The organism is Pantoea sp. Tr-811 (genome assembly GCF_011752535.1).
GTDB lineage: Bacteria > Pseudomonadota > Gammaproteobacteria > Pseudomonadales > Pseudomonadaceae > Aquipseudomonas.
Window position 1 is genome coordinate 1 of sequence record NZ_VWXJ01000013.1, and the last position, 111,145, is coordinate 111,145.

Here is a 111,145-nt window from a genome sequence, read left to right on the forward strand (position 1 = left end):
TGTAGGTGCGGCGCTGAGGGTGCATGGAAAATCCGCTTGATGGGCCAGAAATGGTGTCCACTTAAATTAGGTGGACACCATGGCCTTCGGCGGTTGCGTCAGGAAGATGTGTTGGCCGGACGGATACTGATATCGGCATCGCTGCCGCCAGCCGAGCGCTGGCGGAATTGCTGTGAATGCATAATCGGTAGCATGGTGCCGGTTGTTCTCGTGCCAAAGCCTTTAATCAGCATTTTATTGCTGGTTTCCTCCCTGTGCACTACGATAATCAGCATTAAAGTACCGATTAATGGTGTGGCCATGCCGCTCAGACTCACGATCCAAGCTTTCTCCGATGGTGCATGGAGCGACGCAGCAACGCTCACGGTCGAGAACCCCGAGCGTGTTGATGATGGCGGATGCCTTGTCGCATACGACAACGACTACATCGTCGCGAACTTTCATCGCATGGAAGATCGTTGCGAACTGGCCCTAAGCGTCAACCTTCCGTTGAACTGGGACCACCATCACGTCAAAGGGTATCCAGCATTCCTCTACGACATCATTCCCTCCGGTGCCGCCAAGGACTCTCTTGAGTCCCGCTATGGGCGTCTTAAGCCCGAAGGCGTGGAAATGGGGCTGTACCTTCTGAATCGTTTCACGCCGGCCCCCATTGGGCATCTGCGCATCAAAGAGTCGGTGGAAGCCCTTGAGCCAGATCGGAACGAGGCTTTCGCCCGTGCTGAGGTCGTGGGCAGGACCAACGAGTTTCTTGAGTACGCCTACGAAACCGGCGCGGCCTTGGGCGGCGCTACCGGTGCCAACGGGCAAGCTCCCAAGCTGGTGATGACCGAAGCCCACGACGGTGCTTTGTACGCTGATGCGATGCTTCCCGATGACCAGGCGCGCCGTCACTGGCTGATCAAGTTCGCGCGTAATCGAGGCGGCGAGCGCGACCAAGACATCCTGCGAACAGAGTTTCGTTACTACAAGGCGGTTGCGGCCCTTGGCCTTGATACCGTTCCCACTGATGGGTTGGCGCTTGAAGAGGCAGTGAAGCCAAGCCTCTGGATGCCGCGATTTGATCGCCGAGTAGTGGGCGGCGTGGTGGAGCGGATACCGATGGAATCGGTGTACTCGATCTGCGGCGTTACCGGCTACGGGCATCCGATGGCGCACGCCGAAGTGGTTCACCGGCTGGTAGGTCTATGGGTGGATAACGGCCAGCAGGATGAGGTGGACGACTTGGTGTTCGAGTACGTGCGGCGCGATCTGCTGAATCGCATTCTAGGGAACACCGATAACCACGGGCGCAACACCTCCATCCTTCGTGTGGATGGGAAGTTTCGCTTGGCTCCAATCTACGACCTCGCGCCAATGATCCTGGATGAAGAGGGTGTCACTCGGATAACGAAGTGGGCAGCGGAGCGCAAGGGGTCTTCTAATTGGCGTGACAACTGCGCTGAGCTTGATGGTTACACTGATCCCGATGTTCTGCTGCAACGGTTGATGAATGCGGCTGAGGAATTCAGGGCGTTGCCCGATCTGCTGATCGATGCACCTGAATCGATGCGCAATGCAGCCTCTCTGCCCGTGAATAACCTGGACAAGCGACTCGTAGAGTGGGGACTGCGATGAAAAAACTACTCCCTGAAGAGCGCGCTCAGCTCGTAGAGGATATCGTCAATCGCAACGCGGCGGGGCTTGATCCAATTGGGACATCGATCCGCCGTCTGCGGCTCGAAGTCACCGGGCTTGACCAAGAGACTTTCGCGGCCATGTGCAAGATGTCCACGAAAAGCCTGTACGAGCTGGAGAGCGGGAAGTCGAATCCGAAGCTCAGCACTTTGGAGACCGTACTGCGTCTCTTTGGTGTGCGGATGGGTATGGTGATGGCTGCCAAACATAAGCCCACTGCAACGGTCGTCGGCAACAATGTCGGCCAGTTGAAGGCTGATGGGCCAATCGATGTGCCCGCGCGGCCGATGGCGAATCTTTTGCCGTTGGTCAGCTCTGGACCGAAACGAGGGAAAAGCCCTGCGGCAGCCAAAGCGAAGAAAGCAGTGTCGAGGCCCGCATCGCCCCGGGCGCGGAACAGCAGTCAGGAACAGTGAGATGGGTGTGAACTGAAGTTCGTTGGCAGCTTACATGCTTCCTCGTCATGGCGATGGTACGCGGGACACCTTCGGGTGTGCCGGGCTCCTTTCGTCCCGGTCGGCCAACCCGCATACAAGCGCTGGCGCAGCTACCCACGCCGCCCACCCCCAGGTATGAGATGATCCCCCCAGCGCTGCAGGAGGTGGGTAATGGCAGACCATGTCGAATACAAACGCAACAGCGAAATCCCAGGCCTGGTGCTAAGCGAGGCGCGGTTTTCGAGTTTCAGTTTCGGCCGTCACTACCACCTCGACTACCACGTGGGCCTCATTACCGACGGCGTACAGCGCCAGGCGCTCAATGGCGAAACGGTCTACCTCACACCGGGCACCATCCAGTTGATGCCACCAGGCGAAATCCATGATGGCAACAGCGCGGGCGACGACGCCTACACGCTCAAGACGTTTCGGGTTTCCGCGGAACTGTTGCGCGACGTGACGCAGGAGCTGACCGGGCGGGACCAGTTTTCTGCCCTGGGTGGCGCGGTGTTGCAGGATGTCAGCCTTTCCCTTCAGCTTGCCCGGCTGCACCAATCACTGCGCGATGGGCTCAATACCGACCCGCTTTTCGCAGAATCGCAATGGCTCATGCTACTCGGTCAGCTGTTCGCCCAAGCACGCATGGTGAAGCCAGACTTCGTAAAAGGCTCGCTCTCAGCCATTCAGTGGCAGCGCGTGCGGGATTACTGCAACGAACACCTCGCGGAGAAAATCTCGCTTGAGGAATTGGCCGCCCTCTGTGGCCTTGAGCGCTTTCACTTCCTGAAGCTGTTCAAGCACACCGTGGGCATGACGCCCCATGCGTGGCTGGTGCGTTTGCGCCTGGAGCGCGCCTGTGTGCTGCTGAGCCATACCCAGTGGGAACTGACGCAGATTGCGCAAGAGATGGGCTTCTACGACCAGAGCCACTTCAACCGTGCCTTCAAGCAAGCCTTTGGTGTCGCGCCGTCTCGTTACTGATCGCTATCAGCCCATCAATTTTTTACAAGTGCGCGAAGCCCTCGCCCTTTAGCCTTGAGTCTTGATCGGGCGTTGCCCTGGAAAGAACCAAGGATTTTGAGCGATGACGCAACGGGCGTACTACACCAGCGATGAGTTGACCTTGAGCACGCACGTGGTGCGTTGCACGCCGATGGAGGATGGGCGGTTCCGGGTCGAGCTGGCCGAGACCCTTTTTCATCCACAGGGTGGCGGGCAGCTGGCGGACCAGGGAACCATTGCGGGCATCCGGGTAGAGGACGTGCTGAATGTCGAGGGCGATGTGGCGCATGTCGTCGGGCAAGCCGTGCCTGTGGGCAGCGTCGAGATCGCCATCTCGGCCGAGGTGCGTGCGTTGCATGCTCGCCTTCACTCGGCCGGCCATCTGATTGCGAACGTCGGGCAGAACGTGGGCTGGCTCCCCACCAAAGGCCACCACTGGCCAGGGGAGTGCAGGGTGGTGTTCGAACGCCAGAACGGCAGCGAGCCGCTGACGGCCGAAGGCCTCGAGGCGGCGGTGAACGCGCTGATCGAGCGTGACATGCCACGTCAGCTGATCGACCAGCAGGGTGTCCGGTCCGTGTGTTTTGGCGACTTGCCGATGCACGGTTGCGGCGGCACGCATGTCGCTTCGACGGGCGTGGTCGGGCCGATCAAGGTGCTCAAGCTCAAAGAGAAGAAAGGCCAACTGTCGGTGCATTACGACGTAGCGCGATAAACAACGAAGTACCTGGAGATATCAAGTGGACTACCTTCCCCAACTGTTAACCATTGCCGCCGTCATGCTCCTGGCCTGCGTAAGCCCTGGCCCCGACTTCATCGCCGTCACTTCCAACGCCTTGGTGAGCCGCAAGCGGGGAATGGGTGTTGCATTGGGCACCAGCGCTGGTATCACCCTCTGGGCCGTGCTGGCCATCGTCGGCCTGGGTGTTCTGCTGAACACGGTGGCCTGGCTCTATGACGCGATTCGCGTCGTGGGTGCGGGGTATCTGATTTACATGGGCATCAAGATGCTGCTCGGGGCACGGCGTCCTTATGGCGACCTGGAAATCAGCAGGACGCAGAACACCAGCACGCCAGCCCCTCGTGTCGGGTTGCTGGTATCCGCAACAAATCCCAAGGCCGCGGCGTTTTTCGGCAGCTTCTTCATCACCGTGCTGCCGGCGCAGGCGCCATGGTGGGTGCTCGCTGCTGCGGTAGTCGTCGTCACGGTCGTCTCGTTCGCCTGGTTTTCAACGCTGGCATTGATGTTCTCCACGGATCGTGTGCGGGCGTATTACGCGAAGGTGCGCCGGCCGATCGATGCCTTGATGGGCGCGGCACTGGTGGGGCTTGGTTTGCGGCTGGCGCTGGTTCGATAACATCAGGCCGAGCTGCTAATGTCAGTTACCTCACCGATCTAGCTAGAGTGTTGCAGCAGGTAGGCGTAACCGGGAAATCGGTCGTCCAGCTGGTCGTCATCAACGTGGGTTTGCAGTTGCGTGCATTCACCGAGTACCCACATTCCAACCGGGAAGATCTCTACGACGTCTATGTGCAGGGCGTGGCACAAATACCCCTGTGCTACACCCTGGTCGCAGAAAAGCGCTGAGAGGCAGTGCCGGTTTACCCGGCTCAGCCCACATTAACCACCGCATTCACCATCAACACTACGATCAAGCCAACCACCGCCACGATGGACTGAACCACCGAGATGGTCTTGGTGGCTTCACCCATGGTCATGCCAAAGGACTCCTTCACCATCCAGAAGCCCGCATGGTTGGTGTAGTTGAAGAACAGCGAACCGCAGCCGATGGACAGGGCCAGCAGTGGCAGGTTCAGGCTCGGGTCGGCACCTGCCAGCGGCGCCAGCAGGCCGGCAGCGCCCACGATGCCGACCGTGGCGGAGCCGGTGGACACCGACAGCAGCATCGCGATCAGCCAGCCCAGGATCAACGGCGGGAAGGCCGATTGCTGGGTCAGGTGGACGATGGCGTCGCCGACCTTGGCGCTGGTCAGCATCTCCTGGAAGGCACCGCCCCCGGCGATGATCATGATGATCGAGGCAATCGGCTTGAGGCTCTTGCCCAGCGCATCGCGCAGCTGTTCGGCGTCGCCGCCGCGCGCCAGTACCAGGCTCGCGCCGGCGAACAGCACGCCCAGCAGCATGGCGATCAACGGGTTGCCCAGGAAGCTGGCCATTTCCAGCAGCGCATTGCCCTTGGGCAGCAGCATTTCGGCGACGGCATGCACCAGCATCAGGATCGCCGGCAGCAACGCGGCCAGCATGCCGACCGCGACGCTTGGGCGGCATTGATCGTCGGCTTTCTCGGCCAGCGTGAACTGGTCGAGCAAGGCCTGATCGGGCCGCGTGCTCATGCGCTGCGAAATGAACAGGCCATACAGCGGGCCGCCCAGGACCATCGCCGGGATAGCGGCAAGGAAGCCATACAGCATGGTCGGCCCGACCGAGGTCTTGAGCACGGCGATGGCGGTCAAGGGGCCTGGGTGCGGCGGTACCATGCCGTGCATGGCGGCCAGCGCGGCAATCACCGGTACACCCACATACACATAGGCCGAGCCCTTGAAGCGGGCCTTGCCTTCCAGCTTGCGCGCCACGCTGAAGATCAGCGGCAGCATGATCACCAAGCCGACTTCGAAGAACATCGGGATGCCGATGACGAAGGCAACCAGCATCATAGCCCAGGGGATCATGCGGTCTGACGTGCGCTTGAGGATGACATCCGCGACCTGTTCGGTAACCCCGGCGTCAGCCAGGATCTTGCCGAGCATCGCGCCCAGCGCGATCACCACCCCGACCGCGCCCAGTGTCTTGCCGGCGCCGGTGAGCAGGTGCGAGACGATGCTGCCTGGCTCCATGCGGGTAGCGAAGCCCACGCCGATGGACACCACCAGCAAGGCCAGTAGCGGGTGCATCTTGAGGCGGGACACGATCAGCGCTACCAGCACCAGGACACTGACCAGGGCGGTCAGCAACAGCTGTATATCTAAGGGAGTCATTCAGGGAATCTCGGTTGGCCTGGCGCACTAGCGGCGCTCAGGAATTGCGGGCATGACGGGCGGATCTGCGGGCAGTAGCGAGCCGCTATCTGGCGTGGGCAGATGGCCGACGGGGTGCGCAAACTTCGAATTTCGCGGGAGTGGGACTGGCGCACGGAGGTGTCGCGCCGGGCAAGTGCGTAGGGCGGGGCAGTGTGGTCATGTAACGATTCACCTTGTTATTTGGTCATCTATATGAATCTTTACAAAGTATTTCCGGGACGGTGGGAGGCTGTCACGGGCACGTGGTCGTGTCATGGGGGGCGCTGTGCCATGGTTCGATCACGGCACTGGCTCAATGGCACGGGCTTCGCCCGTGTTCGCGGGTGAAGTCGCTCCTACACTGTATAGGTGGGCTCGCCCCAGGTGGCGCGCGCCGCTGGGAGGTGTCAGGTGAACAAGTTATCCATCGTGGGTGCGGGAATCGTGGGCGAGGCGGCGGCCCAGGTCATTGCCCGGGAAGAATACTGCCGTGAACTGGTGCTGCTCGACGTGCAGGGTGAGCTGGCGCAGGGCAAGGCGCTGGATGTGTGGCAGGCGGCCGTGGAGTCGGGTTCCGATACCCGGGTTCATGGCGGGGCCAAGGCCGAGATGCTGCAAGACTCCGAGCTGGTGGTGATCACCGCGGGCGTGCCTCGCAAGCCCGGCCAGTCGCGCCAGGACGTACTGAGCATCAACCTGCCGATCATCGACGGCATCATGCACGACATCAATCGCTACGCGCCCGCCGCGACGGTGCTGGTAGTGTCGAACCCGGTCGACGTGCTCACCTACCGGGCCTGGTCGCTCAGCGGGCTGGGGCGGGGCCGGGTGTTTGGCCAGGCGGGGGTATTGGATACCGCGCGCATGAAGTGTTTCATCGCCGAGGCAACCGGGTTTTCTGCGCGGGATATCAACGCGCTGGTGCTCGGCGGGCATGGCGACAGCATGGTGCCGCTGATGCGCTACTGCCAGATCGGCTCGGTGCCGCTGTCGCATTTCTTGTCTACTGAGCAGGTCGAGGCCATCGTAGAGCGCACACGCAAAGGTGGCGGTGAGATCCTCGGCTTAAAAAAGGCCGGTAGTGCCTGCGATGCGCCGGGCGTGGCCATCGCGCAGATGGTGGACGCAATCGCCAATGGGCGTAACCGCATTCTGCCGACGGTGGCGATTCTGGAGGGAGAATACGGGCGCACCGATATCGCCATGGGCGTGCCCTGTGTGCTGGCAGGGGAGGGCATTGCCCGGGTGATCGAGTTACCGCTGGATGCACAGGAGCAGGCGATGTTCGATCACTCGGCGGATCAGGTGGCGCGGGACATTGCCGAGATGAAGGCGTTGTGAATATCTGGGAACACCTGTCTTGCTCGGTATCGTAGGAGCGAGCGTTGCTCGCGATTGGGCGCCAGCGGCCCCAGGTTCTCAGCTTCGCAGCCTGAATTGCCGGGGCTGCTTTGCAGCCCATCGCGAGCAATGCTCGCTTCTACAGGGGATCGCGCTCAGGCTTGGCGCGGGCGTATCAGCGTCGGCACTAGCCGGATGTAAACCAGTTCACAGACCAGCTCGACCAGCGTCTGGGTAATCACCGCAGCGGCCGCCAAGCCGCGCAGATCCTCCGGCAACGCCAGCGCCAACGGCAGCACCACCAGCGAGTTTCGCGTGGCGGCGCTGAAGGTTACCGAGCGGGCTTCGGTTGCGGGCAAACGAAGCAGGCGTGCCGAGATAAAGCCAAGCAGCGGTGCCAGCAGCATGAAGCCGAGGTACACCGGAAGCACTGGCAGCAAGCGGTCGAGATCGCGCAGCACCACGGCAATCTGCGAGGCGATCACCACGATCAGCACCAGGGCCATCGCCGGCACTGGCAGCCATGCCCAGGCATCGTTCCAGGTGGCGATTGCACGGGAGCGGCGGGCGCCGGCGCTGGTGAGCACGGCCAACAGCATGGGCAGCACGATCAGCAGCACGAAGGCTTCCACGAAGGGGGCGATGCGCAGGGTTACGCCGCTGCCATCGCCCAGCATCACCGCCAGGTACACCGGTAGCAGCAGCAGTTGCACCAGCAGCAGTACTGGGGTGGCGGCGAGGGTCAGGCGGGAGTCGCCTTTGCCGATGTGGGTGAACACCACCACGTAGTCGATGCAGGGCGTGAGCAGTACCAGCAGTGCGCCGATCAGGATCGCGGGGTGGGCGACCAGGCCGCGGGTGAGTGCCCACACCAGTAGCGGCACGAGGATGAAGTTGGCCAGCAGCAGGGCAGCCATGAAGCGGCGGTTGCCCAGGCCCTGGCGCAGGTCGAGGAAGGGGATCTGCAGGAACATGGCGTACATCAGCACGGCGATGGCGGGGGTGACCAGGGATTGCAGGTGGCGTGCGGTGTCGGTGGCCAGCAGGCCGAAGGCAATGGCTGCCAGTACCACGGCGAAGTAGATCGGGATTTGCCGGGTTTCGAGTTGTTCTCTGGTCAAGGTGGGGCCTGTGCTTGCTCGTCTGGAAGGGGCACAGGGTAATACGTGACGGTGGGTGGTTGCAGGATTTGTGCAGGCGGGCACCGAACCTGTAGGAGCGGGCTTGCCCCGCGAAGCAGGCGCCTCGGTGGATGGCACGGGCTTCGCCCGTGTTCGCGGGGCAAGCCCGCTCCTACAATTAGAATTGTGATACGAAAAAGCCCGGCACAAGGCCGGGCTTTTTCACATCAGGCGTTTGCCAATCAGTTGCCGTAAACCGGCAGTTTCTTGCAGATGGCCTTGACCTTCTCACGCACGGCGTCGATCACCGCTTCGTTGTTCAGGTCGGCCAGGATGTCGCAGATCCAGCCAGCCAGCTCGCGGCACTCGGTTTCCTTGAAGCCACGGGTGGTAACGGCTGGGGTGCCGAAACGCAGGCCCGAGGTCACGAACGGGGAACGTGGGTCGTTCGGTACCGAGTTCTTGTTGACGGTGATGAAGGCTTTGCCCAGGGCAGCGTCAGCATCTTTACCGGAGATTTCCTGCTTGATCAGCGACAGCAGGAACAGGTGGTTCTGAGTACCACCGGACACCACGTCGAAACCACGCTCGATGAACACTTCGGCCATGGCCTGGGCGTTCTTCACCACTTGCTGCTGGTAAGCCTTGAACTCAGGCTGCAGCGCTTCCTTGAAGCAGATGGCCTTGGCCGCGATCACGTGCTCCAGCGGGCCGCCCTGGGCGCCTGGGAACACGGCGGAGTTCAGCTTCTTCTCGATGTCGGCGTTGGCACGGGCCAGGATCAGGCCGCCACGTGGACCGCGCAGGGTCTTGTGGGTGGTGGTGGTCACCACGTCGGCGAATGGCACTGGGTTCGGGTACACGCCAGCGGCAACCAGGCCGGCAACGTGGGCCATGTCGACGAACAGGTAGGCACCGACCTTGTCGGCGATGGCGCGGAAGCGGGCGAAGTCCAGTACCTGCGAGTAGGCCGAGAAACCGGCGACGATCATCTTCGGCTTGTGCTCGTCAGCCAGGCGCTCGACTTCGTCGTAGTCGATCAGGCCGTTGCCGTCGATGCCGTACTGAACGGCGTTGTACAGCTTGCCCGAGGAGCTAACCGAAGCACCGTGGGTCAGGTGGCCACCGTGGGCCAGGCTCATGCCCAGGATGGTGTCACCGGCCGACAGCAGGGCCAGGTAGACAGCGGCGTTGGCTTGCGAGCCTGCGTGGGGCTGAACGTTGGCGTAGTCGGCGCCGAACAGTTCCTTGGCACGGTCGATGGCCAGCTGCTCAACCACGTCGACGTACTCGCAACCACCGTAGTAGCGCTTGCCTGGGTAGCCTTCGGCGTACTTGTTGGTCAGGACCGAGCCCTGAGCTTCCATGACTGCCGGGCTGGTGTAGTTTTCCGAAGCGATCAGCTCGATATGCTCTTCCTGGCGCAGGGCTTCTTGCTGCATGGCTTCGAAGAGCTCGGCGTCGTACTTGGCAATGGTCAAATCACGGCTGAACATGGCGGTCCTCAAGGATCGGGGTAATTTGGGGGGGCATTCTAACCGATTGATCCGCGCCTGGCATATGAAGTGGCATCAAGTCACGGACCAATGGGCCTCATGTTGCATCCCGCGCCGTATATGGGCTGGCTGGGGATTGGAGTTGACTCTGGGGTCCGCTTTTTCGGCACGATTTTCCGCCGTGACGCACCCCCTGTGGGAGCGGGCGAAGGCTTACTGGAACATGAACAGCGTTTCGTTGGCGAACTGCGCTTCGAACTGGTTGGCGGGCATTGGCCGGCCGAACAGGTAGCCCTGCACCTCGTCGCAGCCATGTTCGCGCAGGAACTCCAGCTGCTCGTGGGTTTCCACGCCCTCGGCGATCACCGCCAGGTTGAGGCTGTGGGCCATGGCGATGATCGCCCGGGCAATCTGCGCGTCCTGCTCGCCCTCGGGCAGGCCATCGACGAAGGTGCGGTCGATCTTCAGCACGTCGATGGGGAACTGCTTGAGGTAGTTCAGCGACGAGTAACCCGTGCCGAAGTCGTCGACCGCAATGCTCAGGCCCAGGTTCTTCAGGCTGGCGAGAATCTGCAGCGCCTCGTTCACCTCGCGCATCAGGATGCTTTCGGTCAGCTCCAGTTCCAGGCACGCCGGGGGTAGGCCGGTTTCTTCCAGGATGGTGGCGATGCGCGTGCCCAGCTGGCCGTCGGAGAACTGCCGGGCGGAAATGTTCACCGACACTTTCGGCACCCGCACCTTGGCCTTGTGCCAGGCCTTGAGCTGCAGGCTGGCCTCGCGCAGCACCCAGTCGCCAACGTCCACCACCAGGCCAAGTTCTTCGATCACCGGGATGAAGTCGCCCGGCGGCACCAGGCCACGGGTTGGGTGGCGCCAGCGCAGCAGCGCCTCGGCGCCGGTCAGGCGCTTGCCGTCGCCGCTGAACTGCGGCTGGTAGTAGAGGATGAACTCGTTCTGCTCCAGGGCGTGGCGCAGGTCGCTTTCCAGCTCCAGGCGTTCCAGGGCGCTGGCGTTCATTTCGGCCTGGTAGAACTGGAAGTTGTTCTTGCCGCGCTCCTTGGCGTGGTACATGGCGGTGTCGGCGTTCTTCATCAGCTGGCTCAGCTCGCCGCCGTCCTGCGGGCTGAGGGCGATGCCGATGCTGGCGGTGACGAAGAACTCACGGCCTTCGAGCACGAACGGCCGCACCAGGCTGGCGAGGATGCTTTCGGCCACGTGGATGGCGCGGTTCAGGGCCATCTCGCGGGTAGCGCGCGGTTGCAGCAGCAAGGTGAATTCGTCGCCGCCCATGCGCGCCACGGTGTCGTCATCGTCCACGCAGGCCAGCAGGCGCAGGGCCATGTCCTTGAGCATGCGGTCGCCGGCGGCATGGCCGAGGGAGTCGTTGATCGGCTTGAAGCGGTCCAGGTCGAGGAACATCAGCACCACCCAGGCCTTTTGCCGCTCGGCCTGTTGCAGCGCGGTGTGCAGGCGGTCCTGGAACAGCGTGCGGTTGGGCAGGTGGGTGAGGGCGTCGTAGTACGCCAGGCGGTGGATGCGCTGCTCGCTGGCCTTGCGCTCGCTGATGTCGGTGAAGAAGCACACGTAGCTGGCCAGGTCGCCTTCGTCGTCCAGCACCGCAGTAATGCCCACCCAGGCGGGGTAGCGTTCGCCGTCGCGGCGCTTGAGCCACACTTCGCCTTCCCAGCTGCCGCGCTGGTGCAGTTGCTTGAGCACGTAGCGCAGGTGGCTTTCCTGCTGCTCGTCGACCACCAGCATGGCGGGCAGCTGGTCGAGCACATCGCTCACCGCATGGCCGCTGACCCGGCTGAACGCCTCGTTGGCCTGCACGATGTAGCCGGCCGGGTCGGTGATGAGGATGGCCGAGGTGGAATGCTCGAATACCGTTGCCGCCATGCGCAGGTCTTTTTCCGCGCGGCGCTGCTGGCTGATGTCGCGGCCCACGCCCAGCACGCCTTCGAAACGCTCGAACTCGTCCCACACCAGCACCAGGCGCAGCTCGATGGGAATTTTGCGGCCATCGGCGCGCAGGCAGTCGAACAGGAACAGCTGGGTTGGCAGTTGCTCGCGCAATTGCGCCAGTTGCGCGCTGTCGCCCATGGCCTTGCTGACCCGCTCCATCAGGCTGTAGATGCCGGTGAGCTGGGCGGGGTTGGCGATGATCGACTGCCAGCCGTTGTCGAAGATCCAGTCGGCCTGGTAACCCAGCACGGCCTGCACCGAGGGGCTGACGTAGTTCAGCTGCAGGCGGCTGTCGGTGGAGAAGATCACGTCACTGATGCTTTCGGCGAGCATGCGGTAGCGCTGTTCGCTGTCACGCAGCGACTGGCTGGCCTCGATCTGCACCGTGACATCCTTGCCCACGCCGATGATGCGCGTCACCAGGCCGCTGGCGTCGCGGGTCAGCACCTGCTCGCGGATGTCGTAGCAGCGCCAGCTGCCGTCGCGGTGGCGAAAACGCAGCTGGGTGTGCAGCGCCTGGCTGTGGCCGGTGTCGCGCTGCCCCTGGCGCATCGCCTGGTACTGGGCGGCATCCTCGGGGTGCAGCAGCAGCTCCCAGAAACGGTCGCCCATCTGCGCAAGCTCGGTGCGGTCGTAGCCCAGGGTTTGCCCGAGGTGGCGGTTGCTGAAGATCATCCGCTGGCTGAGCACATCCTGCACGTACAGCTGGTCGGGCACGGTACGCACCACGTCCGACCAGAAGCTTTCGCGCTCCAGCAACGACAGCTCCACCTGCTTGCGGCTGGTGATGTCGCTGATGCTGAGAATCACCGCCTGGTAGTCACGGCGCTGTTGCGGCAGGCGCGCCATCAGCCACAGGTGCAGCTCGCCGCCCAACGGCGCCGGCAGGCGTACCTCCAGTTCCAGCGATGGGCGCTGTTCGATCAGCGCGTCGATCAGTTGCATGCCGATGCTGTCGCGGCCATCGCCGCTGCCTTCGATCAACCGCTGCCAGGCGCCTTCGTTGCAGTCGACGTTGAGCAACTGGCGCGCCACCTGGTTGATCTCGGTGATCTTCAACTCAAGCAGCAGGGTGCGGCGCAGGTTGGGGTCCAAGGCCAGGCTCTGCCTGAGCGCGGCAGGGTTGCGCAGGTGGTAGCGGTCGAGCTCGCCGGGCAGGCTCGACAGGTTGAGCACGCACAGGGCCACGCCTGTGCCCTCGAAAATTTCCTGGTAGCGTCGGCGGTCTTCCTGCAGGGCGCGCTGGCGCCGGCGCATGTTGATCAGCGCCAGTACCGGGAGCAGGGCGCAGAACAGCGCCAGCAGGCATTTGCCGAGCAACGCTGGCAGCAGCTTCTGCTGCGCCAGGCCCGCGTCGAACAGGCCGCGCAGTTGCCAGGTGCTGCTGTCGATGTAGGCCAGCATCACGCTTTGCAGGGGCTCCTTGCTGGTTTCTACCGGGGCGTGGCGCTCCAGCACCTCGCCGCTGCGGCTGTTTTCCAGCAGCCACAGCGGGTGGCTGGGGCCGTCCAGGTGTGCGGTGAGTGCCTGGTAGTAGTCAGGTGACAGGCGCAGCAGCCAATAACCACGGTCTTGCTCGGCGGCCTGGCGCAACAGCAGGTAGATGGTGCGGTTGTCTGCCGAGTTGGCGAAGAAGTAGCCGCGGCCCTGGTTCAGCCCGACCAGTTCGTCAATCAACTGACGGTCGGGGGTGCCGGCCAGGCTGTCGCTGCGCACCTGCCCGGCGTCATCCAGCCAGGCCAGGTCGCGCAGCGTTGGCAGGCGTTCGCGCAGGGTCGCCAGCAAGCTGGGCAGGGCGGCAGGCGACGGTGCTTTGACGTAGGGCTGAACCACATTCAGCGCCTGCTGGGCCTTGAGCGCCATGTTCAGGCCCAGGTGGTCGGCCAGCTCGGCGCTGGCATCCAGGGTTTGCTGGCGCTGGTCGGCCTGGGTATGGCGGAACTGGGCAAACAGTTGCCACAGCAGCAAACCCAGCAGAATCAAGGCCAGCAGGGCCAGCGCACCCTTCACCGAGCTGCGCATCGAAGCAACCGGGGCTGGCGTGTCGGGGCCAAGCGATGACGGATGATTGAGATTGGTCAAGCGTTGGTCCTGCATTTGGGGGCGGTGGCAGGGCGTGAGCATGCACGGTATATGCCGGGATGCGAAGGCCTGGACCGCGGTGGCGCACTATATAGCCGGACACCCGAACGGGCTAGCATGCCTGCAGTTATGGCAAAGCGCCAGTATGATTGTACATGGACTGTTCATGGCCGGTGGTCGTGGTGCGGGCGGGCCGTTCGGCAAGACCCTGCAGGTTGTGCGAGAATGCCGCCCGCTTCACATGACAACGCATCGGAGATGTTCGGTTTTGGTTACTCACTTTTCCACCAATGGCCTCGATTCCGCCTGTGGGCGCAGCAGTCAGACCCTTGTCAGCACTGCCGTGACCGCGGACGTATCCTGCAAATCCTGCCAGCGTTCGCTGGACAAGCCCGACGCCGCTGCGGCCTCGAAGAACAAGACGCCATCGCTGGCCGAACTGCGCAAGACCGCCAAGGCGGCAGCGGCACCGGCTGATGTAGCCCCCGTGGCTGTTGCCGCCAAGCCCGCTGGCAAGGTCGTCAGCACGCCGGCTGCGGCCAAGCCTGCCCCAGCGGCCGCGCAACCGGCCCGTAGCGGTGGTTTCAGCGTCAAGGCCGCTTATGCGGCGCGCCTGGCCGAGCAGAACGGCCGTAGCCGCTTGCCGCGCGGCAAGGCGAGCAAACAGCGTCACGTCTGAGCCTGCTTCATTCGCCTTGCTGGCCTCTTCGCGGGGCAAGCCCGCTCCTACAATGTGATAGAAAACCTTTGTAGGAGCGGGCTTGCCCCGCGAAGAGGCCGGCACAGGCAACAAAAGCCTCACGATCCCACCCCCATCATCCGACCACCCTGTGCAACGCCGCGCGTTGGCGTAGAATGGTCGACTTTGTTCACTACACCCCGTAAACACATCCCCCAGGCCCATCGCCTGGGCGATCGTCGATGTCTTTACCTATCTGATTAGAGGGCTTGGTTTTGGCTCAATACGTCTACACCATGCATCGGCTGAGCAAGGTCGTGCCGCCGAAGCGGGAAATTCTCAAGAATATCTCCCTGTCGTTCTTCCCTGGCGCCAAGATCGGCGTGCTCGGCCTGAACGGCGCCGGTAAATCGACCCTGCTGCGGATCATGGCGGGCGTCGACAAGGAATTCGACGGCGAAGCCCGTCCGATGCCCGACATCAACGTTGGTTACCTGCCACAGGAACCGCAACTGGACCCGAACAAGTCCGTGCGTGAAGTGGTCGAGGAAGCGGTCAGCGTGATCAAGGACGCCCAGGCCCGCCTGGACGAGGTTTATGCCGCCTACGCCGAACCCGACGCCGACTTCGACAAGCTGGCCGCCGAGCAGGCCAAGCTCGAAGCCATCCTGCAGGCCGCCGATGGCCACAACCTGGAACGTCAGCTGGACGTCGCCGCCGACGCCCTGCGCCTGCCGGCCTGGGATGCGCGCATCGAGCACCTGTCCGGTGGTGAAAAACGTCGCGTGGCCCTGTGCCGCCTGCTGCTGTCGGCCCCCGACATGCTGCTGCTGGACGAACCGACCAACCACCTGGACGCCGACTCGGTGGCCTGGCTTGAGCGCTTCCTGCACGACTTCCCGGGCACCGTGGTGGCCATTACCCACGACCGTTACTTCCTCGACAACGTCGCCGGCTGGATCCTGGAACTGGACCGTGGCGCCGGTATCCCGTACGAAGGCAACTACTCGGGCTGGCTGGAAGCCAAGTCCGAGCGCCTGGCGCAGGAATCCAAGCAGCAGAGCGCCCACGAGAAGGCCATGAAAGAGGAACTGGAGTGGGTGCGCAAAGGCGCCAAGGCCCGCCAGTCCAAATCCAAGGCCCGTCTGCAGCGCTTCGAGGAAATGCAGTCGCAGGAATTCCAGAAGCGCAGCGAAACCAACGAGATCTACATCCCGGCTGGCCCACGCCTGGGCGACAAGGTCATCGAGTTCAAGAACGTCACCAAGGGCTACGGCGACCGCGTGCTGATCGACAACCTGTCGTTCGCCATGCCTAAAGGCGCCATCGTTGGCGTTATCGGTGGTAACGGTGCCGGTAAGTCGACCCTGTTCCGCATGCTGATGGGCAAGGAGCAGCCGGATTCGGGCAGCATCGAAATCGGCGAAACCGTGCAACTGGCTTGCGTGGACCAGAGCCGCGAAGACCTGGACGGCGCCAAGACCGTGTTCCAGCAGATTTCCGACGGTTCCGACCAGATCCGCATCGGCAGCTACGAGATCCCGTCGCGTACCTACGTGGGCCGTTTCAACTTCAAAGGTGGCGACCAGCAGAAGTTCGTCAAGGACCTGTCCGGTGGTGAGCGTGGCCGCCTGCACCTGGCCCTGACCCTGAAGGAGGGCGGCAACGTCCTGCTGCTCGACGAACCGTCCAACGACCTGGACGTGGAAACCCTGCGTTCCCTGGAAGAAGCCCTGCTGGACTTCCCGGGCGCCGCCATTGTGATTTCCCACGACCGTTGGTTCCTGGACCGTGTGGCTACCCACATCCTGGCGTACGAAGACGACTCGAACGTGGTGTTCTTCGAGGGCAACTACACCGAGTACGAAGCGGACCGCAAGAAGCGCCTGGGCGATGCTGCTGCCCAGCCGCACCGTGTACGGCACAAGAAGCTGGCGCAGTAAGCCAGTGAATTGATGCACAAGGATGGGGCCCTGGGTGGCCCCATTTTTGTGCCTGGCTGGAAACGGTGGTTGCTGCTTCGCGGGGCAAGCCCGCTCCTACAGGACAACCCTGATTCTGCGCCCCCTGTAGGAGCGGGCTTGCCCCGCGAAACAGGCGCCACCGAGGCTGACTTTGTATACATTTATATAAAACGCACCAAATATTTTCATAAAAACGACATTTTGCCCTGTTCCAGTGCGATTGCTTCTTGGTACATTCCAGAAAAAACCAATAAGTCCAATCCTCTTGGTGAGATGTCTACCATGATCGAATCTGTCGACAATTTCCTTGCACGTCTGCAACAACGCGACCCGGGTCAACCGGAATTCCACCAGGCCGTGGAAGAGGTGCTGCGCACCCTCTGGCCTTTCCTCGAAGCCAACCCTCACTACCTGCAGTCGGGCATCCTCGAACGCATGGTCGAGCCCGAGCGCGCCGTGCTGTTCCGCGTGTCGTGGGTGGATGACCAGGGCAAGGTGCAGGTCAACCGCGGCTACCGCATCCAGATGAGCAGCGCCATCGGCCCATACAAGGGCGGCCTGCGCTTCCACCCGTCGGTGAACCTGAGCGTGCTCAAGTTCCTGGCCTTCGAGCAGGTGTTCAAGAACTCCCTCACCTCGCTGCCCATGGGCGGCGGCAAGGGCGGCTCGGACTTCGACCCGAAAGGCAAGAGCGATGCCGAAGTGATGCGCTTCTGCCAAGCCTTCATGAGCGAGCTGTACCGCCACATCGGTGCCGACTGCGACGTGCCAGCCGGTGACATCGGCGTAGGTGCCCGCGAAATCGGCTTCATGTTCGGCCAGTACAAGCGCCTGGCCAACCAGTTCACCTCGGTGCTGACCGGCAAGGGCATGACCTACGGCGGCAGCCTGATCCGCCCTGAAGCCACCGGCTACGGCTGCGTGTACTTCGCCGAGGAAATGCTCAAGCGCCAGGACAAGCGCATCGATGGCCGCCGCGTGGCCATTTCCGGTTCCGGCAACGTTGCCCAGTACGCTGCGCGCAAGGTCATGGACCTGGGCGGCAAGGTGATCTCGCTGTCGGATTCCGAAGGCACCCTGTTCGCCGAAGCCGGGCTGACCGACGCCCAGTGGGATGCGCTGATGGAGCTGAAAAACGTCAAGCGTGGCCGCATCAGCGAGCTGGCCGAGCAGTTCGGCCTGGAGTACCGCAAGGGCCAGACGCCGTGGAGCCTGCCGTGCGACATCGCCCTGCCGTGCGCCACCCAGAACGAGCTGGACCTGGAAGACGCCCGCACCCTGCTGCGCAACGGCTGCATCTGCGTGGCCGAAGGCGCCAACATGCCGACCACCCTGGCGGCGGTGGACCTGTTCATCGAGGCAGGCATCCTCTACGCACCGGGCAAGGCGTCGAACGCCGGCGGCGTGGCCGTGTCGGGCCTGGAGATGTCGCAGAACGCCATGCGCCTGCTGTGGACTGCCGGTGAAGTGGACAGCAAGCTGCACAACATCATGCAGTCGATTCACCATGCGTGCGTGCATTACGGCGAAGAGGCCGATGGCACGGTCAACTACGTGAAGGGTGCGAACATTGCCGGCTTTGTGAAGGTTGCCGATGCCATGTTGGCCCAGGGTGTGGTCTGATCTGAGATCGCCGGGGCCGCGTTGCGGCCCATTCGCGGGGCAAGCCCGCTCCTACAAGCCTCGCGAAACCCTTGTAGGAGCGGGCTTGCCCCGCGAATGGGCTGCAAAGCAGCCCCTTACACCTCACCCAATCTCGACAACCTCAATCACCTGATCCCCCACCGGCCTGCGCCACACCACCTCATCCCCAGGCCCCGCCCCGAGCAACGCCCGCCCAAGCGGCGACCCCCAGTTGATCATCCCACGCCCGGCATCGGCCTCATCCTCGCCCACCAGCTGCACCACCTGTTCCTGGTCGTGCTCATCGACGAAGCGCACCCGGCTGCCGATCTGCACCTTGCCCTGGGACGTTGCCGCCGGCACCACCTGGGCGCTTTGCACCCGGGCGCTGAAGTAGCGCAGGTCGCGCTCGGTATCGGCCAGGCGCTGCTTGTCGGCGCGGTCACCCTGGGCCTGCAGCTCGCTGCGCACGGCATTGAGCTGCGCCACCCGCTGCTGCAGCTGGTGCAGGCCATTGGCAGTGACGTAGTTGGGCTGGTCGCTGATGCGGCGCTCCACCGGCTGGTCTGCCTGGGCGGCGGCCTGGTCTTCGTTGACGAATGCTCGGCTCATGGTTGGCCTCCTGGGTGCAGAAGACCATGGTGGCAGGTTGGCGGTTTCAATGAATGTCCGTTTGCGACCTAATTGCGGCGGTAGGCACGTGCTGCGTCGCGGTCCTTTTCCTGCTGCCACTGGCGGTCGCGCTCGTCCCAGAACCGTTCGCGGTACTGGCGCTCGTCCTCGCTGTTCTGCATGGCCTGGCACTGGCGAAAGCCATCGTCCCAGCCGCTTTCGTAGGGGCGCTCGTGCAGGTAGCGCGGCACGTCCTTGCGAAAATCGCCCGCCATCAGCCCAGCGGCCTGGCGGCCACTGCTGCAACCGTCCTGGAAGCCATCGGCGTAGGCGGGGGGATAACCGTGGTTGACCATCTGCTCGTGGGTGGTTTCGCAACCCGCCAGCAACAAGGCAATGAACAAGCCCAACCCGTACCGCGACATGACCACCTGAACCCCTGGAGAGATACCGCAAAGTCTAGGTGGCAATTTGTCAGGCCGATGTCAAAACAGTGTCAAAGAGTCGGTTGGGTCACAGTGTGGTCATCGAGCGCGGGCCAAGCCCGCACCTGTAGGAGCGGGCTTGCCCCGCGAATGGCCGCGACCCTCGACTCAATAGTGATACCACTTCACCTCCAGCATCACCTCGTTCTGCGCCGTGGCCAGGTGGCTGTATTCACGCGATGCACTCAACCTCAGCCCCAGGTTCTGGCTGATTTCCCACTGCTGGTTCAGGCTCAGGCTGCGCCGCACTTCGCCATTGGTGAAGTAGTCGCCCTTGGCTTCCAGCGTCAGGTTGCCCAGCCCGTTGCGCCACAGCAGCCCGCCGTTGAACCCCGCCGCTGGGGCGATGAACCCGGCAAAATCATTGTGGTGCTCGACCCGCACCGTGCCCAGGGCAAAGCCCAGCACGTTGTCGGCCAGTTGCCAGGTGCCGCCAGCGCCGCCATTCACATGGCTCACCAGCACCTCGTCATCATGCTTGCCCGGCACCCGCTCAAGGCCACCGGCTACTTGCCAGGACCAAGGCTTGAGCAGCGCGTTGCGCGGCGTCAGCGAGCGGATGGTAGCCAGGTCCAGGCGCTGTACTTGCCAGTCGTTGCCTTCGTACTGGCGCAGCTTGAGCTGCAGGATTTCGATTTGCGCCCCCAGCGGGAAGCCATAGGCGTTGTCGTTGAGGTCGTGGTAGGCCATGCGCAGGCCGTACTCAGCGTAGGCACGGTCTTCGCGGGTGCCCACGCCCAGCTGCCAGGTGCGCGAATCGTGGCCGTCCTCGGGCAGGCCGGGGCGCTCGATCTGCAAGGGCGGTGGCGGGTTGCTGTTGATCGCCCGCAACAACTCGAAGCTGCGCTTGGCCTGCCCGGGGTCGCGTTCCTGGCCGTTGGCCCGGTAACGCTCCAGGCGATAGGCCGCATCCTGCACCAAGGCCTGGCGCTCGCGGGGCAGGGCCTGGAATTCGGGGCTTTGCAAGTTCGTGGTGTCGGCACTGACGGCCAGCACCTGGCGCTTTTCTTCAGGCTCCAGTGGCTCGGCCCGGGCCAGCAGTTCGCGCTCACGGGAGGGGCGGTAGGTTTCGCTGGCCACCAGGCCAGACTGCTTCACCGCCTTGACCGTGTCGGTGGGAATGGCGGTGAGCGGGAACTGCGAGGTCAGGTCCAGGCTTGGCCGGGCGACCTGCAGCAGTTCCAGCAGGCGATACGAGCAGTTCTCGTCGAAGAAGAAGTAATCGAACTGGATCTGCTTGAGCTCCCACACGTGCTCGACCATGCGCCCGGTTTCTTCCGGCGTCAGGTCCAGTTGGTATTCCCACAGGTCGCGGTTTTCCAGGCTGCGGTATTCGGAGAGTTTTTCCTGGTAGGGCATCAGCGCGAACAGGCCCGGGTAGCCGCCCATCAGGCCCTTCCAGGCATACAGGATGCTGTTGTCGCTGCCCTCGATGTAGGCGCCGAAGTTGATGGCGTAGCTCAGCAGGGTGGTGTCGTCGCTGCGGGTGTTGGACTGGTCGATGCGCAGCAGCGTGTGGCCGAACATCGACGACGGGCTGTTCAGGTAGGCGGCCGGGAAAATCAACGCGGCGCTGTGCGGGTCGACCGATTCATACCAGGCCTTGAATGCCTGGCAGTTGGGTTGGGGCAGGTTCTGCAGGCCAAGTTGCTCGCGCAGCCAGCGGGTGCGCGCAGGGAAAACGCACTGGGCGTGCTGGTCGCCAAGGCTGGCCGGGGCGTACAGCGCCTGTACCGTGGCCCGCAGTTCCTGGTCGGGGTGGTGCGCGCCGTCTTCGGCGAGGAAGAACTTGCGGTCGTCCACATAGCTGCGCCAGCCGCCAAGCTTGGCGCTTTCGTAATGCCCCAGGGCGTGCCAGTAGGGCGTGTTGGCCAGTTGGCGCACCTGGCCATCATCGAGCAAGGGCGTGGCGTGAACCGGGGCGCAGGCCAGCAGCGCCAGGGAAGCGAGGCGTTTGAGCATATCGGGCAACTACTTCTGAACGATGCCGAAAAAAGGTGAAGCCCGCCCCAGTGGCCGGGGCGGGAAGCACTGCACTCAGGCCTCGGTGGCGTACTTGGCCAGGCGTGGGTCGTTCTTCAGAACGGCCAGGGTGTTGCTGTGGACCGTTTCGGCAGTCACGTCGGCACTGCTGAAGATCTGGTTGAAGTGCTGGTGGGTAACCGAGTTGAAGTAGGCGCGGTCCTGTGGGGCAACACCGAGCACCACGGCATAGGTGGTCAGGGCTTCGCCTTGGCCCATGGCCATGTCTTCGGACAGCTCGTTCATCATGCCATTCATGGCGAACCACGACTTGCCACCGTAGGTCAGCGAAGCCTTGGTGGAGCAGCCGTTGGTGCCGGAGGTCATGCCGAAGGTGGCGTTGCCGGAGGTGCCGTTGGTGGTGGAGGCCAGGAAGTGGGCCGGCGTGCCGCGCTGGCCTTCGAACAGCATGTTGCCCCAGCCGCAGTTCGGGCCGCCTGGCGCCTCGGCCAGGGCATTGAGGGAGACCACGGTGAACAGAGTACCCAGAAGAATCCGTTTCATAGCGTTTTTCTCTATTTGTCTTAACCAAGGGTCAGGGATACTGGCAACTCGGTTGCCAGGTCGGGAAAGCGTTTCACCCACCCGCGCAGCTTGGAGTTTAGGCATGATCTAAAGGTTGCGTTGTTGATTGCGAAAAATTTGCACGCAGATGACGGCATTGCCGCTGCGATCATAAAGTCCTGCCGAGCCTTGCAAGGCGCGCGCGGGCAGCGCCAGAATGCTGCGTATCTGCCCCGCCGAAGTAAGGAAACCCAATGCCCGATCCTGTCGCTGCGCGCCTGCGTCTCGCGCCTGAAGCCCTGACCCGGCGTTTCTCCCCCGAGCAGTTTGCCTTTGCCAATACCGACGATCTGGAGCCGTTTCGCGGAGTCCTGGGCCAGGAACGTGCTGTCGAGGCCCTGCAGTTCGGCGTGGCCATGCCGCGCCCTGGTTACAACGTGTATGTGATGGGCGAGCCAGGCACCGGTCGCTTCTCGTTCGTCAAGCGCTACCTCAAGGCCGAGGGCAAGCGTCAGCACACCCCGGCCGACTGGCTGTACGTCAACCACTTCGACGACACCCGCGAGCCCCGCGCCTTGGAGCTGCCATCGGGCAGTGCGGCCGAGTTCATCACCGACATGAACGGCTTGATCGACAACCTGCTGGCAACCTTCCCGGCCGTGTTCGAGCACCCGGCCTACCAGCAGAAGAAAGGCGCCATCGACCGTGCCTTCAATCAGCGCTACGACCGCGCCCTGGATGTGATCGAGCGTGCTTCGCTGGAAAAGGACGTGGCCCTCTACCGCGATGCCAGCAACGTGGCCTTCACCCCGATGGCCGACGGCAAGGCGCTGGACGAGGCCGAGTTTGCCCAACTGCCGGAGGCGGTGCGCGAGCAGTTCCACGAAGACATCGCCCTGCTTGAGGAACGCCTCAACGAGGAGCTGGCCAGCCTGCCCCAGTGGAAGCGCGAATCGAACAACCAGCTGCGCCAGCTCAACGAAGAAACCATCACCTTGGCCCTGCAGCCGCTGCTGGCGCCGTTGTCGGAAAAGTACGCCGAGAACGCCGCCGTGTGCGCCTACCTGCAGTCCGTGCAACTGAACCTGCTGCGCACGGTGGTCGAGCAACTGGTCGATGACAGCAAGACCGACGCGGTTGCCCGCAAGCTGCTCGAAGAGCAGTACGCGCCAAGCCTGGTGGTGGGCCACCATGCCGATGGCGGCGCGCCGGTGGTGTTCGAGCCGCACCCCACCTACGACAACCTGTTCGGGCGCATCGAGTACAGCACCGACCAGGGCGCCCTTTATACCTCCTACCGCCAGCTGCGCCCCGGCGCGCTGCACCGCGCCAACGGCGGCTTCCTGATTCTCGAAGCCGAGAAGATGCTCGGTGAGCCGTTCGTCTGGGATGCCCTCAAGCGCGCCCTGCAGTCGCGCAAGCTGAAGATGGAATCGCCGTTGGGCGAGCTGGGCCGCGTGGCCACGGTGAGCCTGCAGCCGCAGATGATTCCGCTGAACGTCAAGCTGGTAATCATCGGCTCTCGCCAGCTGTACTACGCGCTGCAGGACCACGATTCGGACTTCCAGGAGATGTTCCGGGTGCTGGTCGACTTCGACGAAGACATGCCGATGGTCGACGAGAACCTCGAGCAGTTCGCCCAGTTGCTGCGCACCCGCACCAACGAGGAGGGCATGGCGCCGTTGACCAGCGATGCGGTGGCGCGCCTGGCCACCTACAGCGCCCGCCTGGCGGAAAACCAGTCACGCCTGTCGGCGCGCATCGGCGACCTGTTCCAGCTGGTCAGCGAGGCCGATTTCATCCGCCAGCTGGCCAGTGACGAAATGACCGACGCCGGCCACATCGAGCGTGCGCTCAAGGCCAAGGCCACCCGCACCGGGCGTGTGTCGCAGCGGGTGCTCGACGACATGCTCGCCGGCATCATCCTGATCGACAGCGAAGGCGCGGCCATTGGCAAGTGCAACGGCCTCACCGTGCTGGAGGTGGGTGATTCGGCGTTCGGCATGCCGGCGCGCATCTCTGCCACCGTGTACCCCGGCGGCAGTGGCATCGTCGACATCGAGCGCGAGGTCAACCTCGGCCAGCCGATCCACTCCAAGGGCGTGATGATCCTCACCGGGTACCTGGGCAGCCGCTACGCCCAGGAATTCCCCTTGGCGATCTCCGCGAGCATCGCCCTGGAGCAGTCCTACGGCTACGTGGACGGCGACAGCGCCTCGCTGGGCGAAGCCTGTACGTTGATCTCGGCGCTGTCGCGCACCCCGCTCAAGCAGTGCTTCGCCATCACCGGCTCCATCAACCAGTTTGGTGAAGTGCAGGCGGTGGGTGGGGTCAACGAGAAGATCGAGGGCTTCTTCCGCCTTTGTGAAGCCCGTGGCCTGACCGGCGAGCAAGGCGTGATCATCCCGCGTGCCAACGTCGCCACCCTGATGCTCGACGAGCGCGTGCTGCAGGCGGTGGAGAACGGCATGTTCCACGTCTACGCGGTCAGCCAGGCCGACGAGGCGCTGAGCCTGCTGGTGGGCGAGGAGGCCGGGGTGCTGGATGACAAGGGCCTGTTCACCGAGGGCAGCGTCAACGCCCGGGTGGTCGAGCGCCTGCGCGAGATCGCTGAAATGATCAGCGAGGAAGAGATCGAGAAGGCGGAAAAGGAACGCCTGGAAGAGGTGATTGCCCAGGCCAAGCCAGCCTGAGTCAATAAACCGGCGCTGGCGGCCATGTGCTACCGTTCAGCGCCGGTTTTCCATCTTTTCAGCCGTTTCCTCTATGCTGGAACTTAGGACGGTATCAGGGTTCAGGATGGAAACAGCCTGGAGGTTCCGGGCTGACACAGGGCTTATTGGAGGGGACGCGGCCATGCGCAACCTCAGCCTTACTCGCCAGTGCCTGGGCCTGGTGACCCGCATCGAATGCAGCATCCGCCCACTGGCCGGCGACAATGGCATGTGGACCTTGCTGTTCGCCGCCGGCATGGCCGGTGAACAACCCTCGGCGATCAAGTCCCAGGGCCCGTTCCATGGGCCGCTGGTGGCTGAATCCGTGCTCAATGCCATCGTCGACAGCCTGACCTTGCACGGCTACCAGGTGGCCGAAGACCCGCAGATCTGGTGCCTGCACCTGCAGGCGCAGTTGCGCCGGATCAACGGCGAGCGCTGCCGTAACCTCGGGGACTATCAGTTCCATCCTGAAACCTGAGCATACATCCTGCTCGCTGCGGCAACTGGCCGCAGGCTTTTGCTGTCACAGGTGGCTGGCTATACTCGCGCTCGATTTTCCAGTCACCTGACGAGTCCCAAACCCTCCATGGAACGTTTTCTCGAAAACGCGATGTATGCCTCGCGCTGGCTGCTCGCACCCATCTATTTCGGCCTGTCCCTGGGCTTGCTGGCGCTTGCGCTGAAGTTCTTCCAGGAAGTGGTCCACGTTCTGCCCAACGTTTTCGCCCTCAGTGAGGCCGACCTGATCCTGGTGATCCTGTCGCTGATCGACATGTCGCTGGTGGGCGGCCTGCTGGTGATGGTGATGATTTCCGGCTACGAGAACTTCGTCTCGCAGCTGGACATCGACGAAAGCAAGGAAAAGCTCAGCTGGCTGGGCAAGATGGACTCCTCGTCGCTGAAGATGAAGGTGGCAGCGTCCATCGTGGCGATTTCCTCCATCCACCTGCTGCGGGTGTTCATGGATGCCCAGAACATCTCCACCGACTACCTGATGTGGTACGTGATCATCCACATGACCTTCGTCATCTCGGCCTTCTGCATGGGCTACCTGGACAAGCTGACCAAGCACTGAGGCCTGTGAGGGTCCTTGTGGGAGCGGGCTTGTCGAGGCGTCGAACCGCCGCGAACACGGGCGCAGCCCGTGCCATCCATTGCGGTGCCTGCTTCGCGGGCAAGCCCGCTCCCACACCAACTGACGAGCGGGGTCTTGTCTAATCCCCTTGCCCGTACAAAAAATGAGCACTCATGCGTGGTTCCCATCGCGAGGTGATCTCATGAACCTGCATCAACTCAACTCCGAGGCCAGGGCCGGCCATGTCGACGAACTGAACCTGATCGCCATCGAAGGCGGCGACTACCTGATCGAGGCGCGGGTCAAAGGCCATGCGCACCCCCTGGCCGATATCCGCGGCGAACGCCTGCGGGTGCATTCGGTGGAAGATGCACGCACCTTGTTGCAGACCATCCCGATGGTTTCGATGAACCTGGTGCATTGGTCGGTGCAGGATGAAATGTGCGGCATGGGCTCGCACCCTGAAGAAGACCTGAAAGTGCCGATTTCCCAGCGTTCGGCCTGGTAGCTGCTCGCGTTGCTTCCAGTGTGCTAGGCTGCTCGCCCTTTTCATCAAGGGCGCGGCCTCACTGCGCCCTGCAGTGGAGCATGACAATGTCCGAACTCAACCTGTCCACCGACGAACTGCGCGTCAGCTACGGCATCGGCCGCCAGCTGGGCGGCCAACTGCGCGACAACCCGCCACCGGGCGTTAGCCTGGAAGCCATCCTGGCCGGCCTGACCGACGCCTTCAACGGTGCCGACAGCCGCGTCAGCGAAGCCGACCTGTCGGCCAGCTTCAAGGTGATCCGCGAAGTGATGCAAGCCGAAGCGGCTGCCAAGGCCGAAGCGGCCGCTGCCGCTGGCAAGGAATTCCTGGTCGAGAACGCCAAGCGTGACGGCGTCACCACCCTGGCTTCGGGCCTGCAGTTCGAAGTGCTGACCGCTGGCGAAGGCGCCAAGCCGACCCGCGAAAGCAACGTGCGTACCCACTACCACGGCACCCTGATCGACGGCACCGTGTTCGACAGCTCCTACGACCGTGGCCAGCCGGCTGAATTCCCGGTGGGTGGCGTGATCGCGGGCTGGACCGAGGCCCTGCAACTGATGAATGCCGGTAGCAAATGGCGCCTGTACGTGCCGAGCGAGCTGGCTTACGGCGCCCAAGGCGTTGGTAGCATCCCGCCGCACAGCACCCTGGTGTTCGACGTCGAGCTGCTCGACGTTCTGTAATGCCTGCTTAAGGCCATTCGCGGGGCAAGCCCGCTCCTACAAGGATAGAGGTTTCCTTTGTACGGGCTTGCCCCGCGAAGAGGCCGGCCCTGCCAGCCTCAATTCCAATCCGCTCCCCCAGGGCGCAACGCCCGCGCATAGCAGAACAGAAATAAATTGCGCACCAACTCCTTGAGCACGATCGGCTCGCTCGAATTCAACCCGTTCAGGTCCAGGTCACCCTGGTCGCGCAGCTCGTCCAGCGCTTCTTCTTCAAGCACCGCACACACCTCACCGGTTTCCCGGTGAAGAATGCGCAGGTAGGGATGGGGGCGGTCCAGCCAAGCGTCGATCAGATAAGTCATGGCTATTCTCCTTGGATACCAATTCCAATGAGAATAATTCTTATTATCAGAATAGCAAGTGCCAATTGGCGGAATTTGTAATCAGACCTTACGGACGAACTCGGATTTCAGCTTCATCGCCCCGATGCCGTCGATCTTGCAGTCGATGTCGTGGTCGCCATCGCACAGGCGGATGTTCTTGACCTTGGTGCCGACCTTCACTACCAGGGACGAGCCCTTGACCTTGAGGTCCTTGATTACGGTGACGGTGTCGCCGTCCTGCAGCACGTTGCCGACCGAATCCTTCTTCACCACGTCATCGCTGGCAGCTTCGGCTTCGCCGTTGGCCGACCACTCGTGGGCGCACTCGGGGCAGACCAGCTGGGTGCCATCCTCGTAGGTGTATTCGGAATTGCATTTGGGGCAGGGTGGCAGAGTGCTCACTTCGGATCCTTAAAACAGACGGACGGTTAAAAGCCCACATTGTATAAGGTTTTGCTGGGGAAGTGTTTTTGTCCGTACAAAAGCTTCGCGGGGCAAGCCCGCTCCTACAGGGAACGCATATCCTGTGTAGGAGCGGGCTTGCCCCGCGAATGAAGGCGACTCGGTCTGTCAGTGAGTACGGGCGACAGCAAACTCGCTCAGCTCAACCAGCGCATCCCGGCACTCACTGGCTGGCAGCACTTCCAGGCAGGCGATGGCACGCTTGACGTAGTCACGCGCCAGCTCGGCGGTGTACTTCAATGCGCCCGACGCTTCGACAGCCTCGCGAATCTGCTCCAGATCCTCCAGGCCACCCTTCTGGATTGCCTTGCGCACCAGTGCAGCCTGCTCGGGCGTGCCTTCGCGCATGGTGTAGATCAACGGCAGGGTCGGCTTGCCTTCGGCCAGGTCGTCACCGACGTTCTTGCCCAAGGCATCGGCATCGCCTTCGTAGTCGAGCAGGTCGTCGACCAGCTGGAAGGCCACCCCCAGGTGGTCACCGAAGGTGCGCAGCGCCTCGCGCTGGGCATCGGTGGCGCCGGCCAGTGCGGCGGCGCTGTGGGTCGAGGCTTCGAACAGCATCGCGGTCTTGCCGCGAATCACCTCCATGTACACCTCTTCGGTGGTGCTGGCGTCGCGTACCCGTGACAGTTGCAGCACTTCGCCTTCGGCGATCACCCGGGTGGCCTTGGAGAGGATCTGCATGACCGGCATCGAGCCCAGCTCGACCATCATCTCGAACGAGCGCGAATAGAGGAAGTCGCCCACCAGCACGCTTGGCGCGTTGCCCCACAGGGCATTGGCAGTGGAGCGGCCACGGCGCATGCCAGACATGTCGACCACGTCGTCATGCAGCAGGGTCGCGGTGTGCAGGAATTCGATGGTCGCGGCCAGCAGGCGCAGGTCGTCGCCCTCGCGGCCCAGGGCCTTGCCGCACAGCAGCACCAGCAGGGGGCGCAGGCGCTTGCCGCCGGCCGACGTGATATAATCGCCGATCTTCGATACCAGCGGCACGCGCGAGGTCAGCTGCTTCTTGATGATCTCGTCGACGGCGCTGAAATCGTCAGCTACCGCGCGGTAGAAGGATTGGGGTTGCATCGGTTGCTCCAGTGAGGTTGCGCGGCATGCTAGGTCGCAGGTCCCGGTGTGTCAAGGCGCGGTGCCAGCGGGCCGGGGGCGGCACTTGCAAGCAAAACGCCGGTTGCGTACAATCGCGCACCCTAACTTCCTGGGCAGCACCTGCCTTACGCAATTGCACAGGGCCGTTCCAGCCCCGTGCAGCCATGCCAGCCAATACTCATCATATAAAGCGCTGGGTGAGCAGGATTATCGGAGAAATACCATGTCTTACGCAGTAATCGTTACCGGCGGCAAGCAGTACAAAGTCGCTGAAGGTGAATTCCTCAAGATCGAAAAACTGGAAGTCGCCACTGGCGAATCCGTAACCTTCGATCGCGTTCTGCTGGTTGCCAACGGTGAAGAAGTCACCATCGGCGCACCAGTCGTCGCCGGCGCTAAAGTGGTTGCCGAAGTCGTTTCGCAAGGCCGTCACGACAAAGTGCGCATCATCAAGTTCCGTCGTCGTAAGCACCACATGAAGCGTATGGGCCACCGCCAGTGGTTCACCGAGATCAAAATCACCGGTATCCAGGCTTAATCGCCTAGGTCCCCTGAATTTATTTGGAGAATTGAACCATGGCTCACAAAAAGGCTGGTGGTAGTACTCGTAACGGTCGCGACTCAGAATCGAAACGCCTTGGCGTGAAGATGTATGGCGGCCAGGTTATCAAGCCAGGCAACATCATCGTCCGTCAGCGCGGCACCGAATTCCACGCTGGCTACGGCGTTGGCATGGGCAAGGACCACACCTTGTTCGCCAAGATCGAAGGCGTGATCAAGTTCGAGAAGAAAGGCGAGTTCATGCGCCGTTACGTGAGCATCGTCGCAGCCTAATCGCGACGTCGCTCCAGAAGCCCCGTCATGCGACGGGGCTTTTTCGTTTGTGGTGAGCCTCTTGCAAAGCTGTTTGTATGGGCTGCCGGCGTGGTTTTCTACGGTCGTACGGGGCCGCCGCGCTCATTTTTGCAAGAGCCTCAGGTTTTTTAGGTATTCAGCTCGCCCGCAGGCGAGAGGCGGTTTTAATGAAGTTTGTTGACGAAGTATCCATTCGGGTCAAGGCCGGTGACGGCGGCAACGGTTGCATGAGCTTCCGTCGCGAGAAGTTCATCGAGAACGGTGGCCCCAACGGCGGCGACGGTGGTGACGGTGGTTCGGTGTACATGGTGGCCGACGAAAACCTCAACACCCTGGTCGACTACCGCTACACCCGTCACCACGAAGCCCAGCGCGGCTCCAACGGCGGCAGCACCGACTGCACCGGCAAGAAGGGCGACGACCTGTTCCTGCGCGTGCCGGTCGGCACCACCGTGATCGACGCCTCGACCCAGGAAGTGATCGGTGACCTGATCACCCCTGGCCAGAAGCTGATGGTCGCCCAGGGCGGCTGGCACGGCCTGGGCAACACCCGCTTCAAGTCCAGCACCAACCGTGCACCGCGCCAGACCACCCCCGGCAAACCGGGTGACCAGCGCGACCTGAAGATGGAGCTGAAGGTGTTGGCCGACGTTGGCCTGCTGGGCCTGCCGAATGCTGGCAAGAGCACCTTCATTCGCTCGGTGTCGGCTGCCAAGCCGAAAGTCGCCGACTACCCGTTCACCACCCTGGTGCCGAACCTGGGCGTGGTCAGCGTCGACCGTTGGAAGAGCTTCGTCATCGCCGACATTCCTGGCCTGATCGAAGGCGCCTCCGACGGTGCTGGCCTGGGCATCCGCTTCCTCAAGCACCTGGCGCGTACCCGCGTGCTGCTGCACCTGGTCGACCTGGCGCCGCTGGACGGCAGCAGCCCGGCCGATGCCGCCGAAGTCATCATCAACGAGCTGACCCGCTTCAGCCCGTCGCTGACCGACCGTGAGCGCTGGCTGGTGCTGAACAAGTCCGACATGCTGATGGAAGACGAGCGCGACGAGCGGGTCAAGGAAGTGGTCGAGCGCCTGCAGTGGGAGGGCCCGGTCTACGTGATTTCGGCCATCTCCAAGCAGGGCACCGAGCAGCTCAGCCACGACCTGATGCGCTACATCGAAGACCGCGCCGACCGCCTGGCCAACGACCCGGCCTACGCCGAGGAGCTGGCCGAGCTCGACCAGCGCATCGAAGACGAAGCCCGCGCCCAGCTGCAGGCCCTGGACGACGCCCGTACCCTGCGTCGCACCGGCGTCAAGAGCGTGCACGACATCGGCGATGACGACGATGGCTGGGATGATGATTTCGAGGACGACGAAGACGGCCCGGAAATCATTTACGTGCGCGACTGATCGGTTGCAGTACACTAAACGCCGCTCATTGGAGCGGCGTTTTTGTATCCACGGTATCTACAGATTCGACATAGGTTGGAAGAAGATGCGAAGCAAGGTGACGGGCGCCAAGCGCTGGGTCGTGAAGATTGGCAGTGCCCTGCTGACAGCCGATGGCAAGGGCCTCGACCGCGGCGCCATGGCCGTGTGGGTCGAGCAGATGGTCGCGCTGCGTGAAGCGGGCGTGGAGTTGGTACTGGTGTCCTCCGGGGCCGTGGCTGCCGGCATGAGCCAGCTGGGCTGGACTTCGCGACCCAGTGCAATGAACGAGCTGCAAGCGGCCGCCTCGATCGGCCAGATGCGCCTGGTGCAGGCCTGGGAGTCGAGCTTCGGCGAGCACGGCAAGCACACTGCGCAGATTCTTCTGACCCACGACGACCTGTCCGACCGCAAGCGTTACCTGAACGCCCGCAGCACCCTGCGCACCCTGGTGGACCTGGGCGTGGTGCCGGTGATCAACGAGAACGACACCGTGGTCACCGACGAGATCCGCTTCGGCGACAACGACACCCTGGCCGCGCTGGTGGCCAACCTGGTGGAAGCCGACCTGCTGGTGATCCTCACCGACCGTGACGGCATGTTCGACGCCGACCCGCGCAACAACCCTGAAGCCCAACTGATCTATGAAGCCCGCGCCGACGACCCGTCGCTTGACGCCGTGGCCGGCGGCACCGGCGGCGCGCTGGGCCGTGGCGGCATGCAGACCAAGCTGCGCGCTGCGCGCCTGGCGGCCCGTTCCGGCGCCCACACCATCATCATTGGCGGGCGCATCGAGCGCGTGCTGGACCGCCTGAAGGCCGGTGAGCGCCTGGGCACCCTGTTGTCGCCCGAGCGCGGCATGCTCGCGGCGCGCAAGCAGTGGCTGGCTGGCCACCTGCAAACCCGCGGCACCCTGGTGCTCGACGCCGGCGCCGTGCAGGCGCTGCGCGAAGCCAACAAGAGCCTGCTGCCGGTGGGCGTGAAAACCGTGCAGGGCAGTTTCCGTCGCGGTGAGATGGTGGTGTGCGTCGGCCCGGATGGCGGTGAAGTGGCCCGGGGCCTGGCCAACTACAGCGCGCTGGAAGCGCAGAAGATCATCGGCCAGCCCTCCGACCAGATCGAGGCCGTGCTGGGCTACATCGCCGAGCCTGAGTTGGTGCACCGCGACAACCTGGTGCTGGTATGAAGGGGCTCAAGCGGGCAGTGGCCCTGGTAGCCTTTGCCCTGCCGATGCTGGCCGGGGCCGAGGAAATCGGCCAGGTGTCCACGGTGTTCAAGTTCCTGGGGCCGAACGACCGTATTGTGGTCGAAGCGTTCGACGACCCCAAGGTCGAGGGCGTGACCTGCTACCTGTCACGGGCCAAGACCGGTGGCGTGAAGGGTGGCTTGGGGTTGGCCGAGGACCGCGCGGAGGCGTCGATTGCCTGCCGTCAGGTGGGGCCGATCAACTTCAAGGGTGAGCTCAAAGATGGCGAGGAGGTGTTCAAGGAACGCACCTCGCTGGTGTTCAAGACCATGCAGGTGGTGCGCTTCCTGGACAAGAAGCGCAATACGCTGGTGTACCTGGTGTACAGCGACCGCATCGTTGAAGGTAGCCCGCAGAATGCGGTGACCGCGATTCCGATTTTGCCTTGGAATCATTGAGGGCCCAGGGGAGGCCTTTGGCCTCCATTCGCGACCTTTGGTCGCTCCTACAGGGAGATGCAATTTCCCCGGTAGGAGCGACCAGAGGTCGCGAAGGGCCGCAAAGCGGCCCCTTGCACCTGAATCAGGCCAACTCCTCGGCCTGATCCTCACGCACAACCGCCTTCACCTCATCCAGCCGGCTGATGTACTTCCAGTCCGCCTCGTCGATGTAGATGCCATTCGGCCCGCTGCCACCTTCCAGGTCAATCGCCACGCGCGCCGACACCTGCGGCTTCACGCTCGCCAGAATCGGTACGAAGCCCAGTTGCAGGCTGGTTTCCAGCAGCGCCGCCTGGTTGCGTTCATCGATGTCCGCCGCCTCGTCCAGGTAGTACGGCAGGCGAATGCGCCCGGCCAGGTCGCGGTCCATCAAGTGCAGCAACAGGTACATGTTGGTCAGCGCCTTGATGGTCATGGTAGTGCCGTTGGACGCCGCGCCGTCGATGTCGGCGTGGATGATCGGCTGGCCATTGACCTTGGTGATCTCGAACGCCAGCTCGAACAGGTCCTTCAGGCCCAGTTGGTTGTGGTTGGCGGCCACCAGGCGGGCCAGGTATTCCTTGGCCTCTTCGTTCTTGTTGTCCTGCTCGGCGCTCTGGGTCAGGTCGAACACCGACAGGGTTTCGCCTTCTTCGTACTGGCCGGCGCTGTGGATGATCTGGTCGATGTGCTTGAGCGCTTCCTTGTTCGGTGCCAGCACCACGCGGAAGCTTTCCAGGTTGGACACCTGGCGCTTGTTGATCTCGCGGTTGAACAAGGCCAGCTGATGTTCCAGGCTGTCGTAGTCGCTGCGGATGTTGCGCAGGGTCCGGGCGATGTCGGTCACTGCGGCGCGGCGTGCCTTGGCCAGGGTCAGGGCCTCGTCGGTGCGGTGCGCATAGGCGTTCACCAGCAGCTGCAGGCGGCGCTCCATGTCGTCTTCGCTGTCGAACTTGGCCACGCCCTTCAGGCGCACCTGGGCGTACAGCGCCTCGATCTGGTTGTCGACGCGCTGCAGGCCCTGCCAGCTGTCCTGGTAGTCGTTGAGCAGTGGCAGCAGGTTGTCCATCGAGTCGTCGATGGCTTCCATGTACGGCGTGCCGTAGGGCAGGTCGGCTGGCAGCAGTTGGCGGCGGCGCAGGGCGTCTTCCAGGGTGCGCTGCTTGGACTCAAGGTCACCGATCTGGCGGCCGACCAGCTGCAGCTTGGCCGACAGCTGCTGAACGCGCTCGGTGAAGGCGTCGCTTGAGCGCTTGAGCTCGTCCTGGGCAGCTTCCAGCTGGGCCAGTTGCTCCAGCTTTTCTGGTTCCTCGGCGGCCAGGGTTTCGCTGCGGCGGAAGTCTTCCAGGGCCTTTTGTGCATCCAGCACCTGCTGGTACAGGGTTTCGGTCTGGGCCTTGGAGGCGGAGCGGTCGGCAGCCACCGATTGCTGGGTCTTGAGCTGCTTGAGCTCTTTCTCCAGGCGCTCTTTCTGGTCGCGCAGGGCGGCGCGGTCGGCCAGGGCCTGCAGGGCAGGCGGGTCGATGTGGGTGAGGTCGATCGACAGGCCCGGGGCCTCGAAGCGCTCGCCCTTGAAGCCGTCGAGCACCGCTTCCAGGGATTTCACCCACAGGTCGCTGTCGTCCAGCTCGATGCCACGGTCGCCCAGCGGCAGGCTGAACAGCGCGCCGTTGAACAGGCGCATCAGGCGGTCGACGTCCTGCTGCGAGAACTCTTCGCGCAGGCGTGCATAGCTGTTGTTGTCGGCGTGGTCGAGCTGCTGCTTGACCTGCTTCAGGCGTTTTTCCAGGTCGCGCACGCGTTCGTCGAGGTCTTCGGCGCTGAACTGGCGCGACTGGGCCAGGGCACCGGCCAGTTCGTCGTGGGCGTCCTTGGCCGCCAGCAACCCTTGTTCCAGTACCTTGACGTCATCGACCAGGGCGAAGCGGTGCTTGAGCACCGACAGCTCGCCAAGCCAGCGCTGGATACCGGTGATTTCACGCTCCAGGCGCATCAGTTCCTGGGTGCCGCCGCGCTGGTCGTTCTGCAGGCGGTCCTGCTCGCCACGGTAGTGCTCGGCCTGGATCACCAGCTCTTCCTTGCGCGCCATGGCGTATTCCTGCCAGGTGCCGAGCAGGGTGTCGAGCACCGGCGAAATGCGGTGCAGCTTGCCGCGCAGGATGTCGCGCTGGGCCACGCCGCCGGCCAGGGCCTCGACCAGTGGGCCGGCCGCGACCAGGGCGTTGTAGTCCTGCTCCATGCGGCGCACGTCGCGGAAGGCTTCCTCGCAGGCGGCGATGTAGTCGACGCTGCCCGAGCGCAGGCTGTGCTCGAAGGCGTCGAGGAACAGCTGCTTGAGCTTGGCGGCGGTGATCTCGCGCATGTGCAGCAGGTTGATGAACAGCGCGCGGAAGGTTTTCAGGCTCTGCTCGCTGGTTGAGCGCAGCGGAATCAGGGTGAGGTCGAGCGGGCAGGTGGAGTGGCCGCCAACCAGCAGCCGGCGCAGTTCGTCCGGCTTCAGTTCATAGGCCTTCAGGCCCAGGCGCTCAAGGTTGGTGAACAGTTCCTTCTGGCGCAGGCAGGTGTCGTTCTTCTGGTAGTGGGCCAGGTCCAGCTCGCCTTTGTAGGCAAAGAACTGGTGGCCGAAACCGCCGCCCGGGCCGCGGCCGACCACGCCGATCACGTGCGGGCCGTGGGGCAGGTTCAGTTCGCAGAGGATGTAGGACGTATCGCTGGCGAAGTAGAAGCGGCGGGACTGCTCCAGGCTGTACTTGCCGAAGCTCATGTCCGACATGCGCGCCAGAATCGGGAACTGCAGGGCGTTGATCGACGCCGATTTACCCAGGTTGTTGGCGCCGTAGACCGACAGCGGGTGCTCCAGCGGGAACAGGCCGAGGCTGTAGCCGGCGGTGTTGAGCAGTGCGAAGCGGCGGATGCCGTAGCGTTCCTGGCTCATGCGTCAATCTCCTGTTGCTCTTCGCGGATGGCCCGGGCCAGGGCGTCCTCTTCGCTTTCCTCGCCGTCGAACGGGCTGAGGTCGAGCGGGTCGTCGGTGCGGTTGAGTTGTTCGGGGCTTTCTTCCACCACCAGCTCCGGGGTGGGCAGTGGCAGGTCGCTGTGCAGGCTGGCGGCCAGGTCGCGGTCCTGCTGCACCGACAGGCACACGTCGAGGAAGCGGTGCATCGGCGGCAGGAAGCGGTAGATGCCGCCTTCCTCATGGGCGAAGCCCAGCTGGGTCATGCGCCGCATGATCTTTTCTTCAAGCTCGTCCACCGTCTGCACTTCGGCCTGCAGGAACAGGTCGCGGTACTTGTCCAGCAGCGAGGGCAGCTCGTCGCGGCCGATGCTGCCGCCGTCGAGCACGGCCATCGGGTCGCGGCCCTGGTCGGCCAGGTACTCGACCAGGATGAAGGTGAACAGCGACAGGCGCTGGGCGGTCTTGTTGACCTGCGCGGCAGCCTGCTCGGGCACGAAGTAGTAGAAGCCGCGGGTATCGCACACCAGCTCGAAGCCCAGGGCCTTGAACAGGGTGCGGTACTGGTCCTGGAAGTTCGACAGCTGGGCGTACATTTCAGGGTCGCGGCGGCTGACGTGGAAACCCTTGAACAGCTCGCGGAAGATCGGCGCGAGCTGGGACAGTTCGGAAAGATCAAGATGCATTGGCTAGGCTCGCGTTGGTTTCAGGTTGCGCTTCGCGGCTGGACGTCAGGGCGAAGGAGCGCAGGCTGACCAGGTGTTCCTGGGTGGTGTACTCGCGCCGTTCCAGGCGTTCGCGCTTGAAGCGCTTCTCCCGCGACAGGCGCGAGAACCAGTACAGCAATTCGTCGGTGGCGCCGTCGGGCTCCTGGTCCAGCAGCCAGACCATGAGGTCGGGCAGCGGCAGGGCGTCTTCGCAGCGCTCGAGCATTTCCTTGACCGTGCGCGGTGCGCGCGGCAGCGGGCCTTTGTGGGTCTTGTGCGCCTTGGGGAACTTGGCAGGCTTGGGCTCGAAGCGGGCCAGGGCATAGACGTAGGCCTCGACCTGGCTGGCGCTGCCGAGGAAGGTGCTTTGCGGGCGGGTGAACAGCGGCATGGCCGCTTGCGGCACGGCGTCCAGGCCCTTGCGCCGGATCACCGACAGGGCCAGCGCGGCGCCGCGGGTCACGGCGTTGTGCCGGCGCGCTTCTTCACGCAGCGGCAGCAGCAGTTCCCGGGCGTGGCGCAGGGTGAGCTGGGCGCTGGTCTGCATTTCGAGGATGCGCGCGTGGGTGCGCAGCAGCATGTCGTCGTCGACCAGGTGGCCCAGGCGCGCCTGTTCGCCCAGCAGTTTGAGCAGCACCGTCTCGACCTTGCGCACGCCCTGTTCGAAGGCGCCGTCGGCGTTCACCAGCTGGATCATCGGCTCGACGTATTCGTCCCAGGTCGCCAGCACTTCGGCGTAGCGCTGGCGCAGCGGAATCTGGCGGTTGCTGGTCTTGGCCCGTTCGGCCACGGCCACCAGGGCCTGCTCGTCGTTGTCGAGCTTCTTCAGCACGTCGCGCACGCGCATGTCGAGCAGGCGCAGCTGGCGGGCCAGGTCGTCGCTGTCGCGGTTGTCGAAGGCATCCTGGATATGCCCGGCAAGGCGCTCCAGGTGGCGCAGGTAGGCCTCGATCTCCAGGCACAGGCCCAGCCGGTGCTCGCGGCGCAGGTAGGCGAGGAAGTCGTGGATCTGGGCGTTGAGCTCGAAACGGTTCGGGCTCTTGGCCACCGGCACCAGGATATCCAGGCGGATCCACACGTCGAGCAGCTGGGTGATGTCCTGCGGCGTGCTTTCCACCTGCTGGCGGCCCAGTTGCTGGCGCAGTTCCACCAGGCTCAGGGTGCCCTGGTCGAAACGCTCGCACAGCGGCTCGATCAGGGCCCAGTGTTCGGCTAGGGCGCGCAGGACGCGCTTGGGTTCGATCATTGGCGTCTACTCGTTGCCAAGTAAAAAGGGGGCGATTGTACTTCATCCGGAGGGGAGGATTTCACCCCTTGGTCTGTAATGAGGTTTTTGCGGCATGCGGGCCTGCACAAATCCGGTAGGAGCGAGCGAAGCTCGCGGTGCAGCGCGCAAGCGGTGCCCGATCTCAAAGCTTTGCGCGCGCCTACCGGGTTTGCGCTCGGTCGCACGGGCGATGCAAAAAAAACCATGCCTACGTTAGAATGCCCCCTCTCTTTGTGCCCGCCTTCCGGACCCCCGAGCCTTGCTGACCGAACCCCGCCGCCGCGCCTACCTTTCCGCCATGCAAGTGGTGCATTGGCTGCCGCGTGCCGAACTGCCGTTCGCTGCGCCCTCGCGCCCCGAGCTGCTGCTGCCGCAAGCGCCGGTCGAAGACATCGAATTCGAGGCCCGTCCGGCTGCGCCGAGCGCCAGCGACGCACCTGTCGCGCCGCAGGCCCGTTCCGGCGAGCGGCCAAAAATCGAAATCCCGCGCCCAGGCACGGCGCCCAAGCCCGCCGCCAAGCCCGCAGAGCCCGAGCAGGCTGCCCCCGCGCCGCGCCCGGCCCCGGTGGCGCCGCCGCGTTTCGCCCTGCAGCTGTTGCGTGCCGGCAGTTGCCTGCTGCTGGTCGAGCTGGCCACCGGCCAGCCGTTCCAGAGCCGCGACCCGTCCTACCTGCTGCTCAAGGACATGCTGCGCGCCGCCGGCCTGCCAGATGCCCCGCAGATCATCGGCGAACCGGTGCGCTGGCCGCTGCTGGTGCGCGGCAACATGGACCAGGGCCCGGATGCCGCGCGTGATTTCGTTCAGGGCTTCATCCAGGCCCGCCTGGAAGAAGTGCCCAGCAGCGTGCTCTGGCTGGTCGGCCTGCCGGCCCTGCGCTTTGCCGCCAATGCCGACGCGGGCGCCTACTACCAAGTGCTCAAGGTCGACGGCCTGGGCGATGCCTGGGCGCTGCCGGGCCTTGAACTGTTGATGGACGAGCCGCAGCGCAAGGCGCACGTCTGGCAAGCGATGCGCCAGCTGATGGCGCGCTGGAAGAGCGTTGAATGAGTGAGTCGATCAGTTTCCGCCCAATGACCGAGGCGGATCTGGATGCCGTGCTGAAGATCGAATATGCCGCGTTCAGCCACCCCTGGACCCGCGGCATTTTCCAGGACGCGCTGAAGTCCTACGAAGTGTGGTTGATGTTCGACGGGCAGCAGCAGGTGGGGCATGGGGTGATCAACGTGATCATCGACGAGGCGCACCTGCTGAACATCACCGTCAAGCCCGAGAACCAGGGCTGCGGGCTGGGCTTGAAGCTGCTCGAACACCTGATGGCGCGCGCGTACCAGCTCAATGGGCGGGAGTGCTTCCTTGAGGTGCGGGCCAGTAACCAGTCGGCTTATCGCTTGTACGAGCGTTATGGCTTCAACGAGATTGGTCGGCGGCGTGATTACTACCCGGTTGCCGGGGGGCGTGAGGATGCCCTGGTGATGGCCTGTACCCTGCTTGAAGATTGAGTAAGCCTGTACCGGCCCTTTCGCGGGGCAAGCCCGCTCTCATGGAACAAATTGCAAATATCTGATTTAACAGAGAATCCTGTGGGAGCGGGCTTGCCCGCGAACACCGGCGAAGCCGGTGCCATGCACCGCGTCGCCTGCTTCGCGGCGGTTCGACGCCTCGACAAGCCCGCTCCCACAGGACCCGGTAGGAGCGAGCGCAGCTCGCGATGGGCTGCAAAGCAGCCCCAGCACTATGAGCCGCGAGGCTGAAACCCTGGGGCCGCTGCGCGCCCCATCGCGAGCTGCGCTCGCTCCTACCGGGGGCTGGAAGTGGGCGCTTGATCGGCAGCCCAGGGTTGTGGTGTAGGTCAAGCGCTGGTGTTCGCGTATCGCATTTTTGGGCACTCACGCATTGCGGCGCGACTGCTGGCACGGTTCCCTGCGCGACAGCGCAGCCCGTAGGGCTGGGTAGACTCTCATGGAACAAATCATAACTATCTGATTTAACGAAGAACCTGTGGGAGCGGGCTTGCCCGCGAACACAGGCGGAGCCGGTGCCATTCACCGCGTCGCTTGCTACGCCGGCAAACCGATCACAACTCGCGCGGCACAACCTCGACCGGCTTCTTCAGGTCCCGCAAGCTTCGGCTCGTCTCCCCGGTATTGCACTTGGCCGCCGCCTGCTCCGGCGTGAACGAGCGCACTGTGCGGAAGAACAGCTCGCACGTCTGCTTCTTCTGCATCACCTGCCATTTGTTCGAGCAGGCCTGCAGCGTTTCTTTCGGGTCGGCCCCCGGGTTGCTGCCCATCCCCGCCTGCCAGCAGGCTGCCGTCAAATCCTGCCCCATCATCTTCAACCCCGCCGCATCGGCTGCGTCCTCGTCACCGCCATGGTTGGCCTTGTCGGCGGTGTACCAGATCGCGCTGGGGTGGTTGGAGCCCAACACCGGCACCTGAGTGCCGGCTTTAGGGCTGATGCTGACCAGCCCCAGCACGTCCACCTTCGGCCCGTACTGCTGCTGGATCCAGCTGCGCACCGGCGCGCCGAAGGCGACCATCGGCAACGGCTTGGCAGCGCCAGCGTCAGTCATTTCCCGGACCATGCGCACCTGGTAATCCTGGAAGTAGCTGTAGGTGTCGGTGAGTGTGGCGCCGGCGCTTGCAGGGGCGGCGATCGGGGCGATGTCGATGATGGTCTGGTAGGCCGGGGTCTGACTGGCCTCGATGCCGTTGAAGGTCAGCAGTTCGGCCCAGCGGTCGGTGGTGTTGGAGCGCAGGTAGTCCTGGGCCTGGGTCAGCGAGTAGTCCGGCGGGAAGTGCAGCAGCTCGATGCTGCGGCGGTTCTGCAGGGCCATGCCCAGGGGCAGGAACAGGTACCAGTCATAGGCCCACTTGCCGTCCTGGTTCAAGCGGCGGGCGCCTTCATAGGCCAGCTCGCCGCTGTCGAGCAGTTGGCGCAGGGGCTCGGCGTAGCTGGCTGGCACTTCGCTGATGGTGGCATGCAGGCGCTCATGCTCGCGGCTGACCGTCACCTTGGCGTTGGCGTGGCCGTCGCGCTGTACGCTCTGGGTCAGGTAGTGCTCGACCGTTTGTTCAAGTGTCCAGTTGCGATAGCAGATCACGTGGCAGTTGTTGGGAAAGGCGAACAGGCGGGTGACGCGCTGGGTATCGCCCAGGTCGATGCGTGCGTCGGCCAGGGCCAGGCCACTGCAGGCGAGGGCGGCCAGGCTGGATAGGGCAATCTTGTGCATGCTTAACTCCTTGTCAGTGGCCGCCAGGGCTGGTGGCCGTGCTCATACTGGGGCAGGGGGCAGGGGAATGAGAAGAGCAAGCAGGCTGTTGCTGGCTGCAGGTGTGCTGTCGAGCACAATGGCATTGGCGGACGAGCGTGACCTGTGGATGTTCGCCCAGTGGGCGGGTGACCATCAGACCCGGCCGTTTCGCGAGATGCTGGTGGATGCGCGGCTATATGGAGTTGTGCCGATCCACCAGCTGCTGCGTTCGGCGTCGGACTGGAAGCTGTGCCATGCCTCGCCGTTTGCGCTACCGCCTGCCAGCAACTGGCCGGCAGTGCGTTCCACGTTGTCATTGATCAGTACCCTCGATGGGCAAGGTATCTTGCGCCAGTTCGAGGTGGTGTCGGCCTATCGCAATCCCGATCTCAACCGCTGCGCGGGTGGTGCCTCGGACAGTGCCCATACCCGCGCTTTCGCGGTCGATATCCTGTTGCCGGCCTGGGCCGACCCCAATCCGCTGTGCCGTTTCTGGCAGCAGCACGGCCAGGCCTGGAACATGGGCCTGGGGCGCTATCCGAGCGGGCGCATCCACATCGATACCGCCGGTTATCGCACCTGGGGTGGTGATGGTGGTTCAAACGCGTCGTTCTGCAGCAAGCCCAGGTGAGTGAGGCAAACCTGGCTTTCATGCTTCACCCATTCGGCAAAACGCTGGCGCTTGCCGCCATCGCTCAGTGGCTGCGGGCTGAGCAGGTAATAGGCAGAGCCATCCCGCAGGAAGCCGAACGGAGCGTACAGCTGGCCGCTGTCGAGTTCGTCACGCACCATCAATGCCGAGGCGATGGCCAGGCCCAGGCCGGCGCTGGCGGCCTGTAGCGACAGGTAGAAGTGTTCGAAGTCGCTGCGCTCGCTGTGGGTTGCCTGCCGCTTGCCAAGGCGCAGCCAGGTGGGCCAGGCGTCGGGGCGGGTGCTGCTGTGCAGCAGGCGTTGGCCGTCCAGGTTGTCGCTGTAGATGCGACTGACCGGGCCAATCCACTCATCGCAGATTTTCATGCTGTGCAGCGCCGGTGGCCAATGGAAGTCGTCCCGGCGTAGTGCCAGGTCGACCCCGCTTCGAGCAAAGTCCACCGGCCCGCCGGCAGCCACCAGATGCAGTTGCAGGTCCGGGTGCGCGGCATGGAAGCGTGGCAGGCGCGGGATCAGCCAGCGCATGGCGATGGTCGGTTCGCAGGACAGCACCAGCACGTTGTCGCGCTCCTGCTGCTGCAGGCGCTGCACGGCGCCTTCGAGTTGTTCGAAGATCGCCTGGGTGGTGCCATGCAATGCCCGGCCAGCGGGGGTGAGGAAGATCGCCCGGTTGCGCCGTTCGAACAGTTCGATGCCCAGGCTTTCCTCAAGCAGACGTACCTGGCGGCTGACGGCGCCGTGGGTGACATGCAGGCGTTCGGCGGTACGGACGAAGCTTTCGGTTTCGGCGGCGATGTCGAAGTAGCGGAAGGCGGTAAGGGCTGGCAGTTTCATGGGGTCCCTGTTTGCCTGATCCGGCCTCTTCGCGGGCACACCCGCTCCCACATGTACTGCACAACCCTCAGGCTTGCTGAGGTCCCTGTGGGAGCAGGCATGCCCGCGAAGAGGCCAGCACAGGTTTTGGATATCTGTCAGAAAAACTATCAGATCTGCTTCACTTTAAATCGTTTTTTTCCCGCCAAACAGCTCTCGATAATAGATGCATCTGTGCTTTCTCATCGTCTATCGAGGCCTTTCCCTTGACCGAACTCATTGCTGTCGCCCTGTTTACCCTTCTGGCCGTCATCAGCCCCGGCGCCGACTTCGCCCTGGTCACTCGCAGCAGTTACGCCCAGGGCCGCAAGGCCGGGCTGGCCGCTGCGGTAGGGATTGCCCTGGGTGTGCAGGTGCATGTGCTGTACACGGTGCTGGGGATCGCCGTGGTCATCAGTCAGAGCCCGGCGCTGTTCCTGGTCATGAAAGTGCTCGGTGCGGGTTACCTGATCTACCTGGGCTACCAGTCGCTGACCAACACCGCGCGAATCAGCCTGGAGGGGGAGGTGGCACAATCTGGTGTGCTGGCTGCGTTGCGTACGGGCTTCATGACCAATGCCCTCAACCCCAAGACCATGCTTTTCGTCGTCAGCGCCTACACCCAGGTGGTGCGACCGGGCAGTTCGCTGGCTGTGGATTTCGCCTACGGGGCATTCATGTCGTTCGCTCACTGGGCCTGGTTCAGCCTGGTGGCGTTGTTCTTTTCCCAAGCGGGGTTGCGTGCACTGATGATCGCAAGGCAGCGGCTGGTCGACCGCGTGATCGGTGTCGCGCTGATCGGCCTGGGGTTGGCCGTGGCGGTCGCCGGGGTGCGTTGATACGGTGCAACTTTTCTGCAGGCAAAGAAAAAGGGCTTACCTTGCGGTAAGCCCTTCGTCTTGTTTGGTGGCTACACAGGGACTTGAACCCCGGACCCCAGCATTATGAATGCTATGCTCTAACCAACTGAGCTATGTAGCCGATGGGGCGCATTATTCCCTTGTGATGGGCCTGTGTCAACACTCATTTCAAAAAAAATTGCACGCCTTTCAAAAACTTAGCGGCCGACCCCGGTTTCAGCGCACGATCAGCCACTGCCCGAGCACGCCGTGCAGCTGCAAATGCTGCTCGCCAGCCAGTGCCTCAAGCGTCTGGCCTGGGCGATCGAGGTTGAAGTCACCGCTGATGCGGCGGTAGGCAGTTTGTTCGTCCATCAACCAGACCCGTCGGCCCTGGTAGCTGGCCAGGCGCTGGATAACCTCGCCCAGGGGCATGTCGCTGGCGTGCAGCTGCCCATTGCGCCAGGCGTCTGCGGTTTTCACATCCGCCTTCTGCACCGGGTTGATCCGCGCCTCTGTAAAGGTCACCCGCTCACCCGCCGACACCATGCGCTGGTCGCCGCCCTGGCTGATCATGGCCTTGCCGCTGAGTACCACCAGTTCGTCATGGTCGGCATACCTCGCCACCATCAGCCGCGTGCCGAATACCTGGATGCGGGCATCGTCGACCTGCACCTCCATGGCGCGGCCATCGAGCATCACCTCCAGGTACACCTGGCCCTGCACCAGGTGCAGCTGGCGGGTGCGGCCACGCAGGTCGACATTCATCGCGCTGGCGCTGTCCAGGTGCAGGGTCGAGCCGTCGGCCAGGCGCGTGCTGCGCCGTTCGCCCACGTCGGTGTGCAGCTCGCAGGCCAGGCGTTGCATCAGCGGCCAGTAAAGGTAGGCCAGGGCGCCCAGCACCAGCAGGAACAGCAGCGCCAGCCACTTGCCCAGGGAGCTGCGACGCAGGCTGAACTGCCGCGGCCGTGGGCGGGCAGGGGGGGCCTGCAGTTGTTGCCAGCGAGCCTCCAGCTCAGCGTAGGCGTGCGCGTTGAGCGGGTCCTGGCACCAGCGGGCGAACACCTGGCGTTCGCGTTCGTCGCAACCGGGTTGGCGCAGGCGGGCAAACCATGCCAGTGCTTCCTGCTGCGGGTCGGCCTCAATCGGCGTGGCGGGCATCGGGCTCATGGGTCGGGGTGCTCGCAAGAGGGCGGTTTGGCCCAATATTTACGGGGATGTTGGCCAAGGATGCTAAATATATTGAGAACCATTTACAAGTACGCGACGACCGGGGGTTAAAAAAGGTAGCTATGTATCTATTTGTTTCCTGATAATCGGATCCCAAACCTGCGGACGGGATTCAAGTTCATGGCCATCAGCAGCACCCCCACCACCAGCCCCTCGGCGGCCAGCCAGGCCAACCCGCTGGTGATGCGCATCATCACCTTCTGCGCCCTGGCGCACCTGATCAACGACCTTATCCAGTCGGTGCTGCCGGCGATCTACCCGATGCTCAAGGCCAATTACGACCTGAGCTTCGCCCAGGTCGGCCTGATTACCCTGACCTTCCAGATCACCGCCTCGCTGCTGCAGCCCTGGGTCGGTTTCTTCACCGACCGCCGGCCAACGCCGAACCTGCTGCCGCTGGGCACCCTGTGTACCCTGGTGGGCATCGTCATGCTGGCCTTCGTCGGCAGTTTCCCGATGATTCTGCTGGCCTCGGCGCTGGTGGGCATCGGCTCGTCGACCTTCCACCCGGAAACCTCGCGTATTGCTCGCCTGGCCTCGGGGGGGCGCTTCGGCCTGGCCCAGTCGACCTTCCAGGTTGGCGGTAACGCCGGTTCCGCCTTCGGCCCGCTGCTGGCGGCGGCCATCGTCATCCCGTTCGGCCAGACCCACGTGGCCTGGTTCGGCCTGGCCGCGCTGTTCTTCTTCGGCGTAACCCTGATGCTGCGCCGCTGGTACAAGGCCCACCTCAACCAGGCCAAGGCGCGCAAGGCGGTTCAGGCCACCCATGGCATCTCGCGCCAGCGGGTGATCGCGGCGCTGGTGGTGTTGGGCCTGCTGGTGTTTTCCAAGTACTTCTACATGGCCAGCTTCACCAGCTACTTCACCTTTTACCTGATCGAGAAGTTCGGCCTGTCGGTGGCCAGTTCCCAGCTGCACCTGTTCCTGTTCCTCGGTGCGGTGGCGGCCGGTACCTTCTTCGGTGGGCCGATCGGTGACCGCATCGGGCGCAAGGCGGTGATCTGGTTCTCGATCCTGGGTGTCGCGCCGTTCACCCTGGCGTTGCCCTATGCCGACCTGTTCTGGACCACCGTGCTCAGCGTGGTGATCGGCTTTATCCTGGCCTCGGCGTTTTCCGCCATCGTGGTGTATGCCCAGGAACTGGTGCCGGGCAGCGTCGGCATGATCGCCGGGGTGTTCTTCGGGCTGATGTTCGGTTTTGGCGGCATTGGCGCGGCGCTGCTGGGGTATGTGGCGGACTTGCGCGGGATCGAGTACGTGTATGGCCTGTGCTCGTTCCTGCCGCTGTTCGGGATGTTGGCGGTGTTTCTGCCAAATACCGGTAAGCGTTGAGATCGCGGGGGGCTGCCTTGCAGCCCATTCGCGGGGCATGCCCGCTCCTACAACGGGTTGCATCCGTGCTGTAGGCCCCCCAGGGCAATTGACGACTGATCCTGCGGTGGCCTAGAGTGCCGCCTCTCTTTCCAACTCCTGCGTAGTAGCCAGAGCAATGCGCCGTAGCCAATCCCTCCCACACACCCGCCAGCCTGCCCTCCAGGCCATGCGTCGTGCGTGGCCGAGCGATACGGTGCTCAAGCGCCGGCGCAGCGTGCTGTTCGCCTTCACCTTCTCGCCACACCAGCCCTGAACTGACCTTCGTGCCCCAGCGTTGCCCGCCCTGATGGCGTGCGCGTGGGCGCCTGTATTTTCGCGTCTTTTCAGTTTTTGCCTGGAGTGGTACATGAACATGCGTTTGCTGGCGGGCCTTCTGTTCGCCGTGTCGGTGGTGGGCTTCAGCCTGGGGGCCAGCCTGCCGCTGGTGTCGTTGCGCCTGCACGAGGCGGGGGCCGGCACCCTGGAAATCGGCGTTATTTCGGCCATTCCCGCCGCGGGCATGATGCTTTCGGCGTTCCTGGTCGACGCCTGTTGCCGGCACCTGACCCGGCGCACCATCTACCTGTTGAGCTTCAGCCTGTGCACGGTGAGCGTTGCCTTGCTCGACGCTGCCTTCGATTCGTTGTGGTTGTTGGCGGTGCTGCGCTTGGGGCTGGGTATCGGCATGGGCATCGCGATCATCCTTGGCGAGTCGTGGGTCAACGAGCTGTGCCCGGACCACAACCGCGGCAAGATCATGGCCCTGTACGCCACCAGCTTCACCGGATTCCAGGTGCTTGGCCCGGCCCTGCTGGCGCTGCTTGGCGCAGACAGCCCGTGGATCATCGGCGTGGTTACCTGCTGCTACGGCCTGGCCTTGCTGTGCATCCTGCTGACCGTGCCCAACGACCATGTCGAGCATGGCGATGAGGGCGAAAAGAGCTTTGGCCTGGCCGGCTTCTTCCGCGTAGCCCCGGCGCTGTGCGTGGCGGTGCTGTTCTTCTCGTTCTTCGATGCCGTGGTGCTGTCGCTGCTGCCGGTGTACGCCAGCAGCCATGGCTACGCCGTGGCGGTGGCGGCGCTGATGGTGACCGTGGTGTTCGCCGGTGACATGGTGTTCCAGCTGCCGCTGGGCTGGCTGGCCGACCGGGTCGAGCGTACCGGGCTGCACCTGGTGTGCGGGTTGGTGGCGATGGCCATTGGCATCGCCTTGCCATGGTTGCTGCAGATGCCTGGGTTGCTGTGGCCGATGCTGGTGCTGCTGGGCGCGGTGGCGGGGGGGATCTACACCCTGGCGCTGGTGCTGATCGGGCAACGCTTCAAAGGCCAGGACCTGGTCACGGCCAATGCCAGCGTCGGCTTGCTGTGGGGCGTGGGTAGCCTGGTCGGGCCGTTGGTCAGTGGCGCGGCGATGGATGTGGCGCCCCATGGCTTGCCGATGGCGCTGGCGGTGATGGCAGGGTTGTTTGTGTGCTTTGCCCGCCAGTCGTATCGGCGGGTGGGGAAATTGCGGGCGGTTGCGGACTGAGTCTTTGTGGTTGCCGGTGGTGGCCTTTTCGCGGGGCAAGCCCGCTCCTACAGAGGGAATGTGATCTCGATGTAGGAGCGGGCTTGCCCCGCGAAGAGGCCACCACAGGAAAACAGGCTGTCAGGCCGCGCCGATGTTTACCCAGTACCGCGTGCGGTAGTCGATCCGCACCGGCAGGCTATGGCTCAACAGGTGCAGGATCTGCTCAGTGTCCCCCAACTGGTAGGTGCCGGACACCTTCAACCCGGCCACCTCCGGCGCGCAGCGCAGCAACCCCGGGCGGTAGCGCGCCAATTCGGCAACGAACTCGCCCAGTGGCATCTGCTGCACGCTGAGCACGCCGTCGGTCCACCCCCACGGGTCGCCATGCAGGCTGGCGCTCGCATAACGCCCCCCTGGCGACACCTGCAACACCTCGCCGGCCTGCACCAGGCGCGCCGAGGGGGAAAAGGGAAACAGCGTCACTTCACCACGGCGCACGGCCAGCAGCAGGCCTTTGTCGTTCTCACGAAGCAGCACCTGGCCGTTGCGGGTATCGAGTTCGCCAACCCGGGTGTTGATGCGAAACGGCCGGTTGTCGTCGGCGTTGCTTTCCAGGCTGATTTCACCGCGAATCAGCGTCAGCTCACGCTGCTCGCTACTGAAATGCAGGTCGATGGCGCTGGCGGTGTTGAGTTGCAAGCGGCTGCCATCGCTGCCCTGCAGCTGGCGCCGTTCCCCGGTGCCGGTGCTGCTGTCGGCAATCAGTGCCGGCAGGCCCAGGGGCTCGCGGGACGCCCAGCCGAGGCCACCGCCGACGGCGAGCACGGCCAAAAGCTTGAGCTGGTCGCGGCGGCTGATGCGCTGGCGCTGGCTGGCGTCGAGGGTGCGCCGGCTGAGTTCACTGGGCAGCACCGCCAGTTCGTCGCGCAGTTCGCTGACCCGTTTCCAGGCCTGGATATTCTGCGGGTGGCTGGCCAGCCACTGCTGGAACTGCTGCTCCGTGCGCGGGCTTGGGGTATCGAAACGCAGCTTGACCAGCCATTCGATGGCCTGGTCGACCTGGGCCTGCGCTGGGGCGCGCTCAGCACTCGGCATAGCGCAACCGGTAGCAAACGCCCAGGGCCTTGGCCAGGTCGCGCTCGACGGTGGCGCGGGACACCTCCAGGCGCAGGGCGATCTGCGCAAGGCTCAGGCCGTCGAGCTGGGCCAGCAGGAAGGCCTGGCGCACACGGGGTTTGAGCTGGTGCAGGGCGCGGTCCAGGCGTTCCAGGGTATCGAGAATGACCAGCCGGTGTTCTTCGCTGGGCGCTTCGCCCTCGGGCAGCAGGGCCAGGCTTTCCTGATAGGCGCGCTCCAGGGCGCGACGGCGGAACTGGTCGATCATCAGGCCGCGGGCAATGCTGCTGAGGTAGGCGCGCGGCTCTCTCAGCGGTGATGCCTGGCGCGCCCGCAACAGGCGCACGAAGGTGTCCTGGGCAAGGTCTGCGGCGTGCTCCTGGCAGCCGACCCGGCTGCCCAACCAGCCGCGCAGCCAGGCGTGGTGAGACTGATAAAGCAGGGCGACTTCGGTTGGCTTGAGCGTGTCGTTGATCTGCATCGTAGCGAAGGCCTGGCCCCTGGAGCGTGCGTGATTGTGAATGGTTCTCAATTCTAGGCGGGGACGCGGGTAGGGGGCAATGGCATACCAGAAATTAGCTGCGCAAGATCCGGGGTTTGTCCGATGAACGGCTGCGCTAAGCTGGACCTGCCCTGAATGCACTGGAGTCCTTGATGAGCCCTGCCGACCTTGCGCCTGACGCCTACCGCGATGCCCGCGATTACCTGGCTGCACTGGACCCGGACTGGGCCCGGCACATCGCGCTGACCGGGCCATGCCTGCACCGTACGACGCCTGGGCGCGAGCCGTATGAGGCGCTGGTACGGGCGATTGCCTACCAGCAGCTGCATGCGCGGGCCGCCGAGGCGATTCTAGGGCGGTTGCTGGCGCTGTTTCCTGAGCAGGCGTTTCCGACGCCTGCGCAGTTGCTGGCGGTGACGCCCGAGGTGATGCGTGGGTGCGGGTTTTCCGCGAGCAAGCTGGCGACGGTCCACGGCATCGCCAAGGCGGCGATGGACGGGGTGGTGCCCAGCCGTGAGGTGGCGCTGGGGTTGGCCGATGAGGTGTTGATCCAGCGGTTGGTGGCGCTGCGTGGGGTTGGGCGCTGGACTGTGGAGATGTTGCTGATCTATAGCCTGGAGCGAGCGGATATCCTGCCGGTGGACGATTTTGGCGTGCGCGAGGGGTATCGCCGGCTCAAGGGGTTGGACAAGGCGCCGACACCGGCGCAGATGCGCTCGCTTGGGGGCGCTTGGAGCCCTTATCGGACCGTGGCTGCCTGGTACTTGTGGCGGGCCTGATGTTGATGCATCGGCATTGCCGGCCCTTTAACAGAGAATCCTGTAGGAGCGGGCTTGACCCGCGAAGCAAGCACCGCGGTGGATGGCACCGGCTGCGCCGGTGTTCGCGGGGCAAGCCCGCTCTTACACAAGCCGCCGTTAATCGGTAGGTGCGGGCTTGCCCGCGAAAGGGCCGCAACAGGCAAAACACGCGTTGAGGTAAACCATCATGAATGCTTTCACCACTGACAACCAACGCTGGCAAGCCGTGCAATCGCGCGACACCCGCGCCGCCGGCCACTTCGTCTACGCCGTGCGCACCACCGGCATCTACTGCCACCCCGGTTGCAAATCACGCATGGCCAAGCGCGAAAACGTTGAATTCTTCAACGATGCCGCCAGCGCCGAAGCTGCCGGTTACCGCGCCTGCCGGCGCTGCCAGGGCAAGCCCGACGAAAGCCGCCGCTCCACGCTGGTCGCCCGCGCCTGCCGTTTGCTGGAGAGCGCCGAAACCCCACCCAGCCTCGACCAGCTCGGTGCGCAACTGGCCGTCAGCCCGTTCCACCTGCACCGCCTGTTCAAGGCCGAAACCGGCCTGACCCCCAAGGCCTACGCCAGCGCCTTCCGCGCCCGGCGCCTGCGTGAGCGCCTGGGCGATGCCGGCTCGGTGACCGATGCCATCTTCGACGCCGGCTACAACTCCAACAGCCGCTTCTACGAAAGCGCCGGACAGCGCCTGGGCATGCGCCCGCGTGAATACCGGGCCGGTGGGGCGGGGGCGACCATTCATTTCGCCCTTGCCCAGTGCTCGCTGGGCGCCATCCTGGTGGCCCAGAGCCAGAAAGGCATTTGCGCGATCCTGTTGGGCGACGAGCCCGAACCGCTGCTGGAGCAACTGCAAGACCAGTTCCCCAGTGCCCGGCTGATCGGCGGCGATGCCGACTATGAGCGCGTCGTTGCCGAAGTGGTGGGGTTTGTCGAGGCGCCGGCCCTGGGCCTGGACTTGCCGCTGGACGTTCAAGGCACCGCCTTCCAGGAGCGGGTGTGGCAGGCCCTGCGCGAAGTGCCGGTGGGCAGCCGGGTCAGCTACACCGACATCGCCGAGCGCATTGGCGCGCCCAAGGCCGTGCGTGCGGTGGCCATAGCCTGCGCGGCCAACCACATTGCGGTGGCCATACCCTGTCACCGCGTGGTGCGCCGTGACGGCGACATCAGCGGCTACCGTTGGGGCGTGGAGCGCAAGCGGCAATTGCTGGCGCGAGAAACGGCACTCTCCTGAACGGCGCAAGCCGCGTAGAATCCCCCGCCTGATCGCGATGTAAAGAGGAACATTCGATGAGGCGTGTCAGCCTTGCCCGTTTTTACCTGGGCTTTCTAGCCCTGATGCTGGTGGTGGTTACCCCGGCCTGGTCGGCCCCGGCCACCCCGGTGTCCAGCCTTGCCGCCGCCGAAATGCCCGTGCTGGACGAAAACGCCAGTTATGAGCAGTTGAGCGACCGGCTCGACCAGATCCGCCAGGGCGTGACCAGTAGCGCCAACGACGACGTGCTGTCGCAGTTGCGCATGGCCGCCGTGCAGGTGCAGCGCCAGGCCGATGCCTTGAGTGCCCTGCGCAGCGCCGATGTGGAAAAGCTCGACGACAAGCTCAAAGTGCTCGGCCCGGTGCAGCCGGACGAAGCCGAGAGCCTGACCCGCCAGCGCCAGCAACTGGATGCCGAGAAAAAGGCCCTGGTCACCCAGCAGGACCAGGCCACCAAGCTGATGCAGTCGGCCCGTGACCTGTCCACGCAGATCGTCAACCTGCGCCGCAGCCAGTTCAACTCGCAGATCCTCAGCCGTGCGCAAACCCCGCTGAGCCCGGCGTTCTGGCAGAGCCTGATCCGTCCCACCAGCGATGATGTGCAGCGCCTGGGCGATCTGCGCGGCGAGGCCGCCGATGCCGTGGCCAGCGCCTTCAGCGCCGACCACCGCTGGTTGTTCATCGCCAGCCTGGTAGCGGCGGTACTGGTTTGGACCGTGGTGCGCGGCCTGCTCGAACGGCTGCTGGCCAGCACCATGGTGCACCGCCTGCCAGAGGGCAGGCTGCGCCGCAGCGCCCTGGCCCTGAGCGTGAGCCTGGCTACCCTGGGCACCATTTCCGGTTCCGTGTCGTTGCTGCGCTGGGGCCTTGAAAGCAGCGCGGAACTGGGCTCGGACATTGCCAGCCTGACCAACCATATCCTTACCCTGGTGGTGTTCAGCGCCTTCATCACCGGCCTTGGCCGCGCCATGCTGATGCTGCAGCGCCCGTCCTGGCGCCTGCCGCCGATCCATGACGAAGTGGCCCACGCGCTCGGCTGGTTCCCCAAGGCGCTGGCACTGGCGTTGATGGTCATGCTGACCATGGAGCGCATCAATAGCGTGATCGGCACCAGCCTGGCGCTGACCGTGGCCACCAATGGCCTGACCGCCCTGGTGGTGTCGGCGATCTTCACCACAGCCTTGCTGCGCTACCGTCGCACCCGGCGCAAGCACGAACTGGCACGCCCGACCGGGTGGGCCGGGTTGATTCCGTTCGTGAGCGTGGTGTGGGTCGGGCTGATCGTGCTGGCGCTGCTGGCCGGTTACCTGACCCTGGCCTATTTCCTCACCGCCAAGCTGCTGTGGATCAGCGTGGTGGCGGTGTGCGCGTACCTGCTCACCACCTTCCTCAGCGACCTCTGCGAGGCGCTGCTGTCGCCGCGCCAGCCGGGTGGCCTGGCGCTGGCCTCGAACCTGGGCCTGGCGCCGCGCCACCAGGCCCAGGCCAGCACCATTCTGGTCGGTATCAGCCGCACCGTACTGCTGTTCCTGGCCGTGCTGCTGGCGCTGATGCCCTCGGGCACCAGCCCCGGTGAACTGCTGCTGAGCCTGGGCGACTGGGACGGCACCGGTGGCAAGCTGCTGGGCAACCTCAACATCGTGCCCCAGGACATCCTGATAGCGCTGGCGATGCTGCTCGGTGGCCTATTCGGCATCCGCGTGGTCAAGCGCTGGCTCAGCGAGCGCCTGTTGCCGGAAACCGACATGGATGCCGGCATGCGTGCGTCGCTGGTGACCCTGGTGGGCTACCTGGGCTTCCTGTTCCTGGCCATGATGGTGATGTCGACCCTGCACATCAACCTGACCAGCCTGACCTGGGTGGTCAGTGCGTTGTCGGTGGGTATCGGTTTCGGCTTGCAGCAGATCGTGCAGAACTTCATTTCCGGCCTGATCCTGCTCACCGAGCGCCCGGTGAAGGTGGGGGACTGGGTGAGCCTGGCCGGGGTCGAGGGTGACATCCGCCGCATCAACGTGCGGGCCACCGAGATCCAGATGTCCGACCGCTCGACGGTGATCGTGCCCAACTCCCAGTTCATTTCGCAGAACGTGCGCAACGTGACCATGGGCAATGCCCTGGGCGTGGTCGGCATCAGCCTGACCCTGCCGCTGGAAACCGATGCCAACCGGGTGCGCGAACTGTTGCTGGCGGCGTACCACGAGCATGAGGCGATTCTGGATGCGCCGGCCTGTTCGGTGTCGTTCAAGGACCTGACGGCCAGTGGCATGGTGATCGCGGTGAGCGGTTATGTGGCCGGGCCGCGGCAGGTGTCGAGCACGCGCAGCGACTTGTTGTTCACCATTCTTGGGCGCTTGCGCGATGAGGGGATTGCCTTGTCTTCGCCGCAGAGCATGTTGCTGTTGCAGGACGGCGCGCGCCCGGCCGGCGAGCCGGTGTGAAGCCGGCGCAAGCCCGCACCTACAAGCGAATGCAAATCCCTGTAGGAGCGGGCTTGCCCCGCGAATGGGCTGCAAAGCAGCCCTGCGCCTCAATGCTGCTTAGCCTGCCTAATCCTAAGCAATATCACCAACAACACCAGCAACACCGGCGGCGCCATCCCCAGCAGCGCATCGCGCGCGGTCAACTCCAGCCCCAGCACATTCAGCCCGCCATACAGCAGCTTGAACAGGTTCAGCAGGTAGTAGGTGATGGCAATGATCGACAGGCCCTCCACCGCCCGCTGGATCTTCACCTGGGCGTCGGCCCGGGCATTGAGGCTGCGCAGGATCCCGGCATTCTGCTCTTCCATCTCCACCTGCACCCGCGCCTGCAGCAGGTCGCCCAGGTTGGCGACGTTCTTCGCCAGTTGTTCCAGCCGCTGCTCGGTCGCTGCGCAGTAACGCACGGTGGGTTTGAACCGGCGCTCGATGAACACCCCCAGGCGCTGGCAGTCACCCACGTGGCTTTCACGCAGTTCGCCCAGGCGCTCGAACACCAGTTGCGCATAGGCCTGGGTGGCGCCGAAGCGGTGGCGGGTTTTCACCGTGCGGCTGACCACTTGCCGCGACAGGTGGGCGATGGCTTCGAGCAGGGCCTTGGAGTCATGCCCATCGCCCCCGGCGCTGCGTTCCGAGAGCTGCACCAGGGTTTTGTCGAAGGCGTCCAGTTCCTGGCTCAGGGCCTTGGCCGTGGCCAGGGTCAGCGAGGCCATCATGCGGTAGGTTTCGATTTCCAGCAGGCGGCGGATCATGCGGCCCTGGCGGTAGGCATTGAGGCGGCGGTTGATGAACAGGAAGCGGTTGGTGCCGTCCTCGGTCAGGCGAAAATCGCTCCACACCGTGGCATCGCCACCGCCGACGCAGGAGCCGCAGGGGTCCTTGAAACCGTAGTGGGGCAGGTCGAGCGCCTGTTCGCCGCGCACCAGTACCTGAACCGCGTTGATCACCTGGGCAGCCTGCGGCGCGATGGCCTCGGCCAGCACTGGCGGTAGTGCTTGCCAGTCGATGTTGTCGGCGGCGCAGGGTACCACCAGCGTCAGGGTGAAGAACTCGGTGTGCCGTTCCCATTTGAACGGGTGGCCGTCCAGGCGGGTGATGCCCTGGGCGGCCTCGGCGTCGATCGGCTCCGGGCAGCAGCGTTGCAGCAGCGCGGCGCACGCTGCATCGCCGCCGAGCAGGGCCAGGTGGAAGACATGCGCCGGGCCGTCGAAGTACAGCGACGGGCGGGCGTGCAACTCGTTGTGCAAGGCGGTGCGTTGAGGGTGCATGGTGGTCCGGCCTGGTGTTGTGATTGTGGGGGTACCAGGGAGTGGGACTTTGGGTGGGGGAGGGAAAGTCACGGGGGCGCTGTATATTCGTCTTGAGTGCTTCAGCGCCTGGCAGATCGAGCGCCGCCCGCGCGGCGCTTCGCGAGCTGCGCTCGCTCCTACGTTTGTTTTTGGCCAGTAACGCCTGTGGCAGGCGCGCGCGACCGCCTTGTTGGTACGACGCGATATCGCGCCATGCGCCAAGGCGTTCGCGCGCCAATCCCCCAGGACTCACTGGCCCGAAACAAACGTAGGAGCGAGCGCAGCTCGCGAAGCGCCGCGCGGGCGGCGCTCGATCTCCCAGGCGCCAAAGATGGCGCGGCGGACACCCCTAGGCCATCACCCCAGGCATCGCGTCACATGCTTCACCGACTGATAAGCCGACAACCCCCAAGGCCCCAGCTCGCGACCAATGCCGCTGCCCTTGGTACCACCCCACGAGGTTTCGACGAACACCGCCTGCACCGAGTTGATCCACACATGGCCAACCTCCAGCGCATCGGCCACCCGTTCGGCGCGCTCAAGGTCGGCAGAGCACACCGTGGCCACCAGCCCGAAGCGGCTGTCGTTGGCCTCGGCAACCGCCTCGGCCTCGGTGGCAAAGCGCCGTGCACACAGCACCGGGCCAAAGATCTCCTCGGTCCACAGGCGACTCTCCTTCGGCACATCGGCGTACAGCGTGGGGCTGACGAACCAGCCTTCACGCTCCAGCACCTGGCCGCCGGCCAGGCACTGCAAGCCTTCTTCACGCGCCGTGGCGAAATAGCTGGCCACTTTCAGCCACTGCGCCTGGCTGGTCAGCGGGCCCATGTCGACTTCTTCAGTCAGCGGGTTGCCGACCCGCAGGTTGTCCAGTGCGGCCTGGAGGCGCGGCAGCAGCACATCGGCAATGCCGTCCTGCACCAGCAGGCGCGAGGTGGCCGAGCACATCTGCCCGGCGTTCCAGCTGATGCCGGCGACGATCCACTCCACCGCCTGGTCCGGGGCGCAATCATCGAACACCACGATTGCCGACTTGCCACCCAGCTCCAGGGTTACCGGCCGGCACTGCGCCGAGGCGCTGCGCATCACTTGGCTACCAACGCTGTTGCTGCCGGTGAACGACAGCTTGTCCAGGCCGCTGTGGTTGCTCAGCGCGGCGCCGGTTTCCGCCTTGCCGTTGACGATGTTCAGCACGCCGGCGGGCAGGCCCAGGGCATCGGCGATCTGGCCGTAGGCCTGCTCGATCAGTGGGGTCACCTCCGAGGGCTTGAGCACCACGGTGCAGCCTGCGGCCAGGGCGGGGGCGAGCTTCCAGGCGCTGGTCACCAGCGGGAAGTTCCACGGCACGATCAGGCCGACCACGCCCACCGGCTCCAGCCGGGTGCGGGCGCTGAAGCCCGGCGCGGCCAGCGGCACATCGCGGTTCTTGCCGGGCAATTGCTCGGCAAGGCCTGCGTAGTAGGCGAAGGTGGCGATTGCGTCGTCCAGGTCGATTTCGGCCTCATGGCGTGGCTTGCCGTTGTTGCGCATCTGCAGCGTGATCAGCGCTTCACGGCGCTCACCGAGCTGTTCGGCAAAGCCACGCAGCACGGCTGCGCGCTCGCTGGCGCTGACGTTCTTCCAGGCAGGCAGGGCGGCACGAGCGGCCGCGACGGCCTGGTCTACCTGGGCGACGCTGGCGGCCATCAGTTCGGCGAAAGGCAGGCCCAGGGCCGGGTCGTTGACGCTGATGCAGTCGCTGCCCTGGCCTTCGACCCAACGGCCGGCAATGTAGTGGGAGGTGGTCATGGTCGGTATCCAGTCAGGCCATTTCGGCAGAGGTTACCGGCGTGCGTGGGGCGCTTTTGCAGCGCACCCAGCGCGGGCCCTTGGGGCCGTAGACGCCAGCAGGTTCAGGGAACAGGTTGAGCAGCAGCAGGTACAGCACGCAGGCGATGCCCAGGGTGACCGGCAGGCTCAGGTCGATGCCGCCGGCCAGTTCGCCCAGCGGGCCAACGAACTGCCCCGGCAGGTTGACGAAGCACAGGCCGACCATCGCACTGGGAATCCACGCGCCCATGCCGCGCCAGTTCCAGCCGTGGCTGAACCAGTAGTGCCCGCCGCGCTGGCCACGGGTGAACACTTGCAGGTCATCGGCGTGGTAGAAGCCGCGGCGGGTGATCAGGCCAAGGATCATGATCACCATCCAGGGGCTTGTGCAGGTGATGATCAGCACGGCAAAGGTCGACACGCTTTGCACCAGGTTGAAGGTGAAGCGGCCAATGAAGATGAAGGCGATCGCCAGCACGCCAATCAGCAAGGTGGCGCCGGCGCGGCTGAGCAGGCGCGGGAACACGCTGGACATGTCCAGGCCCGTGCCATACAGCGCGGTGGTGCCGGTGGACATGCCGCCGATCACGGCAATCAGGCACACCGGCAGGAAGAACCAGCTTGGCGCCACCGCCAGCAGGCCGCCGACGTAGTTGTTGGCGGCGATGTAGTCCGGCGCCTGGCTGGCCACCAGGGTGGCGGTGCACAGGCCGAACAGGAACGGGATCAGCGTGGCCACCTGGGCGGCGATCCCTGCCAGCATGATGCGGGCCTTCGGCGTTTGCCGCGGGATGTAGCGCGACCAGTCACCGAGGAAGGCGCCAAACGACACCGGGTTGCTCATGGCCAGGATCGCCGCGCCGACGAACGCCGCCCAGAAGCCCGCCTGGCCGAGGTTGACGCTGCCGGCAAAGCCCGCGTCGAATGGCCCGGCAAAGGCGAAGATGCCCAGCAGGAACAGCAGGCTGGAGGCCCATACGGCAATCTTGTTGACCCACAGCATGAAGCGGAAGCCAAAGATGCACACCACCAGCACCAGCACCGCGAACAGGCCATAGGCCAGGCCCAGGGTCAGGTCGGTTTCCGGTAGCCCGGCCAGGCGCTTGGCGCCGCCGACCAGGGCATCGCCGGAGCTCCACACCGACAGCGAGAAGAACGCCACTGCGGTCAGCAGCGACAGGAACGAGCCGACGATGCGCCCGTGCACGCCGAAGTGCGCGCCCGACGACACCGCGTTGTTGGTGCCGTTGAGCGCGCCGAACAGGCCCATTGGCGCAAGAATCAGCGCGCCCACGCCGACGCCGAGCAGAATCGCCCAGACCCCCGCCTGGAACGACAGTCCGAACAGCACCGGGAAGCTGCCCAGCACGGCGGTGGCGAAGGTGTTGGCACCGCCGAATATCAGGCGGAACAGGTCCAGCGGGGAGGCGTCGCGTTGATCGTCGGGGATCTGTTCGACGCCATTGGTTTCGATACCGGTCGATTGGCTCATGGTGAGGCTCCAGCGCGGTTGTTGTAGGCCCGTCGCGGTGCGCGGGCCTTCTTGTGGATGCGATGGCAGTGCGGCAAGGCCGCTTGAATTCGAATCAGGCTGCAGTCACGACCGACAGGTGCTCGTGGCACGCCAGCCAGCGCTCGCCGTGGCGGCGGAACACGATGGTTTCGCGCTCGGCCAGCTGGTGTGTTTCACCGGCAATTCGGATATGGGTGGCCACGTCATGCATGAAGATCGCCACCTCGCCCTGCAGGCTCACCTGCACGTTGCTGGATTCACAACCGAGCACGGCAAAGCCATCGGCCTGCCATTGTGCCCAGAGGTCTTCATAGGCACGGCGCGACAGCAGCGGTTGTGCGAGGGTGTGGAAGAGGAAGGTGGCGCCTTCGCTGAAACAGGCGAAGTAGCGGGCGGTGTCGTTGCTGGCAAAGGCGGCTACGAGGTCGGCAGCGGCCTGCCGTACCTGGAGTGTCTGGTCCACGGGAGTGGCCTCACGGTTATTGTGATTGTGGTGAAGCGATTCTGGTGGTGGTTGGCGAGGGGAAAAATCGCTGGGGGAAAATAATTAGTTCAGGAATTTGTAAACCAAGCGCCGGGCTTGCTTTACCCAGGTTCGCGCAGTGGCTAAGGTGGCCTCAAACGTCGGCGTCCACCCTGATTCAGAGAGCACAGCAATGAGTAAATACGAGCCGCCATTGACGGTGACGCCACGCATGCTCGCACTGGTCGCCGAGATCAGTGAGTACGTGGGGCAGTTGACGGCTTACCGGGATGATGCTCTCACGCCTCAGCTACGTCGAGGTAACCGTATTCGCACCATCCAGGCGTCGCTGGCCATTGAGAACAACTCGCTGAGCGTCGAGCAGGTGACAGCCTTGCTGGAGGGCAAACGAGTATTGGGCCTGCCGCGCGAAATACAGGAGGTGCGCAATGCGTTTGCCACCTATGACGCGATGCCTTCGTGGCAGCCGCAGCGCCAGGCAGATCTGCTGGCTGCCCACGCGCTGCTGATGCACGGCTTGATGGACGACGCCGGGCATTTCCGCAAGGGTGGGGTAGGCATCTATCGAGGTTCCCGCTTGCTCCACATGGCCCCACCGGCCAATCGTGTGCATACCTTGGTGCAAGACTTGCTCCGCTGGCTAGCACACAGCGAATGGCACCCGTTGATCGTCAGTTGCGTGTTCCACTATGAATTCGAGTTCATACACCCATTTGCCGATGGCAATGGGCGCATGGGGCGGCTATGGCAGACGCTCTTGCTCAGCCAATGGCGAAGCGTGCTCGCTTACTTGCCGGTGGAAACGGTCATCCGAGAGCAACAGGAGGGGTACTATGCAGCACTTGCAGCTGCCGATCAGGCGGCAGAGGCAACCCCTTTCGTCGAGTTCATGTTGAACGCTTTGCTCCAAGCGCTCGTTGAAGCCAGTTCGACCGATCAAGTAACCGATCAAGTAACCGATCAAGTAGCACGTTTGTTAAACGTCTTGCCACCAGGCAGGGCGTTGAAAGCAACCGAATTGATGCAGTGCCTGGGGCTCTCGCACAGGCCCACTTTCAGCAAGAGCTACCTCAAGCCAGCGCTGGCGGCTGGTCTTATCGAAATGACCGATCCTGCGTCACCACGTAGTCCAGCCCAGCATTATCGGCGGGTTGTGAAATGAACGTGAGGGGCGTGGCTATTGAAATGCGTGTGGCCGTAAATAATACTGCTTCGCATTAACGCCCCCCTCGCGTAACCCGCTCCGAGGTGTCTCATGCCGTCCTCTCCCCACAACGCCCAGGTTGGCGAGCTTTACCGTGGCCACCATTCCTGGCTGCGCGGCTGGCTGTTCAAGCGCCTGGAGTGCCAACACCAAGCGGCGGACCTGGCGCAGGATACGTTCCTGCGCCTGCTGGGGCGCGATACCTTGCAGGGCGTGCGCGAGCCGCGGGCGTTTCTGGCAACGGTGGCCCGGGGCCTGGTGGTCGATCATTTTCGTCGCCAGAGCCTGGAGCGTGCCTGGCTCGACAGCCTGGCGGCGTTGCCTGAGGCCGAATCGCCATCGGCGGAGTCGCGCGCCCTGGTGCTGGAAACCCTGATGGAGATCGACCGCATGCTCGATGGCCTGCGGCCAAAGGTGCGGGCGGCGTTTCTGCTGTCACAGCTCGACGGGCTGACTTATCCACAGATCGCCGAGCAACTCGACATTTCGCTCAGCTCGGTGCAGCAGTACATGACCCAGGCGTTCGGCCATTGTTACCGGGTGCTCTACGCATGAGCCAGGCCGACCTTGGCGCTGATGTGGTGGCGCAGGCCATCGACTGGCGGGTGCGCCTGGCGTCGGGCCTTGCGCCGCTCGATGAGCACGATGCCTGTGTGCGCTGGCGTGCCGAGCACCCCAGCCATGAGCAGGCCTGGCAGCGCCTGGCGGTGTTCGATGGGCGCCTGGACGGGATGCCATTGCCGCAGGTGAGCCGGACCTTGCGCCAGCGAGATCGCCGTACCGTGCTCAAGGGCCTGGCCGTGCTGCTTGGCGGCACGGCGCTGATCGGCGGCGCTAACCTGGGCTTGCGCGATTCGCCATGGCTGGCCGAACAGCGCACGGCCACCGGGCAGCGACGGCGCCTGCCCTTGCCTGACGGTGGCTGGCTGCAGATGAACAGCGGCACTGCCCTGGACGTGGTATTCGACGGCCAGCAGCGGCGCATTCGCCTGCTGGCCGGCGAAATCATGGTGCAAACCGGCAAGCACGCCGCCGAGCGGCCATTTTGGGTCGAGACGCCCATGGGCAGCCTGCAGGCGTTGGGCACCGGTTTCTCGGTGCGGCTGGCCGACGACAGTGCATTGCTGGCGGTGGAGCAGGGTGCCGTCGCGGTACACCCGGGGGCACTGGCCCACGCGGCGGCAGTGATTCAAGCGGGCGAGCAGGTGCGATTCGACCGCCAGCGGCTGTTCGCCGTGCAGGCGCTGGACCGAGATGCCTTGGCCTGGCGTGAAGGCTTTCTGGTGGTGCGCCAATGGCGCCTGGCGCAGCTGTGCGCTGAGCTTGGGCGCTATCGCAGTGGCGTTCTGCGTTGTGACCCGGCAGTGGCGGACCTGCTGATTTCCGGGGTGTTTCCGCTGGATGAACCTGACCGTGCGCTGGCGGCGTTAGGGCGCAGCCTGCCGGTGCGGGCGCGTTACTTGACGCGGTGGTGGGTGAGCCTGGAGCCTGCCTGAACCCTGCCGCGTATGTAGGAGCGGGCTTGCCCCGCGAACACCGGCGTAGCCGGTGCCATGCACCGCAGTGCCTGCTTCGCGGGTCAAGCCCGCTCCTACAGGGAATTGCGGTGCGCCTACAAAATCACTTTTAAATCAGATAGTTACACTTTGCTCCATGAATGAGCGAAGCGATCAGGCCCACACAGGCAAATTTTTTTTGCAGTTTTTCCGCCGTGGTTCGGCCTCCTTGCAATCTTCACTCATCACCTCAAGGAATCCCCCATGGCGTCGCTCCTGCGCCCCCGCACCACGGTGCTCGCCCATGCCCTGCGCATGGCCCTGTTCGGCACCAGCCTGCCCCTGGCCAGCGTGGCAATGGCCGCCCCCAGCCACCACTTCGAAGTCCCGGCCGGTAGCCTGGAAGCCGCGCTCAACGCCTATGCGCGCCAGGCTGGGGTGCTGCTGAGTTTCGACCCTGCACTGACCCGCGGCCTGAACAGCCGTGGCCTGTCCGGTGATTATCCGCTGGATATCGGTTTCGCAACGCTGCTGGGCAATACCGGCCTGGGTGCAGAAGCCAGCAGTGACGGCAGCTGGCGCCTGGTACGCACGGGCCCTGAGGGCGTGGTGACCCTGCAGGCGCAAACCATCTCCGCACTGGGCGACGAAAACCCGCTGGGCCCGGTGGGCAGCTACGTGGCCAAGCGCAGCGTCACCGCCAGCAAAACCGACACGCCAATCCACGAAACCCCGCAATCGATTTCGGTGGTGACCCGCGAGCGCATGGAGGCCCAAGGGGCGCAGTCAGTCAACGAAGCCCTGCGCTATACCCCTGGCGTGTCGTCCTACGGCGCCAACAACCGTTCTGACTGGTACACCGTGGTTCGCGGCTTTTCGCCCACCACCTACCTCGACGGCCTGCAACTGCCCAGCACGGTGAACCTGGCCAGCTGGATGGTCGACCCGTACATGCTTGAGCGTGTCGAAGTGCTGCGCGGGCCGGCGGGTGTGTTGTACGGCCAGGGCGACCCCGGTGGGGTAATCAACCAGGTGTCCAAGCGCCCGAGCACGGTCAGCAGCCACGAGATCCAGGTGCAGTACGGCACCGATGCCCGTCGCCAGTTGGGCATCGACAGCACCGGGGCGCTGGACGAGGAGGGCGTATGGAGCTACCGCGTCACCGCCATCGGCCACGAAGCCAACATTCGCGACACGCCCTGGGAGGACAAGCGCCAGGCACTCTCGGCTGCACTTACCTGGCAACCGAGCGACGAAACCCGGCTGACCGTGCTGGGCAGCTACCTGGCCGACGACTCCAACGCCCAGGACAACTTCCTGCCCGCAGTCGGTACGCTGTCGCACTCGGCCTACGGCAAGATCGGCCGCGATACCTTCACTGGCGACAAGCACTTCTCCAAGTACGAGAAGACCCAGTTCAGCCTCGGCTACGAGTTCGAGACGCGCCTGAATGACGTTTGGCAACTGCGCCAGAACCTGCGCTATGCCCACCTCGACCTGAACGACAACATGGTCTTCGGCGTAGGCACCACGGCCTACTACCAGATGCCCGATGGCGATGACCGCACCCTGCTGCGCTACGCTGGCATCGAGAACCCCAAGTACAGCCGCTGGACCCTGGACAACCAGGCCCAGGCCGACTTCAGCACCGGCGATGTTCGCCACACGTTGCTGATCGGTGTGGACTGGCAGCGCCAGCAGACCTCCGACCCCCAGGCCTACATCCTGACCACGCCGGTGGACCTGTATGGCGGCGCCGACTACGGCCCGGTCGACGCCAGCCAGTTCACCCCCGACACCTGGAGCTACAGCCACCAGAGCAGCCGCCAGACCGGCCTGTACCTGCAAGACCAGCTGCACTTCGACGAGCACTGGGTGCTGACCTTGGGGGGCCGTTATGACTGGGCCCGGTCCCGGACCCATGACTGGAGCCTGGCCTCCGAAAGCCGCGCCCGCACCCGCGATGAGGCGTTCAGTGGCCGGGTCGGCCTGGTGTACCTGGCTGACAACGGCCTGGCTCCCTACCTGAGCTACAGTGAAGGTTTCACGCCAAACGCCGGCACTGATTTCCAGGGCAAGCCGTTCGAGCCGACCGAAGCCAAGCAGTACGAAGCCGGTATCAAGTACCAGCCGCCGGGCTCGAACAGTTCGGTGAGCGCTGCGGTGTTCGAGATCACCCAGAACAACGTGCTCACTGCCGACCCGGACCCGGCCCACCCCAACAGCGATGTGCAGACCGGCCAGGTGCGTGCGCGTGGCATCGAGCTGGAAGGGGTGGCCAGCCTGTCCAATGAGCTGAACCTGATCGCCACCTACACCTACCAGGATGTGAAGGTGACCAAGGCCAACGACGAGAGCGACGGCAAGACGCCGATCAGTATCCCGACGCCGCGCAACCTCGCCTCGCTGTGGGCCGACTACACCTTGCACGACGGGCTGCTCAAGGGCCTGGGCTTTGGCGCCGGTGTGCGCTACACCGGGCGTAACCCCGGGGCACCGGATAACTCGCTGAACGTGCCGTCGTACACCTTGCTGGATGCGACCGTGCATTATGAAACCGGGCCTTGGCGGTTTGCGGTCAATGCCAGCAACCTGACCGACAAGGAGTACGTGGCCGGCTGCTACGACGCCACCCGTTGTATCTACGGTAACGGGCGCACGGTATTGGGGACTGCAACCTACCGCTGGTAGATGCCTCGGCTACATCGGCCTGCCCACCCACCTGGTAGGAGCGAGCGTAGCTCGCGATGGGGCGCGCAGCGGCCCTAGGGTTTCAGCTTCGCGGCTCATCACGGCGTGCTGCTTTGCGGCCCATCGCGAGCTGCGCTCGCTCCTACAGGGACCTGCGTTCAATCAGGGACCTGCATTCATTCATGGGGCTGCGGTCAATCAGGGCCAACAAATTCTGTCATCGAACTGCAACCTCAATCGCGCAATCTGCAAATCTCCGCCCCGCTGCCGCATTGCGAGTTCCAATGGGCCATCACGCGCTTCACCCCCAACAGGAACACGACCTGTTCGGCCTGCTCTATGGTTTTTCCTTCGTGCCGGGCCAACCTGGCCGCGAGCTCGACTCGGCCCAGGTGCTGCGCAAGCTCAGCGAACCGCAGGCCCCGGACGAATTCCTCTGGTTGCACCTGAACCTGGCCCACGCCGCCTGCGAGCGCTGGCTGCGCGCGCACCTGCCGCTGCCGGAGGCCTTCTTCGAAACCCTGCGCGAGGGCTCCCGCTCAACGCGCATCGAGCATGCTGACTCGACCCTGCTGGCCGTGGTCAACGATGTGGTGTTCAACTTCGGCATGGTGTCATCGGACGTGTCCACCTTGTGGGCCTGTGCCAGCAACCGCCTGCTCGTCAGCGCGCGGCTGCAGCCACTGCACTCGGTGGATAAACTGCGCTCGTCGGTGAAGCACGGCGAACGCTTCCATTCGCCCATCGAACTGCTGGTGCACCTGTTGCGCGACCAAGGCGACCTGCTGACCCAGATCGTGCGCGAAACCACCACCAGCGTCGACCGCATCGAAGACCAGCTGCTGTCCCAGCGCCTGAGCGACAACCGCGCCGAGCTGAGCAGCATGCGCCGGGTACTGGTGCGCTTGCAGCGCCTGTTGGCGCTGGAGCCGGGGGCGCTGTTGCGGTTGCTCAACCGCCCACCGGAGTGGCTACAGGACCAGGACATGCGCCAGCTGCGTGCGGCCACCGAAGAGTTCACCCTGGTGATCAGCGACCTCACCGCCCTGGGCGAGCGGATCAAGCTGTTGCAGGAAGAGATCGCCGCCAAGCTCAACGAACAGACCAACCGTACCCTGTTCACCCTGACGGTGGTGACGGTACTGGCGCTGCCGATCAACATCATCGCGGGCTTTTTCGGCATGAACGTCGGTGGCGTGCCGCTGGCGGACGACCCGAACGGTTTCTGGCTGCTGGTGGCGCTGGTGGCGACCTTCACCTTCCTGGCCGGGCGCTGGGCGTTCAGCAAGCGGCGCGAGTACTGATCGCCCGGGTTCCTTCGCGGTTGTGGGCAAGGGCTTGCCTCGCGAGGGAGCCAGCACGGGCCACGGAACACGGGAAAGAAACCATGAAAAAACCCCTTGAAGCCATAGGCCTCAAGGGGTTTTCAGTACCGCAATTCAGCGATTACACGTTGAAGCGGAAGTGCATCACATCACCGTCCTTGACGATGTAGTCCTTGCCTTCCAGGCGCCATTTACCGGCTTCCTTGGCACCGCCTTCACCCTTGAACTGAATGAAGTCGTCATAGGCCACCACTTCGGCGCGGATGAAGCCTTTTTCGAAGTCGGTGTGGATCACGCCGGCAGCTTGCGGGGCAGTAGCACCCACGCGCACGGTCCAGGCGCGAACTTCCTGCACGCCAGCGGTGAAATAGGTTTGCAGGTTCAGCAGCTCGTAACCGGCGCGAATCACGCGGTTCAGGCCGGGCTCTTCCAGGCCCAGGGCCTCCAGGAACATGTCCTTCTCTTCACCGTCTTCGAGCTCGGCGATTTCGGCTTCGATCTTGTTGCACACCGGCACCACCACCGCGCCTTCTTCCTCGGCAATGGCCTTGACCACGTCCAGGTGCGGGTTGTTGTCGAAGCCGTCTTCGGCCACGTTGGCGATGTACATCACCGGCTTGCTGGTCAGCAGGTGGAAGCCACGGATGACGGCCTTTTCGTCGTCGGCCATGTTCTTCATCAGGCTGCGCGCTGGCTTGCCTTCGGTGAAGTGCGGAATCAGTTTTTCCAGGATCGCCTTCTGCGCCAGGGCGTCCTTGTCGCCGCCCTTGGCGTTGCGCGCTACCTTCTGCAGTTGCTTCTCGCAGCTGTCGAGGTCGGCGAAGATCAGTTCCAGGTCGATGATCTCGATGTCACGCTTGGGGTCGACGCTGTTGGAAACGTGAATCACGTTTTCGTCTTCGAAGCAGCGCACCACGTGGGCAATGGCGTCAGTCTCGCGGATGTTGGCGAGGAACTTGTTGCCCAGGCCTTCGCCTTTCGACGCGCCGGCCACCAGGCCTGCGATGTCGACGAATTCCATGGTGGTTGGCAGGATGCGGTTAGGCTTGACGATTTCCGCCAGCGCCGCCAGGCGCGCGTCGGGCATCGGCACGATGCCGCTGTTCGGCTCGATGGTGCAGAAAGGGAAGTTCTCCGCCGCGATGCCAGACTTGGTCAGGGCGTTGAACAGGGTGGACTTGCCGACGTTGGGCAGGCCGACGATGCCGCAATTGAAACCCATGGGTATTCCCCTCTCTAGGAAATCAGGCCTTCTGGCTGTGCAGCTCGCGCATGGCCTTGGCGAAATCGCCGGCCAGCACGTCCGGCAGCACGCCGAGGGCAAAATCGATGCTGGCGTCGAGCTTCTCCTGCTCGGCGCGCGGCGCGCGACCCAGGACGAAGTTGGAAACCAGTTTGGCGTCGCCCGGGTGGCCGATGCCAAGCCGCAGGCGGTGGAAGTCGTTCTGGTTGCCGAGCTGCGCGATGATGTCGCGCAGGCCGTTGTGCCCCCCATGGCCGCCGCCGCGCTTGAGCTTGGCAACGCCCGGAGGCAGGTCGAGTTCGTCGTGCGCCACCAGGATCGCTTCCGGCTTGATGCGGAAGAAATTGGCCAACGCCGCCACGGCCTGGCCGCTGCGGTTCATGTAGGTGGTGGGGATCAACAAACGAACGTCGTTGCCCTGATGGCTGAACTTAGCCGTCAGGCCGAAATATTTTTTGTCAGCGGTCAGCGAAACGCGCTGGGCGCTGGCAATGCGTTCAACGAAAAGAGCCCCTGCGTTATGCCGGGTCTGTTCGTATTCGGGGCCGGGGTTACCCAGGCCGACGATCAACTGGATGGCGGTCACGTCAGGGGCTCTTCCTTGGAGTTGGGGGTTACAGGGCGCGGGGCGCACTGTAACCCGATCAACACCGGCGCGCGAGTGGATTACTCGGCAGCGCCTTCGTCAGCAGCTTCAGCGGCAACGCGTGGCGCGTGGACGTTGGCAACAGCTTTGTCATCACCGTGGGCCAGAGCAACGAACTCTACGCCTTTCGGAGCTTTCAGGTCCGACAGGTGGATGATGGTGCCGATTTCGGCGTTGGCCAGGTCAACTTCGATGAACTCTGGCAGGTCTTTGGCTTCGCAGGAAACTTCGATCTGCGATTCAACGTGCGAGATCTCGCCGCCTTTCTTGACCGGTGCTTCTTCGTTGATGAAGTGCACTGGAACAACAGCGGTCAGCTTCTGGCCAGCAACGACGCGAACGAAGTCGGCGTGCATGATGAAGCCTTTGGCTGGGTGACGCTGCATGGCCTTGACCACGACGTTTTGCTTGGCGCCGTCGACGTTCAGCTCGATAACGTGGCTGAAGGCAGCTTCGTTTTCGAACAGCTTGGCGATTTCCTTGGCCACGATGGTCAGGGATTGGGCTTCTTTATCGCCACCGTATACAACGGCTGGGATGTTGGCGGAGTGACGCAGGCGGCGGCTCGCACCTTTCCCCAGGTCAGTACGCGCTTGGGCGTTCAGGATGAAATCAGTCATTTTGCTTCTCCAAAATAGCCTCCCGTAAGGCGTTTGCGACCAGCGCCAGACGGGGATGGCAAAAAAGCCCCGCCCCAACGAATGCTGGGGCGGGGCGCTTCACATCAACACGGGTTCCGCGTTAGCGGAACATCGCGCTGATCGATTCTTCGTTGCTGATGCGGCGTACCGCTTCAGCGACAACCGGTGCGATATCCAGCTGGCGGATACGGTCACAGGCTTGAGCAGCGGCGGACAGCGGAACGGTGTTGGTCACCACCAGCTCGTCCAGTACCGACTTCTCGATGTTCTCGATCGCACGGCCCGACAGGACAGGGTGCGTGCAGTAGGCGTAAACCTTGGCAGCGCCGTGTTCTTTCAGGGCCTTGGCCGCGTGGCACAGGGTGCCGGCGGTGTCGACCATGTCGTCTACCAGGATGCAGGTGCGCCCTTCGACGTCGCCGATGATGTGCATCACCTCGGAGTGGTTAGCCTTTTCACGGCGTTTGTCGATGATCCCGAGGTCGACGCCCAGGGACTTGGCGACGGCGCGTGCGCGCACAACGCCACCGATGTCCGGGGAGACGATCATCAGGTTCTCGAAACGCTGGTCTTCGATATCGTCGACCAGTACGGGCGAGCCGTAGATGTTGTCGACGGGGATATCGAAGAAGCCCTGGATCTGGTCAGCGTGCAGGTCGACGGTGAGTACACGGTCGATACCCACGACAGTGAGCATGTCAGCGACGACTTTGGCGCTGATGGCTACACGTGCCGAACGCGGACGGCGGTCCTGGCGGGCGTATCCGAAGTAGGGAATCACGGCGGTGATTCGGGATGCTGAGGAGCGGCGGAAGGCGTCGGCCATCACTACCAGTTCCATCAGGTTATCGTTGGTCGGGGCACAGGTCGGCTGAATAATGAAGACGTCTTTACCGCGAACGTTTTCATTGATCTCAGTGCTGATCTCACCGTCGGAGAATTTACCGACAGAGACGTCACCGAGTGGGATATGCAGCTGACGTACGACACGCCGAGCCAGATCGGGGTTAGCGTTCCCCGTAAAGACCATCATCTTGGACACGCGCAGTACCTGAAGGCTGAGGGTATACCTGGATGAGTATAAGGAAAATGGCAGGGGCGGCTGGATTCGAACCAACGCATGGCAGGATCAAAACCTGCTGCCTTACCGCTTGGCGACGCCCCTGTATCTGTTGCTGCGAACGCTTATGCGCTCGACTTCTTGACCAGACTTTGCAGCTTGCGATGCAACATCGAAACATTGCTTCCTTTCGCCACAAACCCTGTTTGGGTCGCTGAAAGAAGGGCCAGAACTTTATCAGCTTCGGCTTTGCTTGGGAAGGCCCCAAACACACAACTTCCAGTGCCGGTTAGTCGAGCCTCTGTGAATTTTCCCAGTGAATTCAGCGCGTTGCGAACTTCCGGGTAATTCTGCTCTACCACCGGTTGGCAGTCATTTCGACTGTTTCCCTCGGGAACGGGGCGCATCTTAAGGGGGAGGGAATCACGTGTCAACAGTGGATGTGAAAAAATTTCTACTGTGCTGACAGACACTTGCGGCACCAGCACGACATACCAGGGTTCGGCCGGGTCGACCGGGGTCAGTTGCTCGCCCACGCCCTGGGCGAATGCTGCATGGCCGCGCACGAACACCGGCACGTCGGCACCCAGGCTCAGGCCCAGCGCCGCCAGGCGGTCTTCGTCCCAGTCCAGTTGCCACAGGTGGGCCAGCGCCAGCAGGGTAGTGGCGGCATCCGAACTGCCGCCGCCAATGCCGCCGCCCATGGGCAGCACCTTGCTCAGCCAGATGTCGGCGCCCAGGGCCGTACCCGCCTGTTCCTGCAACTTGCGTGCGGCGCGCACGATCAGGTTGCTGTCATGGGGCACTGCCTCGATCTCGGTGTGCAGGCGGATCACGCCGTCTTCGCGCACGGCAAAGCTCAGTTCGTCACCGTGGTCGAGGAACTGGAAGACGGTTTCCAGCTCGTGATAGCCGTCGGGGCGCCGGCCAATGATATGCAGCCAGAGGTTGAGCTTGGCCGGGGCGGGCAGGGTCAGCGTCGGCATGGCTCAGTGCCCCAGCTGGCGTGGCTGCCAGTCCTTGACCACCAGGGTCACGTCGAGGTCCTTGCCGTGCAGCTTCAGGCGCTCGGGCAGCCAGTAGCCGTTCTGCTCGGTGTAGCTCAGGTACTGCACCTGCCAGCCGTCCTGGTCCAGGCTGGCCAGGCGGCTGTCGCCGTCCAGGGTCAGCTGGCTCTTGCTGTCGGGGGCAGGCAGGCCGCGCACCCACCACACCAGGTGCGATACCGGCAGTTTCCAGCCCAGTTGCTCTTCCAGCAGGGCTTCGGGGCTGGTGGCCTCATAGCGGCCCTGGTTGGCCACCTCCAGCACCACGCCACCGGGGCGGCCGGTCAGGCGTGCGGCGCCGCGGCCGAGCGGGCCGGCCAGGCGGATGTCGTAGTAGTCCTGGCGCTGCAGCCAGAACAACGTGCCGCTGCCGGAGTCGCGTGGGGCACGGATACCGACCTTGCCGTTGATCTGCCAGCCGTCGAGGCTGCTCAGCTGCTCTTTATGGGCGCGCCACTGCTGCGGGTCGCCGTGGCCCTGCAGGGCCTCGCGGCTTCCGAAACCGGCGCAGCCGGCCAGCAGGGCGATCAGGGTAAAGGTGATGCAATGGCGCAGGAACATGGCGTTAAAGGGTCTCGGATCCGGTCAGGCGCAGGAGGGTCTTGCGCAGAATTGGGCTGTCGGCCTGGGCTTCGAAGCCCTTGGCCCAGACCTGGCGGGCTTCGCGGCGCTTGCCGTTGGCCCACAGCACTTCACCCAGGTGGGCAGCGACTTCGTGGTCGGGGAAGCGGGCGAAGGCCTGGCGCAGGTAGGTTTCGGCCTGGTCGAGGTTGCCCAGGCGGTAATTGACCCAGCCCAGGCTGTCGAGCACTGCCGGGTCGTCCGGGGTCAGCTGGTGGGCCTTGTCGATCAGCGCCTTGGCTTCGTCATAGCGGGTGGTGCGGTCGGCCAGCGTGTAGCCCAGGGCATTGAGGGCCATGGCGTTTTCCGGCTCGCGGGCAATGATCGCCCGCAGGTCTTTTTCCATCAGCGGCAGGTCGTTGCGCTTTTCTGCCAGCATGGCCCGGGTGTACAGCAGGTTGAGGTCGTCCGGGTAGTGCGTCAGGGCCTGTTGCAGCACCTGGTCGGCCTGGGCGTCCTTGTTGTTGTTGCTGTAGCTTTCCGATTCGATCAGGTAAAGCTGCACGGCGTAGTCCGGCTGTGCTTCGCGGGCCTGGGCGAGAAGGCGCGAGGCCTCGCTGTCGCGGCCGTTGGCGATCAGGATATCGGCCTGGCGCAGCTGCGCCGGCAGGTAGTCCGGGCCGTTGCCGACCAGGGCGTACTCGCGCAGGGCGGTGGCCGGGTCGTGACGCTCTTCGGCGATGCGCCCCAGGTTCAGGCGTGCGGCGTCGACATTGCTGTCGCGCTCGATCAGTTCGCGCAGGTAGCTTTCGGCTTCGTCCCAGTCCTTGTTTTCCAGGCAAACCAGGGCCAGGGAATAACGCAGCTCGTCGTCGTCGGGGTACTGCTGGACCAGGCTGATGAACTCGCCCTTGGCATCGGCGATGCGGTCCTGCTCCACCAGCGTGCGCGCGTAGGTCAGGCGCAGGCGCTTGTCATCGGGGTTGTCACGGATCGCCCCACGCAGCAGCGGCAGGGCCTCCGGGCCGCGGTCGAGGGCCTGGAGCAGGCGTGCGCGCAGCAGGATCGGGGCAATTTCGCCATTTTGCGCCGGGTGCGCCTCAAGCAGGTCGAGGGCTTCCTCGGCCTTGCCGTCCTGGTTCAGCAACAGGGCCTTGCCAAAAATCAGCTGGCTGTTGTCCGGGTACTTGACCAGCAGGCGGTCGAAGCTCTGCATCAAGCCGTCGCGGGTGCTCTGGTCGGTTTCGGCGGCCGACAGGGCGAGGAAGTCGAAATGGGTATCGCCCTGGCCCTGCAGCACCTTTTCCATGTAGCTCATGGAATCGTCATAGCGCCCGGCACGGGCCAGCTGGATGGCCGCGGCGCGCTGGGCGTCGAGGTTCTGCGGGTCGTTCTTGGCCCAGATCAGCGCGCTGTCCAGGGCCGGTTCGTCGGCACCGAGGTATTCGGCGATGCGGTAGGCGCGCTCGGAAACCCCCGGGTCCTGGGTTTTTTCGGCCTGGTCGGCGTAGTTGGCCAAGGCGATGTCGAAGCGGTTGCGCTGCCCGGCAAGCTCGGCTACCAGCAGGCTATAAAGGGTGTCCTGCTTGAACGACCCATACACCACGGGCTTTTGCGCCTCGTCTTTGCCGGCCTCGGCAACGGGCGGCTCGGCATTATGCGGGGCCAGGCTCTGGCAACCCTGGAGCAGGGCGAAGGCAAGCAGCAATGCGTAGGGTCTGTTCATAGAGTGGCTTAACAAAGACTAACCGGCGGTCGGGGCATGATGACACAAGCGCGGGGGCAAACCCACCTGCGCAGGAGGGAGACGCTTGGCTGTAGCGTAGACCGTGTTGTGGGCGGGTGGTTCGTTCTTTGGGCGAAGGTGTGAGGACGGTGGGGTGTTTGCCGGTGGTTGTGCGGCGCTTGTGAGATCGAGCGCCGCCCGCGCGGCGCTCGATCTACGCCGCCACACAGCCTCAAGCCATGCACCCACCTACTATCACCCTGATAGCGAACGGTGGTTGTTCTAAAACCTGCGAAAGAGGACAATTATCGGCTCCTCGTCACAACCAGCGACCTTGCATGGCCTTTCTTGCACTTGGTATCAACCATAAGACTGCCTCGGTAGACGTACGCGAGCGCGTGGCGTTTACCCCAGAGCAGCTGGTCGACGCCCTGCAGCAGCTCTGCCGGCTGACCGCCAGCCGCGAAGCGGCGATCCTGTCGACTTGCAACCGTAGCGAGCTTTACATCGAGCAGGACCACCTGTCCGCCGACGCCGTGCTGAAATGGCTGGCCGAGTACCACCGGCTGAGCCTGGACGAGCTGCGCGCCAGTGCCTATGTCCATGAAGAACACGATGCCGTGAAGCACATGATGCGCGTGGCCTCCGGCCTTGACTCGCTGGTGCTGGGCGAGCCGCAGATCCTCGGCCAGATGAAGTCCGCCTACGCCGTGGCCCGCGAAGCCGGCACCATCGGCCCGTTGCTCGGGCGCCTGTTCCAGGCCACGTTCAGCGCCGCCAAGCAGGTCCGCACCGACACCGCCATTGGCGAGAACCCGGTGTCGGTGGCATTCGCCGCGGTGAGCCTGGCCAAGCAGATTTTCAGCGACCTTGGCCGCAGCCAGGCGCTGCTGATCGGCGCCGGTGAAACCATTACCCTGGTCGCCCGCCACCTGCACGAGCAGGGTGTGCGCCGCATCGTCGTGGCCAACCGTACCCTGGAGCGCGCCAGCATCCTGGCCGAGCAGTTCGGCGCCCACGCGGTGCTGCTGGCCGACATTCCCCAGGAACTGGCCAACAGCGACATCGTCATCAGTTCCACCGCCAGCCAGTTGCCGATCCTGGGCAAGGGCGCGGTGGAAAGCGCCTTGAAACTGCGCCGGCACAAACCGATCTTCATGGTCGACATCGCCGTTCCGCGCGATATCGAGCCGCAAGTGGGCGAGCTCGACGACGTCTACCTCTATACCGTCGACGACCTGCACGAGGTGGTCGCGGAAAACCTCAAGAGCCGCCAGGGTGCGGCCCAGGCCGCCGAAGAGCTGGTTGCGGTAGGCGCTGACGACTTCATGGTGCGCCTGCGCGAGCTGGCCGCGGTGGACGTGCTGCGCGCCTACCGCCAGCAAAGCGAACGCCTGCGTGACGAAGAACTGCAAAAGGCCCAGCGCCTGCTGGCCAACGGCGGCAACCCCGAAGACGTACTGGCGCAACTGGCCCGGGGCCTGACCAACAAACTCCTGCATGCCCCCAGCGTGCAATTGAAAAAGCTCTCGGCCGAGGGCCGCCTCGATGCGCTGGCCATGGCTCAGGAACTCTTTGCCCTCAATGAGGGCTCGACGGACAAATCCCCGCAATGAAAGCGTCGCTGCTCAATAAACTGGACACGCTCCAGGACCGCTTCGAGGAACTCACCGCCCTGCTCGGTGATGCCGAAGTCATTTCCGACCAGACCCGCTTCCGCGCCTATTCGCGCGAATACGCCGAGGTCGAACCGGTGATCGCTGCCTACGTGGCGTGGCGCAAGGTGCAGGACGACCTCGAAGGCGCCCAGGCGCTGCTCAAGGACGCCGACCCCGACCTGCGCGAAATGGCCGTGGAGGAAGTGCGCGAAGCCAAGGAGCAGCTGCAGGGCCTGGAGTCGCAACTGCAGCGCATGCTGCTGCCCAAGGACCCTAACGACGGGCGCAACGTGTTCCTGGAAATCCGCGCCGGTACCGGTGGCGACGAGGCGGCGATTTTCTCCGGCGACCTGTTCCGCATGTATTCGCGCTACGCCGAGAAGCGTGGCTGGCGCCTGGAAATCCTCTCCGAGAACGAAGGCGAGCACGGCGGCTATAAAGAGATCATCGCCCGCGTCGAAGGCGATAACGTGTACGGCAAGCTCAAGTTCGAATCCGGCGCGCACCGCGTGCAGCGGGTGCCGGAAACCGAATCCCAGGGCCGCATCCACACCTCGGCCTGCACCGTGGCCGTGCTGCCCGAACCCGATGAGCAGGCCGCCATCGAGATCAACCCGGCCGACCTGCGCGTGGACACCTACCGCGCCTCGGGCGCCGGCGGCCAGCACGTGAACAAGACCGACTCGGCAATCCGCATCACCCACTTGCCCACCGGTATCGTGGTGGAGTGCCAGGAGGAGCGTTCCCAGCACAAGAACCGTGCCCGCGCCCTGTCCTGGCTGTCGGCCAAGCTCAACGACATGCAGACCAGCGCGGCGCAGAACGCCATCGCCAGCGAGCGCAAGCTGCTGGTGGGCTCGGGCGATCGCTCGGAGCGCATCCGTACCTACAATTATCCACAGGGGCGGGTGACCGACCACCGCATCAACCTGACCCTTTACTCGCTCGACGATATCCTTGCCGGTGGCGTGGACGCGGTGATCGAACCGCTGCTGGCCGAATACCAGGCCGACCAACTGGCTGCCCTGGGGGACTGATGACCATCATTGCCAGCCTGTTGCGCAACGCGCAACTGCCCGACTCGCCCACCGAGCGCCTGGACGCCGAACTGCTGCTGGCTGCCGCCATCGGCAAGTCGCGCAGTTTCCTGCACACCTGGCCCGAGCGCATCGTCAGCAGCGAAGATGCCAGCACCTACGCCGGCTACCTGCAGCGCCGCCGCGCCGGTGAGCCGGTGGCGTACATCCTCGGCCAGCAGGGCTTCTGGAAGCTCGACCTGGAGGTGGCGCCGCATACGCTGATTCCGCGCCCGGACACCGAATTGCTGGTGGAAACCGCCCTGGAACTGCAAGCGCCAGCCCCGGCCAAGGTCCTGGACCTCGGCACCGGCACCGGTGCCATCGCCCTGGCCCTGGCCAGCGACTGCCCGGCCTGGCAGGTAACGGCCGTGGACCGCGTGGACGAAGCCGTGGCCCTGGCCGAGCGCAACCGCCAGCGCTTGGGCCTGGGCAACGTGCAGGTGCTGGCCAGCCACTGGTTCAGCAACCTCGCTGGCCAGCGCTTCAACATGATACTCAGCAACCCGCCCTACATTCGCGCCGCCGACCCGCACCTGGTCGAGGGCGATGTGCGTTTCGAGCCCAGCAGCGCGCTGGTGGCCGGCGTCGATGGCCTGGACGACCTGCGGGTAATCGTCGCCCAGGCGCCACACCACCTGCTGCCCGGCGGCTGGTTGCTGCTCGAACACGGGTACGACCAGGCCGCGGATGTGCGGGCGCTGCTCAGTACCCAAGGCTTCACCGACGTGGCCAGCCGAGTCGACCTGGGTGGCCATGAGCGTATTTCCCTGGGGCGCCTGCCATGCTGAGCGATCAGGAGCTGTTGCGTTACAGCCGGCAGATACTGCTGGCCCAGGTAGACATCGAAGGCCAGCTGCGGCTCAAGCACGGCAAGGCGCTGATCGTCGGCCTCGGTGGCCTCGGCTCGCCGGTGGCGCTGTACCTGGCTGCCGCGGGCGTGGGCGAGCTGCACCTGGCCGACTTCGACACCGTCGACCTTACCAACCTGCAGCGCCAGGTCATCCATGACAGCAGCAGTGTGGGCATGAGCAAGGTGGACTCTGCGCTGCAGCGTCTGCAGGCGATCAACCCCGAGGTCACCCTGGTGGCCCACCGGCAGGCGCTGGATGAAGATTCGCTGGCCGCTGCGGTGGCAGCCGTCGACCTGGTGCTCGACTGCTCCGACAACTTCGGCACCCGCGAGGCGGTCAACGCGGCCTGTTTCGCCCAAGGCAAGCCGCTGGTCAGCGGTGCGGCCATTCGCCTGGAAGGGCAACTCTCGGTGTTCGACCCGCGGCGTGACACCAGCCCGTGCTACCACTGCCTGTACGGCCACGGCAGCGAGGACGAACTGACCTGCAGCGAAGCCGGTGTGATCGGTCCGCTGGTGGGTCTGGTCGGCAGCCTGCAGGCGCTGGAGGCGATGAAGCTGCTGGCCGGCTTCGGTGAGCCGCTGGTGGGCCGCCTGCTGCTGATCGACGCCCTTGGCACGCGCCTACGCGAGCTGCGGGTCAAGCGCGACCCGGCCTGCGCCGTGTGCGGCAAGCGCGATGGCTGAGCGTTCGGCGCCGGTTGGCGTGATGGACTCGGGGGTCGGCGGCTTGTCGGTGCTCGCCGAAATCCAGCGCCTGCTGCCCGATGAGTCACTGCTTTACGTGGCCGATTGCGGGCATGTGCCCTACGGCGAAAAGTCGCCGGACTACATTCGCCAACGTTGCCGGGCCATTGCTGCGTTCTTCCGCGCCCAGGGCGCCAAGGCCATGGTCCTGGCGTGCAATACCGCGACAGTGGCGGCGGTAGCTGACCTGCGCGAGCTCTACCCAGACTGGCCATTGGTGGGCATGGAGCCGGCAGTCAAGCCAGCGGCGGCGGCTACCCGCTCCGGCGTGGTCGGCGTGCTGGCCACCACCGGCACCCTGCAAAGTGCCAAGTTCGCGGCCTTGCTCGACCGTTTCGCCAATGACGTGCGGGTGGTGACCCAGCCCTGCCCGGGGCTGGTCGAGCGGATCGAGGCGGGCGACCTGAGCAGTGCGCAACTGCGCCAGTTGCTGCAAGGCTATGTGCAGCCGCTGCTGGCGGCCGGTTGCGACACCCTGATTCTGGGCTGCACCCACTACCCCTTCCTGCGCCCGCTGTTGGCCGACATGGTGCCCGCTGACGTGGCGGTCATCGACACCGGTGCGGCCGTGGCGCGTCAGTTGCAGCGGCTGTTGGATGCACGCGGGCTGCTGGCCGAAGGGCCGGCGCGTGAGGCCGCGTTCTGGAGCAGCGCCGACCCACAGGCGCTGAGTGCCGTGCTACCGGTGCTGTGGCACCGGCAGCACCCTGTGCAAGGCCTGCCGCTGTAAAGCCCAGGCCTGCTAACGCCAAGTCAGTGGGGCAACGGCCAGAGGCTGGCGATATCCAGCACTTCCAGCACCAGCTCCGGCTCGCGCGCATCCAGCCGCGCCACCAGCTCATCGGCCGCACTTTGCGCTGTCCACTCATCCGCCAGGGCCAGCACCGGGGTGACCGGTGTCTTGGGCGACTGCGGCGCCACCACTGTCAGGTCGATGCCCTCGGCCTGCAATGCGCCGCGCTGTTCACGCAGCCATTGCGGCGCCTGGTTCCAGCCCGCCGTTTCCTGCGTCGGTGCATGCAACTGCAGCGCAGAATAACGGCTGAACACGGCCATCACCTGGGGCCGATCACCCTTGGCCAACAACGGCCTGGCGCTGTCCAGGCAATGCTCCAGCGCCAGTTGGTTGCTGCTGACGATGGCCTGGAACAGGTCATCCTGGGCAAGGCCGGTGGCCAGGTAATCGTTGCTGCCGGCGTTGATAATCAAGCCGTCCAGCGCGCCCCAGGCCTGGCTTATCTGTTCAGCCGCAGCGGCGGCGTGCGCCTGCTCGTGCACTTGCCAGGGCACGTGCAACAGGTTGTGGCCGTATTGCTGCGTCAATGCTTCAAACGCCTCGCTTCCCTTGCTACTTGCGGCAACCCGATTCCCTTGTTCGAGTAGACGCTTGACTAAAGCCAGACCCAATCCGTGGCCGGCTCCGGTAACCCAGAAAGTGCGCGAGGTGTTCAATTCATGGCTTCTCCTGCCTGCGCGGCAAACGTTTGAAGGCTTCGAGTGCGCGCAGACGACTGCTTCCAAGGTCGACGATAGGTTTCGGATAGTGATGACCGGCAAAAAGATCCCCGGACTTCACTGGAAGGTGTATCGACTTGGCATCCTGTTGCTTGAGTTCCGGCACCCAGTGCCGAATGAAGCGCGCCTCTGGATCAAAACGTTCGGACTGTGAAACCGGGTTGAAAATACGGAAGTAAGGCACGGCGTCGGTGCCGGTGGATGCGCTCCACTGCCAGCCACCATTGTTGGCCGCAAGGTCACCGTCAATCAAGTGGCGCATGAAATGCCGCTCGCCCAGGCGCCAGTCGATCAGCAGGTTCTTGGTCAGGAACATGGCCACGACCATGCGCAGGCGGTTGTGCATCCAGCCGGTGTGCAGCAACTGGCGCATGGCCGCGTCGATGATCGGAAAGCCGGTGCGGCCTTCCTGCCAGGCTTGCAGGTCGTGCGGCGCGTCGCGCCAGGGCAGGGCTTCGGTCTGGGCGCGGAACGCGCGGTGGCGTGAAACCTGTGGATAACCGCACAGGATGTGCTTGTAGAACTCGCGCCAGAGCAGTTCATTCACCCAGGTCTGCACGCCGCGGCTGCCACTGTCGAATTCACCGTGGTTGCCGGCCAGGGCTGCGTGCAGGCACTGACGGGGCGAGATCACGCCCGCGGCCAGGTAGGGTGACAGCTGGCTGGTGCCGGGCTTGGCCGGGAGGTCGCGCAACTGCTCGTAGTCGACGATGGTTTCGTCGACGAAGCGCGCCAGGCGCGCCTGGGCCTGGTCTTCGCCGGCGGGCCAGTGGTCGCTGAGCGCCTGCGCCGGCTTGTCGAAGCCTGCGATGTGCTGGGGAATAGGGTCGCTGGCGATGCCCAGCGCTGCCTGGGGTTTTACCCGTGCAGCCAGCGAAGGCAAGCTGCGGTGCAGGTGTTCCAGGCAAACCTTCTTGAACTGGCTGAACACCTGGAAGTAGTCGCCGCTGCGGGTGAGGATGGTGCCGGGGCGGAAGAACAGTTGGTCGAGGTAGCTGTGGGCGCGGATGCCGGAAGCCTCCAGCAGCGTGCGCGTGTCGGCGTCGCGGCGGCTTTCGTTGATGCCGTATTCATCGTTCCAGTGCACCGCCTCGATGGCGTGCTGGCGGCACACCGCCAACAGCGTGGCGGGGGCCTCGTCCCAGGTATCGACCTGGCGAATCAGCAGCGGGATATTCAGGGCGTCGAGCGTGCGCCGTAGCTGGCGCAGGTTGCGCAGCCAGAAGTCGACCTTGCACGGGGCGTCGTCATGGGCCAGCCATTGGCCAGGGCTGGCCAGCCACAGGGCCACGCTGGGGCCGCGTTGGGTGGCCACGCTGAGGGCGGTGTTGTCGTCGATGCGCAGGTCGCTGCGCAGCCAGATCAATTGCATGGTTCACTCATTTCTACAGGCCGGCGGTCATTGCCCTGCAGCAAGCGCAATGCTGCCTGCGGGGAATCGAAAAAGAACAGGTCGGGCAGCTCGAAGTTGTGCAGCTGGGCCTGGTGCAGCGCCAGCGTGCCGCCACCGAGCAGCTTGTGCACCGCAATGCCCTGCAGTGTGCGTTGCAGGGCCTTGGCGTCGATGCGCGGGCCCAGGTGCAGCAGCAGGGCTCGCGGTTGCAGCGCTGTGATCGCACGTTGCAGCTGTGCGCCGCCGACCGGCTGTTCCAGCACTTCCACGGCAATGCCATTGCTGGTCAGCAGCCAGGCGCACAGCCACAGGCGTGGGTCGAACGGGCGCTCGCAATCTTGCGCCAGCAGCACGGCAGGGCCCTGCAGCAACTGGTTGTCGTGGTACACCCGTGCGCCGAGTTTGCTGCGCAGCCACGTGTCGAAGAACGCCTGCTCCAGTTCGGCATTGAAGTGGTTGCGCCAGCGCTGGGCGAGCACGTCCAGCAGCGGCAGCAGCAGTTGTTCACACAAGGTGATGGCCGGGTACAGCGCCATCACCTGGTTCAGCTGTTGGTCGAGGCTGCGTTGGGACAAGCCGGCAATGGCCTCGACCAGCTGCAGTTGGCGCCGCTGCCAGTCGCCTTGCGGGGCCATGGCCAGGGGTTTGTCGAGCAGTTCGCGAACCTGGCCAACCGAGGCCCCGCGTGCCAGCCAGGCCAGGATGGCCTTGACCCGTTCCACCTGGTCCTGTGGATAAAGCCGATGGCCCTTGGCGGTGCGTTGTGGCTTGAGCAGGCCGTAGCGGCGCTCCCAGGCGCGCAGGGTGACGGGGTTGACGCCGGTACGGCGGGCCAGTTCGCCGATGGGCAGCAGGTGTTCAGACAGCATTGCGCAGCCCCAGGTCGTCAGGGTGCGGCTGCAGGTAGGCCTGTTGCTGCAAGTAGGGGTCGGGGTGCTTGCGCAGGTAGTGCTTGAGCAAGGTCAGTGGCACCACCAGCGGCACCACCCCTTGTTGGTATTGGCTGATCAACTGTTGCAACTCGTCTTTGTCCTGTTGGCTGAGGGCATCCTTGAAGTAGCCGCTCAGGTGCTGCAGCACGTTGCAGTGGGTGCCGCGGCTGGCGCAGCGGCGCAGGGCCTGCATCAGCAGGCTGAAGTAGCGTGGCCCGACTTCGTTGGGGTCGTCCTCGCGGCGCAGGGTGCCCAGCAGGCGGCCCAGTTCGCGGTAGGCCTGGGGGTTGTTGGCCATCAGCAGGTATTTGTAACGCGAGTGAAAGCGCACCAGCGCGCCGCGGCTCAAGCCACCTGCCAGCACCTGCTGCCAGTCGGCATAGGCATACACACGGCTGATGAAGTTCTCGCGCAGCACCGGGTCGTGCAGGCGGCCCTCTTCCTCCACCGGCAGGTCCGGGCGTTGGCTGCAAAAGGCGTCGGCATAGGCACCGGTGCCGCCTTGGGTCGCGGGGTGGCCGTTGTCCTGGTAGACCTTGACCCGCTCCAGGCCGCAGGAAGGCGACTTCTGCATGAAGATGTAGCCACAGATGTCGTCGAGTTCGGCGGCCATGTGCTCGCCGTACGCGCGCAGGGGGGTAGTGAAGTCGGTGTCGGGGTGGCGGGTGCCGACCACGCGGGGGTGGCCAGGGTCGCCGACCAGGCGGATCGGGTCGCGGGGTGTGCCCAGGCCAATGGCCATCTCGGGGCACACAGGTAACCAGTCGAAGTGGGCTTCGAGCTTCGCGCGGCAGAGTTCGGAAGCCTTGTGCCCGCCGTTGTAGCGCACATTCTGGCCGATCAGGCAGGCGCTGATGGCGATGCGCGGCTTGCGCTGGGCGGATGGGTCATGCATGGCTGCCTCCGGGAAACTTGTACATAAAAGAAAACGTGTACAAGACTATTCCAGCACAGGCAGAAAGTTATGCAAACCAGAATTTCTGTATAGCTTTTCCGTTAGCCCTATTCGAGATGTTCCAGCAGCCGGCGCGCCGCCTCCTGGCCGCTGAGCCAGGCACCTTCCACCCGGCCAGACAGGCACCAGTCACCGCAGGCGTACAAGCCCTGGTCGGCGTCGGCCAATGCGCCCCATTCGTGGTTGCCGGCAGGCCGTGCGTACAGCCAGCGATGGGCGAGGGCGAAGGTCGGCGGTGGCACCACGCAACCGACCAGCTCGGCGAACTCGCCCCACAGCTGTTCGATCACTTCTTCCTTTGCAAGGTCGATGTGCTGCTTGCTCCAGTTGGACGTGGCGTGCAGCACCCAGGTGTCGAGCTGTTCATCACGCCCGGGCTTGCTGCGGTTGCGTGCCAGCCAGTCGAGCGGGTTGTCCTGCACGAAGCAGCCCTGCATGGGCGTCTCCAGCGGCGCCTGGAAGGCCAAGGCGACCGCCCAGGTTGGCTCCATCACCACGCCTGCGGCCACTGCCGCAAGCTTGGGCGTGGCGGCCAGCAGTGGCGTGGCCTGTGGCGCGGGCACAGCGATCACCACGCGGCTGTAGGGGCCATGGCTGCTGCCTTCGGTGTCCTGCAGGTGCCAGTACTGCTTGCCGCGGAACACTTCGGCGATGCGGCAGCCGAAGTTCACCGTTACGTCCTTGAGCAGGCCGCGGGTGATGGCGCTCATGCGCGGCACACCGACCCAGCGGGTTTGCTCATCGGGGGAGGGGGTGAGTTCGCCATCGCGCCAGTTGTACAGCTGAGGCTTCCATTGTGCGGCCCAGCCCGCCGCCACCCACTGCTGCACCTGTTCCACGAAGCGCCGGTCGCGGGCAGTGAAATACTGCGCGCCCAGGTCGAGTGCGCCGGCCTCGCTGCGCTTGCTGGCCATGCGCCCGCCACTGCCGTGGCCTTTGTCGAACAAGTGAACGGTTTGCCCGGCCTTTTGCAGGGCCTGGGCGGCGGACAGGCCGGCGATACCGGCACCGATGATGGCAATAGGTACTGTCATGATGGCCTCTTCGAACCTTGCTGTAGGCAGACTACGCTGTCAGGCAAACCTGTACAATGCACAAAGTTTGTATAAGGTTATTCCGCTTCATAGGGCCACATGGCCTATGTTTATCCGAGAGCGATTGGTCTGGAAAAGTGCCTTGATCTTAAAAATAGACCATGGCCGCACCCTGCGAGGACACAGCCATGCATATATTGCTGACAGGTGGTACGGGATTGATCGGCCAGCACCTGTGCCAGTTCTGGCGGAGCAAGGGCTATCGCCTGACGGTGTGGAGTCGGCGCCCTGACCAAGTGGCGAAAATCTGCGGCAGCGGTGTGCGTGGTATCGCGCGTTTGGAGGACCTTGCCGACGATGAAACCCTCGACGCGGTGGTCAACCTGGCCGGGGCGCCCATCGCCGACCGCCCCTGGACTGCCGCCCGGCGGCAGCTGCTGTGGGCCAGCCGCATCACCCTGACTGAGCAACTGCTGGCCTGGCTGGGCAGCCGCGAGCAGCGCCCCGAGGTGTTGATTTCCGGTTCTGCCGTGGGCTGGTACGGCGATGGTGGCGAGCGCGAGCTGACCGAGGCCTCGCAGCCGGTGCGCGAGGATTTCGCCAGCCAGTTGTGCATCGCCTGGGAAGAAACCGCCCAGCGCGCCCAGGCCCTGGGCATGCGTGTGGTGCTGGTGCGTACCGGGCTGGTGCTGGCCAGTGATGGCGGCTTTTTGTCGCGCCTGCGCCTGCCGTTCAAGCTGGGCCTGGGCGGGCCCTTGGGCGATGGCCGGCAGTGGATGCCCTGGGTGCATATCGATGACCAGGTTGCCCTGATTGATTTTCTCTTGCAGCACAAGGATGCCAGCGGTCCTTATAATGCCTGCGCGCCAGAGCCCGTGCGCAACCGCGAGTTCGCCAGGCAGTTGGGCCGTGCCCTGCATCGCCCGGCATTCATGCCGATGCCGCGGCTGCTGCTCAAGGCTGGGCTTGGCGAGCTGTCGGTGCTGTTGCTCGGTGGCCAGCGGGCACGCCCGGTGCGCTTGCTGGCTGCGGGTTTCACCTTCCGCTTCAACGATCTGCAATCGGCCCTGGGCAACTTGTCCAGCCGCCTCTGACATAGGACGCTGCATGACCGATCACGCCCTGCTGCTGGTCAACCTGGGTTCCCCGGCCTCCACCTCGGTGGCCGATGTGCGCCGTTACCTCAACCAGTTCCTGATGGACCCCTACGTGATCGACCTGCCTTGGCCGGTGCGGCGCCTGCTGGTGTCGCTGATCCTGGTCAAGCGCCCGGAGCAATCGGCCCATGCCTATGCCTCGATCTGGTGGGACGAGGGCTCGCCGCTGGTGGTGCTGACCCGTCGCCTGCAGGCGGCGATGGTCGAGCACTGGCCCCATGGCCCGGTGGAAATCGCCATGCGCTATGGCCAGCCGGCACTGCCCGAGGTGTTGGAACGCCTGGCCGCCCAAGGCGTGCGCAAGGTCACCCTGGCGCCGCTGTACCCGCAATTCGCCGACAGCACGGTGACCACGGTGGTGGCCCAGGCGCAGCAAACCGTGGCCGCGCGCCACTTGCCGCTGGAGCTGCGGGTGTTGCAGCCGTTCTACGATCGCCCGGCGTACATCGATGCCCTGGTGGCCAGCGCCAGGCCACACCTGCAGCAGGACTACGACCACCTGCTGCTGAGCTTCCACGGCCTGCCGGAGCGTCACCTGAAAAAGCTCGACCCCACCGGCAAGCACGATTTCCAGGCAGCCGACTGCTGCAAGGACGCCAGTGCCCAGATGCGTGCGGTGTGCTACCGCGGCCAGTGCCTGGCAACGGCCAAGGCGTTCGCGGCGAAGATGGGCATTCCCGACGGCAAGTGGTCGGTGTCGTTCCAGTCGCGGCTGGGGCGGGCCAAGTGGATCGAACCCTATACCGAGGCGCGCCTTGATGAGCTGGCCAAGGCTGGGGTGAAGAAACTGCTGGTGATGTGCCCGGCGTTCGTGGCCGATTGCATCGAGACGCTGGAAGAGATTGGCATGCGCGGCAGCGAGCAGTTCGTCGAGGCTGGCGGCCAGGAGCTGGTGCTGGTGCCATGCCTGAATGACCACCCGGAGTGGGCGAGGGTGTTGGCGGGGATGTGCGAAGCGGTTTGAGTGTGGGGTGGCCTGGGCTGGCCTCTTCGCGGGGCAAGCCCGCTCCTACAAGGAATCGTATGCTCTTGTAGGAGCGGGCTTGCCCCGCGAAGAGGCCGGCTGGATCAAGGCAACGGGTCATCCAGCTTCTTGTGCTTCCAGCCATCGTTGCCCGGCAAGATCAGGTTCAAGGCAATGGCCACGATGGCGCACAGGGCGATGCCCTTGAGGCCCCAATCGTCCGGGCCGTCACCGCTGCCAACCAGCACGCCGCCGATACCGAACACCAGGGTCACCGAAACGATCACCAGGTTGCGCGCCTCGCTCAGGTCGATCTTGTGGCGGATCATGGTGTTCATGCCCACGGCGGCGATCGAGCCGAACAGCAGGCACAGGATGCCGCCCATCACAGGCACCGGAATGCTCTGCAGCAGCGCGCCGAACTTGCCGATGAAGGCCAGGGAGATGGCGAATACCGCCGCCCAGGTCATGATCTTCGGGTTGTAGTTCTTGGTCAGCATCACCGCACCGGTCACCTCGGCGTAGGTGGTGTTGGGCGGGCCGCCGAACAGGCCGGCGGCGGTGGTGGCCAGGCCGTCACCCAGCAGGGTGCGGTGCAGGCCAGGCTTTTTCAGGTAGTCGCGCCCGGTGACGCTACCCACCGCGATCACCCCGCCGATGTGCTCGATCGCCGGGGCCAGGGCCACCGGAACGATGAACAGAATTGCCTGCCAGTTGAAGGCGGGCGCGGTGAAGTTGGGAATCTCCAGCCAAGGCGCCGCGGCGATCTTGGCGGTGTCGACCACGCCGAAGGCGAACGACAGGGCAAAGCCCACCAGCACCCCGGCAATGATTGGCACCAGGCGGAAGATGCCCTTGCCGAACACTGCAACGATCAGGGTGGTGAGCAGGGCCGGCATGGAGATCATCATCGCCGTCTTGTACGGCAGCAGCACGCTGCCGTCGCCGGCCTTGCCCATCGCCATGTTGGCGGCGATCGGTGCCATGGCCAGGCCGATGGAGATAATCACCGGGCCGATCACCACCGGCGGCAGCATGCGGTCGATGAAGCCGGTGCCCTTGATCTTCACCATCAGGCCCATGAAGGTGTACACGAAGCCTGCGGCCATCACCCCGCCCATGGTCTCGGCCAGGCCGAACTGGCCCTTGGCGAGAATGATCGGGGTAATGAAGGCAAAGCTCGAAGCCAGGAACACCGGCACCTGACGGCCCGTGACCAGCTGGAACAGCAAGGTGCCGATGCCGGCAGTGAACAACGCGACGTTTGGATCGAGGCCGGTGATCAGGGGCATCAATACCAGCGCGCCGAACGCCACGAAGAGCATCTGCGCGCCCGAGAGGACCTGCCGCCAGAGCGGGTCGTTGAAGCCGTCCTGCATGGTCAGGCGTCCTTCTGCTTGGTGCCGAAGATCTTGTCACCGGCATCGCCCAGGCCTGGGACGATGTAACCATGCTCGTTCAGGCGCTGGTCGATCGAGGCGGTGTAGATTTGTACGTCCGGGTGGGCTTTTTCCACCACCTCGATGCCTTCTGGTGCGGCAACCAGCACCATGGCGCGGATTTCCTTGCAGCCAGCCTTTTTCAGCAGGTCGATGGTGGCGACCATCGAGCCGCCGGTGGCGAGCATCGGGTCGATGATCAGGGCCAGGCGCTGGTTGATGTCGGGGGCGAGCTTTTCCAGGTAGGTGTGCGCTTCGAGGGTTTCCTCGTTGCGGGCAACGCCCACGGCACTGACCTTGGCGCCCGGAATCAGGCTGAGCACGCCGTCGAGCATGCCGATACCGGCGCGCAGGATTGGCACCACGGTGATCTTCTTGCCGGCGATTTTTTCAACTTGCACCTTGCCGCACCAGCCGTCGATCTCGTAGGTTTCGAGTGGCAGGTCCTGGGTGGCTTCGTAGGTCAGTAGCGCGCCGACTTCCTGGGCGAGTTCGCGAAAATTCTTGGTGCTGATGTCGGCACGGCGCATGAGGCCGAGCTTATGGCGGATCAGCGGATGGCGGATCTCACGAGTAGGCATGGGGGGCTCCGAAAGGCGGGCAAAAAAACCGCGCTAGATTAATCTATTCAGCCTGTGCTGTCGTGTAGTCCTTTTGCACGTTAGTCCATAAATGCTTGATCTGTGACGAGCGGATGCGTACCTTTGCCCGCTTTTCCAAAATGCCCCCCCGGAGAGCGCCATGTCCGCCGATCTCGAGCACATTCATCAAGTCATGCGCGAGGCAGACTGCCTGTACCCCGAAGCCGAAGTGGAAGCGGCCATCGCCAAGGTTGGCGCACAGATCAGCCAGGAACTGCACGACAAGAACCCAGTGGTGTTCTGCGTGATGAACGGTGGCCTGATTTTCGCCGGTAAATTGCTGACCCACCTGCAGTTCCCGCTGGAAGTCTCGTACATCCACGCCACCCGCTACCGCAACCAGACCAGTGGCGGCGAGCTGTTCTGGAAGGCCAAGCCTGAAGTGTCGTTCATCGACCGTGACGTGTTGATCGTCGACGACATTCTCGACGAGGGCCACACCCTCAGCGCCATCATCGAATTCTGCAAGCATGCCGGCGCACGTGCGGTGCACACCGCCGTGCTGATCGACAAGGACCACGACCGCAAGGCCAGCCCAGGCCTGAAGGCCAGCTACGCCGGCCTGCCGTGCGTGGACCGCTACATCTTCGGTTACGGCATGGACTATAAAGGCTACTGGCGCAACGCCAACGGCATCTTTGCCGTCAAGGGGCTGTGATCGGCAGTAGCCGCCCCGCGTGCTAGAGTGCTCCTTCATGCCAAGGAGCCTCACATGCGTGCGATTCTTCCCCTGCTGCTGGCGGTGAGCCTGCCTCTCGCCGCCGCACCGCTGCACAGCCAGTTCCTCCCGCCCGATGACCAGTCCCTGCGCCAGGAAGCGCCGACCGGCCAGCAATTGCTGCAAGTGACCGACTACTCCGTGGTGGTGGGTGCCCAGCGCCAGTCCGACCAGCAACCGATCCCGATCACCGCCTCGCTGCAGATGCGCCTGAAGGGCAAGCCCCTGAGCAAGGGCGCGACCATCAGCCAGGTGCTGCTGACCTTCGACGGCGAAGCGGGCAAAAGCCTGAAGAAGCCGGTGTACGACGACAAGACCCGCACCCTGAGCCTGAACTACCCGGTGAGCGATTACCGCGTGGTCATGGACCTGCTGCGCAACGAAACCGTCTACGTGCAGTTTCTCACCTACGCCAACGGCCATGTCTGGGCCGACCTGCACACCGGCACCGTACGTTCGCGTTGAGGCGCGGCGCCTGTGGGGGGTAAACTGCCGGCCTTCGAAATTCCGTGATGGTCAGTTGGAGCCGGCAATGCGCAAAGACAAGAAGCAGGTGATTGGTGACGAGATCAGCGATGACTACGTCAAGTCGTTCCTACAGTTCGAGCCGGCCGATGGCCTGACCTCGCCTTCCCATCACAAGCTGATCAAGGCCTACCGCGGGCTGCGCATCGATGACTTCGAGCGCTTCGTGGGCTTCTTCGTCGAAGCCGGGCTGGACCTCGACGGCAAGGACGAGCACGGCAAGACCTTTGCCGAAGTGATCGCCGACCAGCGCAATGCGCCGGAGTACATCGAGATCATCATCAACGCCCGTGGCTGATTGGTAGGCCTGTACCGGCCTCTTCGCGGGGCGAGCCCGCTCCTACAAGAGCACGCGATTCCTTGTAGGAGCGAAAGGGCCGGCACAAAAAAACGCCCCGCGGGGCGTTTTTTCGTTACAGGCCAGCTCAGGCGTAATGCTTGGCCGGGCTGTCTTCCACCAGTTCCAGCGCCACGTCGTTGTCGGCGCTGATCTTGTGGTAAAGCGCCGCATCGGCGGCCAGGGTCTTCTCGCGGGCCGGGAAGATTTCCTTGAGCTTGGCCGCCCAGGCACCCTTGGCCTGCTCCGGGAAGCAGCGCTCGATCAACTCCAGCATGATCGACACGGTCACCGAAGCACCTGGCGATGCGCCCAGCAGGGCCGCGAGGCTGCCGTCCTGGGCCGAAACCAGCTCGGTGCCGAACTGCAGGATGCCGCCTTTTTTCGGGTCTTTCTTGATGATCTGCACCCGTTGGCCAGCCACTTCCAGGCGCCAGTCCTCGGCCTTGGCTTGCGGGTAGAAGCGGCGCAAGGATTCCAGGCGCTGCTCCATCGACTGCATCACTTCGCTGACCAGGTACTTGGTCAGGTCCATGTTGTCGCGCGCCACGGCCAGCATCGGGCCGATGTTGCCCATGCGTACCGACAGCGGCAGGTCCATGAACGAGCCGTGCTTGAGGAACTTGGTGGTGAAGCCGGCGTAAGGCCCGAACAGCAGCGACTTCTTGCCGTCGACCACGCGGGTGTCCAGGTGTGGCACCGACATCGGCGGGGCGCCGACTGCAGCCTGGCTGTACACCTTGGCCTGGTGCTGCTTGACGATTTCCGGGTTGTCGCAACGCAGCCACTGGCCGCTGACCGGGAAGCCGCCGAAACCTTTGCTTTCCGGAATGCCCGACAGTTGCAGCAGCGGCAGGGCCGCGCCACCGGCGCCGAGGAAGACGAAGCGGGCGTCCACTTCACGGCTGCTGCCGCTGTTGACGTCCTTGATGCTCACGGTCCAGCCGCTGCCGTTGCGGCGCAGGCCGACGACTTTCTTGCTGTACTTGACCTGGGCTTGCGGTGCATCGCCCAGCAGCTTGAGCAGCTTGTTGGTCAGGGCGCCGAAGTTGACGTCGGTGCCTTTCATCACGCGGGTGGCGGCGATGCGCTGGTCGGCCGGGCGGCCCGGCATCATCAGCGGCATCCAGTCCTTCATCACGGCCTGGTCTTCGGTGTATTCCATTTCGGCGAAAGCGTGGTGCTGCTTGAGCAGCTCGAAGCGCTTCTTGAGGAAGGACACGCCCTTGTCACCTTCGACGTAGCTCAGGTGCGGGACCGGGTTGATGAAGGCACGGGCCGAGCCGAAGTTGCCTTTCTTGCTCAGGTAGGCCCAGAACTGGCGCGAAACCTCGAACTGGGTGTTGATGTGCACGGCCTTCTTGATGTCGATGCTGCCATCGGCGGCCTGGGGCGTGTAGTTCAGCTCGCACAGGCCAGCGTGGCCGGTGCCTGCGTTGTTCCAAGGGTTGGAGCTTTCCGCGGCTCCGGAGTCCATTGCCTCGACGACCTCAAGCTTCAGGGTCGGGTCAAGCTCCTTGAGCAGTACGGCCAGGGTGGCACTCATGATGCCCGCGCCTACCAGTACCACATCAACCGATTCGTTCTGCGCCATTTAACGCGTCTCCACAATCTACAGCTACCTAATTGACAGCACAGCATCACTGGGGTTGCCAGGATCGCCATGTCCGACTCTTCGCAGTTCTTGCAACTTCCGCGGACACCGCCAATCAGTCTTCGGGTTGCGCTATTGAACCCCGATTGCCACGGGTGCGGCAATTCGACTTATGGTCAAGGTGTCGTGCGTGCGTTATGGAACGGCCTCAGACACTCATCCAGAATGAGCGCGTTGACCGCCTGTTCAGGGCTGTTCGGGACACATCTGCCGCTTTTACACATGCCAGACTGTTCATTTGCTCGCCACACTCTCGTGAAGTTGTGAAAACCGTTTTTTCACGCTCTTTTGGAGTCGTGAACCTCAAAAGGGGACTGCGCGATGGCAACCCACAGGTTCATGCAGTGCGAAGGGCCGGAAAAGCAGGCACGACAGCCGATGCAAGACCTGAGTGGAAGGCTCTCTGTGGGCGAAGCGGGTGACGGTGCCGGGGTCAATCGGCGGATGCGGGGCCCGATCAGGAGACGTCCTTATAATCGGGGGGAGATTATAACGATGTCGCGGGCAGAAAGGTCGTAATTCGTGGTTTTTATTGCAGCGTTTGTCAGGCCGCGAGGATGCGCTGGTGCCAACGGCGGCTTGCGCGTACGCAAACCCGGGCTTCGGCGGGCAGCTCGCGGCCCAGCCAGGCCAGCCGCACTTCGCTGATTCGCACCCAGCCGCTGCCGCTTGGCGGCTCGTTGCATTCCTTGAATGCCAGGCATTTGCCTTCGTTGTCGAGGCGGGCATAGGCGTGGTGGCGCGGGCGTTGGAACAGTTGGGTCCAGAGCGAGGCCATGGCGGTGAGTCCTGTGCGGGAGGGCTTGGCGCAAGGATACGGGGGAGGCGATGAAACCATTGTGACAAGGGGGCCGAGGCGATGACTGGTTTGTGCCTGGCTGGGTATACTGTGGGCCTTTGACGCATTTTCTGGAGAAACGCGCATGTTGCAACGTCTGTTGTTCGGTTTGATCGCCGTAGCCAGCCTGAGCCTGGTCGGATGTGCCCACAGCCCGCAACAACTCAGCCCGCAACCCACGCTCAAGGCGCAGCTCGCCCCGGTCGGCCACGGCCAGCCGGTGGTGGTCAAGGTGGTTGATGGCCGGCCTTCGCAGTCCCTGGGCACCCGAGGTGGCATGTACCCGGAAACCAGCACCATCAGCGTCAATGGCAACGATGTGGTACCCAAGCTGCAGGCCCAGGCTGAAGCCGCCGTGCGCCTGCTCGGCTTCACCCCGACGCCGAACGCCTACAACGCGCCGCAGCTGACCGTGACCCTGGCGGAGCTCAAGTACCAATCGCCCAAGGACAACCTGTACGTGACCGAGGCCACCATCGGTGCCACCTTCCGGGCCGACGTGTCCAATGCCAACCGCCGTTACAGCGGCCGCTACGGTGCTTCGCTGGACCAGCGCTTCGGCATGGCGCCGAACCAGGAAACCAACACCAAGCTGGTGGGGGGCGTGCTGAGTGATGCGCTGACCCGCCTGTTCAAGGACCCGACCATTGGCCAGGTGTTGGGCGAGTAAGGCAGCAATCGGGCGCCGCTTGCGCCTACGGGGCCAATGAGGCCTGGTAGGCGCGAGCAGAGCTAGGCGGCTTCTATATGGAAATCCAGCAGGCTGACGCCTGTGCTCATGTCCACTTCGGGCAAGTCTTCATGCACATGCCCGCCCAGCGCGCAGTACACCAGCCATTGGCGGTCCTGGACATTGATGGCGAAACCATCGATCAACGCCTGCTGCTCATCGCTCTGAGCCACGAGATAGAGGCGGTCCTGGTTTTCGGCGTGCAGCATCGACAAGCTCCGGTACGGTAAAAGGCCGATAGAGTGGCCTGCCTGAATGACGAGCATGTGACAGATGAAATTTAGTGACACTTTGTCGCCCAGGCCGGGCGCCCAGGCCGGACTTCGGTAGAATGCCGGGCTTCGCTGTCGTTCTAACCGAGGTTGCGTGATGTCCTTGCAAGTGCTCTGGGGGTTCCTGGCCGCCCACCCGACCAAGCTGATCAACCTGCTGGCGCTGTTGCTGACCTGCCCGGGTGGCCTGCTGCTGCAGAGTGCGCGGCGGCGCGAGGCAATCACCCGCGAGAGCCTGGCGGTGGACGAAGGGCTGGTGGATGCCATCGACCAGCGAGTGCCGCGCTACTACTACATTCTCGGCTTTTCCTGCCTGGCCATGGCGCTGCTGCTGTCCTGGTTCAGCACCTGGGTCTGAAACCCTATCGCGAGCTGCGCTCGCTCCTACCGGCTCTGCGGATGCCCGTCGTAGGAGCTCGCGATGGCCGCAACGCGGCCCGCCAACCCATCAGGCCACCGAAGCCTGCTGCCTGACCTGGTACTGGTTACGCACCGGCGTCGCATACTGAAGCACCAGGTAAGGCCGTTGCTCCTCAGGGCAGGCATCCAGCCGGCGTTGCCATTCTTCGCGGGCCTTGGCCAGCTCATCGGCCGGGAACACCTGCTCGGCGCTTGGCACCTGCAGGGTTTCGTCCTTTTCGCTCCACATCGCATACGCCAGGTAGTGCACCGGGAACAGGCGGTAGCCGCCGAGAATCTGCCGGTCGGTTTCCTGGGCCAGCTGCTTGGTGTCCTCGTAATACTCGGTCACCGGCGGGGCGAAGTTGATGTGCACCCGGCCCTTGTAGCCGGTGATGCCCTTGGCGATGCTGTTGTCGTCCTCGCCCGGCGCCTTCTTGTAGGTGCCGGTGGTGGCGCGGATGTACAGCTCGCGGGCCTTGGCCTGGTCGCAGGGGTCGTATTCGTAGCTGATCGACACCGGAATCAGGTTCAGGCTCTGGATCACTGCGCCGAAGGGTTCGTCCTTGCGGCTCATGTGGAACATCTTGAGGATTGCCGAGTCGGTGCGGTCGTCACCGTCCTTGGCGCGGCCTTCGGCCTGGGCGATCCAGATCGAGGTGCCGTCGTTGCGAATCGAGTGGTTGATGTAGGCCGACAGCAACTGGTAGGCGGCTAGCTTCTCGCGGCGGCCGCTGATCGAGCGGTGCACAATGAAGCTTTTGTTCAGGCGCATCATGTCGCTGACGAACGGCTTCTGCAGCAGGTTGTCGCCAATGGCGATGCGCGGCGTGGGCAGGCCGGCGTGGTACACCGCATAGTTGACGAAGGCCGGGTCCATCACGATGTCGCGGTGGTTGGCCAGGAACAGGTAGGCAGTACCGGACTTGAGCTGTTCGACGCCGGAGTAGGTGACGCCGTCGGTGGCGCGCTCGATGGTGTGGTCGACGTAGTACTCGACTTTGTCCTGCAGGGTAGAGACGCAGGTCACGCCGGCGAATTCCTTGCGCAGGCGGCGGGCGATCAGCGGCTTGAGCAGCCAGCCGAACGTGCCGGCTGCGCGCGGGAAGCGGAAGTGGGTGAGGATATCGAGGAATGCCGGGTCGCTGAGCAGGCGTGCCAGAACGGCAGGGACCTCAGCGTCGTCGTACGGTCGGATGGCATCGAATTCGCCCATCATGCTCTCTTGTTGGAAACGGCTAGGGTAATAAGGTAGGGGCGGGGCCGAAAAACGGCTCGACACACACGGGCCCTGTAAACAGACCGGCAATTATACGCACAAGTCACCCCGGAGGCCGCGATGCTGGAAACTGCGATTTACGATTGCCCTTATTGTGGCGAGGAAGTCGAAACCACGGTGGACCTGTCCGGTGGCGACCAGGAGTACATCGAGGACTGCCAGGTATGCTGCAAGCCTATCCGTTTCGTGCTGCAGGTGCATGGCGAGGAGTGGATGCTGGATGTTTACGGTGAGAATGACTGATGCGGCGAATCTACGAACCGGAAAACCTGCTGGAAGCCGAAATGCTGGTGGGCATGCTGGTCAGCGAGGGCATCGAGGTGCACCTGGCCGGGCGTGACCTGATGGGCGCGGTGGGCGAGTTGCCATTGCAGGGGTTGCTCGGCCTGGCGGTGCCGGATGACCAGGCCGAGTACGCACGGCAGCTGATCGATGCGTACAATGGTGCCCAGCCGCTTGCCGGCGACGAACCGGAGAGCCATCCCGGTACCTTGATCTGTTAGGTTCTGAATTCGCCCATGTGTGGACGCTACGCCCTGTTCCGCTGGCCCCAGGCACTCACAAGCCTGCCGGGCTTCCCCGCCGGCCAGCCGGCGCAATGGAATATCTCGCCCGGCGCCTCGGTGCTGATCCAGCGCCAGCTCGATGGCCAGCAGCAACTGGCCAAGGCGCGCTGGGGGTTGACCCCGGCGTGGCTCACCGACCTGTCGCGCACCCCCGCCCACGCCCGGGCCGAAACCCTGGCCGAGCAGCCGATGTTCCGTGAGGCGTTTCGCCAGCGGCGCTGCCTGATGCCGGCCAACGGCTTCTACGAGTGGCGCGGCACGGTGCGCAAGCGGCCTTACTGGCTGACCCCGGGGGAGGGCGCTGCACTGTACTTTGCCGCGATCTGGGAGGCCTACCCGGTGCAGGACCAGGTCTGGCTCAGTTGCGCGGTGGTGACCCAGGCGGCAATGAATCAGCGCCGGCCACTGCTTCTGGATGCCGCGGGGCAGGCGGCCTGGCTGGACCCGGACACCCCCCTGGCGCGTCTGCACGAACTGTTGGCCAGCCCGGCCGGGGCATTGCGCGAGCGGGCCTTGGCGCATTTCGTCAATGATCCGAAGCTGGATGCGCCGGAGTGCCTTACCCCTGCCTGATGGGGTGCCTGTGCCGGCCCTTTCGCGGGGGTTGCATGGTTTTGTAGGAGCGGGCTTGCCCCGCGAATGGGCCTGCAACAGAAAATCTTCCCTGCGGCTATGGCGGGTAAAGGCCGACTCGGCCTAGGATACGGCGCATGCAAAAAGGGAGTGTTTTCATGCGTAAGTCTTTTGTCATCAGCCTGTTGGGCGCCGGTATCCTGCTGGGCGGCTGCCAGGCGGTGAACACCACCAGTGGCGGTGCTGTCGGCGTCGAGCGCAAGCAGTACATGTTCAGCATGCTGTCGACCGACCAGGTCAACCAGATGTACGCCCAGTCTTACCAACAAACCCTTGGGGAAGCGTCGAGCAAGGGCGTGCTGGACAAGTCCAGTGCCGATGCCAAGCGGGTGCAGAACATCGCCAGCCGGCTGATCGCCCAGGCGCCGAAGCTGCGGCCCGATGCCGCCCAATGGAACTGGGAAGTCAACGTCATCAAGAGTGACGAACTCAATGCCAACTGCGGCCCGGGCGGCAAGATCATCGTCTACACCGGGCTGATCGACCAGCTCCAGCTCACCGACGCGGAAATTGCCGCGGTGGTCGGCCATGAAATCGCCCACGCCCTGCGCGAGCACAGCCGCGAAGCGATGTCCAAGGCCTATGGCGTGGAGATGGCGCGCCAGGGTGCCGGTGCCCTGTTGGGCCTGGGCCAGGACAGCATGGCGCTGGCCGATACCGTGGTGAACTACTCCATGACCTTGCCCAACAGCCGTGCCAACGAGAACGAAGCCGACCTGATCGGCCTGGAGCTGTCGGCACGTGCGGGGTACGACCCGAATGCAGCGATCACCCTGTGGAACAAGATGAGCAAGGCCTCCGAAGGCGCCCCGCCTGAGTTCATGAGCACCCACCCGGCATCCAGCAGCCGAATCGCCTCGTTGCAGGCGGCGATTCCGAAGGTAATGCCGCTGTATCAGGCCGCAAGCAAGTCATAAGCCCTGCTGGCTGCAATCCCCCTGTAGGAGCGGGCTTGCCCCGCGAACACCGGCGAAGCCGGTGCCATACACTGCGCTGCCTGCTTCGCGGGGCAAGCCCGCTCCTACAGAAAATGCCCGTTAAATCATATAGATACGATTTGTTCCATAGGAGCGCGCGATGCGCCGCTCTGGCCTTACCCCACCCAGCCACTGGTCTTCATGGCCGAATACACCGCCACCACGGCCAGCACGAAGAACGCAGCTGCCGCGAGCCGGCGAATCAGCGCCAATGGCAGTTTGTCTGCCGCGAAGTTACCCGCCAATACCACCGGCACGTTGGCAATCAACATGCCCAGGGTGGTGCCGATAATCACCATGATCAGGTGGGGGTACTGGGCGGCCAGCATCACCGTGGCCACCTGGGTTTTGTCACCGATCTCGGCTAGGAAGAAGGCAATCAACGTGGTCAGGAATGGGCCGAAGCGCCGGGCCGGGTTCTCGTCGTCGTCCATCTTGTCTGGCACCAGGGTCCACAGGGCCGTGGCGGTGAAGCTGGCGGCCAGCACCCAGTGCAACACCGTTTCGGTGAAGAAACCACTGACCCAGGCACCCACGGCACCGGCGGCGGCGTGGTTGGCCAGGGTGGCGGCGACGATGCCGGCAATGATCGGCCAGGGCTTGCGGAAGCGGGCGGCGAGAATGAGGGCGAGCAGTTGCGTCTTGTCGCCGATTTCGGCCAAGGCAACGATTGCGGTGGGGACCAACAGAGATTCCAGCATCAGGTTTCCTAACGGGGGCGGGTCGACACGGCTATGACACGTACAGCCTCCCCGCCCCGGGTAAGGTGTGCGTGTCATAGGTCTTGTCAAACCCGGGACCTGTCTGCGCAGGTCGCTGGGTCGCACGCGCCATGGCCTGTGGGCCAAGTATGTTGACGCGTACCGGGCGAGCAAGGCGCTCGCGGGAGACTACTCCCCTAGGACGGTGCGGATTCTGCCTAGCCGAAACGCTTTCGGCAAGCCTTGTTTTTTTAACCGCGTGTTGCGCGGTAGATTCGGAAACCGTCGGCTTCGGCACAGGTGGTGCAGTTGCCAAGCGCCCCTTCGATCAGCGGTTGGTAACGCAGGAAGCTGTTGGCAACCAAGCGCATTTCGCCACCTTTTCGCAGGTGTTCGCCTGATTTTTTCAGCAAGTTTTCCGATGCCTGGTAGTTGGTGTGCACCCCGGTGTGGAACGGCGGGTTGCTCAGGATCAGGCTCAGGTCGACAGGCGCCGCGTCGATACCGTCACCGCTGATGACTTCACCTTCCAGGCCGTTCGCCGCCAGGGTCAGGCGGCTTGCCGCCACGGCGAAGGCATCCACGTCCAGCAGCGTCACCCGGCTTTGTGGGTATCGCCGCTTGACCGTGGCCCCGAGCACGCCGGCGCCACAGCCGAAGTCCAGCACATGGCCCAGCGGCAGGTTGTCCAGGTGCTTGAGCAGCAGCGCCGTGCCGCGGTCGAGGCGGCCGTGGCTGAACACGCCGGGCAGGCTCACCAGTTGCAGCGGGCCATCCTCGAGTTCAAGGGTGAAGCGCTCGGCCAGGCTTTCCAGCGCCTTGGCTTCAGGTGCGTTGTCGACAGTGACCTGCCACAGTTGGCAATGCCGCGCGCTGTCCAGCTTGCGCGGTTTGCCGAAGGCCTGCAGCTGCTTGGCCGCGCCCTCGATGCCGCCGCGCTTCTCGCCGACCAGGTACAGCTCGCGCCCGGCCAGGCGCGAGGCCAGGGCGTTGAGCAGGTAGGCCGCAAGCTCGCGGGACTTGGGCAGGAACAACACGGCGGCCTCGAAAGCCACCGGCGGCACCGCCACGCCATAATGGCTGCGCCCGGCGAAGCGGGCGTCGAGCATGGCCTGGTCGCCGGCATGCCAGGTCCAGCCGTGGGCGCCGGGCAGCTGCCCGAGCAGGCCATCGGCGGGGGCGCCGGCGACCAGCAGCGGGCCCTGGAACAGTTCCGCCTGGCGGAGCAACACTTCACTGCGCGGGTCCATGGACGACGCCTCCTGAAAAAAGTCGCGCAGTGTAGCAGAGCCGGGCCTGGGGCTCAGCTGACGCTCAACTCACTACCCGACGGGGGGCGCCTTCGAAGTAGGCCTTGGCGTTCTCGGCCAATTGGCCAACGATGCGCTGGCGTGCTTCCACCGCGCCCCAGGCGCTGTGCGGGGTGATGATCAGGCGTGGAATATCGCCGGCCAGCAGCGGGTTGCCGTTGACCGGCGGCTCGACGCTGAGCACGTCGGTGGCGGCGCCGCCCAGGTGGCCGCTGCGCAGGGCATCGGCCATGGCCTGTTCGTCGATCAGGCCGCCACGGGCACTGTTGACCACCAGCGCGCCCTTTTTCATCAGCGCCAGTTCCTGGGCGCCGATCATGTGCCGGGTGTGCTCGTTCAGCGGGCAGTGCAGGGTCAAGGCATCGACCTGCGGCAGCAGTTCTTCCAGTGGCAGGCGGTCGTCGCGCGCCGGGCGGCCAGGTATCTGCCCGCTCAGCACGCGCATGCCGAAGGCCTCGGCCAGGCGGGCGACGGCGCCGCCCAGCTCGCCATGGCCGAGCAGGCCGAGGGTCTTGCCTTCCAGCTCGACGATGGGGAAGTCCAGCAGGCAGAACTGGCTGGCCTTGGCCCATTGGCCAGCGGCCACGGCCTGGTTGTAGTCGCACAACCGCGTGGCCAGGGCCAACAGCAGGGCCAGGGTGTGCTGGGCCACCGACGGCGTGCCATAGCCCTGGCAGTTGCACACGGTGATGCCCTGGGCGCGGGCTGCAGCGAGGTCGACGTTGTTGGTGCCGGTGGCGGCCACCAGGATCAGCTTCAGTTGCGGGTTGGCCGCCAGCGCCTCGGCGTCGAGCATGACCTTGTTGCTGACCACCGCCACCGCGCCCCGCAGGCGCTCGGCTACCTGCTCCGGGCGGGTGGTGGCGAACAGTTCGAGCTCATCGAACTGCTGCTGCAAGGGCGACAGGTCGAGGTCGCCAAGGTCGAGGGACGGGTGGTCGAGAAACACGGCGCGGCGCAAGCTGGGCATCAGGGGAAGCTCCGGTGGCAGGGCAGGGGTTGGTCCATCAACCCGCACAATGCCACTCATACCTTGCGTCGCCAAATCATTCCTTCGGCTGATTTGACCGTCACATTCAGCTACTACAGTTGTTTCACTCTTTTCCGGCCCGCTTTGCAGATAGAAGGGATATCCATGTTGCAGACCCGTGTGATCAAGCCCGCCGAGGGCGCCTACACCTTTCCGCTGTTGATCAAGCGCCTGCTGATGTCGGGCAGCCGTTACGAGAAAACCCGCGAAATCGTCTACCGCGACCAACTGCGCCTGACCTATCCACAGCTCAACGAACGCATCGCGCGCCTGGCCAACGTGCTCACCGAGGCTGGGGTCAAGGCCGGTGACACGGTGGCGGTGATGGACTGGGACAGCCATCGCTACCTGGAATGCATGTTCGCCATTCCGATGATTGGCGCGGTGGTGCACACCATCAACGTGCGCCTGTCGCCCGAGCAGATTCTCTACACCATGAACCACGCCGAAGACCGCTTCGTGCTGGTCAACAGCGATTTCGTCGGCCTCTACCAGGGCATTGCCGACCAGCTGACCACGGTGGACAAGACCGTGCTGCTGACCGACGGCCCGGCCAAGACCGCCGAACTGCCCAACCTGGTCGGTGAGTACGAGCAACTGCTGGCCGCCGCCAGCCCGCGCTACGACTTCCCCGACTTCGACGAAGACTCGGTGGCCACCACCTTCTACACCACTGGCACCACGGGCAACCCCAAGGGTGTGTACTTCACCCACCGCCAGCTGGTGCTGCACACCCTGGCCGAAACCTCGGTGCTCGGCAGCCTCGACAGCGTGCGCCTGCTGGGCAGCGACGATGTGTACATGCCCATCACGCCGATGTTCCACGTGCACGCCTGGGGCATTCCCTACGCGGCCACCATGATGGGCATGAAGCAGGTCTACCCAGGCCGCTACGAGCCCGACATGCTGGTCAAGCTGTGGCGCGAGGAGAAGGTCACCTTCTCCCACTGCGTGCCGACCATTTTGCAGATGTTGCTGAACTGCCCCAACGCCCAGGGCCAGGACTTCGGCGGCTGGAAGATCATCATCGGCGGCAGCGCCTTGAACAGCTCGTTGTACAAGGCCGCGCAGGCCCGTGGCATCCAGCTGACCGCCGCCTATGGCATGTCCGAGACGTGCCCGCTGATTTCCTGTGCGCACCTGAACGACGAGCTGCAGGCTGGCAGCGAGGACGAACGGGTCAGCTACCGGATCAAGGCCGGGGTGCCGGTGCCCCTGGTGGAAGCGGCGATTGTCGATGCCGAGGGCAGGTTCCTTCCGGCCGATGGCGAAACCCAGGGCGAGCTGGTGCTGCGTGCGCCGTGGCTGACCATGGGCTACTTCAAGGAAGCGCAGAAGAGCGCGGAGCTGTGGCAGGGTGGCTGGTTGCACACCGGCGACGTCGCCACCCTCGACGGCATGGGGTTCATCGACATCCGCGACCGCATCAAGGACGTGATCAAGACCGGTGGCGAGTGGATTTCCTCGCTCGACCTCGAAGACCTGGTCAGCCGCCACCCAGCCGTGCGCGAAGTGGCCGTGGTGGGGGTGGCCGACCCGCAGTGGGGCGAGCGCCCGTTCGCCCTGCTGGTGCTGCGCGATGGCCAGGCCATCGATGCCAAGGCGCTGAAGGATCACCTCAAGCCCTTTGTCGAGCAGGGGCACATCAACAAGTGGGCAATCCCCAGCCAGATCGCCGTTGTTACTGAAATTCCCAAGACCAGTGTCGGCAAGCTCGACAAGAAGCGCATCCGCCAGGACATCGTCCAGTGGCAGGCCAGCAACAGCGCGTTCCTTTCCACCCTGTAAACCGGCCGCGGGTCGTGCGCGTCAGAACGCGACCCGCGTGCTAGAGGGGGTGGCGCCTTGCCAAATGGCGAAAATACGCCATGCTTCAGCACGGCCAATGCGCCGCCAGGGAAACGTCGGTGGTGATTTGACGGCCGGTGCATAAATCACACTTTAGAGGGATCAAGCACCTGTGCCTGCTGGCTATAGTCGGGCCAGGGGATTTTCAGGAATGGGGGAGGGCGGCACGCGCAAGCCGTGTCGCCGTGGGCGCAAGCCTGCACACCGGTCGCTCGGGCCGTTCTTGAAAGGACTCACTGCCATAACAAAAAAGAACATGGAGTAGCGTCGATGAAATCTGCAAACCTGTTCTGGCGCCGGGCCAAGCTGCCCCTGGCTGTCAGCCTTGCTTCCACGCTCGCAAGTCCTGCTTTTGCCGTCAGCTTCAACATCGGGGAAATCGAAGGTCAGTTCGATTCATCGCTTTCCGTCGGTGCCAGCTGGTCGACTGCCAACCCGAACAAGAACCTGATCGGGGTCAACAACGGCGGCAAGGGCCTGTCGCAGACCTCCGACGACGGCCACTTGAACTTCAAGAAGGGCGAAACCTTCTCGAAGATCTTCAAGGGCATCCATGACCTTGAGCTCAAGTACGGCGATACCGGTGTGTTCGTGCGGGGCAAGTACTGGTACGACTTCGAGCTCAAGGACGAAAGCCGCCCGTTCAAGGACATCAGCGATTCCAACCGCAAGGAAGGCGCCAAGTCGTCGGGCGCCGAACTGCTCGATGCCTTCATCTACCACAACTACTCGATTGGCGATCAGCCGGGTTCGGTGCGCTTCGGCAAGCAGGTGGTGAGCTGGGGTGAAAGCACCTTCATCGGCGGGGGCATCAACTCGATCAACCCCATCGACGTGGCCGCGTTCCGCCGCCCGGGGGCCGAAGTCAAGGAAGGCCTGATTCCGGTCAACATGTTCTACATCTCCCAGAGCCTGACCGACAACCTGTCGGCCGAGGCCTTCTACCAGCTGGAGTGGGACCAGACCGTCGTCGACAACTGCGGCACCTTCTTCTCCCAGCCGGACATCATCGCCGATGGCTGCACCGACAACCTGCGCGTGCTCAACAGCAGCCGCACGGTGCCGGCAGCGGCGCAGCAGTTCCTCGCCACCCGCGGCGTGAATATCAACGAGGAGGGCGTGCTGGTGGGCCGTGGCGCCGACCGTGATGCCCGCGACAGCGGCCAGTTCGGCGTGGCCTTGCGCTACATGTTCGAGCCGCTGGACACCGAATTCGGTGCCTACTTCATGAACTACCACAGCCGCGCGCCGATCTTCAGCGCCACCGGTGCCTCGCCGGCGGTGTTCCAGGGCATCGCCGCGCTGCCGGCGCAGTTGCGCACACTGGCGCCGCTGATCGTGGCGGGCAACTCCAAGTACTTCGTCGAATACCCCGAAGACATCCGCTTGTATGGCCTGAGCTTCTCCACCACGCTGCCTACCGGCACCGCGTGGAGCGGTGAAATCAGCTACCGCCCGAACGCCCCGGTGCAGCTCAACACCACCGACATCCTGTTCGCTGGCGTGCGCCCGCTGGGTGGCGCGCTGGCCAACGCCTCGTTGCTCAGCGGCACCCCGGGTGAAGACCTGCACGGCTACCGCCGCAAGGAAATCACCCAGTTCCAGACCACCCTGACGCACTTCTTCGACCAGGTGATGGGCGCCAGCCGCATGACCGTGGTCGGTGAGCTGGGCATTACCCACGTTGGTGGCCTGGAAAGCGCCCACGACGTGCGCTATGGCCGTGACCCGGTGTTCGGCCCTGGCCCGCTGCCGACCACCGGCGGCGCCAATACCTGCCAGGCGCTCAACGCCAGCACCATTGCCGGCGCCGGTGCCGGTGCCTCGACCACCAACCTCAACCGCAAGTGCGAGAACGACGGCTACACCACCAGCACGTCCTGGGGCTACCGCGCCCGGGTGATCTGGGACTACAACGACGTCTTCGCCGGGGTCAACCTCAAGCCCAACGTGGCCTGGTCCCACGACGTCTCCGGTTACTCGCCAGGCCCTGGCGGCAACTTCGAGGAAGGGCGCAAGGCGATCAGCCTGGGCGTGGATGCCGAGTACCAGAACACCTACACCGCCAGCCTGTCGTACACCAACTTCTTCGACGGCAAGTACAGCACCGTGGATGACCGCGACTTCGTCGCCCTCAGCTTCGGCGTGAACTTCTAAGTATTCAGATCCAGGACGACACGACATGAACAAGACCAGAAGTCTGCTGCAAGCCGGTGTGCTGGGCCTGTCCCTGCTGGCGACCAGCGTCATGGCTGCGGTTTCCGCCGACGAGGCCGCCAAACTGGGCACTACGCTGACGCCGATGGGCGCAGAAAAGGCCGGTAATGCCGATGGCTCCATCGGCGCGTGGGAACCGCTGTCCAAAACCGCCGGTAGCGCCGATGCCAAGGGGTTCCTCTCCGACCCCTATGGCAGTGACAAGCCGCTGTTCACCATCACCGCGCAGAATGCCGATCAGTACAAGGACAAGCTCTCGCCCGGCCAGCTGGCGATGCTCAAGCGTTACCCCGATACCTTCAAGATCCCGGTGTTCAAGACCCACCGCGGCTCCACCGTACCGGACGACGTGTTCGCCGCCATCAAGAAGAACGCCACCGCCACCACCCTGGTCGAGGGTGGCAACGGCCTGAACAACTTCCAGACCGCCGTGCCGTTCCCGATTCCGAAAACCGGCCTGGAAGTGATCTGGAACCACATCACCCGCTACCGTGGCGGCAGCGTGACCCGCCTGGTGACCCAGGCCACGCCACAGCAGAACGGCTCGTACAGCCTGGTGTACTTCCAGGACCAGTTCGTGTTCCGCGACCGCATGAAGGACTACGACCCGAACAACCCGGGCAACATCCTGTTCTACTTCAAGCAGGAAGTGACCGCGCCAGCGCGCCTGGCAGGGACCGTGCTGCTGGTACACGAAACCCTCGACCAGGTGAAGGAACCGCGCAAGGCCTGGATCTACAACGCCGGCCAGCGCCGTGTGCGCCAGGCGCCACAGGTTTCGTATGACGGCCCGGGTACCGCGGCCGACGGCCTGCGCACCTCGGACAACCTGGACATGTACAACGGCGCACCGGACCGCTACGACTGGAAACTCGAGGGCAAGAAGGAGATGTACATCGCCTCCAACGCCTTCAAGCTGGATGACCCGAAGCTCAAGTACGCCGACATCCTCAAGGCCGGGCACATCAACCAGGACCTGACCCGTTACGAGCTGCGCCGTGTGTGGCACGTGGTCGCGACCCTGAAGCCGGGCCAGCGGCACATCTATGCCAAGCGTGACTTCTACATCGACGAAGACACCTGGCAAGCTGCGGTGATCGACCAGTACGACGGCCGTGGCCAGCTGTGGCGCGTGTCCGAGGCCCATGCCCAGCCGTACTACAACGTGCAGGTGCCGTGGTACACCCTGGAAGCCATCTACGACCTGCAGTCGGGGCGTTACCTGGCCCTGGGCATGAAGAACGAGGAGAAGCGGGCTTACGATTTTGGCTTCAGTGCCAGCAAGGCCGACTTCCAGCCCGCCGCCCTGCGCCAGTCGGGGGTGCGTTGAGCTGAAACCACCTGACTCCGTGTGATCCCCAGAACGCCCCGGCTTGCCCGGGGCGTTTCTGTTGGAGGGGATCGTGACGTGCGCTGTAGGAGCGGGCTTGCCCCGCGAACACCGGCGAAGCCGGTGCCATGCACCGCGTCGCCTGCTTCGCGGGGCAAGCCCGCTCCTACAGGGTTCTCTGTTTATTCCATAGGGGGTGGCGCTGCGTATAAAGCCGGTGAATACCCCGCCAAACCCCCGCGCCAGCCCCTATCCATTCGCCATGTTGCGTTTTGTCGCAGTCTTTTCCCAGGCAATGGCGCCCATCATCTTCAAAAGCGAGGCATTACCCGCTAGTCTCGCAACCATCCGTAATGCCGAAGTCTTCCCACCAGAACGAGCCGGCCATGACTGATCTGTCCCGTACGCATGGATTCGCCAGTCAGGCCCTGGGCCTGCTGGACGGGCGTTTCTTCCGGCCGCCACTGCCGGACGGCCACGTGCCGCGTGCACGTTTGTGCCAACGCTTGCAGGCCGGCCTTGGCGGGCGCCTGCTGCTGGTCAATGCCCCCGCAGGCTTTGGCAAAAGTTCGCTCGCCATGGAGTTTTGCGAGGCGTTGCCCGAGCACTGGCGCAGCCTGTGGCTGGGCCTCAGCCAGCGCGATGCCGACCCCGGCCGTTTCCTCGAGCGCCTGCTCGAAGGCCTGCAACAATACTGCCCCGCCCTGGGCGGCCAGGCCATGGGCCTGCTGAAGATGCGCCAGCGCCACCAGCCCTTCGCCTTCGAAGAATGGCTCGATGGCCTGCTCGACGAGCTGGCGCTGTACCTGCACACCGACTCGCCCTTGCTGCTGGTGCTGGACGACTACCACCTGGCCCAGGGCGCGGTGCTCGACCGTTGCCTGCAGTTCTTCCTCAATCATCTGCCGCCTGGGCTGGTGCTGCTGGTCACCAGCCGCCAGCGCCCGGACTGGCACCTGGCGCGCCTGCGCCTGCAGCGCCAGCTCGTCGAGCTCGGCGAGCAAGACCTGCGCCTGACTGCGGAGGAGTCGCTGGCGGTGATCGGCCGCCAGCCCACCGGGCTGCGTGGCCAGGCCCTGGACAACCTCATCCAGCGCAGCGATGGCTGGGTGGCAGGCCTGCGGTTTTGGCAACTGGCGGCCAGCGAGTGCGGCGATGAACACGCCTTGCCCCAGGCGCTGCACGGTGGCGAGGGGCTGATCCGCGATTACCTGCTTGAAGAAGTCATCGACATCCTGCCGGCTGACGTGCAGGCCTTCCTTTACGACACCGCCTGCCAGGAGCGCTTTTGCGCGGCGCTGTGCGATGCCCTGCGCGAGCGGCACGACAGCGCCGCGATCCTGAGCTTCCTGCAGGCGCACCAGGTGTTCCTGGTTCCGCTGGACGAACACGGCCTGTGGTACCGCTATCACCACTTGTTTTCCGACCTGTTGCGCAGCCGCCAGGCCAGCGAGCCGCCGGCGTGCCTGCACCTGCGTGCCTGCCGCTGGTTCCAGGCGCAAGGCCTGCTGGATGAGGCGGTCGAACAGGCCCTGCGCGCCGGCCACCTGGATGTGGCTGCCGACCTGGTGCAGAGCCTGTCGGAAGAGCAACTGCTGGCCGAACAGAACGTCGGCATGCTGCTGCGTTGGAAAATGGACCTGCCCGACAGCCTGCTGATCAGCACGCCACGGCTGATCGTGCTGTACAGCTGGGCGCTGGGCCTGGCCTGCCAGCTGGACGCCGCCGAGGAGCTGGCCAGCTACCTCAGCCGTTTTCTGCCGGCGCCGTCGGCCACGGCACAGAAATCCATGCTCGCCCAATGGCTGGCCCTGAGCGGGGTGATCGCCCGTGGCCGGGGCGACCGCGAGCGAACCCTGGCCTATTGCACCGAAGCGCTGCAGAGCCTGCCGGGCAAGCGCTATGGCCAGCGCCTGGTATGCCTGTCGACCTTGTCCAACCTGGCCATTGCCGATGCCGATTTCTGGCGCGCCCGTGGCTGGAATCGCGAAGCACTGGAGCTGGCCCAGCGGGTCGGCAACCCATTATTCGAGGCCTTGGCCCATTACGACCGGGCCCGGGTACTGCACGCCCGCGGCGAGGTGCTGCGGGCCCTGGAGGAAGTGCGCCAGGGCCTGCAACGCCTGCAGGGGCTTTCCGGGCAGCGGCTTTATGCGGTGCGGGCGCGGCTGACCTTGTATGAAGGTTACCTGCTGGTGGCGCGCCTGCAGCCGGCACATGGGCGCGCTCGCCTGCGCGCGGGGCTCGGTGAGGCGCGTGCCTGCCGTGACATCAGCGTGCTGATCGGCCATTGCGTGATTGCCTCGCTCGATGGCCGCGAAGGCCACTACGCCGAAGCCTTCGCCGAGCTGGCCGAGGCCGAGCGCCTGATGCATATCTGGGATGTGCCTGCGATCTTCTACCTGGCCATGATTACCCTGGTGAAGTGCGAGCTGTGGCTGGCCCAGGGCCGTACCGACCTTGCCGAGTCGTGGCTGTTGCGCCTGGGGCAAACCTATGGCGGCGAGCAGCCCGCTGCGGCGCCTGAGTTCCACCCACTGCTTCCCCTGCACATTGCCCTGCAGCAGGCCCTGCTGGAGCAGGTGCAAGGGCGTGGCGAACAGGCCGTGGCGCGTTTGCGCGGGTTGGTCGAGCAAGGCCAGGCCAGCGGCGGCATGATGCTGACCTTGAACGCGCTGTGCCAATGGCTTGCCCAGGCACTGGCAGAAGGCGACGAAATCCAGGCGGCCAGGTTGTTGCCCCAGGCGTTGGAAGCGGCCCGTGGCGGCGTGCTGCAACCTTTCCAGCGGCTGATCGAGCGGCATCCGGTGTGGCTGCGCGAGCAATTGCTGGCGCGCCCGGCCTGCGCGGTGCAGGTTGAGTTGCTGGCGCGGTTGCCGGAACCGGCAGTGCCAAGCAGTGGCTCGGGTGAGGCGTTGAGTGCACGGGAGCTGTCGGTGCTCGAACTGATCGCCCAGGGGTGTTCCAACCAACAGATCAGCGAGCGCCTGTTCATTTCCCTGCACACCGTAAAGACCCACGCCAGCCACATCAACAGCAAGCTGGGCGTGGAGCGGCGCACCCAGGCCGTGGCGCGGGCCAAGTCGCTGGGTTTGCTGGCCTGATCCCTGGCAGTCGGCCCCAGGGCTGGCTAGAATACTGGCTCAGAGCCACTGTTAAGTGGCTGTGATTGCTGCCCTCATCTTTCCCGACAGTCGGTCGATACAGGTTTCGGCGGTGTGCATCGCTTCACGCCATTCTTCAATCATTCCAATACAGGTCGTGTTGATGCTGCAGTATGGGCAAAAGAGCTTTCTGATCGTCGACGACTTCACCGACTTTCGCACGTCGACCCGTTCCATGCTGCGCGAATTGGGCGTGCGTGACGTGGACACGGCCGACAGTGGCGAGCAGGCCCTGCGCATGTGCGGGCAGAAGCGCTACGACTATATCCTTCAGGACTTCCATCTGGGTGATGGCAAGAAGAACGGCCAGCAGGTGCTTGAGGACCTGATCCTCGACAAACTGATCAGCCATGAATGTGTGTTCATCATGGTCACTGCCGAGAGCAGCCAGGCGATTGTGCTGAGCGCCTTGGAGCACGAGCCGGACGCCTACCTGACCAAGCCCTTCAACCGGGTCGGCCTGGCCCAGCGCCTGGACAAGCTCACCCAGCGCAAGACCTTGCTCAAGCCGATTCTGCAGGCCCTGGACCGCGGCCGCCCGGGCGAAGTGCTGGCCGCCTGCGCCGAGCTGTGCAAGAAAGACCCGCGCTTCGCGCCGCTGTGCCTGCGCTACCGCGCCGACGCCCTGCGTGACCTCAACCGTTTCGAAGAACTGGAAAAATTCCTCAAGGGCATTCTCGCCAGCCGCCCGCAGCCGTGGGTGTACGCGGCGCTCGGTAGCCTGATGCACAAGCGTGGCCAGAACACCCAGGCCCAGGGTGTGTACGAGCAGGCGCTCAAGGCCTTCCCGATCATGCCGGGCCTGTACGATGGCATGGCCAACGTGCTGGTGGCCCAAGGCGATACCAAGCGCGCGCAGACCTTGCTCGAAGAGGCCGTGCGCCTGTCGCCACTGGCCGTGCGACGCCAGGCTGCACTGGGCAAGCTGGCGCTGGAAAACGAAGACTACGAGAGTGCGTCCAAGGCGTTCCGCCACGCGGTAACCCAGGGCCAGAGCTCGCGCTACAAGGACGCCGAAAGCAACCTGGGCCTGGCCCAGGCGCTGATGAGCAAGAATGCCGGCTTCGGCCTGGATGCGCGGGCGCGGGTGGAAATCAACACCGTGCTCAGCGAAGTGGCCAAGGACAACGCCGATGACCAGGGCCTGCAAGTGCGTGCACGCTTGATGAAAGCTGCCAGCCTGCAGCAGGCAGGTGATCCCGACACCGCCGCCAAGCTCACCGAACAGGCCTTGCAGCGGCTGGACAAAATGGACCAGTTCTTCTCGGTCGAGGCTGCCCTGACCGTGGCCAAGCAGTTACAGTCGCTGGGCCAGGAAGGGGCCGGCGGCACCATTCTCAAGGGTTGCGTGGAAACCTATGGCGACGACCCCAAGGTCATGCAGAGCGTTGCCAAGCTGACCGATGACCCCATGGTGCTCAACGCGGTGACCGAGGCGGTCGACCTGAACCGCCAAGGCGTGCGCAGTTACCAGGCCGGGCAGCTCAACGAAGCGCTGCAAATGTTCCGCAAGGCCTTGTCGCAACAACCGAAGAACATCAGTATTGCCCTGAACACCGCGCAAGCGCTGCTGCGCATCGGTGGCGAGGTAACGCCGCCGGCGATCTTGCAGGAGTGCCGCGACTGCCTGACCCGAGTGGCCGGCATCCCCGCCAGCGACAGCCGCTTTGACCGCTACCGTAAACTGCATATCAAGGTCTTTGGCGCATGAGTCAGGATAACCAGGGGCTGGATTTTTCCACGGTGATTGCCTCCACCGTGCACGATTTGAAGAACTCGCTTTCCGCGCTGATCCAGTCCCACGACCAGTGGCTGGGGCGCCTGCCCGAGGAGCTGCGCGGCGGTGCCGAACTTGGGGTGATCGAACATGAGTTTCGCCACCTCAACGGCATGCTGGTGCAGTTGCTGGGCTTGTACAAGCTCGGTGCCAACCAGCTGCCGGTGTGCCCGGACTACCATGAACTGGACGACTTCATCGAAGCCCAACTGGCCGCCCACCAACAGGTGCTGCAGCACAACGACATCCTCGCCACCTGGCGCGTCGAATGCGACAACCCGCTGGGCTTCTTCGACCGCGAGCTGGTGGCTTCGGTGATCGCCAACGTGGTGACCAATGCCACCCGCTATGCCGGGCACGCGCTGTTGATCAGCATTGCCGAGGAAGACGACCACCTGGTCATCAGCGTCAACGACGACGGCCCGGGGTACCCGGCGCGCATGCTCGAACGCCAGCAGGACTACACCCAGGGCATCGAGCCCCACAGTGGCAGCACCGGGCTTGGGCTGTACTTCGCGGCGCGGATCGCCGGGCTGCATGAGCGCGATGGGGTGCATGGGCGAATCGAGATCGCCAATGGCGGGGCGTTGGGCGGTGGGTTGTTCAGGTTGTTCCTGCCGTGATGGCGAGCGCCGCTCCTACGGAAGGTTGTGCAAGCCTGGTAGGAGCGAGCGCAGCTCGCGATGCGCCGCGCAGGCGGCGCTCGATTTCCCTGCTAGCGAAGACCACGCTACCATCCCGGCTGTAGCCAGGAGCCCCCATGAACGCTGCCCCCACCACCCTCATCCGTGAAACCTTCCCCGTCGGCCCCCTGCAGTGCAACTGTACCCTGATCGGCGACCCGCTCAGCAAAAAGGCCATCGTCGTCGACCCCGGCGGCGACCCGGACAAGATCCTCGCCCGCCTGCAGGCCCATGGCCTGACCCTGGTGAGCATCATCCACACCCATGCGCACTTCGACCATTTCCTCGCCTCGGGCAAGCTCAAGGAGCTGACCGGCGCCACCTTGCACCTGCACAAGCACGACCAGCCGCTGTGGGATAACTTGGAAATGCAGTGCCAGATGTTCGGCGTGCCCTACACCCCAGTCCCGTCACCGGACCGCTGGCTGGGCGATGACGAGGAACTGGCCTGCGGCTGCGGCGTGGCCCTGCACACGCCGGGGCATACCCCAGGTTCGATGAGCTTCTGGTTCGCCGACGCCAAGCTGCTGGTGGCCGGAGACACGCTGTTCCGCCGGGGTATTGGGCGTACTGACCTGTGGGGTGGCGACTCGCGTGCTATCGTTCGGTCGATCAAGGAGCGGCTGTACTGCCTTGACGAGGATGCCGTGGTGGTCACCGGCCATGGGCCGGACACCCGCCTGGGCGATGAAATGCGCGAGAACCCGTTCGTGCGGGCTTGAGCCTTGATGAAAAAGGCTTCACGGAATTTTTCCTGGCGCGTGTAATCCAAGGCTGGCATACATCCATCCGTAGTCTGCCGCATATTCGAATTTTTTGTAGGAGCTCGTCCATGTTCACCATGCGTCGCCTGATTATCGTCGCAACCACCGCCGCCCTGATGACGGGCTGCGCCGGGCAAAACCCCTATGACAACCAGGGCCAGGCCCAGGGCGAGTCCTCTGGCATGAGCAAAACCGCCAAGTACGGCGGCCTGGGTGCCCTGGCAGGCGCCATCGCCGGTGCTGCCATCGACCACAACAACCGTGGCAAGGGCGCGCTGATCGGCGCCGCTGCGGTCGGTGCAGCAGCAGCGGGCTACGGCTACTACGCCGACAAGCAGGAAGCCGAACTGCGCGCCAAAATGGCCAACACCGGCGTTGAAGTGCAGCGCCAGGGTGACCAGATCAAGCTGATCATGCCGGGCAACATCACCTTCGCCACCGACTCGGCGAACATCTCGCCAAGCTTCTACAACCCGTTGAACAACCTGGCCAACTCGTTCAAGCAGTTCAACCAGAACACCATCGAAGTGGTCGGCTTCACCGACAGCACCGGCAGCCGCCAGCACAACATGGACCTGTCCCAGCGCCGTGCCCAGGCCGTCAGCACCTACCTGACTTCCCAGGGCGTCGACCCGTC

Annotated in this window: 104 protein-coding genes, 2 tRNA genes and 1 riboswitch (1 of these 107 cut by a window edge); of the genes, 59 read left to right on the forward strand and 47 right to left on the reverse strand. The window is 64.2% G+C overall.

Going from position 1 to position 111,145, the window contains the following annotated elements; genetic code table 11:
* The 6 genes from F3J44_RS19205 to F3J44_RS19230 form a co-directional block, all read left to right on the forward strand.
* The coding region (locus F3J44_RS19205) for a type II toxin-antitoxin system HipA family toxin (RefSeq protein ID WP_205300000.1) at positions 1-1,617 on the forward strand (1,617 nt) is incomplete at its 5' end.
* Complete coding sequence (locus F3J44_RS19210) at positions 1,614-2,093, forward strand: helix-turn-helix domain-containing protein (RefSeq protein WP_167275097.1); 480 nt, start codon at positions 1,614-1,616, stop codon at positions 2,091-2,093. The genes F3J44_RS19205 and F3J44_RS19210, both read left to right, overlap by 4 nt.
* 192 nt (positions 2,094-2,285) lie before the next feature.
* Positions 2,286-3,095, forward strand: a complete 810-nt coding sequence (locus tag F3J44_RS19215; protein WP_167275100.1) for an AraC family transcriptional regulator — start codon at positions 2,286-2,288, stop codon at positions 3,093-3,095.
* A gap of 103 nt (positions 3,096-3,198) precedes the next feature.
* Positions 3,199-3,831: an alanyl-tRNA editing protein gene (locus F3J44_RS19220; RefSeq protein ID WP_167275104.1), complete on the forward strand. Its 633-nt coding sequence runs from the start codon at positions 3,199-3,201 to the stop codon at positions 3,829-3,831.
* A 25-nt stretch (positions 3,832-3,856) separates the two neighbouring features.
* The gene (locus tag F3J44_RS19225) at positions 3,857-4,474 is read left to right on the forward strand and encodes a LysE family transporter (RefSeq protein ID WP_167275107.1); all 618 of its coding nucleotides are present in this window, start codon (positions 3,857-3,859) and stop codon (positions 4,472-4,474) included.
* A gap of 47 nt (positions 4,475-4,521) precedes the next feature.
* Complete coding sequence (locus F3J44_RS19230; RefSeq protein WP_205300001.1) at positions 4,522-4,704, forward strand: hypothetical protein; 183 nt, start codon at positions 4,522-4,524, stop codon at positions 4,702-4,704.
* Between the two features lie 23 nt (positions 4,705-4,727).
* Here F3J44_RS19230 and F3J44_RS19235 read toward each other — a convergent pair whose 3' ends face one another.
* A complete protein-coding gene (locus F3J44_RS19235; protein WP_167275109.1) occupies positions 4,728-6,113 on the reverse strand; it encodes a GntP family permease in 1,386 nt (461 codons plus the stop codon).
* A 432-nt stretch (positions 6,114-6,545) separates the two neighbouring features.
* Here F3J44_RS19235 and F3J44_RS19240 point away from each other — a divergent pair, with 432 nt between their 5' ends.
* The gene (locus F3J44_RS19240) at positions 6,546-7,475 is read left to right on the forward strand and encodes a malate dehydrogenase (protein WP_167275112.1); all 930 of its coding nucleotides are present in this window, start codon (positions 6,546-6,548) and stop codon (positions 7,473-7,475) included.
* Between the two features lie 155 nt (positions 7,476-7,630).
* Here the strand turns inward: F3J44_RS19240 and F3J44_RS19245 are convergent, their stop codons facing one another.
* From F3J44_RS19245 to F3J44_RS19255, 3 genes are all read right to left on the reverse strand, one after another.
* Positions 7,631-8,596, reverse strand: a complete 966-nt coding sequence (locus tag F3J44_RS19245; RefSeq protein ID WP_167275115.1) for an arsenic resistance protein — start codon at positions 8,594-8,596, stop codon at positions 7,631-7,633.
* Between the two features lie 242 nt (positions 8,597-8,838).
* Positions 8,839-10,092 (reverse strand): serine hydroxymethyltransferase, encoded by a 1,254-nt coding sequence (gene glyA / locus F3J44_RS19250; protein ID WP_167059136.1) that lies wholly within the window; start codon positions 10,090-10,092, stop codon positions 8,839-8,841.
* Positions 10,093-10,305: 213 nt separating this feature from the next.
* Positions 10,306-14,136: a GGDEF and EAL domain-containing protein gene (locus F3J44_RS19255; RefSeq protein ID WP_205300002.1), complete on the reverse strand. Its 3,831-nt coding sequence runs from the start codon at positions 14,134-14,136 to the stop codon at positions 10,306-10,308.
* A gap of 343 nt (positions 14,137-14,479) precedes the next feature.
* Between F3J44_RS19255 and F3J44_RS19260 the strand changes: the two genes are divergently transcribed.
* The 3 genes from F3J44_RS19260 to gdhA all read left to right on the forward strand — a co-directional run bounded on the left by F3J44_RS19260 (position 14,480) and on the right by gdhA (position 18,402).
* On the forward strand, positions 14,480-14,815 hold the full coding sequence (locus tag F3J44_RS19260; protein ID WP_205300003.1) for a hypothetical protein: 336 nt from the start codon (positions 14,480-14,482) through the stop codon (positions 14,813-14,815).
* A gap of 275 nt (positions 14,816-15,090) precedes the next feature.
* The gene (ettA, locus tag F3J44_RS19265; RefSeq protein ID WP_167059131.1) at positions 15,091-16,758 is read left to right on the forward strand and encodes an energy-dependent translational throttle protein EttA; all 1,668 of its coding nucleotides are present in this window, start codon (positions 15,091-15,093) and stop codon (positions 16,756-16,758) included.
* A gap of 303 nt (positions 16,759-17,061) precedes the next feature.
* Complete coding sequence (gene gdhA / locus F3J44_RS19270) at positions 17,062-18,402, forward strand: NADP-specific glutamate dehydrogenase (protein ID WP_167059128.1); 1,341 nt, start codon at positions 17,062-17,064, stop codon at positions 18,400-18,402.
* Positions 18,403-18,525: 123 nt separating this feature from the next.
* Here the strand turns inward: gdhA and F3J44_RS19275 are convergent, their stop codons facing one another.
* From F3J44_RS19275 to F3J44_RS19295, 5 genes are all read right to left on the reverse strand, one after another.
* Positions 18,526-19,014: a GreA/GreB family elongation factor gene (locus F3J44_RS19275; RefSeq protein WP_167059125.1), complete on the reverse strand. Its 489-nt coding sequence runs from the start codon at positions 19,012-19,014 to the stop codon at positions 18,526-18,528.
* A 68-nt stretch (positions 19,015-19,082) separates the two neighbouring features.
* On the reverse strand, positions 19,083-19,445 hold the full coding sequence (locus F3J44_RS19280; protein ID WP_240158431.1) for a hypothetical protein: 363 nt from the start codon (positions 19,443-19,445) through the stop codon (positions 19,083-19,085).
* Positions 19,446-19,607: 162 nt separating this feature from the next.
* Positions 19,608-21,461: a DUF4105 domain-containing protein gene (locus F3J44_RS19285; RefSeq protein ID WP_167275120.1), complete on the reverse strand. Its 1,854-nt coding sequence runs from the start codon at positions 21,459-21,461 to the stop codon at positions 19,608-19,610.
* 75 nt (positions 21,462-21,536) lie between these two features.
* The gene (locus F3J44_RS19290) at positions 21,537-22,025 is read right to left on the reverse strand and encodes a DUF3015 domain-containing protein (protein WP_167059120.1); all 489 of its coding nucleotides are present in this window, start codon (positions 22,023-22,025) and stop codon (positions 21,537-21,539) included.
* Positions 22,026-22,133: 108 nt separating this feature from the next.
* Positions 22,134-22,280 carry a hypothetical protein gene (locus F3J44_RS19295; protein WP_167275123.1) on the reverse strand — a complete coding sequence of 49 codons (147 nt, stop codon included), beginning with the start codon at positions 22,278-22,280 and terminating at the stop codon, positions 22,134-22,136.
* Between F3J44_RS19295 and F3J44_RS19300 the strand changes: the two genes are divergently transcribed.
* The 5 genes from F3J44_RS19300 (at position 22,280) to F3J44_RS19320 (ending at position 27,029) form a co-directional block, all read left to right on the forward strand.
* Positions 22,280-24,718, forward strand: coding sequence for a Lon protease family protein (locus F3J44_RS19300; protein ID WP_167275125.1), 2,439 nt, complete (start codon positions 22,280-22,282; stop codon positions 24,716-24,718). The genes F3J44_RS19295 and F3J44_RS19300 overlap by 1 nt on opposite strands.
* 163 nt (positions 24,719-24,881) lie before the next feature.
* Positions 24,882-25,220 carry a hypothetical protein gene (locus tag F3J44_RS19305; protein WP_167059115.1) on the forward strand — a complete coding sequence of 113 codons (339 nt, stop codon included), beginning with the start codon at positions 24,882-24,884 and terminating at the stop codon, positions 25,218-25,220.
* A 108-nt stretch (positions 25,221-25,328) separates the two neighbouring features.
* The gene (locus F3J44_RS19310) at positions 25,329-25,817 is read left to right on the forward strand and encodes a TIGR00645 family protein (RefSeq protein WP_167059113.1); all 489 of its coding nucleotides are present in this window, start codon (positions 25,329-25,331) and stop codon (positions 25,815-25,817) included.
* A 202-nt stretch (positions 25,818-26,019) separates the two neighbouring features.
* Positions 26,020-26,325 carry a DUF6482 family protein gene (locus tag F3J44_RS19315; RefSeq protein WP_167059110.1) on the forward strand — a complete coding sequence of 102 codons (306 nt, stop codon included), beginning with the start codon at positions 26,020-26,022 and terminating at the stop codon, positions 26,323-26,325.
* A gap of 86 nt (positions 26,326-26,411) precedes the next feature.
* Positions 26,412-27,029, forward strand: a complete 618-nt coding sequence (locus F3J44_RS19320) for an FKBP-type peptidyl-prolyl cis-trans isomerase (RefSeq protein ID WP_167059108.1) — start codon at positions 26,412-26,414, stop codon at positions 27,027-27,029.
* A gap of 98 nt (positions 27,030-27,127) precedes the next feature.
* On the opposite strand, the gene F3J44_RS19325 is transcribed toward F3J44_RS19320, so the two are convergent.
* From F3J44_RS19325 to F3J44_RS19335, 3 genes are all read right to left on the reverse strand, one after another.
* Positions 27,128-27,373, reverse strand: coding sequence for a hypothetical protein (locus F3J44_RS19325; protein WP_167059105.1), 246 nt, complete (start codon positions 27,371-27,373; stop codon positions 27,128-27,130).
* 81 nt (positions 27,374-27,454) lie between these two features.
* On the reverse strand, positions 27,455-27,796 hold the full coding sequence (locus F3J44_RS19330) for a zinc ribbon domain-containing protein YjdM (RefSeq protein ID WP_167059102.1): 342 nt from the start codon (positions 27,794-27,796) through the stop codon (positions 27,455-27,457).
* Positions 27,797-27,964: 168 nt separating this feature from the next.
* Positions 27,965-28,933, reverse strand: coding sequence for a polyprenyl synthetase family protein (locus F3J44_RS19335; RefSeq protein ID WP_167059100.1), 969 nt, complete (start codon positions 28,931-28,933; stop codon positions 27,965-27,967).
* 244 nt (positions 28,934-29,177) lie between these two features.
* Between F3J44_RS19335 and rplU the strand changes: the two genes are divergently transcribed.
* From rplU to F3J44_RS19360, 5 genes are all read left to right on the forward strand, one after another.
* Positions 29,178-29,492, forward strand: a complete 315-nt coding sequence (gene rplU / locus F3J44_RS19340) for a 50S ribosomal protein L21 (protein ID WP_003247466.1) — start codon at positions 29,178-29,180, stop codon at positions 29,490-29,492.
* A 38-nt stretch (positions 29,493-29,530) separates the two neighbouring features.
* A complete protein-coding gene (gene rpmA / locus F3J44_RS19345; protein WP_003247464.1) occupies positions 29,531-29,788 on the forward strand; it encodes a 50S ribosomal protein L27 in 258 nt (85 codons plus the stop codon).
* 188 nt (positions 29,789-29,976) lie between these two features.
* Positions 29,977-31,206, forward strand: a complete 1,230-nt coding sequence (cgtA, locus tag F3J44_RS19350) for an Obg family GTPase CgtA (RefSeq protein ID WP_167059095.1) — start codon at positions 29,977-29,979, stop codon at positions 31,204-31,206.
* Positions 31,207-31,291: 85 nt separating this feature from the next.
* Positions 31,292-32,410 carry a glutamate 5-kinase gene (gene proB, locus F3J44_RS19355; RefSeq protein WP_167059092.1) on the forward strand — a complete coding sequence of 373 codons (1,119 nt, stop codon included), beginning with the start codon at positions 31,292-31,294 and terminating at the stop codon, positions 32,408-32,410.
* On the forward strand, positions 32,407-32,868 hold the full coding sequence (locus F3J44_RS19360) for a CreA family protein (RefSeq protein ID WP_167275129.1): 462 nt from the start codon (positions 32,407-32,409) through the stop codon (positions 32,866-32,868). The genes proB and F3J44_RS19360 overlap by 4 nt, the downstream gene beginning before the upstream one ends.
* 124 nt (positions 32,869-32,992) lie before the next feature.
* Here the strand turns inward: F3J44_RS19360 and mksF are convergent, their stop codons facing one another.
* From mksF to mksB, 3 genes are read right to left on the reverse strand one after another with little or no spacing between them, the layout of a single operon-like run.
* Complete coding sequence (gene mksF, locus F3J44_RS19365) at positions 32,993-35,824, reverse strand: Mks condensin complex protein MksF (RefSeq protein WP_167059086.1); 2,832 nt, start codon at positions 35,822-35,824, stop codon at positions 32,993-32,995.
* Positions 35,821-36,528, reverse strand: coding sequence for an Mks condensin complex protein MksE (gene mksE / locus F3J44_RS19370; protein ID WP_167059083.1), 708 nt, complete (start codon positions 36,526-36,528; stop codon positions 35,821-35,823). The genes mksF and mksE overlap by 4 nt, the downstream gene beginning before the upstream one ends.
* On the reverse strand, positions 36,518-37,795 hold the full coding sequence (mksB, locus tag F3J44_RS19375) for an Mks condensin complex protein MksB (protein WP_205300004.1): 1,278 nt from the start codon (positions 37,793-37,795) through the stop codon (positions 36,518-36,520). Before mksB ends, mksE begins: the two co-directional genes overlap by 11 nt.
* A gap of 280 nt (positions 37,796-38,075) precedes the next feature.
* Here mksB and F3J44_RS19380 point away from each other — a divergent pair, with 280 nt between their 5' ends.
* Together F3J44_RS19380 and rimI are read left to right on the forward strand one after the other, a co-directional pair.
* Positions 38,076-38,864 (forward strand): energy transducer TonB, encoded by a 789-nt coding sequence (locus F3J44_RS19380; protein ID WP_167059079.1) that lies wholly within the window; start codon positions 38,076-38,078, stop codon positions 38,862-38,864.
* A complete protein-coding gene (gene rimI, locus F3J44_RS19385) occupies positions 38,861-39,316 on the forward strand; it encodes a ribosomal protein S18-alanine N-acetyltransferase (protein WP_167059075.1) in 456 nt (151 codons plus the stop codon). The genes F3J44_RS19380 and rimI overlap by 4 nt, the downstream gene beginning before the upstream one ends.
* Positions 39,317-39,891: 575 nt before the next feature.
* On the opposite strand, the gene F3J44_RS19390 is transcribed toward rimI, so the two are convergent.
* Positions 39,892-41,049 (reverse strand): hypothetical protein, encoded by a 1,158-nt coding sequence (locus F3J44_RS19390; RefSeq protein WP_167275131.1) that lies wholly within the window; start codon positions 41,047-41,049, stop codon positions 39,892-39,894.
* Positions 41,050-41,116: 67 nt separating this feature from the next.
* On the opposite strand from F3J44_RS19390, the gene F3J44_RS19395 reads away from it, so the two are divergent.
* Positions 41,117-41,701, forward strand: a complete 585-nt coding sequence (locus tag F3J44_RS19395) for a D-Ala-D-Ala carboxypeptidase family metallohydrolase (protein WP_205300005.1) — start codon at positions 41,117-41,119, stop codon at positions 41,699-41,701.
* Here the strand turns inward: F3J44_RS19395 and F3J44_RS19400 are convergent.
* Positions 41,641-42,555, reverse strand: coding sequence for a LysR substrate-binding domain-containing protein (locus F3J44_RS19400; protein ID WP_167275133.1), 915 nt, complete (start codon positions 42,553-42,555; stop codon positions 41,641-41,643). The genes F3J44_RS19395 and F3J44_RS19400 overlap by 61 nt on opposite strands.
* Positions 42,556-42,800: 245 nt before the next feature.
* Between F3J44_RS19400 and F3J44_RS19405 the strand changes: the two genes are divergently transcribed.
* Complete coding sequence (locus tag F3J44_RS19405) at positions 42,801-43,412, forward strand: LysE family translocator (protein ID WP_167275136.1); 612 nt, start codon at positions 42,801-42,803, stop codon at positions 43,410-43,412.
* A 65-nt stretch (positions 43,413-43,477) separates the two neighbouring features.
* Here the strand turns inward: F3J44_RS19405 and F3J44_RS19410 are convergent.
* Positions 43,478-43,554: transfer RNA gene (locus F3J44_RS19410), tRNA-Met, on the reverse strand.
* Between the two features lie 95 nt (positions 43,555-43,649).
* Entirely contained in the window at positions 43,650-44,582 is a 933-nt protein-coding gene (locus F3J44_RS19415; protein ID WP_205300006.1) for a FecR domain-containing protein, read from the reverse strand.
* Positions 44,583-44,762: 180 nt separating this feature from the next.
* On the opposite strand from F3J44_RS19415, the gene F3J44_RS19420 reads away from it, so the two are divergent.
* From F3J44_RS19420 to F3J44_RS19430, 3 genes are all read left to right on the forward strand, one after another.
* The gene (locus F3J44_RS19420; RefSeq protein ID WP_167275138.1) at positions 44,763-45,974 is read left to right on the forward strand and encodes an MFS transporter; all 1,212 of its coding nucleotides are present in this window, start codon (positions 44,763-44,765) and stop codon (positions 45,972-45,974) included.
* A gap of 157 nt (positions 45,975-46,131) precedes the next feature.
* Positions 46,132-46,269, forward strand: coding sequence for a hypothetical protein (locus F3J44_RS19425; protein WP_167059066.1), 138 nt, complete (start codon positions 46,132-46,134; stop codon positions 46,267-46,269).
* Between the two features lie 93 nt (positions 46,270-46,362).
* Positions 46,363-47,523: an MFS transporter gene (locus F3J44_RS19430; protein ID WP_167275141.1), complete on the forward strand. Its 1,161-nt coding sequence runs from the start codon at positions 46,363-46,365 to the stop codon at positions 47,521-47,523.
* Between the two features lie 120 nt (positions 47,524-47,643).
* Here F3J44_RS19430 and F3J44_RS19435 read toward each other — a convergent pair whose 3' ends face one another.
* On the reverse strand, positions 47,644-48,600 hold the full coding sequence (locus F3J44_RS19435) for a FecR domain-containing protein (RefSeq protein ID WP_167275145.1): 957 nt from the start codon (positions 48,598-48,600) through the stop codon (positions 47,644-47,646).
* A complete protein-coding gene (locus F3J44_RS19440) occupies positions 48,587-49,102 on the reverse strand; it encodes a sigma-70 family RNA polymerase sigma factor (RefSeq protein WP_167059058.1) in 516 nt (171 codons plus the stop codon). The genes F3J44_RS19435 and F3J44_RS19440 overlap by 14 nt, the downstream gene beginning before the upstream one ends.
* A gap of 173 nt (positions 49,103-49,275) precedes the next feature.
* Here F3J44_RS19440 and F3J44_RS19445 point away from each other — a divergent pair, with 173 nt between their 5' ends.
* The 3 genes from F3J44_RS19445 (at position 49,276) to F3J44_RS19455 (ending at position 53,619) form a co-directional block, all read left to right on the forward strand.
* Positions 49,276-49,902 (forward strand): DNA-3-methyladenine glycosylase, encoded by a 627-nt coding sequence (locus F3J44_RS19445; RefSeq protein WP_167275148.1) that lies wholly within the window; start codon positions 49,276-49,278, stop codon positions 49,900-49,902.
* A 208-nt stretch (positions 49,903-50,110) separates the two neighbouring features.
* Positions 50,111-51,160: a bifunctional DNA-binding transcriptional regulator/O6-methylguanine-DNA methyltransferase Ada gene (gene ada, locus F3J44_RS19450; RefSeq protein WP_167275150.1), complete on the forward strand. Its 1,050-nt coding sequence runs from the start codon at positions 50,111-50,113 to the stop codon at positions 51,158-51,160.
* A gap of 56 nt (positions 51,161-51,216) precedes the next feature.
* A complete protein-coding gene (locus F3J44_RS19455) occupies positions 51,217-53,619 on the forward strand; it encodes a DUF3772 domain-containing protein (protein ID WP_167275152.1) in 2,403 nt (800 codons plus the stop codon).
* Between the two features lie 89 nt (positions 53,620-53,708).
* Here F3J44_RS19455 and F3J44_RS19460 read toward each other — a convergent pair whose 3' ends face one another.
* From F3J44_RS19460 to F3J44_RS19475, 4 genes are all read right to left on the reverse strand, one after another.
* Positions 53,709-54,926, reverse strand: a complete 1,218-nt coding sequence (locus tag F3J44_RS19460) for a DUF3422 domain-containing protein (RefSeq protein ID WP_167275154.1) — start codon at positions 54,924-54,926, stop codon at positions 53,709-53,711.
* 378 nt (positions 54,927-55,304) lie between these two features.
* Entirely contained in the window at positions 55,305-56,735 is a 1,431-nt protein-coding gene (locus F3J44_RS19465) for an aldehyde dehydrogenase family protein (RefSeq protein WP_167275157.1), read from the reverse strand.
* 13 nt (positions 56,736-56,748) lie between these two features.
* Positions 56,749-58,248, reverse strand: coding sequence for a cytosine permease (locus F3J44_RS19470; protein WP_167275158.1), 1,500 nt, complete (start codon positions 58,246-58,248; stop codon positions 56,749-56,751).
* 94 nt (positions 58,249-58,342) lie between these two features.
* The gene (locus F3J44_RS19475) at positions 58,343-58,732 is read right to left on the reverse strand and encodes a nuclear transport factor 2 family protein (RefSeq protein ID WP_167275161.1); all 390 of its coding nucleotides are present in this window, start codon (positions 58,730-58,732) and stop codon (positions 58,343-58,345) included.
* 193 nt (positions 58,733-58,925) lie between these two features.
* Between F3J44_RS19475 and F3J44_RS19480 the strand changes: the two genes are divergently transcribed.
* The 5 genes from F3J44_RS19480 to F3J44_RS19500 all read left to right on the forward strand — a co-directional run bounded on the left by F3J44_RS19480 (position 58,926) and on the right by F3J44_RS19500 (position 65,448).
* Positions 58,926-59,915: a Fic family protein gene (locus tag F3J44_RS19480; protein ID WP_167275163.1), complete on the forward strand. Its 990-nt coding sequence runs from the start codon at positions 58,926-58,928 to the stop codon at positions 59,913-59,915.
* Between the two features lie 93 nt (positions 59,916-60,008).
* The gene (locus F3J44_RS19485; RefSeq protein ID WP_167059025.1) at positions 60,009-60,512 is read left to right on the forward strand and encodes a sigma-70 family RNA polymerase sigma factor; all 504 of its coding nucleotides are present in this window, start codon (positions 60,009-60,011) and stop codon (positions 60,510-60,512) included.
* Positions 60,509-61,453 (forward strand): FecR domain-containing protein, encoded by a 945-nt coding sequence (locus F3J44_RS19490; RefSeq protein ID WP_167275166.1) that lies wholly within the window; start codon positions 60,509-60,511, stop codon positions 61,451-61,453. The genes F3J44_RS19485 and F3J44_RS19490 overlap by 4 nt, the downstream gene beginning before the upstream one ends.
* Before the next feature lie 264 nt (positions 61,454-61,717).
* The gene (locus tag F3J44_RS19495; RefSeq protein ID WP_167275169.1) at positions 61,718-64,144 is read left to right on the forward strand and encodes a TonB-dependent siderophore receptor; all 2,427 of its coding nucleotides are present in this window, start codon (positions 61,718-61,720) and stop codon (positions 64,142-64,144) included.
* A 284-nt stretch (positions 64,145-64,428) separates the two neighbouring features.
* Positions 64,429-65,448 (forward strand): transporter, encoded by a 1,020-nt coding sequence (locus F3J44_RS19500; protein ID WP_167059013.1) that lies wholly within the window; start codon positions 64,429-64,431, stop codon positions 65,446-65,448.
* A 142-nt stretch (positions 65,449-65,590) separates the two neighbouring features.
* On the opposite strand, the gene ychF is transcribed toward F3J44_RS19500, so the two are convergent.
* From ychF to F3J44_RS19540, 8 genes are all read right to left on the reverse strand, one after another.
* Positions 65,591-66,691, reverse strand: coding sequence for a redox-regulated ATPase YchF (gene ychF, locus F3J44_RS19505; protein WP_167059009.1), 1,101 nt, complete (start codon positions 66,689-66,691; stop codon positions 65,591-65,593).
* A 22-nt stretch (positions 66,692-66,713) separates the two neighbouring features.
* Positions 66,714-67,298 carry an aminoacyl-tRNA hydrolase gene (gene pth / locus F3J44_RS19510; RefSeq protein ID WP_009686183.1) on the reverse strand — a complete coding sequence of 195 codons (585 nt, stop codon included), beginning with the start codon at positions 67,296-67,298 and terminating at the stop codon, positions 66,714-66,716.
* 80 nt (positions 67,299-67,378) lie between these two features.
* Positions 67,379-67,978, reverse strand: coding sequence for a 50S ribosomal protein L25/general stress protein Ctc (locus F3J44_RS19515; protein ID WP_167059006.1), 600 nt, complete (start codon positions 67,976-67,978; stop codon positions 67,379-67,381).
* A 121-nt stretch (positions 67,979-68,099) separates the two neighbouring features.
* Positions 68,100-69,041 (reverse strand): ribose-phosphate pyrophosphokinase, encoded by a 942-nt coding sequence (locus F3J44_RS19520; protein ID WP_003247410.1) that lies wholly within the window; start codon positions 69,039-69,041, stop codon positions 68,100-68,102.
* 48 nt (positions 69,042-69,089) lie between these two features.
* Positions 69,090-69,164, reverse strand: a tRNA-Gln gene (locus F3J44_RS19525).
* 20 nt (positions 69,165-69,184) lie between these two features.
* A complete protein-coding gene (ispE, locus tag F3J44_RS19530; protein WP_167275171.1) occupies positions 69,185-70,045 on the reverse strand; it encodes a 4-(cytidine 5'-diphospho)-2-C-methyl-D-erythritol kinase in 861 nt (286 codons plus the stop codon).
* 3 nt (positions 70,046-70,048) lie between these two features.
* Positions 70,049-70,666 (reverse strand): lipoprotein insertase outer membrane protein LolB, encoded by a 618-nt coding sequence (gene lolB / locus F3J44_RS19535; protein WP_167275174.1) that lies wholly within the window; start codon positions 70,664-70,666, stop codon positions 70,049-70,051.
* Between the two features lie 4 nt (positions 70,667-70,670).
* Positions 70,671-72,392 carry a tetratricopeptide repeat protein gene (locus F3J44_RS19540; RefSeq protein WP_167275175.1) on the reverse strand — a complete coding sequence of 574 codons (1,722 nt, stop codon included), beginning with the start codon at positions 72,390-72,392 and terminating at the stop codon, positions 70,671-70,673.
* 338 nt (positions 72,393-72,730) lie between these two features.
* Here F3J44_RS19540 and hemA point away from each other — a divergent pair, with 338 nt between their 5' ends.
* Genes hemA through murI form a run of 5 tightly spaced genes read left to right on the forward strand, consistent with a single transcriptional unit; the run spans position 72,731 to position 77,456 of the window.
* The gene (gene hemA / locus F3J44_RS19545; RefSeq protein WP_167275178.1) at positions 72,731-74,008 is read left to right on the forward strand and encodes a glutamyl-tRNA reductase; all 1,278 of its coding nucleotides are present in this window, start codon (positions 72,731-72,733) and stop codon (positions 74,006-74,008) included.
* Positions 74,005-75,087 (forward strand): peptide chain release factor 1, encoded by a 1,083-nt coding sequence (gene prfA, locus F3J44_RS19550; RefSeq protein WP_167275181.1) that lies wholly within the window; start codon positions 74,005-74,007, stop codon positions 75,085-75,087. The genes hemA and prfA overlap by 4 nt, the downstream gene beginning before the upstream one ends.
* Positions 75,087-75,917, forward strand: a complete 831-nt coding sequence (gene prmC, locus F3J44_RS19555) for a peptide chain release factor N(5)-glutamine methyltransferase (RefSeq protein WP_167275183.1) — start codon at positions 75,087-75,089, stop codon at positions 75,915-75,917. Before prfA ends, prmC begins: the two co-directional genes overlap by 1 nt.
* Positions 75,911-76,666, forward strand: a complete 756-nt coding sequence (locus F3J44_RS19560) for a molybdopterin-synthase adenylyltransferase MoeB (protein WP_167058987.1) — start codon at positions 75,911-75,913, stop codon at positions 76,664-76,666. Before prmC ends, F3J44_RS19560 begins: the two co-directional genes overlap by 7 nt.
* Positions 76,659-77,456, forward strand: a complete 798-nt coding sequence (murI, locus tag F3J44_RS19565) for a glutamate racemase (protein WP_167275186.1) — start codon at positions 76,659-76,661, stop codon at positions 77,454-77,456. The genes F3J44_RS19560 and murI overlap by 8 nt, the downstream gene beginning before the upstream one ends.
* A 23-nt stretch (positions 77,457-77,479) precedes the next feature.
* On the opposite strand, the gene F3J44_RS19570 is transcribed toward murI, so the two are convergent.
* From F3J44_RS19570 to F3J44_RS19590, 5 genes are all read right to left on the reverse strand, one after another.
* A complete protein-coding gene (locus F3J44_RS19570) occupies positions 77,480-78,283 on the reverse strand; it encodes an SDR family NAD(P)-dependent oxidoreductase (RefSeq protein ID WP_370526769.1) in 804 nt (267 codons plus the stop codon).
* The gene (gene phrB, locus F3J44_RS19575) at positions 78,180-79,613 is read right to left on the reverse strand and encodes a deoxyribodipyrimidine photo-lyase (protein ID WP_167275192.1); all 1,434 of its coding nucleotides are present in this window, start codon (positions 79,611-79,613) and stop codon (positions 78,180-78,182) included. Before phrB ends, F3J44_RS19570 begins: the two co-directional genes overlap by 104 nt.
* Positions 79,604-80,503, reverse strand: coding sequence for a MerR family transcriptional regulator (locus tag F3J44_RS19580; protein ID WP_167275195.1), 900 nt, complete (start codon positions 80,501-80,503; stop codon positions 79,604-79,606). The genes phrB and F3J44_RS19580 overlap by 10 nt, the downstream gene beginning before the upstream one ends.
* A complete protein-coding gene (locus F3J44_RS19585) occupies positions 80,493-81,461 on the reverse strand; it encodes a DUF523 and DUF1722 domain-containing protein (protein WP_167275198.1) in 969 nt (322 codons plus the stop codon). Before F3J44_RS19585 ends, F3J44_RS19580 begins: the two co-directional genes overlap by 11 nt.
* 107 nt (positions 81,462-81,568) lie before the next feature.
* A complete protein-coding gene (locus tag F3J44_RS19590; RefSeq protein WP_167275200.1) occupies positions 81,569-82,555 on the reverse strand; it encodes an NAD(P)/FAD-dependent oxidoreductase in 987 nt (328 codons plus the stop codon).
* Positions 82,556-82,743: 188 nt separating this feature from the next.
* Between F3J44_RS19590 and F3J44_RS19595 the strand changes: the two genes are divergently transcribed.
* Positions 82,744-83,649, forward strand: coding sequence for a TIGR01777 family oxidoreductase (locus F3J44_RS19595; RefSeq protein WP_167275203.1), 906 nt, complete (start codon positions 82,744-82,746; stop codon positions 83,647-83,649).
* Positions 83,650-83,662: 13 nt separating this feature from the next.
* Positions 83,663-84,676: a ferrochelatase gene (gene hemH / locus F3J44_RS19600; protein WP_167058976.1), complete on the forward strand. Its 1,014-nt coding sequence runs from the start codon at positions 83,663-83,665 to the stop codon at positions 84,674-84,676.
* A 104-nt stretch (positions 84,677-84,780) separates the two neighbouring features.
* On the opposite strand, the gene F3J44_RS19605 is transcribed toward hemH, so the two are convergent.
* Together F3J44_RS19605 and upp are read right to left on the reverse strand one after the other, a co-directional pair.
* Positions 84,781-86,055, reverse strand: a complete 1,275-nt coding sequence (locus tag F3J44_RS19605; protein WP_167275206.1) for a uracil-xanthine permease family protein — start codon at positions 86,053-86,055, stop codon at positions 84,781-84,783.
* Between the two features lie 2 nt (positions 86,056-86,057).
* A complete protein-coding gene (gene upp / locus F3J44_RS19610; RefSeq protein WP_011532223.1) occupies positions 86,058-86,696 on the reverse strand; it encodes a uracil phosphoribosyltransferase in 639 nt (212 codons plus the stop codon).
* A gap of 160 nt (positions 86,697-86,856) precedes the next feature.
* Between upp and F3J44_RS19615 the strand changes: the two genes are divergently transcribed.
* The 3 genes from F3J44_RS19615 to F3J44_RS19625 all read left to right on the forward strand — a co-directional run bounded on the left by F3J44_RS19615 (position 86,857) and on the right by F3J44_RS19625 (position 88,297).
* On the forward strand, positions 86,857-87,414 hold the full coding sequence (locus F3J44_RS19615) for a hypoxanthine-guanine phosphoribosyltransferase (protein ID WP_167058974.1): 558 nt from the start codon (positions 86,857-86,859) through the stop codon (positions 87,412-87,414).
* Positions 87,415-87,468: 54 nt separating this feature from the next.
* Positions 87,469-87,939, forward strand: a complete 471-nt coding sequence (locus F3J44_RS19620) for a hypothetical protein (RefSeq protein WP_167058971.1) — start codon at positions 87,469-87,471, stop codon at positions 87,937-87,939.
* Between the two features lie 67 nt (positions 87,940-88,006).
* Positions 88,007-88,297 carry a PA4642 family protein gene (locus tag F3J44_RS19625; protein WP_167058968.1) on the forward strand — a complete coding sequence of 97 codons (291 nt, stop codon included), beginning with the start codon at positions 88,007-88,009 and terminating at the stop codon, positions 88,295-88,297.
* A gap of 127 nt (positions 88,298-88,424) precedes the next feature.
* Here the strand turns inward: F3J44_RS19625 and mqo are convergent, their stop codons facing one another.
* Together mqo and F3J44_RS19635 are read right to left on the reverse strand one after the other, a co-directional pair.
* Complete coding sequence (mqo, locus tag F3J44_RS19630) at positions 88,425-89,930, reverse strand: malate dehydrogenase (quinone) (protein WP_167058965.1); 1,506 nt, start codon at positions 89,928-89,930, stop codon at positions 88,425-88,427.
* Between the two features lie 604 nt (positions 89,931-90,534).
* Entirely contained in the window at positions 90,535-90,768 is a 234-nt protein-coding gene (locus tag F3J44_RS19635) for a hypothetical protein (protein WP_167058962.1), read from the reverse strand.
* A gap of 145 nt (positions 90,769-90,913) precedes the next feature.
* On the opposite strand from F3J44_RS19635, the gene F3J44_RS19640 reads away from it, so the two are divergent.
* Positions 90,914-91,498 (forward strand): YajG family lipoprotein, encoded by a 585-nt coding sequence (locus tag F3J44_RS19640; RefSeq protein ID WP_167275209.1) that lies wholly within the window; start codon positions 90,914-90,916, stop codon positions 91,496-91,498.
* 62 nt (positions 91,499-91,560) lie between these two features.
* Here the strand turns inward: F3J44_RS19640 and F3J44_RS19645 are convergent, their stop codons facing one another.
* Positions 91,561-91,767: a hypothetical protein gene (locus F3J44_RS19645; RefSeq protein ID WP_167058956.1), complete on the reverse strand. Its 207-nt coding sequence runs from the start codon at positions 91,765-91,767 to the stop codon at positions 91,561-91,563.
* A 160-nt stretch (positions 91,768-91,927) separates the two neighbouring features.
* Here F3J44_RS19645 and F3J44_RS19650 point away from each other — a divergent pair, with 160 nt between their 5' ends.
* Positions 91,928-92,188, forward strand: coding sequence for a hypothetical protein (locus F3J44_RS19650; RefSeq protein ID WP_167059339.1), 261 nt, complete (start codon positions 91,928-91,930; stop codon positions 92,186-92,188).
* 90 nt (positions 92,189-92,278) lie between these two features.
* On the opposite strand, the gene F3J44_RS19655 is transcribed toward F3J44_RS19650, so the two are convergent.
* A complete protein-coding gene (locus F3J44_RS19655) occupies positions 92,279-93,445 on the reverse strand; it encodes a 1-acyl-sn-glycerol-3-phosphate acyltransferase (RefSeq protein WP_167058953.1) in 1,167 nt (388 codons plus the stop codon).
* 123 nt (positions 93,446-93,568) lie between these two features.
* Between F3J44_RS19655 and F3J44_RS19660 the strand changes: the two genes are divergently transcribed.
* The 4 genes from F3J44_RS19660 to F3J44_RS19675 all read left to right on the forward strand — a co-directional run bounded on the left by F3J44_RS19660 (position 93,569) and on the right by F3J44_RS19675 (position 95,624).
* Entirely contained in the window at positions 93,569-93,751 is a 183-nt protein-coding gene (locus F3J44_RS19660; RefSeq protein WP_010225771.1) for a CPXCG motif-containing cysteine-rich protein, read from the forward strand.
* Positions 93,751-94,011 carry a putative signal transducing protein gene (locus tag F3J44_RS19665; RefSeq protein ID WP_167058950.1) on the forward strand — a complete coding sequence of 87 codons (261 nt, stop codon included), beginning with the start codon at positions 93,751-93,753 and terminating at the stop codon, positions 94,009-94,011. The genes F3J44_RS19660 and F3J44_RS19665 overlap by 1 nt, the downstream gene beginning before the upstream one ends.
* A 15-nt stretch (positions 94,012-94,026) precedes the next feature.
* Positions 94,027-94,647, forward strand: a complete 621-nt coding sequence (locus tag F3J44_RS19670) for an SOS response-associated peptidase (protein WP_167275211.1) — start codon at positions 94,027-94,029, stop codon at positions 94,645-94,647.
* Positions 94,648-94,805: 158 nt separating this feature from the next.
* A complete protein-coding gene (locus tag F3J44_RS19675) occupies positions 94,806-95,624 on the forward strand; it encodes a M48 family metallopeptidase (RefSeq protein WP_167275214.1) in 819 nt (272 codons plus the stop codon).
* Between the two features lie 176 nt (positions 95,625-95,800).
* On the opposite strand, the gene F3J44_RS19680 is transcribed toward F3J44_RS19675, so the two are convergent.
* The 3 genes from F3J44_RS19680 to F3J44_RS19690 all read right to left on the reverse strand — a co-directional run bounded on the left by F3J44_RS19680 (position 95,801) and on the right by F3J44_RS19690 (position 98,665).
* Positions 95,801-96,385: a TMEM165/GDT1 family protein gene (locus tag F3J44_RS19680; RefSeq protein WP_167275218.1), complete on the reverse strand. Its 585-nt coding sequence runs from the start codon at positions 96,383-96,385 to the stop codon at positions 95,801-95,803.
* A gap of 89 nt (positions 96,386-96,474) precedes the next feature.
* Positions 96,475-96,595, reverse strand: a riboswitch (yybP-ykoY riboswitch).
* Positions 96,596-96,636: 41 nt separating this feature from the next.
* Positions 96,637-97,635 carry a class I SAM-dependent methyltransferase gene (locus F3J44_RS19685; protein WP_167275221.1) on the reverse strand — a complete coding sequence of 333 codons (999 nt, stop codon included), beginning with the start codon at positions 97,633-97,635 and terminating at the stop codon, positions 96,637-96,639.
* 64 nt (positions 97,636-97,699) lie between these two features.
* On the reverse strand, positions 97,700-98,665 hold the full coding sequence (locus F3J44_RS19690) for a 2-hydroxyacid dehydrogenase (protein WP_167275223.1): 966 nt from the start codon (positions 98,663-98,665) through the stop codon (positions 97,700-97,702).
* Positions 98,666-98,830: 165 nt separating this feature from the next.
* Here F3J44_RS19690 and F3J44_RS19695 point away from each other — a divergent pair, with 165 nt between their 5' ends.
* From F3J44_RS19695 to F3J44_RS19730, 8 genes are all read left to right on the forward strand, one after another.
* Positions 98,831-100,513, forward strand: coding sequence for a fatty acid--CoA ligase (locus tag F3J44_RS19695; RefSeq protein ID WP_167058932.1), 1,683 nt, complete (start codon positions 98,831-98,833; stop codon positions 100,511-100,513).
* 330 nt (positions 100,514-100,843) lie between these two features.
* Complete coding sequence (locus F3J44_RS19700; RefSeq protein WP_167058929.1) at positions 100,844-102,730, forward strand: DUF1302 domain-containing protein; 1,887 nt, start codon at positions 100,844-100,846, stop codon at positions 102,728-102,730.
* A 25-nt stretch (positions 102,731-102,755) separates the two neighbouring features.
* Positions 102,756-104,120: a DUF1329 domain-containing protein gene (locus F3J44_RS19705; RefSeq protein ID WP_167275226.1), complete on the forward strand. Its 1,365-nt coding sequence runs from the start codon at positions 102,756-102,758 to the stop codon at positions 104,118-104,120.
* A 386-nt stretch (positions 104,121-104,506) separates the two neighbouring features.
* The gene (locus tag F3J44_RS19710; RefSeq protein WP_167275228.1) at positions 104,507-107,224 is read left to right on the forward strand and encodes a LuxR C-terminal-related transcriptional regulator; all 2,718 of its coding nucleotides are present in this window, start codon (positions 104,507-104,509) and stop codon (positions 107,222-107,224) included.
* A 163-nt stretch (positions 107,225-107,387) separates the two neighbouring features.
* Positions 107,388-108,995: a tetratricopeptide repeat protein gene (locus F3J44_RS19715; RefSeq protein ID WP_167058921.1), complete on the forward strand. Its 1,608-nt coding sequence runs from the start codon at positions 107,388-107,390 to the stop codon at positions 108,993-108,995.
* Positions 108,992-109,684 (forward strand): sensor histidine kinase KdpD, encoded by a 693-nt coding sequence (locus F3J44_RS19720; RefSeq protein ID WP_167058918.1) that lies wholly within the window; start codon positions 108,992-108,994, stop codon positions 109,682-109,684. The genes F3J44_RS19715 and F3J44_RS19720 overlap by 4 nt, the downstream gene beginning before the upstream one ends.
* A gap of 137 nt (positions 109,685-109,821) precedes the next feature.
* Positions 109,822-110,466: an MBL fold metallo-hydrolase gene (locus tag F3J44_RS19725; protein WP_167058915.1), complete on the forward strand. Its 645-nt coding sequence runs from the start codon at positions 109,822-109,824 to the stop codon at positions 110,464-110,466.
* Between the two features lie 119 nt (positions 110,467-110,585).
* On the forward strand, positions 110,586-111,145 hold the 5' portion of the coding sequence (locus tag F3J44_RS19730) for an OmpA family protein (RefSeq protein ID WP_370526322.1). It continues 157 nt past the right edge of the window; the window shows 560 of its 717 coding nt (coding positions 1-560); the start codon lies at positions 110,586-110,588; its stop codon lies off the right edge, out of view.

What these genes read in the sequence shown, in the direction of transcription:
- rimI (WP_167059075.1), top strand. Translation starts at nt 38,861, where the DNA reads ATGAGTGAGTCGATCAGTTTCCGCCCAATGACCGAGGCGGATCTGGAT.
- F3J44_RS19515 (WP_167059006.1), bottom strand. Translation starts at nt 67,978, where the DNA reads ATGACTGATTTCATCCTGAACGCCCAAGCGCGTACTGACCTGGGGAAA.
- F3J44_RS19440 (WP_167059058.1), bottom strand. Translation starts at nt 49,102, where the DNA reads ATGCAGATCAACGACACGCTCAAGCCAACCGAAGTCGCCCTGCTTTAT.
- upp (WP_011532223.1), bottom strand. Translation starts at nt 86,696, where the DNA reads ATGCCTACTCGTGAGATCCGCCATCCGCTGATCCGCCATAAGCTCGGC.
- F3J44_RS19615 (WP_167058974.1), top strand. Translation starts at nt 86,857, where the DNA reads ATGTCCGCCGATCTCGAGCACATTCATCAAGTCATGCGCGAGGCAGAC.
- F3J44_RS19715 (WP_167058921.1), top strand. Translation starts at nt 107,388, where the DNA reads ATGCTGCAGTATGGGCAAAAGAGCTTTCTGATCGTCGACGACTTCACC.
- F3J44_RS19620 (WP_167058971.1), top strand. Translation starts at nt 87,469, where the DNA reads ATGCGTGCGATTCTTCCCCTGCTGCTGGCGGTGAGCCTGCCTCTCGCC.
- F3J44_RS19300 (WP_167275125.1), top strand. Translation starts at nt 22,280, where the DNA reads ATGCCCGATCCTGTCGCTGCGCGCCTGCGTCTCGCGCCTGAAGCCCTG.
- F3J44_RS19335 (WP_167059100.1), bottom strand. Translation starts at nt 28,933, where the DNA reads ATGCAACCCCAATCCTTCTACCGCGCGGTAGCTGACGATTTCAGCGCC.
- F3J44_RS19540 (WP_167275175.1), bottom strand. Translation starts at nt 72,392, where the DNA reads ATGAACAGACCCTACGCATTGCTGCTTGCCTTCGCCCTGCTCCAGGGT.
- F3J44_RS19305 (WP_167059115.1), top strand. Translation starts at nt 24,882, where the DNA reads ATGCGCAACCTCAGCCTTACTCGCCAGTGCCTGGGCCTGGTGACCCGC.
- mqo (WP_167058965.1), bottom strand. Translation starts at nt 89,930, where the DNA reads ATGGCGCAGAACGAATCGGTTGATGTGGTACTGGTAGGCGCGGGCATC.
- F3J44_RS19210 (WP_167275097.1), top strand. Translation starts at nt 1,614, where the DNA reads ATGAAAAAACTACTCCCTGAAGAGCGCGCTCAGCTCGTAGAGGATATC.
- F3J44_RS19635 (WP_167058962.1), bottom strand. Translation starts at nt 90,768, where the DNA reads ATGGCCTCGCTCTGGACCCAACTGTTCCAACGCCCGCGCCACCACGCC.
- F3J44_RS19590 (WP_167275200.1), bottom strand. Translation starts at nt 82,555, where the DNA reads ATGACAGTACCTATTGCCATCATCGGTGCCGGTATCGCCGGCCTGTCC.
- F3J44_RS19275 (WP_167059125.1), bottom strand. Translation starts at nt 19,014, where the DNA reads ATGAGCCGAGCATTCGTCAACGAAGACCAGGCCGCCGCCCAGGCAGAC.
- F3J44_RS19670 (WP_167275211.1), top strand. Translation starts at nt 94,027, where the DNA reads ATGTGTGGACGCTACGCCCTGTTCCGCTGGCCCCAGGCACTCACAAGC.
- ispE (WP_167275171.1), bottom strand. Translation starts at nt 70,045, where the DNA reads ATGCCGACGCTGACCCTGCCCGCCCCGGCCAAGCTCAACCTCTGGCTG.
- mksF (WP_167059086.1), bottom strand. Translation starts at nt 35,824, where the DNA reads ATGAGCCAGGAACGCTACGGCATCCGCCGCTTCGCACTGCTCAACACC.
- F3J44_RS19625 (WP_167058968.1), top strand. Translation starts at nt 88,007, where the DNA reads ATGCGCAAAGACAAGAAGCAGGTGATTGGTGACGAGATCAGCGATGAC.
- ychF (WP_167059009.1), bottom strand. Translation starts at nt 66,691, where the DNA reads ATGGGTTTCAATTGCGGCATCGTCGGCCTGCCCAACGTCGGCAAGTCC.
- mksE (WP_167059083.1), bottom strand. Translation starts at nt 36,528, where the DNA reads ATGCATCTTGATCTTTCCGAACTGTCCCAGCTCGCGCCGATCTTCCGC.
- F3J44_RS19310 (WP_167059113.1), top strand. Translation starts at nt 25,329, where the DNA reads ATGGAACGTTTTCTCGAAAACGCGATGTATGCCTCGCGCTGGCTGCTC.
- F3J44_RS19390 (WP_167275131.1), bottom strand. Translation starts at nt 41,049, where the DNA reads ATGCACAAGATTGCCCTATCCAGCCTGGCCGCCCTCGCCTGCAGTGGC.
- F3J44_RS19360 (WP_167275129.1), top strand. Translation starts at nt 32,407, where the DNA reads ATGAAGGGGCTCAAGCGGGCAGTGGCCCTGGTAGCCTTTGCCCTGCCG.
- glyA (WP_167059136.1), bottom strand. Translation starts at nt 10,092, where the DNA reads ATGTTCAGCCGTGATTTGACCATTGCCAAGTACGACGCCGAGCTCTTC.
- F3J44_RS19640 (WP_167275209.1), top strand. Translation starts at nt 90,914, where the DNA reads ATGTTGCAACGTCTGTTGTTCGGTTTGATCGCCGTAGCCAGCCTGAGC.
- rpmA (WP_003247464.1), top strand. Translation starts at nt 29,531, where the DNA reads ATGGCTCACAAAAAGGCTGGTGGTAGTACTCGTAACGGTCGCGACTCA.
- lolB (WP_167275174.1), bottom strand. Translation starts at nt 70,666, where the DNA reads ATGTTCCTGCGCCATTGCATCACCTTTACCCTGATCGCCCTGCTGGCC.
- F3J44_RS19455 (WP_167275152.1), top strand. Translation starts at nt 51,217, where the DNA reads ATGAGGCGTGTCAGCCTTGCCCGTTTTTACCTGGGCTTTCTAGCCCTG.
- F3J44_RS19700 (WP_167058929.1), top strand. Translation starts at nt 100,844, where the DNA reads ATGAAATCTGCAAACCTGTTCTGGCGCCGGGCCAAGCTGCCCCTGGCT.
- murI (WP_167275186.1), top strand. Translation starts at nt 76,659, where the DNA reads ATGGCTGAGCGTTCGGCGCCGGTTGGCGTGATGGACTCGGGGGTCGGC.
- F3J44_RS19705 (WP_167275226.1), top strand. Translation starts at nt 102,756, where the DNA reads ATGAACAAGACCAGAAGTCTGCTGCAAGCCGGTGTGCTGGGCCTGTCC.
- F3J44_RS19325 (WP_167059105.1), bottom strand. Translation starts at nt 27,373, where the DNA reads ATGACTTATCTGATCGACGCTTGGCTGGACCGCCCCCATCCCTACCTG.
- F3J44_RS19215 (WP_167275100.1), top strand. Translation starts at nt 2,286, where the DNA reads ATGGCAGACCATGTCGAATACAAACGCAACAGCGAAATCCCAGGCCTG.
- cgtA (WP_167059095.1), top strand. Translation starts at nt 29,977, where the DNA reads ATGAAGTTTGTTGACGAAGTATCCATTCGGGTCAAGGCCGGTGACGGC.
- F3J44_RS19680 (WP_167275218.1), bottom strand. Translation starts at nt 96,385, where the DNA reads ATGCTGGAATCTCTGTTGGTCCCCACCGCAATCGTTGCCTTGGCCGAA.
- proB (WP_167059092.1), top strand. Translation starts at nt 31,292, where the DNA reads ATGCGAAGCAAGGTGACGGGCGCCAAGCGCTGGGTCGTGAAGATTGGC.
- F3J44_RS19445 (WP_167275148.1), top strand. Translation starts at nt 49,276, where the DNA reads ATGAGCCCTGCCGACCTTGCGCCTGACGCCTACCGCGATGCCCGCGAT.
- F3J44_RS19675 (WP_167275214.1), top strand. Translation starts at nt 94,806, where the DNA reads ATGCGTAAGTCTTTTGTCATCAGCCTGTTGGGCGCCGGTATCCTGCTG.
- F3J44_RS19580 (WP_167275195.1), bottom strand. Translation starts at nt 80,503, where the DNA reads ATGCTGTCTGAACACCTGCTGCCCATCGGCGAACTGGCCCGCCGTACC.
- rplU (WP_003247466.1), top strand. Translation starts at nt 29,178, where the DNA reads ATGTCTTACGCAGTAATCGTTACCGGCGGCAAGCAGTACAAAGTCGCT.
- F3J44_RS19685 (WP_167275221.1), bottom strand. Translation starts at nt 97,635, where the DNA reads ATGGACCCGCGCAGTGAAGTGTTGCTCCGCCAGGCGGAACTGTTCCAG.
- F3J44_RS19465 (WP_167275157.1), bottom strand. Translation starts at nt 56,735, where the DNA reads ATGACCACCTCCCACTACATTGCCGGCCGTTGGGTCGAAGGCCAGGGC.
- F3J44_RS19585 (WP_167275198.1), bottom strand. Translation starts at nt 81,461, where the DNA reads ATGCATGACCCATCCGCCCAGCGCAAGCCGCGCATCGCCATCAGCGCC.
- F3J44_RS19495 (WP_167275169.1), top strand. Translation starts at nt 61,718, where the DNA reads ATGGCGTCGCTCCTGCGCCCCCGCACCACGGTGCTCGCCCATGCCCTG.
- F3J44_RS19435 (WP_167275145.1), bottom strand. Translation starts at nt 48,600, where the DNA reads ATGCCGAGTGCTGAGCGCGCCCCAGCGCAGGCCCAGGTCGACCAGGCC.
- F3J44_RS19595 (WP_167275203.1), top strand. Translation starts at nt 82,744, where the DNA reads ATGCATATATTGCTGACAGGTGGTACGGGATTGATCGGCCAGCACCTG.
- mksB (WP_205300004.1), bottom strand. Translation starts at nt 37,795, where the DNA reads ATGATCGAACCCAAGCGCGTCCTGCGCGCCCTAGCCGAACACTGGGCC.
- F3J44_RS19235 (WP_167275109.1), bottom strand. Translation starts at nt 6,113, where the DNA reads ATGACTCCCTTAGATATACAGCTGTTGCTGACCGCCCTGGTCAGTGTC.
- F3J44_RS19660 (WP_010225771.1), top strand. Translation starts at nt 93,569, where the DNA reads ATGCTGGAAACTGCGATTTACGATTGCCCTTATTGTGGCGAGGAAGTC.
- F3J44_RS19460 (WP_167275154.1), bottom strand. Translation starts at nt 54,926, where the DNA reads ATGCACCCTCAACGCACCGCCTTGCACAACGAGTTGCACGCCCGCCCG.
- F3J44_RS19400 (WP_167275133.1), bottom strand. Translation starts at nt 42,555, where the DNA reads ATGAAACTGCCAGCCCTTACCGCCTTCCGCTACTTCGACATCGCCGCC.
- hemH (WP_167058976.1), top strand. Translation starts at nt 83,663, where the DNA reads ATGACCGATCACGCCCTGCTGCTGGTCAACCTGGGTTCCCCGGCCTCC.
- prmC (WP_167275183.1), top strand. Translation starts at nt 75,087, where the DNA reads ATGACCATCATTGCCAGCCTGTTGCGCAACGCGCAACTGCCCGACTCG.
- F3J44_RS19480 (WP_167275163.1), top strand. Translation starts at nt 58,926, where the DNA reads ATGAGTAAATACGAGCCGCCATTGACGGTGACGCCACGCATGCTCGCA.
- F3J44_RS19725 (WP_167058915.1), top strand. Translation starts at nt 109,822, where the DNA reads ATGAACGCTGCCCCCACCACCCTCATCCGTGAAACCTTCCCCGTCGGC.
- F3J44_RS19650 (WP_167059339.1), top strand. Translation starts at nt 91,928, where the DNA reads ATGTCCTTGCAAGTGCTCTGGGGGTTCCTGGCCGCCCACCCGACCAAG.
- F3J44_RS19605 (WP_167275206.1), bottom strand. Translation starts at nt 86,055, where the DNA reads ATGCAGGACGGCTTCAACGACCCGCTCTGGCGGCAGGTCCTCTCGGGC.
- F3J44_RS19395 (WP_205300005.1), top strand. Translation starts at nt 41,117, where the DNA reads ATGAGAAGAGCAAGCAGGCTGTTGCTGGCTGCAGGTGTGCTGTCGAGC.
- F3J44_RS19710 (WP_167275228.1), top strand. Translation starts at nt 104,507, where the DNA reads ATGACTGATCTGTCCCGTACGCATGGATTCGCCAGTCAGGCCCTGGGC.
- F3J44_RS19285 (WP_167275120.1), bottom strand. Translation starts at nt 21,461, where the DNA reads ATGCTCAAACGCCTCGCTTCCCTGGCGCTGCTGGCCTGCGCCCCGGTT.
- ada (WP_167275150.1), top strand. Translation starts at nt 50,111, where the DNA reads ATGAATGCTTTCACCACTGACAACCAACGCTGGCAAGCCGTGCAATCG.
- F3J44_RS19425 (WP_167059066.1), top strand. Translation starts at nt 46,132, where the DNA reads ATGCGCCGTAGCCAATCCCTCCCACACACCCGCCAGCCTGCCCTCCAG.
- F3J44_RS19415 (WP_205300006.1), bottom strand. Translation starts at nt 44,582, where the DNA reads ATGAGCCCGATGCCCGCCACGCCGATTGAGGCCGACCCGCAGCAGGAA.
- F3J44_RS19490 (WP_167275166.1), top strand. Translation starts at nt 60,509, where the DNA reads ATGAGCCAGGCCGACCTTGGCGCTGATGTGGTGGCGCAGGCCATCGAC.
- F3J44_RS19220 (WP_167275104.1), top strand. Translation starts at nt 3,199, where the DNA reads ATGACGCAACGGGCGTACTACACCAGCGATGAGTTGACCTTGAGCACG.
- F3J44_RS19690 (WP_167275223.1), bottom strand. Translation starts at nt 98,665, where the DNA reads ATGCCCAGCTTGCGCCGCGCCGTGTTTCTCGACCACCCGTCCCTCGAC.
- prfA (WP_167275181.1), top strand. Translation starts at nt 74,005, where the DNA reads ATGAAAGCGTCGCTGCTCAATAAACTGGACACGCTCCAGGACCGCTTC.
- F3J44_RS19560 (WP_167058987.1), top strand. Translation starts at nt 75,911, where the DNA reads ATGCTGAGCGATCAGGAGCTGTTGCGTTACAGCCGGCAGATACTGCTG.
- phrB (WP_167275192.1), bottom strand. Translation starts at nt 79,613, where the DNA reads ATGCAATTGATCTGGCTGCGCAGCGACCTGCGCATCGACGACAACACC.
- F3J44_RS19485 (WP_167059025.1), top strand. Translation starts at nt 60,009, where the DNA reads ATGCCGTCCTCTCCCCACAACGCCCAGGTTGGCGAGCTTTACCGTGGC.
- F3J44_RS19720 (WP_167058918.1), top strand. Translation starts at nt 108,992, where the DNA reads ATGAGTCAGGATAACCAGGGGCTGGATTTTTCCACGGTGATTGCCTCC.
- F3J44_RS19500 (WP_167059013.1), top strand. Translation starts at nt 64,429, where the DNA reads ATGGGCCATCACGCGCTTCACCCCCAACAGGAACACGACCTGTTCGGC.
- F3J44_RS19290 (WP_167059120.1), bottom strand. Translation starts at nt 22,025, where the DNA reads ATGAAACGGATTCTTCTGGGTACTCTGTTCACCGTGGTCTCCCTCAAT.
- hemA (WP_167275178.1), top strand. Translation starts at nt 72,731, where the DNA reads ATGGCCTTTCTTGCACTTGGTATCAACCATAAGACTGCCTCGGTAGAC.
- F3J44_RS19430 (WP_167275141.1), top strand. Translation starts at nt 46,363, where the DNA reads ATGAACATGCGTTTGCTGGCGGGCCTTCTGTTCGCCGTGTCGGTGGTG.
- F3J44_RS19470 (WP_167275158.1), bottom strand. Translation starts at nt 58,248, where the DNA reads ATGAGCCAATCGACCGGTATCGAAACCAATGGCGTCGAACAGATCCCC.
- F3J44_RS19320 (WP_167059108.1), top strand. Translation starts at nt 26,412, where the DNA reads ATGTCCGAACTCAACCTGTCCACCGACGAACTGCGCGTCAGCTACGGC.
- F3J44_RS19695 (WP_167058932.1), top strand. Translation starts at nt 98,831, where the DNA reads ATGTTGCAGACCCGTGTGATCAAGCCCGCCGAGGGCGCCTACACCTTT.
- F3J44_RS19315 (WP_167059110.1), top strand. Translation starts at nt 26,020, where the DNA reads ATGAACCTGCATCAACTCAACTCCGAGGCCAGGGCCGGCCATGTCGAC.
- F3J44_RS19420 (WP_167275138.1), top strand. Translation starts at nt 44,763, where the DNA reads ATGGCCATCAGCAGCACCCCCACCACCAGCCCCTCGGCGGCCAGCCAG.
- F3J44_RS19655 (WP_167058953.1), bottom strand. Translation starts at nt 93,445, where the DNA reads ATGGGCGAATTCGATGCCATCCGACCGTACGACGACGCTGAGGTCCCT.
- F3J44_RS19665 (WP_167058950.1), top strand. Translation starts at nt 93,751, where the DNA reads ATGCGGCGAATCTACGAACCGGAAAACCTGCTGGAAGCCGAAATGCTG.
- F3J44_RS19645 (WP_167058956.1), bottom strand. Translation starts at nt 91,767, where the DNA reads ATGCTGCACGCCGAAAACCAGGACCGCCTCTATCTCGTGGCTCAGAGC.
- gdhA (WP_167059128.1), top strand. Translation starts at nt 17,062, where the DNA reads ATGATCGAATCTGTCGACAATTTCCTTGCACGTCTGCAACAACGCGAC.